At 55.5% G+C, this 111,928-nt stretch carries 108 protein-coding genes, 1 tRNA gene, 1 pseudogene and 1 riboswitch (1 of these 111 cut by a window edge); of the genes and pseudogenes, 78 read left to right on the top strand and 32 right to left on the bottom strand.

What is annotated here, in order from left to right:
- The 3 genes in view from rfbA to prsR are tightly spaced (at most 25 nt apart) and all read left to right on the top strand, a layout consistent with a single transcriptional unit that may run on beyond the window.
- Window positions 1–785, top strand: partial view of a glucose-1-phosphate thymidylyltransferase RfbA gene (gene rfbA, locus GSUB_RS08205; protein ID WP_040200183.1) — the 3' portion only. Its footprint begins 109 nt before the window's first position; the window shows 785 of its 894 coding nt (coding positions 110–894); its start codon lies beyond the left edge, outside the window; it ends in the stop codon at window positions 783–785.
- A gap of 4 nt (window positions 786–789) precedes the next feature.
- Entirely contained in the window at window positions 790–1,359 is a 570-nt protein-coding gene (gene rfbC, locus GSUB_RS08210) for a dTDP-4-dehydrorhamnose 3,5-epimerase (RefSeq protein WP_040200185.1), read from the top strand.
- Between the two features lie 25 nt (window positions 1,360–1,384).
- Window positions 1,385–2,773, top strand: a complete 1,389-nt coding sequence (prsR, locus tag GSUB_RS08215) for a PEP-CTERM-box response regulator transcription factor (RefSeq protein ID WP_040200187.1) — start codon at window positions 1,385–1,387, stop codon at window positions 2,771–2,773.
- A gap of 684 nt (window positions 2,774–3,457) precedes the next feature.
- Here prsR and GSUB_RS08220 read toward each other — a convergent pair.
- Window positions 3,458–5,704, bottom strand: coding sequence for a GAF domain-containing protein (locus GSUB_RS08220; protein WP_040200189.1), 2,247 nt, complete (start codon window positions 5,702–5,704; stop codon window positions 3,458–3,460).
- Window positions 5,705–6,047: 343 nt separating this feature from the next.
- Window positions 6,048–6,134, top strand: a riboswitch (cyclic di-GMP riboswitch).
- Window positions 6,135–6,266: 132 nt separating this feature from the next.
- Here GSUB_RS08220 and GSUB_RS08230 point away from each other — a divergent pair.
- Window positions 6,267–7,964: a S8 family serine peptidase gene (locus GSUB_RS08230; protein WP_052464766.1), complete on the top strand. Its 1,698-nt coding sequence runs from the start codon at window positions 6,267–6,269 to the stop codon at window positions 7,962–7,964.
- 90 nt (window positions 7,965–8,054) lie between these two features.
- On the opposite strand, the gene GSUB_RS08235 is transcribed toward GSUB_RS08230, so the two are convergent.
- The 4 genes from GSUB_RS08235 to GSUB_RS08250 form a co-directional block, all read right to left on the bottom strand.
- Window positions 8,055–8,771: a PEP-CTERM sorting domain-containing protein gene (locus GSUB_RS08235; RefSeq protein ID WP_040200192.1), complete on the bottom strand. Its 717-nt coding sequence runs from the start codon at window positions 8,769–8,771 to the stop codon at window positions 8,055–8,057.
- Between the two features lie 169 nt (window positions 8,772–8,940).
- A complete protein-coding gene (locus GSUB_RS08240) occupies window positions 8,941–9,411 on the bottom strand; it encodes a tRNA (cytidine(34)-2'-O)-methyltransferase (protein WP_040200193.1) in 471 nt (156 codons plus the stop codon).
- 93 nt (window positions 9,412–9,504) lie between these two features.
- Window positions 9,505–10,785: an O-acetylhomoserine aminocarboxypropyltransferase/cysteine synthase family protein gene (locus tag GSUB_RS08245; protein WP_040200194.1), complete on the bottom strand. Its 1,281-nt coding sequence runs from the start codon at window positions 10,783–10,785 to the stop codon at window positions 9,505–9,507.
- 348 nt (window positions 10,786–11,133) lie between these two features.
- The gene (locus GSUB_RS08250) at window positions 11,134–12,423 is read right to left on the bottom strand and encodes an O-acetylhomoserine aminocarboxypropyltransferase/cysteine synthase family protein (RefSeq protein WP_040200196.1); all 1,290 of its coding nucleotides are present in this window, start codon (window positions 12,421–12,423) and stop codon (window positions 11,134–11,136) included.
- A gap of 240 nt (window positions 12,424–12,663) precedes the next feature.
- On the opposite strand from GSUB_RS08250, the gene GSUB_RS08255 reads away from it, so the two are divergent.
- The 7 genes from GSUB_RS08255 (at window position 12,664) to GSUB_RS08285 (ending at window position 17,533) form a co-directional block, all read left to right on the top strand.
- Window positions 12,664–14,343 carry an Rqc2 family fibronectin-binding protein gene (locus GSUB_RS08255; protein ID WP_158414063.1) on the top strand — a complete coding sequence of 560 codons (1,680 nt, stop codon included), beginning with the start codon at window positions 12,664–12,666 and terminating at the stop codon, window positions 14,341–14,343.
- Between the two features lie 230 nt (window positions 14,344–14,573).
- Window positions 14,574–15,353: a type I methionyl aminopeptidase gene (map, locus tag GSUB_RS08260; RefSeq protein ID WP_040200199.1), complete on the top strand. Its 780-nt coding sequence runs from the start codon at window positions 14,574–14,576 to the stop codon at window positions 15,351–15,353.
- 49 nt (window positions 15,354–15,402) lie between these two features.
- Entirely contained in the window at window positions 15,403–15,762 is a 360-nt protein-coding gene (locus GSUB_RS08265; RefSeq protein WP_040200200.1) for a DUF1622 domain-containing protein, read from the top strand.
- Between the two features lie 20 nt (window positions 15,763–15,782).
- A complete protein-coding gene (sugE, locus tag GSUB_RS08270) occupies window positions 15,783–16,103 on the top strand; it encodes a quaternary ammonium compound efflux SMR transporter SugE (RefSeq protein ID WP_040200201.1) in 321 nt (106 codons plus the stop codon).
- Between the two features lie 22 nt (window positions 16,104–16,125).
- Window positions 16,126–16,830 (top strand): MgtC/SapB family protein, encoded by a 705-nt coding sequence (locus GSUB_RS08275; protein WP_040200203.1) that lies wholly within the window; start codon window positions 16,126–16,128, stop codon window positions 16,828–16,830.
- A 26-nt stretch (window positions 16,831–16,856) separates the two neighbouring features.
- Window positions 16,857–17,255: a Tex-like N-terminal domain-containing protein gene (locus tag GSUB_RS20175; protein ID WP_040200204.1), complete on the top strand. Its 399-nt coding sequence runs from the start codon at window positions 16,857–16,859 to the stop codon at window positions 17,253–17,255.
- A 26-nt stretch (window positions 17,256–17,281) separates the two neighbouring features.
- Entirely contained in the window at window positions 17,282–17,533 is a 252-nt protein-coding gene (locus GSUB_RS08285; RefSeq protein ID WP_144401991.1) for a hypothetical protein, read from the top strand.
- A gap of 41 nt (window positions 17,534–17,574) precedes the next feature.
- On the opposite strand, the gene GSUB_RS08290 is transcribed toward GSUB_RS08285, so the two are convergent.
- The 3 genes from GSUB_RS08290 to msrB all read right to left on the bottom strand — a co-directional run bounded on the left by GSUB_RS08290 (window position 17,575) and on the right by msrB (window position 18,541).
- Complete coding sequence (locus tag GSUB_RS08290) at window positions 17,575–17,838, bottom strand: Txe/YoeB family addiction module toxin (protein ID WP_040200207.1); 264 nt, start codon at window positions 17,836–17,838, stop codon at window positions 17,575–17,577.
- Window positions 17,835–18,077, bottom strand: a complete 243-nt coding sequence (locus GSUB_RS08295) for a type II toxin-antitoxin system Phd/YefM family antitoxin (RefSeq protein ID WP_040200208.1) — start codon at window positions 18,075–18,077, stop codon at window positions 17,835–17,837. Before GSUB_RS08295 ends, GSUB_RS08290 begins: the two co-directional genes overlap by 4 nt.
- 65 nt (window positions 18,078–18,142) lie before the next feature.
- Window positions 18,143–18,541, bottom strand: coding sequence for a peptide-methionine (R)-S-oxide reductase MsrB (gene msrB / locus GSUB_RS08300; protein ID WP_040200209.1), 399 nt, complete (start codon window positions 18,539–18,541; stop codon window positions 18,143–18,145).
- A 332-nt stretch (window positions 18,542–18,873) separates the two neighbouring features.
- On the opposite strand from msrB, the gene GSUB_RS08305 reads away from it, so the two are divergent.
- Window positions 18,874–19,233 carry a hypothetical protein gene (locus GSUB_RS08305; RefSeq protein ID WP_040200213.1) on the top strand — a complete coding sequence of 120 codons (360 nt, stop codon included), beginning with the start codon at window positions 18,874–18,876 and terminating at the stop codon, window positions 19,231–19,233.
- A gap of 36 nt (window positions 19,234–19,269) precedes the next feature.
- On the opposite strand, the gene GSUB_RS20075 is transcribed toward GSUB_RS08305, so the two are convergent.
- Window positions 19,270–19,569, bottom strand: coding sequence for a DUF2959 family protein (locus GSUB_RS20075; RefSeq protein WP_052464767.1), 300 nt, complete (start codon window positions 19,567–19,569; stop codon window positions 19,270–19,272).
- 153 nt (window positions 19,570–19,722) lie between these two features.
- Between GSUB_RS20075 and GSUB_RS08315 the strand changes: the two genes are divergently transcribed.
- Complete coding sequence (locus GSUB_RS08315; RefSeq protein ID WP_040200215.1) at window positions 19,723–21,030, top strand: thioredoxin domain-containing protein; 1,308 nt, start codon at window positions 19,723–19,725, stop codon at window positions 21,028–21,030.
- Between the two features lie 248 nt (window positions 21,031–21,278).
- Here the strand turns inward: GSUB_RS08315 and msrA are convergent, their stop codons facing one another.
- Complete coding sequence (gene msrA, locus GSUB_RS08320) at window positions 21,279–21,824, bottom strand: peptide-methionine (S)-S-oxide reductase MsrA (RefSeq protein WP_040200217.1); 546 nt, start codon at window positions 21,822–21,824, stop codon at window positions 21,279–21,281.
- 299 nt (window positions 21,825–22,123) lie between these two features.
- Here msrA and GSUB_RS08325 point away from each other — a divergent pair, with 299 nt between their 5' ends.
- From GSUB_RS08325 to GSUB_RS08340, 4 genes and pseudogenes are all read left to right on the top strand, one after another.
- Complete coding sequence (locus GSUB_RS08325; RefSeq protein WP_040200219.1) at window positions 22,124–22,840, top strand: ATP-binding cassette domain-containing protein; 717 nt, start codon at window positions 22,124–22,126, stop codon at window positions 22,838–22,840.
- The gene (locus GSUB_RS08330; protein WP_040200221.1) at window positions 22,833–23,768 is read left to right on the top strand and encodes a SufB/SufD family protein; all 936 of its coding nucleotides are present in this window, start codon (window positions 22,833–22,835) and stop codon (window positions 23,766–23,768) included. Before GSUB_RS08325 ends, GSUB_RS08330 begins: the two co-directional genes overlap by 8 nt.
- A 43-nt stretch (window positions 23,769–23,811) precedes the next feature.
- On the top strand, window positions 23,812–25,308 hold the full coding sequence (locus tag GSUB_RS08335; RefSeq protein WP_040200223.1) for a B12-binding domain-containing radical SAM protein: 1,497 nt from the start codon (window positions 23,812–23,814) through the stop codon (window positions 25,306–25,308).
- 107 nt (window positions 25,309–25,415) lie between these two features.
- A pseudogene (locus GSUB_RS08340) lies at window positions 25,416–25,682 on the top strand (PQQ-dependent sugar dehydrogenase); the annotation flags it as partial.
- Window positions 25,683–25,758: 76 nt separating this feature from the next.
- Here the strand turns inward: GSUB_RS08340 and GSUB_RS08345 are convergent.
- From GSUB_RS08345 to pilV, 5 genes are all read right to left on the bottom strand, one after another.
- Complete coding sequence (locus tag GSUB_RS08345) at window positions 25,759–29,391, bottom strand: pilus assembly protein (protein WP_052464769.1); 3,633 nt, start codon at window positions 29,389–29,391, stop codon at window positions 25,759–25,761.
- A 176-nt stretch (window positions 29,392–29,567) separates the two neighbouring features.
- Window positions 29,568–29,864 carry a hypothetical protein gene (locus tag GSUB_RS08350; protein WP_144401994.1) on the bottom strand — a complete coding sequence of 99 codons (297 nt, stop codon included), beginning with the start codon at window positions 29,862–29,864 and terminating at the stop codon, window positions 29,568–29,570.
- A 20-nt stretch (window positions 29,865–29,884) separates the two neighbouring features.
- On the bottom strand, window positions 29,885–30,412 hold the full coding sequence (locus GSUB_RS18010; RefSeq protein ID WP_084211884.1) for a pilus assembly PilX family protein: 528 nt from the start codon (window positions 30,410–30,412) through the stop codon (window positions 29,885–29,887).
- A 10-nt stretch (window positions 30,413–30,422) separates the two neighbouring features.
- The gene (locus GSUB_RS08360; RefSeq protein ID WP_052464774.1) at window positions 30,423–31,502 is read right to left on the bottom strand and encodes a PilW family protein; all 1,080 of its coding nucleotides are present in this window, start codon (window positions 31,500–31,502) and stop codon (window positions 30,423–30,425) included.
- Window positions 31,499–31,939 carry a type IV pilus modification protein PilV gene (gene pilV / locus GSUB_RS08365; protein WP_040200229.1) on the bottom strand — a complete coding sequence of 147 codons (441 nt, stop codon included), beginning with the start codon at window positions 31,937–31,939 and terminating at the stop codon, window positions 31,499–31,501. Before pilV ends, GSUB_RS08360 begins: the two co-directional genes overlap by 4 nt.
- A gap of 441 nt (window positions 31,940–32,380) precedes the next feature.
- Between pilV and GSUB_RS08370 the strand changes: the two genes are divergently transcribed.
- From GSUB_RS08370 to GSUB_RS08385, 4 genes are all read left to right on the top strand, one after another.
- Window positions 32,381–34,309 carry a GIDE domain-containing protein gene (locus GSUB_RS08370; protein ID WP_040200231.1) on the top strand — a complete coding sequence of 643 codons (1,929 nt, stop codon included), beginning with the start codon at window positions 32,381–32,383 and terminating at the stop codon, window positions 34,307–34,309.
- Window positions 34,310–34,660: 351 nt separating this feature from the next.
- Window positions 34,661–35,227 carry a LemA family protein gene (locus GSUB_RS08375; RefSeq protein WP_040200233.1) on the top strand — a complete coding sequence of 189 codons (567 nt, stop codon included), beginning with the start codon at window positions 34,661–34,663 and terminating at the stop codon, window positions 35,225–35,227.
- Between the two features lie 108 nt (window positions 35,228–35,335).
- Window positions 35,336–35,884, top strand: a complete 549-nt coding sequence (abiEi, locus tag GSUB_RS08380; protein ID WP_040200235.1) for a type IV toxin-antitoxin system AbiEi family antitoxin — start codon at window positions 35,336–35,338, stop codon at window positions 35,882–35,884.
- Entirely contained in the window at window positions 35,871–36,743 is an 873-nt protein-coding gene (locus GSUB_RS08385) for a nucleotidyl transferase AbiEii/AbiGii toxin family protein (protein WP_040200237.1), read from the top strand. Before abiEi ends, GSUB_RS08385 begins: the two co-directional genes overlap by 14 nt.
- A 50-nt stretch (window positions 36,744–36,793) precedes the next feature.
- Here the strand turns inward: GSUB_RS08385 and GSUB_RS08390 are convergent, their stop codons facing one another.
- The 4 genes from GSUB_RS08390 to GSUB_RS08405 form a co-directional block, all read right to left on the bottom strand.
- Window positions 36,794–37,474 carry a TVP38/TMEM64 family protein gene (locus GSUB_RS08390; RefSeq protein ID WP_040200239.1) on the bottom strand — a complete coding sequence of 227 codons (681 nt, stop codon included), beginning with the start codon at window positions 37,472–37,474 and terminating at the stop codon, window positions 36,794–36,796.
- The gene (locus tag GSUB_RS08395; protein WP_235269763.1) at window positions 37,471–38,082 is read right to left on the bottom strand and encodes a DUF3047 domain-containing protein; all 612 of its coding nucleotides are present in this window, start codon (window positions 38,080–38,082) and stop codon (window positions 37,471–37,473) included. The genes GSUB_RS08390 and GSUB_RS08395 overlap by 4 nt, the downstream gene beginning before the upstream one ends.
- Before the next feature lie 44 nt (window positions 38,083–38,126).
- Window positions 38,127–39,173 carry a (Fe-S)-binding protein gene (locus GSUB_RS08400; protein ID WP_158414064.1) on the bottom strand — a complete coding sequence of 349 codons (1,047 nt, stop codon included), beginning with the start codon at window positions 39,171–39,173 and terminating at the stop codon, window positions 38,127–38,129.
- 63 nt (window positions 39,174–39,236) lie between these two features.
- On the bottom strand, window positions 39,237–39,653 hold the full coding sequence (locus GSUB_RS08405) for a rhodanese-like domain-containing protein (RefSeq protein WP_040200243.1): 417 nt from the start codon (window positions 39,651–39,653) through the stop codon (window positions 39,237–39,239).
- 260 nt (window positions 39,654–39,913) lie between these two features.
- Between GSUB_RS08405 and GSUB_RS08410 the strand changes: the two genes are divergently transcribed.
- On the top strand, window positions 39,914–41,125 hold the full coding sequence (locus GSUB_RS08410; protein WP_040200245.1) for an MFS transporter: 1,212 nt from the start codon (window positions 39,914–39,916) through the stop codon (window positions 41,123–41,125).
- On the opposite strand, the gene GSUB_RS08415 is transcribed toward GSUB_RS08410, so the two are convergent.
- Complete coding sequence (locus tag GSUB_RS08415) at window positions 41,119–42,444, bottom strand: SAM-dependent methyltransferase (protein ID WP_084211888.1); 1,326 nt, start codon at window positions 42,442–42,444, stop codon at window positions 41,119–41,121. The two genes, GSUB_RS08410 and GSUB_RS08415, sit on opposite strands and share 7 nt — an antisense overlap.
- Before the next feature lie 162 nt (window positions 42,445–42,606).
- On the opposite strand from GSUB_RS08415, the gene GSUB_RS08420 reads away from it, so the two are divergent.
- Together GSUB_RS08420 and GSUB_RS08425 are read left to right on the top strand one after the other, a co-directional pair.
- Complete coding sequence (locus GSUB_RS08420; RefSeq protein ID WP_040200247.1) at window positions 42,607–43,851, top strand: metallophosphoesterase family protein; 1,245 nt, start codon at window positions 42,607–42,609, stop codon at window positions 43,849–43,851.
- Window positions 43,848–47,339: an ATP-binding protein gene (locus tag GSUB_RS08425; RefSeq protein WP_040200249.1), complete on the top strand. Its 3,492-nt coding sequence runs from the start codon at window positions 43,848–43,850 to the stop codon at window positions 47,337–47,339. The genes GSUB_RS08420 and GSUB_RS08425 overlap by 4 nt, the downstream gene beginning before the upstream one ends.
- A gap of 76 nt (window positions 47,340–47,415) precedes the next feature.
- Here the strand turns inward: GSUB_RS08425 and GSUB_RS08430 are convergent, their stop codons facing one another.
- Window positions 47,416–49,206 (bottom strand): methyl-accepting chemotaxis protein, encoded by a 1,791-nt coding sequence (locus GSUB_RS08430; protein ID WP_052464777.1) that lies wholly within the window; start codon window positions 49,204–49,206, stop codon window positions 47,416–47,418.
- Between the two features lie 309 nt (window positions 49,207–49,515).
- On the opposite strand from GSUB_RS08430, the gene GSUB_RS18015 reads away from it, so the two are divergent.
- On the top strand, window positions 49,516–50,079 hold the full coding sequence (locus tag GSUB_RS18015; protein ID WP_052464779.1) for an SH3 domain-containing protein: 564 nt from the start codon (window positions 49,516–49,518) through the stop codon (window positions 50,077–50,079).
- Window positions 50,080–50,151: 72 nt separating this feature from the next.
- Window positions 50,152–52,905 carry an aconitate hydratase AcnA gene (gene acnA / locus GSUB_RS08440; protein ID WP_040200251.1) on the top strand — a complete coding sequence of 918 codons (2,754 nt, stop codon included), beginning with the start codon at window positions 50,152–50,154 and terminating at the stop codon, window positions 52,903–52,905.
- Between the two features lie 38 nt (window positions 52,906–52,943).
- Here the strand turns inward: acnA and GSUB_RS08445 are convergent, their stop codons facing one another.
- On the bottom strand, window positions 52,944–53,789 hold the full coding sequence (locus tag GSUB_RS08445; RefSeq protein WP_040200253.1) for an MBL fold metallo-hydrolase: 846 nt from the start codon (window positions 53,787–53,789) through the stop codon (window positions 52,944–52,946).
- 107 nt (window positions 53,790–53,896) lie between these two features.
- Between GSUB_RS08445 and GSUB_RS08450 the strand changes: the two genes are divergently transcribed.
- Window positions 53,897–54,196: a nucleoside triphosphate pyrophosphohydrolase family protein gene (locus GSUB_RS08450; protein WP_235269764.1), complete on the top strand. Its 300-nt coding sequence runs from the start codon at window positions 53,897–53,899 to the stop codon at window positions 54,194–54,196.
- Between the two features lie 4 nt (window positions 54,197–54,200).
- On the opposite strand, the gene GSUB_RS08455 is transcribed toward GSUB_RS08450, so the two are convergent.
- Window positions 54,201–55,238: a Cache 3/Cache 2 fusion domain-containing protein gene (locus GSUB_RS08455; RefSeq protein WP_040200255.1), complete on the bottom strand. Its 1,038-nt coding sequence runs from the start codon at window positions 55,236–55,238 to the stop codon at window positions 54,201–54,203.
- 365 nt (window positions 55,239–55,603) lie between these two features.
- Between GSUB_RS08455 and GSUB_RS08465 the strand changes: the two genes are divergently transcribed.
- The 20 genes from GSUB_RS08465 to GSUB_RS08565 all read left to right on the top strand — a co-directional run bounded on the left by GSUB_RS08465 (window position 55,604) and on the right by GSUB_RS08565 (window position 66,018).
- The gene (locus GSUB_RS08465) at window positions 55,604–56,296 is read left to right on the top strand and encodes a DUF4126 domain-containing protein (protein ID WP_052464782.1); all 693 of its coding nucleotides are present in this window, start codon (window positions 55,604–55,606) and stop codon (window positions 56,294–56,296) included.
- 54 nt (window positions 56,297–56,350) lie between these two features.
- Window positions 56,351–56,902: a nitroreductase family protein gene (locus GSUB_RS08470; RefSeq protein ID WP_040200258.1), complete on the top strand. Its 552-nt coding sequence runs from the start codon at window positions 56,351–56,353 to the stop codon at window positions 56,900–56,902.
- Complete coding sequence (locus GSUB_RS08475) at window positions 56,896–57,435, top strand: hypothetical protein (RefSeq protein WP_040200260.1); 540 nt, start codon at window positions 56,896–56,898, stop codon at window positions 57,433–57,435. Before GSUB_RS08470 ends, GSUB_RS08475 begins: the two co-directional genes overlap by 7 nt.
- On the top strand, window positions 57,419–58,531 hold the full coding sequence (locus tag GSUB_RS08480; RefSeq protein ID WP_158414065.1) for an aminopeptidase: 1,113 nt from the start codon (window positions 57,419–57,421) through the stop codon (window positions 58,529–58,531). The genes GSUB_RS08475 and GSUB_RS08480 overlap by 17 nt, the downstream gene beginning before the upstream one ends.
- Before the next feature lie 17 nt (window positions 58,532–58,548).
- Entirely contained in the window at window positions 58,549–58,959 is a 411-nt protein-coding gene (locus GSUB_RS08485; protein WP_040200262.1) for a PaaI family thioesterase, read from the top strand.
- A gap of 161 nt (window positions 58,960–59,120) precedes the next feature.
- A complete protein-coding gene (locus GSUB_RS08490; RefSeq protein WP_040200265.1) occupies window positions 59,121–59,462 on the top strand; it encodes a nucleotidyltransferase domain-containing protein in 342 nt (113 codons plus the stop codon).
- On the top strand, window positions 59,446–59,814 hold the full coding sequence (locus GSUB_RS08495; protein ID WP_040200267.1) for a HEPN domain-containing protein: 369 nt from the start codon (window positions 59,446–59,448) through the stop codon (window positions 59,812–59,814). The genes GSUB_RS08490 and GSUB_RS08495 overlap by 17 nt, the downstream gene beginning before the upstream one ends.
- A gap of 136 nt (window positions 59,815–59,950) precedes the next feature.
- Complete coding sequence (locus tag GSUB_RS20080; RefSeq protein WP_052464786.1) at window positions 59,951–60,139, top strand: ribonuclease toxin HepT-like protein; 189 nt, start codon at window positions 59,951–59,953, stop codon at window positions 60,137–60,139.
- 108 nt (window positions 60,140–60,247) lie between these two features.
- A complete protein-coding gene (locus GSUB_RS08505) occupies window positions 60,248–60,598 on the top strand; it encodes a hypothetical protein (protein WP_052464788.1) in 351 nt (116 codons plus the stop codon).
- A 68-nt stretch (window positions 60,599–60,666) separates the two neighbouring features.
- The gene (locus tag GSUB_RS08510) at window positions 60,667–60,993 is read left to right on the top strand and encodes a nucleotidyltransferase domain-containing protein (RefSeq protein WP_040200269.1); all 327 of its coding nucleotides are present in this window, start codon (window positions 60,667–60,669) and stop codon (window positions 60,991–60,993) included.
- Complete coding sequence (locus tag GSUB_RS08515) at window positions 60,980–61,387, top strand: HEPN domain-containing protein (protein ID WP_040200271.1); 408 nt, start codon at window positions 60,980–60,982, stop codon at window positions 61,385–61,387. Before GSUB_RS08510 ends, GSUB_RS08515 begins: the two co-directional genes overlap by 14 nt.
- A 335-nt stretch (window positions 61,388–61,722) precedes the next feature.
- Complete coding sequence (locus tag GSUB_RS08520) at window positions 61,723–62,037, top strand: nucleotidyltransferase family protein (RefSeq protein WP_040200273.1); 315 nt, start codon at window positions 61,723–61,725, stop codon at window positions 62,035–62,037.
- Window positions 62,034–62,402: a HepT-like ribonuclease domain-containing protein gene (locus tag GSUB_RS08525; RefSeq protein ID WP_040200275.1), complete on the top strand. Its 369-nt coding sequence runs from the start codon at window positions 62,034–62,036 to the stop codon at window positions 62,400–62,402. The genes GSUB_RS08520 and GSUB_RS08525 overlap by 4 nt, the downstream gene beginning before the upstream one ends.
- Window positions 62,403–62,621: 219 nt before the next feature.
- The gene (locus tag GSUB_RS08535) at window positions 62,622–62,891 is read left to right on the top strand and encodes a nucleotidyltransferase family protein (protein WP_040200278.1); all 270 of its coding nucleotides are present in this window, start codon (window positions 62,622–62,624) and stop codon (window positions 62,889–62,891) included.
- Window positions 62,892–62,917: 26 nt separating this feature from the next.
- Window positions 62,918–63,247, top strand: a complete 330-nt coding sequence (locus GSUB_RS20085) for a type II toxin-antitoxin system RelE/ParE family toxin (protein ID WP_235269765.1) — start codon at window positions 62,918–62,920, stop codon at window positions 63,245–63,247.
- Between the two features lie 54 nt (window positions 63,248–63,301).
- Complete coding sequence (locus tag GSUB_RS08545; protein WP_040200281.1) at window positions 63,302–63,709, top strand: HI0074 family nucleotidyltransferase substrate-binding subunit; 408 nt, start codon at window positions 63,302–63,304, stop codon at window positions 63,707–63,709.
- Window positions 63,706–64,032, top strand: a complete 327-nt coding sequence (locus GSUB_RS08550; RefSeq protein ID WP_040200282.1) for a nucleotidyltransferase domain-containing protein — start codon at window positions 63,706–63,708, stop codon at window positions 64,030–64,032. The genes GSUB_RS08545 and GSUB_RS08550 overlap by 4 nt, the downstream gene beginning before the upstream one ends.
- Window positions 64,033–64,410: 378 nt before the next feature.
- Window positions 64,411–64,827: a nucleotidyltransferase substrate binding protein gene (locus GSUB_RS08555; protein WP_040200284.1), complete on the top strand. Its 417-nt coding sequence runs from the start codon at window positions 64,411–64,413 to the stop codon at window positions 64,825–64,827.
- Window positions 64,817–65,167 (top strand): nucleotidyltransferase domain-containing protein, encoded by a 351-nt coding sequence (locus tag GSUB_RS08560; RefSeq protein WP_040200286.1) that lies wholly within the window; start codon window positions 64,817–64,819, stop codon window positions 65,165–65,167. Before GSUB_RS08555 ends, GSUB_RS08560 begins: the two co-directional genes overlap by 11 nt.
- A gap of 191 nt (window positions 65,168–65,358) precedes the next feature.
- A complete protein-coding gene (locus tag GSUB_RS08565; protein ID WP_040200288.1) occupies window positions 65,359–66,018 on the top strand; it encodes a class II aldolase/adducin family protein in 660 nt (219 codons plus the stop codon).
- 27 nt (window positions 66,019–66,045) lie between these two features.
- Here the strand turns inward: GSUB_RS08565 and GSUB_RS08570 are convergent, their stop codons facing one another.
- Both GSUB_RS08570 and GSUB_RS18030 read right to left on the bottom strand, forming a co-directional pair.
- Window positions 66,046–66,726 carry an ISAs1 family transposase gene (locus GSUB_RS08570; protein WP_040199265.1) on the bottom strand — a complete coding sequence of 227 codons (681 nt, stop codon included), beginning with the start codon at window positions 66,724–66,726 and terminating at the stop codon, window positions 66,046–66,048.
- 41 nt (window positions 66,727–66,767) lie between these two features.
- Entirely contained in the window at window positions 66,768–67,769 is a 1,002-nt protein-coding gene (locus tag GSUB_RS18030) for a Druantia anti-phage system protein DruA (protein WP_052464505.1), read from the bottom strand.
- Window positions 67,770–68,116: 347 nt separating this feature from the next.
- On the opposite strand from GSUB_RS18030, the gene GSUB_RS08580 reads away from it, so the two are divergent.
- The 5 genes from GSUB_RS08580 to recD all read left to right on the top strand — a co-directional run bounded on the left by GSUB_RS08580 (window position 68,117) and on the right by recD (window position 79,568).
- Window positions 68,117–69,001: a Druantia anti-phage system protein DruA gene (locus GSUB_RS08580; protein WP_052464357.1), complete on the top strand. Its 885-nt coding sequence runs from the start codon at window positions 68,117–68,119 to the stop codon at window positions 68,999–69,001.
- A gap of 18 nt (window positions 69,002–69,019) precedes the next feature.
- Entirely contained in the window at window positions 69,020–70,549 is a 1,530-nt protein-coding gene (locus tag GSUB_RS08585; RefSeq protein ID WP_052464355.1) for a transposase family protein, read from the top strand.
- Window positions 70,550–70,846: 297 nt separating this feature from the next.
- Window positions 70,847–74,080: an exodeoxyribonuclease V subunit gamma gene (gene recC, locus GSUB_RS08590; RefSeq protein WP_040200291.1), complete on the top strand. Its 3,234-nt coding sequence runs from the start codon at window positions 70,847–70,849 to the stop codon at window positions 74,078–74,080.
- Entirely contained in the window at window positions 74,077–77,697 is a 3,621-nt protein-coding gene (gene recB, locus GSUB_RS08595) for an exodeoxyribonuclease V subunit beta (RefSeq protein WP_040200293.1), read from the top strand. Before recC ends, recB begins: the two co-directional genes overlap by 4 nt.
- Window positions 77,694–79,568 carry an exodeoxyribonuclease V subunit alpha gene (gene recD / locus GSUB_RS08600; protein ID WP_052464791.1) on the top strand — a complete coding sequence of 625 codons (1,875 nt, stop codon included), beginning with the start codon at window positions 77,694–77,696 and terminating at the stop codon, window positions 79,566–79,568. Before recB ends, recD begins: the two co-directional genes overlap by 4 nt.
- A 55-nt stretch (window positions 79,569–79,623) precedes the next feature.
- On the opposite strand, the gene GSUB_RS08605 is transcribed toward recD, so the two are convergent.
- Complete coding sequence (locus GSUB_RS08605; protein WP_052464793.1) at window positions 79,624–80,991, bottom strand: OmpP1/FadL family transporter; 1,368 nt, start codon at window positions 80,989–80,991, stop codon at window positions 79,624–79,626.
- Between the two features lie 226 nt (window positions 80,992–81,217).
- On the opposite strand from GSUB_RS08605, the gene GSUB_RS08610 reads away from it, so the two are divergent.
- The gene (locus GSUB_RS08610; RefSeq protein WP_040200295.1) at window positions 81,218–82,069 is read left to right on the top strand and encodes an HDOD domain-containing protein; all 852 of its coding nucleotides are present in this window, start codon (window positions 81,218–81,220) and stop codon (window positions 82,067–82,069) included.
- Between the two features lie 105 nt (window positions 82,070–82,174).
- Here GSUB_RS08610 and GSUB_RS08615 read toward each other — a convergent pair whose 3' ends face one another.
- Complete coding sequence (locus GSUB_RS08615; protein ID WP_040200297.1) at window positions 82,175–83,197, bottom strand: HD-GYP domain-containing protein; 1,023 nt, start codon at window positions 83,195–83,197, stop codon at window positions 82,175–82,177.
- A gap of 211 nt (window positions 83,198–83,408) precedes the next feature.
- On the opposite strand from GSUB_RS08615, the gene GSUB_RS08620 reads away from it, so the two are divergent.
- The 15 genes from GSUB_RS08620 (at window position 83,409) to GSUB_RS08690 (ending at window position 96,682) form a co-directional block, all read left to right on the top strand.
- The gene (locus GSUB_RS08620; RefSeq protein WP_052464797.1) at window positions 83,409–84,209 is read left to right on the top strand and encodes a TlyA family RNA methyltransferase; all 801 of its coding nucleotides are present in this window, start codon (window positions 83,409–83,411) and stop codon (window positions 84,207–84,209) included.
- Window positions 84,209–84,982 carry an SAM-dependent methyltransferase gene (locus GSUB_RS08625; RefSeq protein WP_040200298.1) on the top strand — a complete coding sequence of 258 codons (774 nt, stop codon included), beginning with the start codon at window positions 84,209–84,211 and terminating at the stop codon, window positions 84,980–84,982. The genes GSUB_RS08620 and GSUB_RS08625 overlap by 1 nt, the downstream gene beginning before the upstream one ends.
- A gap of 174 nt (window positions 84,983–85,156) precedes the next feature.
- Window positions 85,157–86,122, top strand: coding sequence for a peptidase U32 family protein (locus tag GSUB_RS08630; RefSeq protein WP_040200299.1), 966 nt, complete (start codon window positions 85,157–85,159; stop codon window positions 86,120–86,122).
- 11 nt (window positions 86,123–86,133) lie between these two features.
- Complete coding sequence (locus tag GSUB_RS08635; protein ID WP_040200301.1) at window positions 86,134–87,264, top strand: metallophosphoesterase family protein; 1,131 nt, start codon at window positions 86,134–86,136, stop codon at window positions 87,262–87,264.
- Entirely contained in the window at window positions 87,261–89,480 is a 2,220-nt protein-coding gene (locus GSUB_RS08640; RefSeq protein WP_040200302.1) for an ATP-binding protein, read from the top strand. The genes GSUB_RS08635 and GSUB_RS08640 overlap by 4 nt, the downstream gene beginning before the upstream one ends.
- A gap of 21 nt (window positions 89,481–89,501) precedes the next feature.
- On the top strand, window positions 89,502–89,849 hold the full coding sequence (locus GSUB_RS08645; RefSeq protein ID WP_040200304.1) for a histidine triad nucleotide-binding protein: 348 nt from the start codon (window positions 89,502–89,504) through the stop codon (window positions 89,847–89,849).
- 154 nt (window positions 89,850–90,003) lie between these two features.
- A complete protein-coding gene (locus GSUB_RS08650; protein ID WP_040200305.1) occupies window positions 90,004–91,308 on the top strand; it encodes an aminotransferase class I/II-fold pyridoxal phosphate-dependent enzyme in 1,305 nt (434 codons plus the stop codon).
- A gap of 279 nt (window positions 91,309–91,587) precedes the next feature.
- Complete coding sequence (locus GSUB_RS18040) at window positions 91,588–92,835, top strand: tRNA nucleotidyltransferase/poly(A) polymerase-related protein (RefSeq protein ID WP_052464799.1); 1,248 nt, start codon at window positions 91,588–91,590, stop codon at window positions 92,833–92,835.
- Window positions 92,836–92,869: 34 nt separating this feature from the next.
- Window positions 92,870–92,944, top strand: a tRNA-Gly gene (locus GSUB_RS08660).
- 242 nt (window positions 92,945–93,186) lie between these two features.
- Entirely contained in the window at window positions 93,187–93,414 is a 228-nt protein-coding gene (gene vapB, locus GSUB_RS08665; protein ID WP_040200306.1) for a type II toxin-antitoxin system antitoxin VapB, read from the top strand.
- Window positions 93,411–93,812 carry a type II toxin-antitoxin system tRNA(fMet)-specific endonuclease VapC gene (vapC, locus tag GSUB_RS08670; RefSeq protein ID WP_040200308.1) on the top strand — a complete coding sequence of 134 codons (402 nt, stop codon included), beginning with the start codon at window positions 93,411–93,413 and terminating at the stop codon, window positions 93,810–93,812. The genes vapB and vapC overlap by 4 nt, the downstream gene beginning before the upstream one ends.
- Window positions 93,813–94,058: 246 nt before the next feature.
- The gene (locus GSUB_RS08675; protein ID WP_040202308.1) at window positions 94,059–95,228 is read left to right on the top strand and encodes a Fic family protein; all 1,170 of its coding nucleotides are present in this window, start codon (window positions 94,059–94,061) and stop codon (window positions 95,226–95,228) included.
- Window positions 95,229–95,508: 280 nt separating this feature from the next.
- Window positions 95,509–95,697, top strand: coding sequence for a hypothetical protein (locus tag GSUB_RS08680; RefSeq protein ID WP_040200310.1), 189 nt, complete (start codon window positions 95,509–95,511; stop codon window positions 95,695–95,697).
- 416 nt (window positions 95,698–96,113) lie between these two features.
- Entirely contained in the window at window positions 96,114–96,386 is a 273-nt protein-coding gene (locus GSUB_RS08685) for a YlcI/YnfO family protein (RefSeq protein ID WP_040200311.1), read from the top strand.
- Window positions 96,383–96,682, top strand: coding sequence for a type II toxin-antitoxin system RelE/ParE family toxin (locus GSUB_RS08690; RefSeq protein WP_040200313.1), 300 nt, complete (start codon window positions 96,383–96,385; stop codon window positions 96,680–96,682). Before GSUB_RS08685 ends, GSUB_RS08690 begins: the two co-directional genes overlap by 4 nt.
- Before the next feature lie 233 nt (window positions 96,683–96,915).
- Here GSUB_RS08690 and GSUB_RS18595 read toward each other — a convergent pair whose 3' ends face one another.
- Together GSUB_RS18595 and GSUB_RS08695 are read right to left on the bottom strand one after the other, a co-directional pair.
- Complete coding sequence (locus GSUB_RS18595) at window positions 96,916–97,239, bottom strand: type II toxin-antitoxin system RelE/ParE family toxin (RefSeq protein WP_084211895.1); 324 nt, start codon at window positions 97,237–97,239, stop codon at window positions 96,916–96,918.
- 5 nt (window positions 97,240–97,244) lie between these two features.
- Window positions 97,245–97,511: a type II toxin-antitoxin system Phd/YefM family antitoxin gene (locus GSUB_RS08695; RefSeq protein WP_040200315.1), complete on the bottom strand. Its 267-nt coding sequence runs from the start codon at window positions 97,509–97,511 to the stop codon at window positions 97,245–97,247.
- 569 nt (window positions 97,512–98,080) lie between these two features.
- Between GSUB_RS08695 and GSUB_RS08700 the strand changes: the two genes are divergently transcribed.
- Entirely contained in the window at window positions 98,081–99,385 is a 1,305-nt protein-coding gene (locus tag GSUB_RS08700) for an ATP-binding protein (RefSeq protein WP_040200317.1), read from the top strand.
- A gap of 235 nt (window positions 99,386–99,620) precedes the next feature.
- Window positions 99,621–99,974, top strand: coding sequence for a DsrE family protein (locus GSUB_RS18045; protein ID WP_158414066.1), 354 nt, complete (start codon window positions 99,621–99,623; stop codon window positions 99,972–99,974).
- 80 nt (window positions 99,975–100,054) lie between these two features.
- Here the strand turns inward: GSUB_RS18045 and GSUB_RS08710 are convergent, their stop codons facing one another.
- Window positions 100,055–100,300 (bottom strand): YheU family protein, encoded by a 246-nt coding sequence (locus GSUB_RS08710; protein ID WP_040200320.1) that lies wholly within the window; start codon window positions 100,298–100,300, stop codon window positions 100,055–100,057.
- 274 nt (window positions 100,301–100,574) lie between these two features.
- Between GSUB_RS08710 and GSUB_RS08715 the strand changes: the two genes are divergently transcribed.
- Window positions 100,575–100,784 (top strand): RNA-binding S4 domain-containing protein, encoded by a 210-nt coding sequence (locus GSUB_RS08715; RefSeq protein ID WP_040202311.1) that lies wholly within the window; start codon window positions 100,575–100,577, stop codon window positions 100,782–100,784.
- 50 nt (window positions 100,785–100,834) lie between these two features.
- Here GSUB_RS08715 and GSUB_RS08720 read toward each other — a convergent pair whose 3' ends face one another.
- Window positions 100,835–103,333, bottom strand: coding sequence for an OmpA family protein (locus tag GSUB_RS08720; protein ID WP_040200322.1), 2,499 nt, complete (start codon window positions 103,331–103,333; stop codon window positions 100,835–100,837).
- Between the two features lie 143 nt (window positions 103,334–103,476).
- Between GSUB_RS08720 and GSUB_RS08725 the strand changes: the two genes are divergently transcribed.
- The 7 genes from GSUB_RS08725 (at window position 103,477) to GSUB_RS08750 (ending at window position 109,363) form a co-directional block, all read left to right on the top strand.
- The gene (locus tag GSUB_RS08725) at window positions 103,477–103,878 is read left to right on the top strand and encodes an Xre family toxin-antitoxin system antitoxin (RefSeq protein ID WP_052464802.1); all 402 of its coding nucleotides are present in this window, start codon (window positions 103,477–103,479) and stop codon (window positions 103,876–103,878) included.
- Window positions 103,878–104,339 (top strand): RES family NAD+ phosphorylase, encoded by a 462-nt coding sequence (locus GSUB_RS08730; protein ID WP_040200324.1) that lies wholly within the window; start codon window positions 103,878–103,880, stop codon window positions 104,337–104,339. The genes GSUB_RS08725 and GSUB_RS08730 overlap by 1 nt, the downstream gene beginning before the upstream one ends.
- A gap of 47 nt (window positions 104,340–104,386) precedes the next feature.
- Window positions 104,387–104,623 carry a DUF4160 domain-containing protein gene (locus tag GSUB_RS20090; RefSeq protein WP_084211897.1) on the top strand — a complete coding sequence of 79 codons (237 nt, stop codon included), beginning with the start codon at window positions 104,387–104,389 and terminating at the stop codon, window positions 104,621–104,623.
- The gene (locus tag GSUB_RS08735; RefSeq protein WP_040200325.1) at window positions 104,586–104,855 is read left to right on the top strand and encodes a DUF2442 domain-containing protein; all 270 of its coding nucleotides are present in this window, start codon (window positions 104,586–104,588) and stop codon (window positions 104,853–104,855) included. The genes GSUB_RS20090 and GSUB_RS08735 overlap by 38 nt, the downstream gene beginning before the upstream one ends.
- A 305-nt stretch (window positions 104,856–105,160) precedes the next feature.
- A complete protein-coding gene (locus GSUB_RS08740) occupies window positions 105,161–107,419 on the top strand; it encodes a glucosidase family protein (protein ID WP_040200326.1) in 2,259 nt (752 codons plus the stop codon).
- Window positions 107,416–108,717 (top strand): glycosyltransferase, encoded by a 1,302-nt coding sequence (locus GSUB_RS08745; protein ID WP_040200327.1) that lies wholly within the window; start codon window positions 107,416–107,418, stop codon window positions 108,715–108,717. Before GSUB_RS08740 ends, GSUB_RS08745 begins: the two co-directional genes overlap by 4 nt.
- A gap of 118 nt (window positions 108,718–108,835) precedes the next feature.
- Window positions 108,836–109,363: a macro domain-containing protein gene (locus tag GSUB_RS08750; protein WP_040202314.1), complete on the top strand. Its 528-nt coding sequence runs from the start codon at window positions 108,836–108,838 to the stop codon at window positions 109,361–109,363.
- A gap of 94 nt (window positions 109,364–109,457) precedes the next feature.
- Here the strand turns inward: GSUB_RS08750 and GSUB_RS08755 are convergent, their stop codons facing one another.
- Window positions 109,458–111,896, bottom strand: a complete 2,439-nt coding sequence (locus tag GSUB_RS08755) for a mechanosensitive ion channel domain-containing protein (RefSeq protein ID WP_052464804.1) — start codon at window positions 111,894–111,896, stop codon at window positions 109,458–109,460.
- Window positions 111,897–111,928: the final 32 nt, after the last annotated feature.

Raw genomic sequence — 111,928 nt, forward strand, 5'->3', positions numbered from 1 at the left:
AGCCCATGATTTATTACCCGCTTGCCACCCTCATGGCGGCAGGCATCCGTGATATCCTGATTATCTCAACCCCGCAGGATGTACCGCGTTTTGAGGATCTGCTGGGAGACGGCAGCCGCTGGGGGATAAGACTCAGCTATGCAGTGCAGCCTGAACCGAAAGGGATCGCCCAGGCGTTTCTGATCGGTGAGGATTTTATCGCCGGCGATTCGGTCTGCCTGATCCTTGGGGACAACCTGTTTTACGGAAAGATGGGGCTTGATCGCATCGTTGCGGACTTTAAGGGAGGCGCACGCGTATTCGGCTATCCGGTGACGGACCCGGAACGCTATGGGGTTGTCGAATTCGACCGTGAGGGTAAGGTTTTAAGTATCGAGGAAAAGCCGCAGAAGCCCAAATCACATTATGCGGTTCCCGGTCTTTATCTTTATGACGGCAAGGTGGTTGAGCTGGCCCGCAATCTTAAGCCCTCCGCCCGCGGCGAACTGGAAATCACGGATTTAAACCTTGAGTACCTTCATCGTGATGAGTTGATGGTGGAAAAGCTCGGGCGCGGGATCGCCTGGCTCGATACCGGTACTCACATGAGCCTGCTCGAGGCCAGTCACTTCATCGGGACCCTTGAAGCACGCCAGGGACTCAAAATTGCCTGCCTGGAGGAGATTGCCTTCTCCAGGGGATTTATCGACGAGCGGCAGATGCGCTCTGTCATCGACCAGACTCCCAAGTCGAGCTATCGTGAATACCTGGAAGCGGTTCTGCGGTGGCATGAAGGCGAGGTGTGAAACGGTGCAGGTCATAAAAACGGAAATCCCCGACGTCCTGATTGTCGAACCGAAGGTGTTCGGCGATGATCGGGGCTTTTTCTTCGAAAGTTACAATGAGCGGGCATGGCAGCAGGCCACGGGATTGCAGCGCCATTTTGTGCAGGATAACCATTCCCGCTCACAGAAGGGTGTCCTGCGGGGGCTGCATTACCAGCTCCAGCAGCCGCAGGGCAAACTCGTGCGCGCCGTACTGGGCGAAGTATTCGATGTGGCTGTTGATCTCAGGCAGGGAAGCGAGACCTTCGGTCGCTGGGTCGGTGTGAGACTCAGCGCTGAGAACAAGCGTCAGCTCTGGATCCCGGAAGGGTTTGCCCATGGGTTTCTGGTGCTGTCGGATGTGGCGGAGTTTCTTTATAAAACCACCGATTATTATGCGCCGGAGCATGAGCGTACCCTGGCCTGGGATGATGAGTCGGTAGGTATTGAGTGGCCTCTGGATGGAGAGCCGCTTCTTTCGCAGAAAGATCAGCACGGGGTGTCTTTGAAGCAAGCGCCTGTCTATGATGGGGAGCAAGGGCCTCTTATTGGCTGAATTGAGTTTGGAGAGAGGGGGGCAGGTGGAAAAACTTCTGATTGTCGATGACAGCGAAGAAATCCGCAAGCAGCTCAAATGGGGGCTGGGGCGTGATTACCAGGTTTTGCTTGCCGGTGACGGTGAGGAAGCCTTATCGCTTTTTCGCAAGCATCGTCCCAGAGTGATGACTCTCGACCTGGGGCTGCCCCCTGATCCCGATGGGGCGAGCGAAGGGTTGCGCTGCCTGGAGGCGATTCTCAACGAAGATAACACCGCCAAGGTGATCATGGTCACCGGCAACGAAGAGCGCGAAAATGCGCTCGAAGCGATCCAGAGGGGCGCGTACGATTTTTATTCCAAGCCCATTGACCTGGGCGAAGTCAAGGTAATCCTGAAACGTGCATTTCACCTGGCTGAACTGGAAGATGAAAATCGCCGTCTGCACAAAAAAGCGCTGGGGGAAGTGGCCCCCATGGGTGGACTGTTCGGTCAGTGCCCCCAGATGCAGGAGGTTTTCGGCACCATCCGCAAGGTGGCATCCACCGATGTGCCGGTTTTTGTTCTTGGCGAAAGCGGCACCGGCAAAGAACTGGTGGCGCGTGCCATTCATGCCCACAGTTTGCGCAAGGACGCCACTTTTGTGCCGATCAACTGCGGCGCCATTCCTGACAACCTTCTCGAAGCTGAGTTGTTCGGATATGAAAAAGGCGCTTTCACCGGCGCGCAGACCCGCACCCAGGGCAAGGTGGAATTTGCCCACAAGGGGACGTTGTTCCTCGATGAGATCGGAGAGCTTCCAACCACTCTGCAAGTCAAGCTGTTGCGGTTCCTGCAGGAAAAAACCATTCAGCGTGTCGGGGGCCGGGAGAACATCGAGGTCGACGCTCGCATTGTTGCTGCGACCAACATTGACATCAGCGATGCGATTGCACAGGGAGCGTTCCGGGAGGATCTGTTCTACCGCATCGGGGTGATTACCCTGAATCTGCCGCCATTGCGCGACCGCGGAGAGGACATTATGCTGTTGGCGCAGATGTTCCTGCTGCGTTTTGCCGATGAGTTCGGGCGCCGGGTCAAAAGTTACAGTGCCGATGCAAAAAAGGTGCTGCGCAGGTACAACTGGCCGGGAAATGTGCGCGAGATGGAAAACAAAATCAAACGCGCGGTGATCATGGCCGAAGGGGCGGTGATTGAAGCCGGCGATCTGGGTTTCGAAACCAACGGTAGCCCCCAGACGATGACCCCCGAATTAAGCCTCGACGGCATGACCCTCAAAGATGCCCGGGAAAAGGTCGAGCGGGACATGGTCCTGATGGCCCTCAACCGCGAAGGAGGCAACATCGCCAAAGCCTCAGAAATGCTCGGCGTAAGCCGCCCGACCTTCTACGATCTGCTGCGCAGGCATAACCTGCAGGGTGCAGCGGGGCGGTGAATGGTGGCGGCCCCGGAGCGGGGTGAATGACGGTGGCAGGGCGCCCCGGCGGGTCGCCCCTACGGGGACCGTCGGCAATGCATTGGATGTAGGGGCGACCCGCTGGGTCGCCCTGGTGAATTACGGCACCCCGGTTGAATGGAAACAACCCCGATGCGGGGATGGGCGATGCAATACCCCGGACCGGGATGAATGACGGTGGCAGGGCGACCCGGCGGGGACCGTGGGCAATGCATTGGATGTAGGGGCGACCCGCTGGGTCGCCCTGGTGAATTACGGCACCCCGGTTGAATGGAAACAACCCCGATGCGGGGACGGGCGATGCAATACGCCGAAACGGGGTAAATGACGGTGACAGGGCGACCCGGCGGGGACCGTCGGCAATGCATTGGATGTAGGGGCGACCCGCTGGGTCGCCCTGGTGAAACACGGCACCCCGGTTGAATGGAAACAACCCCGATGCGGGGACGGGCAATGCCAGACCCCGGAGCGGGGTGAATGACGGTGACAGGGCGACCCAGCGGGGACCGTCGGCAATGCATTGGATGTAGGGGCGACCCGCTGGGTCGCCCTGATGAAACACGGCACCCCGGTTGAATGGAAACAACCCCGGTGGGGGGAACGGCGATGCCAGACCCCGGACCGGGGTGAATGACGGTGACAGGGCGACCCAACGGGTCGCCCCTACGGATTCGATCCCATCATTTCGGTGAATGCGGTGACGATATCCGGGTCGAACTGGGTGCCCGCCTTTTCCTTTAGCTCCTGCAGCGCCTTTTCTTCTGACATCTTCTTGCGGTAGGTCCGGTCCTCGGTCATGGCGCACCAGGCATCCACCACGCTTAATGCCCGCGATAAAAATGGAATCTGCTCTCCTTTAAGCCCATCGGGATATCCCTGCCCGTTATAGTGTTCGTGGTGGTGCAGGATGATTTCCCGGACATCATCCGAAAACTCAATGTCCTTGAGAAGATCCACGGTTGTGTAGGGGTGAATCCTCAGGGAGCCAAGCTCCGCTTTGGATAGATTGCGCCCCTTCTTCAATACGCTTTTATCGATCAGCGCCAACCCCAGGTCATAGACCATTGAAATATAGAGACCAAGTCTCTTGCGGTCCTCGTCGACGCCGAGTTTTTCGAGCAATCGATCCGTCAGATCCAGGTTCCGCATCTTGGCGTGCGGATGGCGTCGCTTTGCACTAAGCAGGGTATCGAAAGAGGCGATGATACGCTTGAGATCTTTTTCTGTGTGGCCGTTCTGCCTCATTTGTGCAATCAGGGAGGCGATACGGTCGGCAAGCACCTGCGCCACTTTCAGATCGGTCTGTGAAAAGGCATCTCCTGATTTCTTGTTATTGAGATTGATGACGCCAATGGTTTTCCCATCGATTATCAGTGGAAGCGACAGCAGCGATTGGGTATTGTACTGATCGCTCAGGGTGCTGGTTGAAAAGCGCGGATCTTCGCGAATGTCTCGAATCAGCAGCGGTTTACCTTCTTGGGCCACCCATCCTGCGATCCGGTCGCCGGGGCGGATGCGAGTCTGTTTGACCACGTCATCGTCCAGTCCGCGTGCGCTGCGGATAACCAGGTCCTGCGTCAGGTCATCGCTGAGCATGATCGAGCAGGTATTGACAGCAAGCAGTTCGGAGACGAAATCAAGGAACAGATCCATGGTGGTATTGATCGCCGCGTCGATGCGTTGGCGGTCTTTTCTGGGAATCACGAGGGAGATGCGCAGCCCTTGGTCGGTATTGGCGGCATCGAGCTTCCAGTGATGGGTCTGCGCCGACTTGCGCGCCAGATAGAGTTTTAGGCTTTCATCGGATTTTTGGGGATCCAGAAGATTGGGCGAGGTGAAAAACGCCTCGGCCGCACCTTCCGGCAGGCGGAAAGAGGCCTGCATGGTCAGAACCACATGTTCGTCTTCACAGGCGGTGAACAGGATTTCGCCGGACGGAGGGACAAACGGAATCATTCCTTCCATCAGATTGATGAACAGCTGTGCCACCATGATCTTGTCGCCCACGACATCGGGAAGGTCTTGCGGAAAGCGAATATGGATGCGCAGATCTTTGCGTGCGATGCGTGATTGCAGCATCTTCGATTCCAGGGTTTCACGCAGGGCGTTTTCGAGGTTTATGATGGTGCTGTGCAGAATGCGCGATTCATCCTCTGTGCGCAGAAAATCAAGCTGATTCTCCACGATGGCGATCATCTTGTTGACTTCCTGGGAGATGATGCCGAGAAACTCCCGGTCTTCCTCCGTGCGGGGACGTTCGGAGTTGAGCATATAGTAAATCGCACCCTTGCATGAATTGAGGGGGGTGCGCAGTTCATGGCTGACCCGCGTCAGGAACTCTGTTTTGGCCACAGAGGTTTCGATCAGCTTGCGATTGACATCTTCAAGCTCCGCCGCCTTGCTTTTGAGCTGGGTGACGAGAAAGGCGTTTTTGAGGGCAATCGCTGCCTGGTTGGCGATGATCTGAATCAGGGTCAGTTCATCCTCGGTGAAAGGGCTGCCGTCTTTCTTGTCGTTGATGTTGAGCACCCCGAGCAGTTGGCTCTTGCCGATGACGGGGCAGGAGATGAAGGAGCGGGTCTTGTAATGATCATGTGTTTGGTGAAAACGGGGGTCTTTATCGATATCGGCAACAAGCACGGGCTGTCGCTGTTGTGCGACGTATCCGGCTATCCCTTCGCCGACCTCGATGCTGTAGGTTCGGGCCAGCTTGTCATCGAGCCCTCTTGAGGTAAAAATACTCAGCCTCTGCCGACTGTCTAGGAGCATCAGCGATCCTTTTTGGGCTCCCGTATGGTCGATAGCAAGATCCAGCATGATATTGGCAATGGAGCTGACATTGTCAGACAGAATGATTGCATTGGAGATCTGCTGAAGGATCTCCAGTTTTTTTTCGCTTAAATGCGACATGGTCTGCCTTAATTGGGCCCGGATTTAAGACTAAACCGGGATGAAAAACATGACATGGAAATGACACACCGGCATTCTATGTGTGTTTAAGCAAGAGATATGCCCGGGTGAAAACTGGTAAACCTTTGAAATTATATTGATTATTTTGTGGGAGCAGATTTGGACTGTAAAAAATATCGACAATTCCATGGTTTGACTGTAAAGCAGGAACGCTCCTTGCTATATGAATGGTCATGAAAGAAAAAGTCATGAATTCATTTTTATGCCCGTTCCTATTTCTATTCTGGGAGGATTTTTTGTCTACTTCGTTGGAACTTGTGCACGGAAAGCCGAATGTGCGGGTTTCCGACAAAGGTAAACCTCGGGTAACCGGGGGACACAAAGCCACGGGTCCTGCTCTGAAGGAAATGGGGACAGCCGGGTTGCCGAAAAAAACCTTATTCATTGTTTGAACAACCAACAACACATTCGGAGGTCTATTGTGAAAGCACTGGGATGTCGTCCAAAAATTGTTACTGCGCTTATATTTGCGTCGCTTATCTGCCTGGTAGGTGGCGCCGCCTTGGCCGGCCAGGGACCCAAGTTCAAAGAGGGCGAGCTGCTGGTCAAACCCAAATCCGGGGCTGATCCTGCCCGGGTGGAGCAGGCGCTCAGAGGTCAGGGCGCTCATGCCTTTAAAGAGATTCGCGGCATTGGCGTCAAGGCAGTCAAAGTGCCGGCCCATGCCCAGGAAAAGGTGCGCGCCGCCCTGGCTCGCAATCCTCATATCGATTTTGCCGAACCCAACTACCTGGGGCAGGGGATGTCGCTACCTGACGACCCCTCCTACGGAACCCAGTGGCATCTGCCGAAGATCGCTGCGCCGGAAGGCTGGCAGATCAGTACAGGTGTTGAAACGGTACCTATTGCCGTAGTCGACTCAGGCGTTGACGGCAGCCACCCCGACCTGGGTGATAAATTGCTCGGGGGCTTCAATTTTCTTAATGGCAGCACGGATACCAGCGATGTTTTGGGCCATGGCACTGCGGTCGCAGGTACGGCTGCGGCTATCTCGAATAATTCCATCGGCGTGGCCGGTGTGGCGTGGCGCAATCCGGTGATGCCTCTGGTTGTGCTCGATTCGAGCAACTACGCCACCTACAGCAACATCGCCTCGGCCATCATCTATGCAGTCGATAACGGCGCCAAGGTCATCAATGTCAGCATCGGCGGCACCAGTTCTTCTTTTACCCTGCAGTATGCCATCGATTACGCCTGGGATCGCGGCGCGCTGGTTTTCTGTGCGGCGGGCAATGCAAATTCAAGCGTTCCCAATTACCCTGCAGCCTGTGATCGTGCGGTGGCGATCTCTTCCACCGATTCCAGCGACAACCGCTCCTACTTCTCAAGTTATGGCGATTGGGTCGATCTGGCTGCGCCTGGTTCATCGATTTACACAACTCTGCGCGGCGGAGGCTTCGGCTACAAAAGCGGGACTTCCTTTGCGTCACCCGTTACTGCAGGCGTTGCGGCGCTGGTGTGGTCCGTCAATCCGAGTCTGACTCACGAAGAGGTGCTCAACATTCTTCGCAACAATGCCGATGACCTGGGCGCACAAGGGTTTGATATCTATTTCGGCCATGGGCGTGTCAACCTTGCTGCAAGTCTTGGTGCGGCCGGTGAGTTTGTTCCCGAAGCCGATGGAACGGCCCCTGAAGTCAGCGTTGCTTCTCCTTCAGAGGGTGAAATTCTCCAGGGTACTGTCTCATTCACTGTTGCGGCGACGGATGACAATGGTGTGGATCGCGTTGAGTTCCTGATCGACGGTCAGGTCGTCGGCAGTGATTCCTCTGCACCCTATGCCTGGAGCTGGGACACGACTCAGTGGAATGACGGCGGCTATACTCTTTCTGCACGCGCGGTTGACCCTTCCGGCAACGAAGGGGTGTCCGGCAGCGTCGATGTGCAGGTCAGCAATCCTGCCGAGCAGGAAGTGGTTGTTGAGGCAGATACTGAAGCGCCTGTCACCCTGATCACAAATCCGCTGCCTGGCGCCACAGTTGAGAAAAAAGAGCAGATCGATGCCCAGGCTTCTGATGATACCGGGGTTGTTCTGCTGGAGGTTTATCTCAACGGTTCGCTTATTTCGTCAACCTCCGACAATACGTTGAGCCTGCGCTGGATGACTCATCGTCTGGACAGCGGCGCATACAAAATCGAAGTGCGGGCCTATGATGCCGCAGGGAACATGGCAAGCGATACGGTGACGGTTTATAAATAAGAAATCCGTATCCCTTTGAAGAGAATGCAAAAAGGGCCGCGGGAAAATCGCGGCCCTTTTTGCATTTATTGTTGCGCAAATCTGATAGAGTCAGCTTTTACGTCTTGCTCCCCAGAGTCCCAGCCCCAGCAGGCCGGCACCGAACAGGAGGAATGTGCCGGGTTCAGGGATGACGTCGAAGCCACCACCGCCGCCGCCATTGGGAATAAACGTGCCGGGTAGTTTCAAGCTGTCATCGCCATCTTCCCCAACATTTTTCATGCGGACAAATGTCGTTCCGGACAGGCCACTTCCAAGATCCTGCTCCTCAATTTCAATAATGGGCATATCACTGAAAATCATTGTTAACGTTGCCTGTGTAAAATAATTGGGCTCTGCACCAAAGCCTTCTGTCTGTAATGGATTGTACAGTGCGCCTTTGATATCTTGCAGATGGGGCATGTAATCAAGTTCTATCCCATTGACACTATCAGAATGCATTTCCCAAAGACCAGTGCCTGTATTATCGCCGATTGTTAAAGAGTTTGCTCCGGAATCAAATGCCGTGAGGGACCATGAACTCAAATCCACGTCATTCTCAAGAAAAAAACCAAAACCAACGATGCCTGGGGCATTGGTTTCACCGTCAACGGTGAGAGGTGATGTGTTATCCAGAGTTAACATTAACGTGTTGCTCTGGATGGTAATTTCCATTGAAGCCGTCCCAAACGCTCCACTCTCTGAGACCCCAAAAAACTCGTAGGTCAACGCCCAAGAAGAACTGCCCGTAACAATCAGAAGAGCCAAGGTTAAAATGATTTTCTTCATGATCAGAATCCTTTCCTATGGAGGAAGCAGATTGATGTGTGGAATTGGTACTTTAATTTGTAATTTAATGATTGCAACAGTCGGGCCAAAGCGTAAAATGCTGGAAATATTGTGAAATATCTTGGGAGATAAAGGTCTGTAAAGTTCTTCGACAAGAAAAAAGGATCTGTCAACCAAGTGAGTTCGTCTGTCTCAACGCTTCATAAAGCACAATGCCGGTCGCAGTCGACAGGTTAAGGCTGCGCACCACGGGGGAATATAAAGGGATACGGATGGTACGTTCAGGGTGGGCATCAAGAAGAGAGTCGGGCAGGCCGGCGGTTTCCTTGCCGAACACAAGAAAATCCCCCGGTTTGAATTGAACCTGGTGATATGTGGCCTGCGCCTTTTTGGAGGTATACCAGAAGCGCCCCTCGGGGTAGGCCTTTTGAAGTTGTGCGAGATCGTCCCAGCGATGCAGCACGACCGCCGGCCAATAGTCGAGACCGGCCCGCTTGAGATAGCGGTCATCCAGTGAAAAACCCAGCTTGCCTACCAGGTGCAGAACCGTCCCGGTTGCGGCGCACAGGCGCGCGATATTGCCGGTATTGGGTGGGATTTCGGGTTCGACCAGGACGATGTGGAATGGTGATTTTTTCATGGCGCGAAAAGATACCATGACCGGGGTGTTATGGCAATGTGGTTGATTTGGCCGGGGTGCCGGAATTCAACCAGGGCGCAGCATGCTGCGCCCCTACGCCTTTAACGCCTGATCGAAATCGGCGCAGATGTCGTCGATATCCTCCATGCCGACGGATACACGGATAAAATCTGGGCTGACGCCTGCCGCTTTCTGCTCTGCTTCGGAGAGCTGCTGGTGAGTTGTGGAGGCGGGGTGGATGACCAGCGTCCTGGCGTCGCCGATGTTGGCCAGGTGGCTGGCCAGCTTGACGTTGTCGATGAAGCGCGCCCCGGCCTCTTTTCCGCCTTTGATTCCGAAGCCGAGGATGGCGCCCTGGCCTGAAGGCAGGTAAAGTTTCGCCCTCTCGTAGTCGGGGTGGCTTTTGAGGCCGGGATAGTTAACCCAGGAAACCTGGGGATGCTGCTCAAGGTAGTGGGCCAGAGCCAGTGCGTTCTGGCAGTGGCGCGGCATACGAACGTGCAGGGTTTCAAGACCTTGCAGGAAGAGAAAGGCATTCATGGGCGCCAGGCAGGGGCCCATGTCACGCAAAAGGGTGATGCGCATTTTGAGGATGTAGGCCAGCTCGCCCAACGCCTCGTGGTAAACCAACCCGTGGTAGCTGGGATCGGGAGTTGTGAATTCAGGGAAGCGCCCGCTCGACCAGTCGAAGCGGCCGCTGTCGACTACCGCGCCGCCGATGCTGGTGCCGTGACCGCCGATGAATTTTGTCAGACTGTAGCAGACGATGTCGGCGCCGTGCTCAATGGGCCGGAACAGGGCAGGAGTGGCCACCGTGTTGTCGACGATAAGGGGCAGCCCGTTGCGATGGGCGATGTCGGCCAACGCCGAAAAATCATCGACATTGTTTTTGGGGTTGCCGATGGTTTCGGTGAACAGTGCCCTGGTGTTGTCGTCAATGGCGTTTTCAACGGCCGAAAGGTCTGAAGTGTCGACGAATTTTACATCGATTCCCATGCGTTTGAATGTGTAGTGGAACAGGTTGTAAGTGCCGCCGTAAAGAGCGCTGGTTGAGACGATGTTGTCGCCGCTCTGCGCGAGATTGAGAATCGACAGGGTGATGGCGGACGACCCCGATGCCAGCGCCAGCGCTCCAACGCCGCCGTCAAGTTCGGCCAGGCGTTTTTCAAGGACGTCGTTGGTCGGGTTCATGATGCGGGAGTAAATATTGCCCGGCTCTTTGAGGGCAAAGAGATCTGCAGCGTGCTGCGAAGATTTGAACGCGTAGGATGATGTCTGGTAGATCGGCACCGCCTGCGCGCCGGTCGTGGGGTCGGGTTGCTGCCCGGCATGCAGGGCCTTTGTTCCGAGTCCGGATTTCTTCTGGTCAGCCATGGGATCTCCCTTTATGCGAGAATCAGGTATTTAAAAACAAGAAAAACGATCAAGAAGCTATTCGCCATCTATATCAAATTATCGGAAAAGATCAACCCGCTTATAAAGAACAAAAAGAAAAGTGGACCCCCGATAAACGGCAAGTCCGCTGTAAAAATATCCGACAGATCAATAATCTCCTCCCCCCAGCGGGGGGAGGTTGGGAGGGGGGAGCTTGAGAAACGAAGACCTGCGCTGCTTATTAAACCAGCCCCCACCCTAACCCTCCCCGCTGGGGGAGGGAATAAACATAAGATGCTTCTCCGCGCCTCTCTTCTCCTCTCCGCCTCTCCGTTGAAAAAAAGGTTCTCATCCCCCCTGACTCACCCGCAAAGCCTGATCCACATCCTCGATCAGATCATCAATGTGTTCAATGCCCACTGAAAGACGGATCAAATCAGGGCTGACGCCGGAGGCTTTCTGCTGTTCTTCGCTCAACTGGCGATGGGTGGTGCTGGCCGGATGCAGCACGCAGGAACGCGCATCGCCCACGTGAACCACCAGGGCGATCAGCTTGCAGGCTTCCATGAATTTCTTGCCCGCTTCAGTGCCACCCTTGATGCCGAAGGTCAGCACCCCGCTGGCGCCGAGGGGGAGGTATTTTTTCGTCAGCTCGTAGGTGGGGTGCCTGGGCAGTCCTGGATAGTTGACCCAGCTGACGCAGTCGTGTTTTTCAAGGTGCTTCGCCAGTGCGAGAGCGTTCACGCTGTGACGTTCCATGCGCAGGGGCAGGGTATGCAGGCCCTGGTTGAACATCCAGGCGTTCATGGGGCCGAGCGCCATGCCAAGATCGCGCATGTACTGCACCCGCGCCTTGATGATATAGGCCATGGGGCCGAACTTTTCCGTGTAGCGCAGGCCGTGGTAGCTTGAATCGGGTTCGGTGAGTTCAGGATAGCGGCCGTTGTTCCAGTCGAAGTTGCCGCCGTCGATGATGACGCCGCCGAGGCTGGTGGCGTGGCCGTCGATATACTTGGTGGCGGAATGGATGACGATATTGGCGCCATGCTCAAAGGGGCGGCACAGGCAGGGTGTTCCGAACGTATTGTCGATGACCAGCGGGACCTGCATGTCGCGGGCAATTTGGGAAAATTTCTCGAAATCGAGCACGTTCAGGCCGGGATTGCCGATGGTTTCGGCAAACAGGGCGCGGGTCTCGGGGCGAAACGCCGCCTTGATTTCTTCTTCGCCGGCATTGGGGTCGATGAAGGTGACTTCGACGCCAAGTTTGGGAAAGGTGTTGGCGAACAGGGAATAGGTGCCGCCGTAGAGCGTGCTGGCAGTCACGATATGCTGACCGGCCCGGCAGATATTGAGCAGAGAGATGGTTGAAGCGGCCTGCCCGGACGAGGTCGCCAGTGCAGCCACCCCGCCTTCCATCATGGCAATCTTTTTCTCGAAAGCATCCCAGGTGGGGTTGCCCAGGCGGGTGTAGAAAGGATCGGTGGCATCAAGATCGAACAGCTTGGCGACATGGTCTGCGCTGTCGTATTTGAAAGTGGTGCTCTGTGTGATCGGGGGGATGCGTGGTTCAGACGGCTTGGGATCGTAGCCGCCCTGGACGGCCTGGGTTTCTATGCGCCAGTTTTTTTTGTGCACGTAAATTCCTCCTGGATTGGGCGAGGGTAGGCTCGCGCTAACTGTACAGCATGGGGTCGCAACTCCCATGACAAGGGCCACTTTTCGCCATCCATGGCCGTTTGATTGGCGCCCTCCCTGGCGCCAAACACCCTTGTCATGGGAGTTGTGACCCCACGGGGTGAATAGAGACTCGATATCAAAACTTGCAACAAATTACCGCAACCCATAAGATTATGCAATTTCCGCAATGGGATGTTTATGGATTCGCTTATGCTTGAAGCGGTGGTCGCTGAGCTTGAAGACCGATTGAGCGGCGCTCGCTTTGAAAAAATCTACCAGCCGGAATCCGATACGCTGATCGCAAAACTCTGGACCGGCCGCGAAACCCTTCGTCTGCTCTTTTCGGCTTCCCCCCGCTTTTCACGCCTGCATCTGACTGAGCAGAAATTCGCCAACCCTTCGGCTCCGCCCCGTTTCTGCCAGCTTCTGCGCGCGCGACTCAAACGGCTTGTGTCTGTCAGGCGGATTTCAGGTGAGCGCATCGTCGAATTTCAGTGCAGCGGCCCTGAGAAGGAATCCTATCGTTTAGTCGTTGAATTGATGGGACGCCACGCCAATCTTCTCCTGGTGGATGCTCAAGGGATCATCGTCGATTTGTGGGAGCGGCGTGACGCGTCTGTCGGCGGGCGCGCGCTTCTGCCGGGGCAGCCTTATCAACTGCCTCCGCCCAGGCCGCTGCAATCTCTTGAGAGCTGGGATGGAGAGTTGCCGCAGGATGCGGTGAGCACCGAGGACGTGGCGCGTTTTCTCGCTCAAACCCTGACACCTATCTCCTGGTTGGCTGCACTGGATCTTGCGTCGGGACAAAGCGCTGGGCACAATCTTCAGGAGTTGGTGCGCGACCTGTTGGAGGCGCTGCAGGAAAAAGCCTTTGAACCGGTTGTGGGCACCCTGGCTGATGATCTTGTCGTTTCGCCTTTCGCCCCCCGCTTTCTGGAACTTAAATCCAGGCAGCGTTTTGATTCTCCCTCTCAGGCGGCTGAAGCCTATTACCGTCAACTGATTGAAGAGAGCGGGGATTTGGGCGAGCAGCAGTTTCTGCGACGGCTGGTTGCCCGCCACCAGAAGCGGGTCAAGGGACGGCTTGCTAAAATCAGGGAGCAGGAGAAAGATCTCGACAAGGCGGATAAGTTCAGGCTGTACGGCGAGCTATTGCTGGCCAACATGCACCTGGTGCGCCGCGGCATGGAGCAGGTGGAGGTTGAAAATTATTATGAGGACCCGCCCAGTCGGGTTGTTATCGACCTTGATCCCCGCCGCGCGCTTCATGAAAACGCGGATGATTATTTTCGCAGATACAAGAAGATGTGCCGGGGTGCGGAGCACGTTGAACGCCGTCTGCATGAAACCCAGCAGGAGATGGACTGGATTGACGGTGTGGCATTCTCCCTGTCCGAGGCCAGGGAAGCCGAGGATCTGGTTGATATCCGGAGCGAACTTGAAGAAGCCGGCCTTGTCCCCTCTGCCGGACGCATGGAGAAGAGCTTCGCAAGAAATCGCCGACCCCGTCCGCAAGCTGCCTTAAGCCCTGGAGGGTTTCGCGTTTACTGGGGAAAGAACAGCAGAACCAACGATTATGTCAGCCGGGAGCTGGCTTCCGATGGAGATTTCTGGTTTCATGCCTACCAGGTGCCCGGCAGTCACGTCCTGCTGAAGGTGACAAAAAAAGGGGAAGCTGTCCCGGAGGAGGATCTTCTGTACGCGGCGGCGGTGGCTGCAGCTTATTCCCGCGCCGCTCAATCAGGGAAGGTCGAGGTGATGGCGGCCCGGGCCGAAGATGTGCGGAAGCCAAAAGGGGCGCGTCCCGGCCTGGTGACTGTCGCGGCTTATCGGACGGTGATGGTCAAGCCGCTGATACCCTCTAAAGAATCCTGGTAACTTTTGAGCATGGGGTCGTAACTTCCATGACAAGGGGCACTTTTCGCCATCCCTGGCCGTTTGATTGGCGCCCTCCCTGGCGCCAAACACCCTTGACATGGAAGTTACGACCCCGCGAGGTGAATAGATACGAATCCTGATGGGGTTTTTAACTGGCTTTTCTGGTATGATTTTCCGTGTTTCGCATGTGTTCCATGTTTTTGTAGAATCTTGTAGAAGGAATATGATTTATGCCATTGAAAAATCAAGATGAAATCGAATTGATGCGCCGGGCCGGTCTGGTGTTGTGGGAAGCCCACCAGCAGGCGGCTCGCCGCATGGAGCCGGGGGTGACGACGCGCGAGGTCGACCAGGCGGTTGAAGACTGCATTACCTCTCACAATGCCATCCCCTTGTTCAAGGGGGTTCCTGGGAAGGTGCCGTTCCCGGCGGCGACCTGCGTTTCGATCAACAACGAAGTGGTGCACGGCATCCCTTCATCCCGTACTTTGAGTGAGGGAGATGTCGTCAGCATCGATATCGGCGTAAAACTCGACGGCTGGTGTGCTGATGCTGCGGTGACGCATCCCGTGGGATCGATTGACGCGCAGTCGCAGAAACTTCTGCAGGTGACGGAGCACTCGCTGCGGCTGGCCATCGGCGCTCTTCGCAAAGGGGTGCGCTGGAGCAAGATCGCCCGCAAGATGCAGCAGTATATCGAAGGGGAAGGGTTCTCGGTGGTGGAAGAGCTGGTGGGGCATGCAATCGGCCGCGAGCTTTGGGAACCTCCGCAGGTGCCGAACTTCTTCACTAAGCGCATGCCCGATTTCAAAATCAAGCAGGGGCTTGTGCTGGCCATCGAGCCAATGGTCAATGTCGGAAAAAAAGATGTCATCATGATGCCCGATCATTGGACCGTTGCCACCCGTGACGGAACCCGCAGCGCCCATTTTGAACACACTATTGCCGTGACGGAGGACGGGCCGCGTGTTCTGACCTGTGGGCCGGACGGGCAGGGCTGGGCCATGTGAGAAATCTGTGGCAGGCTTCCTTCGATCTTCGTCTGAATGGAGATGATCTATGACTGAAATTATTAAACCTCTGGCCGAATGGTGTGCGGCGATCACTGAGGCGATCGGCATCAGTATGATCACTCTTTCTGCGATTTACTGCCTGTTGTGGGGCAGCATTCAACGCCTCAAGTTCAGAGATGCTGAAAACACAGCCAGGATCGGCCAGAAAGTGCGCCAGACTCTTGGGCGAGGCATTATTCTCGGACTGGAATTTCTGATCGGTGCCGACATTATTCATACCGTTGCGATCGATCTCTCGTATGAATCTGTCGGGGTTCTCGCGGTTATCGTTGTCATCCGCACTTTCCTCAGTTTTACCCTTGAGATGGAAATCGAAGGTCGTTGGCCGTGGCAGCAAAAGAGTTGATTGGTTTTTAAGGGCAGCGTATGACTTGGGCTATTCTTGTCTTAGCCGGATTATTTGAAGTCGCCTGGGCGATTGGCCTGAAGTATACGATGGGATTCACGCGCCTGTGGCCGTCGTTGTGGACTGTTGCGGCGATGGGGTTGAGTTTCTGGCTGCTTGGGCTGGCGATGAAGGGGTTGCCGGTGGGCACCGCTTACAGCATCTGGGTGGGGATCGGTGCCGTTGGTACGGTCATTCTCGGGATTATTCTTTTCGGAGAGCCCGCTACTGCCGGTCGGCTGGTCAGCATCGGATTGATTGTCGCCGGCCTGATCGGTCTGAAGCTGGCCACGCCAGGCTGATGATCTGAATACGGGATATTATATGCTTTCATTTCAAACTCTTGTTGATAACTATGAGTTGGCGATCCTGGTCAAAATCATTCTCGCCGGTATTGCCGGCGGGGTTATCGGGCTGGAGCGTGAGAAGCACGGACGGCCCGCAGGGCTGCGGACCCACCTGCTGGTGGCGATCGGCGCTGCGCTGATGATGATCATATCCGAGTCGTTTTTTCTGAAATATGGTTCTCTCGATGCGATGGTGTCCCCGGTGCGTCTCGACCCCTCCCGCGTGGCGGCCCAGATTGTCACCGGCATCGGCTTTCTGGGGGCTGGAGTCATCCTCAAGCAGGGTATTTCCGTCCATGGATTGACTACCGCTGCGTCACTGTGGCTGGTGGCTGGTCTTGGCATGGCCTTTGGTTCCGGCATGTTTATCGCCGGGGGAATCGCGATGACCACAGCTTTGTTCGGGCTGGTATTTCTTAAACGCCTTGAGCCCTACATTGTGAAATCCCATTACCTCTGCCTGACGATCACTGCAGACCGATCGCCTGATATTTATCCCGATCTTGAGAGGATTTTCAGTGAAAAAAATCTTCGTATCCACAATATCGGTGCTACCCTGGACCTGGAAAACCAGACCACGACCTACCGTTTGACTCTGACCCAGCACACTAGGCGCATCGGCAGGGAATTGACTGCTGAGATATCTGGGATCCCCGGGGTCAGGAAAATCTCCTTTGAATAATATCCGCACTTATATGCAGGAGCCCCATGAGCGCACTTGATATCGTTTCCCTGCTGCAGCAGGACACCGGGCTGCAGCGCTCTCAAATTGAACAGACCGTGGCGCTTCTGGAATCAGGAGCGACGGTTCCATTCATCGCCCGCTACCGCAAGGAAGCAACCGGTGAGCTGGACGAGGTACAGATCCGTTTGCTGCGAAGAAAGAGGGTTCCAATAAGGTCAAGACTGACCTTGCTTCTGCCTTTGAAAAATCAGGTTTCCGGGTTAAAAAAGGGATTGATTAGCGCTTGCGTCCAGCTATTCGCTCAAACAGGTTCCCAGCGGGGGAGGGTTAGGGTGGGGGCGCTTGGCGAAATACCGGACACCCCCCTCCCAACCTCCCCCCGCTGGGGGGGGGAGGAGCTTGAGCTTAGCGTTAATCAGTAAAAGGGATGAAAAAGGAGTTCCAGACATTGTCCATCGAAAAAAATATCTGTCTCGAATGCCCCTATTGCGGCGAGGCGATTCATCGACCGTTGAGTTGGTTCAAGCAGACCTATTTCACCTGCCCGGCTTGTGAGCAGGGGCTGGCTGCTGCACAGTTTTCCGAGATTGTTGATGAAATCGAAGAAGCGCTGGATGCGCAGATCGAGGAGATGATTCAGGGAAGCGGGGAGAAAAAATCGGGCTGTTGCGGTGGCAAGTCTTCCTGCTGTGGACAGTGATTGATGTTTCGCAAAAAAGCATCAATAATTGAGTGCATCCACTATTCGTAATGTGTCCACATCCGCAGCACCTTGATCGTCTTAATCTCTTCCAGGACCTGATAGACGAGCCGGTGCTGGATGTTGATCCTTCTTGAATAGGCTCCTGCCAAGTCACCGACAAGTTTCTCATACGGTGGCGGGGTCTGATATGGATTCTCCGCAATTATTTCGAGCAGTCGCCAGGCTTTTGGCTTCATGCCCGATGCGGAGAGTTTTTTTGCATCCTTTTGGGCCTGCTTGGTGTAAACAATCTTCCAACTCACCAGTCGAGTTCCTTGTCACACTCGTCGACGGGTGTTTTCATCCCTTCAATGATCGAGTCTTTCACCCCGGGAATTGAGTGAAGATAAAGTGTTTCCTGGATGGCCCTCCAATCATCTTCAGAAATCAAAATAGCATTGCCACGCTTGCCCGTGATCTGTATCGGTTCATGGGTTTCTGAAACCTGATCGAGGATGCGGTACAGGCTCTTTCTTGCTTCGGTCGCAGTGATTGTCGGCATATCTTTCTCCTTATCTCGTGTACGTAATAGCGTACGCCCAGAAAAAGGAGAAGTCAAGAATCACATCAGTCCACGGGTACAAAATCCAACGCGGCGGAATTGATGCAGTAGCGCAATCCGGTTGGTTTGGGACCGTCCTTGAAAACATGCCCAAGGTGACCCTCGCAGCGCGCACACAGGACTTCGGTCCGCGTCATGAAGAAGCCGCGGTCTTCCTGGGTCTGAATGTTTTCCTGGGCGACAGGTGCTGTGAAACTGGGCCAGCCTGTGCCCGAGTCGAACTTATCTTTTGATGAGAATAGATCGAGACCGCATCCTGCGCAGCGATATGTCCCCGCCTCGTGATTGTCCCAGTATTTTCCACTGAATGCAGGCTCGGTTCCCTTGCGACGCAGTATGCGGAACTGCTCTTCGGTCAATTCCCGCTTCCACTCTTCAGCCGTTTTTGAAATTTTCTCAGTCATAATGTATTGCTCCTGTTTGACGGAAAAAACTTTGATTTGAGAAGGTTTATCCCCACTCTGTGCATATCCTGGGGCTTGCAACGTTATCGTAAGCACCAGGAACAAGGCCAGTCGCATCTTTTATAAGCTCATCCGGCTTCCCACTCATGGACCTCCTGTCAATTTGCCCTCTGAACAAATAGCGAAAAAATAACTTGAAATGGTTTTGAGTTGATGTATACATTATCTTGTAGCATGTATGGAAATTATTACTTTGTGTGTTATCGGCATGTGTCAAGTGCAGCCATGGCTTCAAGAACGGGCGCGAAAGGTGCCGGAAAGGATGGAGACGGATGAGCGAAGACATGCGAGCCACCATCGCCTACATTGCAGGGAGTTTAATCAAAGACGAAAAATCTGCCGCCATATATGACCGCGATCGCGAAAGGTTTCTGAATGTCGGGGTCGATGTGCCGATGCCCAGGGTCTCCATGCATGATCCCGAAAAAGGCTGTCAGGTCAAGCGCAGCCCGGACTGTTCGAACTTCTGCCTTCTCGATGACAAAGATCACCACGTGTGCCTGAGTGTTCAGGGGCGGCTGTTCGATGGAATCGACCATGATTCCCTGTCCCATTTCAGCGGTCACGTCATCGATAATGTTGTTTCGCTTTATGATTACCGCAAGTCCGATTACTTTTTTTATCAATTCTGATCTGTTTTTGTCGTAGTACGAGGCGACCTTTCGTTTTTAAGGGGTCGCCTCGTACAATCTGTCATTCTTCCAGAGAAGCGATGAATTCATCGGCCCGTGCCACGGCATTTTCAATGGACCGCACCAGGGTGTCCACACATTGGCCTGAACCGATTTTGTTTCGCTTTTCAAGCCGGCAATCGCTCTGGCGTTCAGGTTGTGTTTCATGAAAAGCACCTGGTCGCGCAATGGGACCAAGGCGGGTTCAAGCTTGGATTCTGCCTCTTTCATCGCAGAGATGAGTTCGAGGTACTTCTGCCGGGTCGCATCGAATATCTGTTGGCTCGACCGACGCAATAGGCAAAATACGTAGATTTATCATGCATATCTCCTTCTATTCATCACACAGGTTCATAAGATAGGTTGGCAACTCTTAAAGAATACAGCACAAAAGTGCAGCAATGGTAAAATAAAAACAGGGGCAGGTTGATCCTGGAGGGAAAATCTCCCATGACCAAAGTTCTGACCACCTGGTTTTTATTTGTAATCATTGTCCTCTTTCTGCCTGGAGACTGGAACCCTGGCGCATGGGGGGCAGAGTCCAGCCCGGCGGGTCCCGCTGAGGTTGTTCTGTTGGTCTATTCCGCAGAAAATTGCCCCCATTGCCGAAAAACCGAAGAGTTTCTCAATCTTCTGGCTTCGCGCCATCCTGGCCTGAAGGTCGATGTGCGGGACATCTGGAATAATCGCGCTTACTTTGAACAATTGCTCTTTCTGAGTGATCTGTTCGACGCATCGGTTGTTACGCCTTCAATCTTTCTGGGAAACCGAGCCTGGTTCGGAATCGGACTGGAGCAGCAGAGCCAGTTGGAAGCGGCCGTGCAGGAATGTCTGCAAAGCGGGTGTGACGATACTTTGCAACTTGCCGAATCCGGACGCCTGGACCCGCAGCGGATACCTTCATATTCGGATGAATCTGATGTGGGGCCAACTCGAATTTTTGTGCCCTGGGTTGGAGAAGTTGACGGCCGCACCCTGTCGCTGCCCCTGTTTACCCTGATTGTCGGGCTGCTTGACAGCTTGAACCCCTGCGCTTTTTTCGTGCTTCTTTTTCTACTGAGCCTGCTGATTCATCTGCGCTCTAAGCCGCGCATGCTGCTGGTGGGAGGCATTTTCATCTTCTTCTCGGGGCTGTTTTATTTCCTGTTCATGGCGGCCTGGCTCAATCTCTTTCTCTCATTCGGCCAACTGCGCGGCCTGACGCTCGCGGCGGGAGTTCTCGCTGTGGTGATGGGCGCTGTCAACATCAAGGACTTTTTCTTTTTCAAGCAGGGGGTAAGTCTTTCGATCCCCGATTCAGCCAAACCGAAACTGTTTGAGAGAATGCGCGGTCTGCTCAAAGCCTCAAGTCTGATTTCGATGATCGGGGCGACCATCGTCCTGGCCGCCGCTGCAAATATGTATGAATTGCTGTGCACGGCAGGTTTTCCCATGATTTTCACCCGGGTGCTGACTCTGCATGAGTTGCTGACCTGGGAGTATTATCTTTTTCTCGTTCTTTACAACCTGGTTTACATCACCCCTCTGGCGGTCATCCTGCTGATTTTCACTTTTACTCTGGGCGCCTCCAAACTCAGTGAATGGCAGGGGCGGGTGCTGAAGCTTCTCTCCGGGACAATGATGTTCATGCTTGGGATGGTCCTGGTGCTGCGCCCTATGCTGCTCAACCAGATGCTGGTCTCCATTGGACTGCTGGGGACTTCAGTAGTGATAACCTGGCTGGTGGCTGGAGTGTGGCAGAGATTCGTGCACGAGTAATGATCCCCTGGAATTGTGCAAGAACCGAAACAGACCAAAACTCATGCCGAGAAGATCGGCAACCCCGCCCATGGTCAGCCGCATCCTGATATAGCCCCGGTTGGTTTCTCCCGTATCATGCCCAGCCAAAAGGGTTGCGGCCGTTTCACTAACAGCCTGCGGCAGAGTGGTGTAAGGTTCGGTCCCGAAGAAGCGTTGTTTGATATGAAAAAAACATAGCATGCTGAAAATGTATACCCTAGCTCGAATTATTCTGAATCTTTCCATGTTTTCTCCAGGAAAAGATCGCGGCCGGACCCCGAGCGGTAGAAGCGGTATCTCAAAGGGTTTTCCTTGTAGTAATCCTGGTGATAGGCTTCAGCCGGATAGAACGCCGACGCCGGAAGGATTTCAGTGACGATGGGTCGCTTGAATTTTCCCGATCGCGCTAACTCTTCCCGGGACTGTTCCGCCTGGCGGCGCTGCTCTTCATCCAGGTAGAAGATGGCGCTGCGATACTGACTGCCACGATCAATGAACTGTCCTCCATCATCGGTCGGGTCGATGTTCCTCCAGAACACCTCCAACAATTCCGGGTAGCTGATTTGCTCAGGGTCATAGCTGATTTCAACCGCCTCAAGGTGGCCGGTTATTCCAGATGTCACCTGTTCATAGGAAGGATTTTTTACAGTTCCCCCTGTGTATCCTGAAACGACGGAAACAACTCCCGGCAGTTTTTCAAAAGGCGGTTCCATACACCAGAAGCATCCTCCGGCAAAAATGGCTTTTTTGATGGTCTGCGGTTCTTTATCCATATCGTAACTCTCCTCTGCGGCATGCGCTGAAAAAGAAGATGTCACAGCCATGACCGTAAATATGCCAAATGAAATGAAAAGTGTTCTTAACATGGCGTCCCTCTGAAATCAGATGGTCTCGTTCTGTGAAGAGCAGATTCCGGTCTTCAGAATCTACACCAAAATTATTGCGTTACAAGGATACGATTTGACTCGACGGTGAATGAGCACCGTTTTCGACCGCGCAATTTGCCTTCGTTCTCTCATGAGATAAGATGATAATGTCAAAGTGAAAGAACTACTTTTCGGGAGGTTATGGCATGTCCTTGCTGGAAATGCGCAATATCGTTTACCGGACCCCTGACCGCACCATTATCGACCACCTGGATATGTCCCTTGATTCCGGCGAGGTGCATGCCCTGATCGGGACCAATGGCACAGGAAAAAGCACCCTTGCATATCTGATCATGGGGTGCAGCAGACAGAGCCCGCAGCAAGGGGAGATTGTTTTTGACGGACAAAAAATCAACGATCTTGAAATCCACGAACGTGCGCGTCTTGGGATCTCGCTGGCCTGGCAGGAACCGGTTCGATTCGAAGGCCTGAGGGTGGATGAGTATCTTTGCCTGCATGACAAAACACTCGACGCCGATTCGTACCTGAAACAGGTTGGACTGGATCCCTCTTCGTACGCCAAACGAATGGTCGACAAGAATCTCAGCGGTGGTGAACGGAAACGGATAGAACTCGCATCGGTGCTGGCGCTTAAACCTCGCCTAGCGATTCTCGACGAGCCTGATTCAGGCATCGATATGCTGTCGACCCGGGATATCCTCCAGGTGATCGATTCTTTCAGGCAATCCGGTGCGGCAGTTCTGCTCATCACTCACCGCGAAGAGATTGCCGGCTGCGCCGATCATGCCTCCCAGATCTGTGACGGCCGCATCGTGTGCACCGGCGATCCTCGGCATGTGGCCGCTCACTATCAGAACAGAAAATGTCTTTTGTGCGACGGAGTGGAGTGTGGATATGAGTGAAAATGACCTTCTGCTGGAAGCTTTCGGTTCAAGCGGCGGCGACCGTGAGGTTTTCGAAGACCTGGAGGTGGCGCATCTTCTGGCCGTCGAGCACCGCATCCTGAGCGCACGGCAGGTGCAAGGACTGAAGGTGGACACCGAGGAAACCCCACACGGCATTGTTGCGAGAATCAGGGTAGCTGAGGACGTTAGAATCTCCAATCCCGTTCATCTCTGTTTCGGAGTCGTTCATTCTGAAGGCCTTCAGCAGATCGAAATGGACATTGTGCTCGAGCCTTACTCCTCGGTTGATTTTATCGCCCACTGCCTGTTTCCTAATGCCGAGAAGGTTCGTCATGCAATGATTGCCCGGGTTGAAATCGGGGAGGGAGCCAGGTTGCGCTATAACGAAACTCACGTACATGGCCCTCAGGGTGGGGTTGAAGTTGTCCCGAAAAGCCAGGTGCAGGTAGGTGAGGGCGGTCGCTTCAACAGCGAGTTCAACCTGACAAGCGGTCGCGTCGGCAGCCTGGATATGGATTATACCATCACCGGCTATGCCGACTCGGTTACGGAACTGATCGCACGCGTTTCCGGCAGCGGCAGCGATATGATCAAAATCCGTGAAAAGATTGTTCTCGAAGGAGAGAACTCCCGTGGTCTGATTAAATCAAGAATCGCTTTGCGGGATCATGCTTCGGCCGAGATCATCGGTTCGACCTCAGGAAACGCTGCCGGCGCACGGGGACATGTGGACTGCATGGAACTGGTCAGAGATCAGGCGGTCGCCCGGGCCGTCCCGATTGTCAACGTCACTCATCCGCTGGCGAAAGTGACTCATGAGGCAGCTATCGGCACGGTCGACCAGCGCCAGCTGGAGACGCTTCTGGCCCACGGGCTTTCCCCCGATGAGGCTGTGGACGTAATCATAAGAGGGGTGCTGCGATGAGGGCTAACAGAACCTACGGTATCGCTTCTCGAGGAGTTCAAGTATGAAAATTCTTCTGGTTTATCCTCATTATCCGACCACTTTCTGGAGCTTTCGCTATGCGATGAAATTCATCGACCGTAAAGCCAGTTTTCCGCCGTTGGGATTGTTGACCATTGCTGCAATGCTGCCTGGAGATTGGGAAAAGAAACTGGTCGACATGAATGTCCGCTCCCTTTCAGACGCAGATCTGATGTGGGCGGATTACGTTTTCATCAGTGCCATGACGATTCAGAAAGAATCGGCATGCGAAGTTATCGAACGGTGTCGACGCCTTGGGGTCAAGACTGTTGCCGGAGGGCCGCTGTTCACCTCCTATCATGAAACCCTGCCCGAGGTCGATCACCTGGTGCTGGGGGAAGGGGAGGTGACCCTGCCGCCTTTTCTGCAGGATCTGCAGCAGGGCGAACCCCGTCATATTTACCGTGCAGAGCAGTGGGCGCAGATCGAACAGACGCCGATTCCTCTGTGGGACCTGATCGACATGAAAGATTACGCGGCCATGAACATCCAGTACGGGCGGGGTTGTCCCTTCGACTGCGAGTTCTGCGATATCACCGCTCTGTTTGGACGCCGGCCCCGCAACAAAAAAGTTGGCCAGATTATCGATGAGTTGGAGAGTCTGTATGCGCGCGACTGGCGTGGCGCGATCTTTTTTGTCGATGACAACTTTATCGGCGATAAGCCGACCCTCAAGAATGAGGTGCTGCCCGCCATCGTCGAATGGATGAAGGAGAAGGATTACCCCTTTTATTTCTATACGGAGGCGTCTGTCGATCTTGCAGACGACCCGCAGTTGATGGAATGGATGGTGCTCGCCGGATTTGAAGAGGTCTTTGTCGGCATCGAAACTCCCGACGATGCAGGGCTTGCGGAAACTTGCAAACTCCAGAACAGAAACCGCGACCTGATCGATTCCGTCAAACGCATTCAGCAGGCCGGATTACAGGTTCATGGTGGTTTTATTGTCGGATTTGACAGCGATACGCCGGGAATTTTCGAAAAACAGATCAGGTTCATTCAGGAAAGCGGCATTGTGACCGCTATGGTCGGCGTACTTTCCGCGCTGCGTGGAACCCGTCTCTACCAGCGGCTGGAGGGCGAGGGTCGCTTGCTTAAGGATTCGTCTGGTGAGAATACGATTTTTGACGTCAATTTTATTCCGCGCATGAATCCGGAAGCACTTCGCCTTGGCTATCAGAAAATTCTCGATACCATTTACGATCCTAAACAGTACTACCAGCGGGTGATCAGCTTGTTCAAGGAATACAATCCTCGCCCGAAGGGAAAATTCCATTTGCAGAAGGGACATATCGGCGCATTGTTCAAGTCGATTCTCTGGTTGGGAGTAATTGGTAAGGAGCGCCTCCAGTTCTGGAAACTGTTTTTCTGGTCCCTGTTCAGAAAGCCGCGCCTTTTCCCCCTGGCCATTACCTATGCCGTCTATGGTTTCCATTTTCGCAAGGTCGCAGAACGGGTCAGGGAGGGGGATTCTTTTTGATCAGCTTAAATACCAGATTTTTGGTGGAGGCCGATATGGTTCGTCTTCAGAGCCACCCAATCCTTCGGAAGCGCAACATTTCTTTAGGTTCACCTGGGGTGCCCACTTCCATCGCACCTTCAGGAATGGCTTTTTACACCGGCGATAAATTCCCCCGCTGGCAGGGGGATCTGTTTGTTGGAGCATTGGCGGGGCAGATGCTGGTCCGCTTGAGATTTGACGGAGAAGAACTGGTCGAGGAGGACCACCTTCTGAAAGATGAACTGGGACGCATCCGCGATGTGCGCGTCGGACCGGACGGCTTAATCTACCTGCTGACCGACCATGGAAACGGTGTGCTGGCGCGTCTGGAGCCGGTTGAGGATGAGAAGTAAATCAAGAGATAACTAGTGAGGCCGCAGTGCGTGACGACATCGTTTGCGATGACAAACACGCCTGCGGCTCAAACAGTCAGCGCAGTTGCCTCCAGGAGCGTCGGCCCAGCTCATCGGCATCGCCTCCTTTTTCGCGTATAACGGCGATCCCTCCCTCCGATCCACCGAAGTATTTATATTCCAGGTCACCTGCTTCGATAACTGCCGGGGTTTTGATAATGCCGACCTGGGACTGAATGCCACTGGCAGCAACCGTCATGGTTGTGCCATCGACAATGATGGTGATTTTGTCATCGTCGTCGATTTCCGTATCGTCGTTCACGTCAAAAACCGATTCATCCAGGCGTGAGCCCATCACGGCGTCGAGTTCCATAAGCCAGCTCGTTCCGCCCGCAGAGCAGGGGTCCGCCAGAGGGATCAGAGTCGAAAAGATGACCCGTCCGCGACGCAGCACCGGCGCGCTGACGACACGCTCTCCCTGCAGGCCGGCAACCGGAGAGACGAGGTCGATGAACCAGCCGCGCTGAGGTGAGGGGTTGGCATTGTAATCGACGGAATTCTGAGAGACCGCCCGCAGCTGATCGTCGGATGAATCGTGCAGGACGCCTTCTGCCAGGATGGTCTGGGAGACAAGGGAGCTTCGATCCGTTTCCGTGATGCGGGAGTCGTTGTCCCATATCCCGTAAAAGGATTGAACAGGTGGGTTGGCCCCGACAATGTTGTCGCCGACTTCAAAGTATTTACCGGTGCCGAAGTAGACCATCACGCCTCCTTCAGGGTGTGCGCCGAGCTCCAACGGAGCGGTAATGGGCTGCATCTGCCCCGAATTGTCGCGGGCAGTGAACAGGGGGCGTCTTACTGCGCCGGGGTTGGTGACAAAGGGGATGTCCCAGTCCGAAGCCAATTCGTCGTTTAGATCGAATTTCCAGAGATTCCCATGCAGGTCTCCGGCATAGGCCGTGGTCACGGTGCGATGGGCGTCGGTCAGCAGCGCCGGAACGGACAGGCCGTTGGGATCTCCGGCTGAGCCCGCACCCGTATCGATCCGGCGGATAAGCTCCCCGGATTGCGCATCAACAATGAACAGTTGCGCGCGGTGGCTGTCGCCGCCGTAACCGTTGCCGAACAGAACCGCCCACTGGCCGTTCTGCAGGCGCGCAAGGACCGGTTTTCCGATGGCGTAGCCCATATCCGGATGGGAGAACTCCCACAGGACATTGCTCTCATCGAAAGTGTCCGGATCGGTGACATCGAGGGCGAAGACGCTGCGCCCGCCGCCCCCCATGGTGCCGATGAGGATAGTTTTCCAGGAATCATTCAGGTATGCATCGCCGACACTGGGAGAACCGTCGACGTAATACCGGTGAACATAATCCGGGTCGCTCAGGTTGGCGAGCCCCGCCGAGGAAGCTGCGGCAGGGACATAGGCAAACTGTTCAACGCCGGTGTTGGCATCGAAGGCGTGCAGCATCCCATCATTGCCGCCGATATAGAGCAGGCGCGTCCGTGCGGCATTGTCGATGCGAAAAGACTTGTAGGTGTCCCTGCCCGGGGTGCCGGCGGGTAAATCCTGATACTGGAAATCGGGTGCGCCGACAATCAGGGGGTCGGAATTGACGATGTCGCCCAGGATATGTTCCCGCGGGCGCAGGTATCCGCCCTCCTGATCGTTTTCCATGCTCTGATCGCCGCGCAGCCAGTTGAGTCGATCTTTGCCCTGATCGTCCGAGCCTCCGGCACGCAGGTCCGTGCGCTGCACGCTTGAAAGGTTGTCCCACCCCGCCACGGTGAAGGGGACCCCGTCCGTGCCGTTCCAGGTAAAGATGCTGCGATCCCCATGCGCAGGGACCTTGCCGGAGTCATGCGTATCCCATTCCACCTCTCCCACCGATCCATCGCTGTTGATGTTGTAGGCCAGGATCTGTCCGCTCCATGTTTCACTGTCGAAACGTGCCTGATAGATGAGGGTGTTATCGATCAGGCGTGTGGAGTTGGTGGCGATAGCCGCAGCAGTCCCCGTCTTCCTGTCGACGAGGGACGCCAACAGGCCGCCAAGCTTTTCGGAAAAAATTTCGGGGTCCATGGCGCTGAAGAAATCGCCCCTGCTGTTGAGAGATGCATGCCAGAGATCGTCAATTTTGGCTCCCCTCGGGGTGGCATCCGTAGTCGGGTCGGGCCAGTCAAGGTCTCCGGACTTGAGAGAGCCCAGATCCGTTTTCTGGTCGAGAGTCCCCGAAACCCCGAGGCCGACGCCGAAGGTCACCATGCTCTGCCAGTAGGCTTCGTTGAAAACTGAAGTCGGTACGCGGTTGGAAATATTCGGGCAGAGATCACGGTTCCAGTAATACATCGCGACATCGGCAAGCGTGTCGGACCAATCGTCCTGATAGGGAGGTTCGGGGGTGTATTGAAAATTTTCAGCCAGGGGGACGGGGTTGAGAATGCTCGGCCCGTTCTGGTCGTCAACGTTGGCCCGCCTCGAAGAATGGCGGGCGGCGTGCTCGTTGCCGACATTCCAGTAACCGTCCGTCATCAGAACCGTATAGCTGTTGCGACAGGCGAGATTTGACCCGCCGGTGGCCCCGGGCGTTGTGTTCCAGGGGCCGCGGGCATCCTCGCGGGTGTAATACTGGCCGACATCATCAAGTGCACGTCGCAGGGGAGTGCCGGACAAGGGAATGTCGCGTTCATACAGAAGAGAAAAAAACTCCTCCCGATCGGTACCGGAGAATGACCTGACTCCGCGCACCATGGTTCCTGGACTGGCTTCGGAGTCCAGATAGGAACTGCCCGCGTTGATCGTACCGTATCCGACGCGAATGTCTTCGCCCTGGGCGGCAAAAGCACGGCCGATGCCACCGCGCGAAGTGAGGATGCGGGAGCGGTGGTAGGTGTACCAGTTGGCGAAATTCTGAATCTCCTCTTCATAGGTGCAGGCGTCGGGGTCTGCGCAGTCCGTGCGTTTGGGACCCCCGATAAAGGGACCGTTGCCCGCTTTTATCTCGATGCGTTCATAGCTCGAGGCTTCGTTGACATCTCCGCCTTGATAATTGAAATAAGTCGCTGGATAGAAACTGCGGCTCTCCGAAGAACACAGCCCCCAGTTTGAAGTCCAGTTGTTGGCTGCCGGATTGATCCAGCAGCCATATTGCCAGTTATTGGCGGTGAGATTGCGGCTGCCCTTGTCTGTATCGGCAGGGTTGTGGTAGGCGGCGCCGGGATCGGCGTCCGGCCAGGGCGTTCCGTCCGCTGAGACCCAGGGCAGATACCTTGTCTGCGGGTTGTAATACATGGCGTTGTTGTGGTGGGAACGAAAAAACGCGGCCCAGCGATCGGTGGCTCCGAATCCGGGGATATTGTGCAGATTGAAACCCCGATAGGTGCTGCTGCGCCAGTAATCGGTGTCGCCGCCGTAGATACGGTCGGCGGGAGGAAACATGTAGAAAACGCCGCGGTGCCACCATTCGAGTCCGCCGAAGGTATCCATGGACACTTCATCGGGAAGCGTCTCAAAGTGCATGGAGCCCGAATCGTCGATGACGAAAACGATATTGGGCTCGACTTCCACGGTGAGAAACAGCGGAACCTGGGATATTTCAGCCTGAACGCCGGTTGAGCCTGCAAAAATCAGCAACGGGGCCAGTAGGGCACTCAGGACTGTAGAGATCAACCAGGAGGCAGCTTTGTTCTGTTTTCCGGCATCGGACATAATAACGTCCCTTCAGTGGCAACCTGTTTTTGTACCTATTTACGTCCTGGGGACGCAGCTCCCATGACAAGGGACACTTTTCGCCCTCCATGGCCGTTTGACTGGCGCCCTCCCTGACGCCAGACACCCTTGCCATGGAAGCTGCGACCCCAGGCCGGACAGGTATCTGTTATCTATTAATCCTGTATGACAAGAACCTTGATCCTGGGTGACTGGCCCGACGGATAACTCAGATCGTAGACGACTTTTTGCCCTCCGCGCAGGGCGGAGAGTTCCAGCGTCTGTTCTGGATCGGACTCAAGATATATTCTGACGTCCTCGGCCAGGGAGTAATTCTGGCGATCGATCACAACCTCCCGGCGTTCAGCATGAATGGCGTCGAGGGTTCCCTGCGGTACGACCATGGCGGAGAGGGGCCCGACAGGTACAATAAACAGCAAAAGCAGGGCGAAACCGAAAAAATACCGTCTCATCTTCAAAACTCTGACCTCTCTCAGCGAATAAATGTTGTTTGCAGGATGACCGTACTGCGTCCGTTGGGACCGACTCCGCGGCTGGTAATGCGAAAGATCCTTGGAGCGTCGCCTGCGGCAGGTGCAAATTTAATCGAATCGTTGCCGCTGACATCGACCTCGGCCATGAACTCGATGATGTAGCGGGGCAAAGGAAAGGGGAGAGGGTCACCGAGGTCGTCACCCTGGTAGGTGATATAATTTGCAGGAGTTTCATCCGCCCAGATGCCGGCCTGGAAGGCAAGCTGGGGGGCTGGCTGATAGAGCCCATTGCTGTTATTGAATTCAGGCAGAACGACCGTGTTTTCCAGCCAGGCTTCCGCGTCGCGCAGTCCGGCTTCGGCTGCCTGAAAGGCAAGCTCTTGCTGGACGAAATCTCCCGCCATTCGATATTGATTCGTGGTGCCCTGCAGGGCTGCTGCTCCCAACAGAGTAAGCACCAGTAAAAGCATAAGCCCGCTGATCAGCACCGCGCCTTGTTGATCAGATAATGTTCTTGCTGGATTCATCGACAGCCTCTCAGCGCAAATGGTTGCGCAATCCGATCGTTGTGGTCAGGACTCTGCGCAGACGCCGGTCTCCGGGTGCGGTAAAATCGATGTTGCCGTCTGCGCTGATGTCATACCCTGCGTTGTCGACAGGCCTGCCGGGCACCTCGGAAACAGTGCGCTGCAGCAGGGCGATATGGACACTGACCACAGTATTCCAGTCGGTCACGGCATTGGCATCGACGTAGGTGTCGGCGGCACCATCCCCGTCGAGATCTTCTCCAAAGCGTACCTGCATATTTTCCATGCCACCGACCAACTCCCGCGCGTCGGCCAAACCAACCTTGCGGAAAAGGGAGGGTTGCCCGGCCGCATTTTTCGCGATGAAATAGAGAGTCGTTGCCGGCTTATGAAGCTGGGCCCCTGGAGGATAGGCGTGCCCAAGATCTTTGGTGAAGTTTCCCGGGGTGCCCGTGCCCGTATTATGGACAAGGTTGCCGTTAACGGCCGTATAGTTGGTGGTTTGAAAGACTGAAGCATGCCGGCAATCGGTGATCATCAGGATGTCGCCATCGTCGATTCCGGTCGTCCCGTCTTCAAGTTTCATGTCTGCGGAGGTGCTCGGCATGGGCGTTTCGAGAAAAAAGAGCTGGTTGCCCATCATGCCGCGGATGGCCAGAATGTCGCTGCCGCCAGTAGGGTCAGCCAGGTTCATGCCATCAAAACCGATGGCCGTCGGGTCTGCCGGACCGAGTTCGTCTGCCCAGGTTGTCGCAGAAGTGGCCTCAAGACCGTAGACGGCCTGATTGAAATTGAAGAGAAAGTCGGTTGGATCATTCAATGTATTGGTGTAGGCGGCATTATCCTGAAGACACCCCAGATAGCCGGCCTGTCGAATGTCGCGCCGCAGAATCTTTATGGCATAACGGCTGTTTTCCTGCAGGTGCGCCAGCCCTTCGTTCAAAGCGTAGCTTCGAGTGCTGCTGATAAAGATCTGATAAAGAGCGCCGGCGAGAACAAGGCTGATCGCCATCGCAACAATCAGCTCAACGAGAGTCATCCCGCTTTTGGAGTGCAGCCTGCCCGTCATTGTTTGGAGAGGATTTTTCATAAGCGAGTCACCACGGTCAGATCCTTGGTTCCGTCCGGCTCCGTCCACTGAACAACCACCGTGCAGACATCTCCATCAATTGTGACGGAGCCGTCACCCATGGAAAGGCTCTGGGACAGCAGTTCCCTCCATTCCTGGAGATCAACCAGAACAATTCCCGAATAAGCGGGCGCCGCTGGGTTTAACCCCATCCCGATGGTGTAGGCTCCATCCAGGGCTTCAGCGCGGTTGGCGCGCATCCGATCGACGATATTCTCTACCTGGTTGACAGCCTGCGTCCGCATAGCGGCACTGTGGTTGCCCCGCAGGCTCTGGCCCTGCAGTGCGGCAAGTCCCAGCAGCCCGACCGAAATAATCACCAACGCGGCCAGGACTTCAACCAGGGTGAAGCCGCGATTGCTGGAGACAGGAAGAAGGTTGCCTGGTCTGAAACTCATGGAACGCTCCCATCGCGAAAATAACACTTTTTGTCTTTGGGTGATGAAGGTTTGTCAAGCAAGATTAGTGCCTTGTAAAAATACTGTAATTTTCTGAAAATATTGAGCCGTGGTATCTATTCACTTCGCAAGGTCGTAACTCCCATGTCAAGATTGTCTGGCCCCAGGGATGGCGCCAATCAAACGACCAGGGATGGAGCAAAGTGTCCCTTGTCATGGGAGTTACGACCCCATGCTGAACAGTTACGACACGTTAGAAACAAGTACGCAAAATTTGGCATAAAGTGGTCATTTCGCGTCATGCTTCTCCTGGGTGACGACAATTGATCTCTCAGTTTTAATGCGGGCCTGAAAATTGCTTAATTCTAAGCATCCCTAAGACAGAACATGTTTTTCTGACAGTACAGCCCAGCCTGTTGAGTTAACGAATATGAGCATCCTATGAGTGATACTGACTATCTGATCGTCGTCCGTTCTTCTTCCGAAAACGATGAAATCCAGAACCTGCTGACACTTCTGGGGGATAAACATCAGATTGATTCTTTCACTGCCCGACAACGACTGGTGGGGCGCGGTGCGGCGCTGTTGGCCCGGAGCGAACCTGGAAAACTCGCAGGACTGGCCGAACTGGTGGGACAACATGGCATCCAGGCACATATAATTCGTCCGAAGACGCCTCCTCATGCGCCATTTCGCGTGCGGCAGGTCACCATTTGTGACGATTACCTGGAATTTTCCGAGCCCGCCGAGCCGCTGCGCATTGAACGCGGCAGCCGGGTTCTTGCGATCCTTGCCGATCTTTCCGGCCGCATTATCAGCAAAAATCTCAGTCAGCTGATGGTGCAGAACACCTATCGCGGTATGGCGGGCATCTCCCCCATGACCGATCTCGAATTGAAGAAAGAAGTCCTGCGCAGTCATTCCGTCCTCGATCTCTATGTGCTCGATGAAAAGCAGGGGGTTGTGACCGCCCTGCGTCTGGTCACGGGGGGATTCAATCCGCAAGGTTTGGGTGAGCGCGCCTGTTTGAGCAGCACCGGGAACATGGAGCAGCTTCTGAAGCTGGTCGGTGAGTATGCCGGGGAGTTCATCCTCGATTGCGATTTCGGCCTTGCGCTTCTGCCCGGCTGTCAGTTGCGCCGCCCCGATGATGGAGATGACGCCCGAGCGGCCAATTTGAAAGCCCTGACGCGCTATGGCTGGTTGATGAGTGATCTGGTGCTGCAGAAAGAAGCGCACCAAGACTCACAGCCGGGAGTTGAGGTTTCTGCCTTCCCATTGCATGCGGTGATCAGGGAAGAGATCGAAAAAGACGATGAGGCCTCTTCTCCCTCCGAAGGGGATTCGGAAAAGGTCACTTTGCCGCCTCCCCCCGAACAGGCTCTTGCCTCGCGCCGCTGGAGCTGGACGCGGGTGCTGCCGGTGGCTGTGGCCGTTGTTGCCGGGGCAGGTGTTTTTTCGCAGGGGGCGCATGAACTGATCGGGAAAGTTTTTTACGAGGGGCTGCGGACCGGAGCACTGCCTGCATTACTCAGCGCCGCCCTGTTTGTCGGCGGCTTTTATTGCCTGCGCCTCAAGCGCCTGATCGAGAACACCCCCACCAGCCGCATCCGCTCCATGGCGATGGGGATGGTGGAACTTCACGGCCGTGCCCGCCGCAAGTACGCGCTTGTTTCTCCGGCCACTCAGACCGCCTGTGTGTGGTATCGTCTCAGGCGTTATCGCCGCAACCGAAAGTCCGGCTGGCAGCTGTTTCGTCAGAGCGACAGCGGTGCGGTGCCCTTCCTGCTTGAGGACGGTACCGGGGCCGTGACCATTAATCCGGAGGGGGCGCGGGTAAGCGCACGGGTCCGTCATGAAGGATTTCCCGGTCAGGAGGGGTTGATGGTGCGATCCTGGAGCGGCACGGACCCCGATGAAAAATGGGTGGAAGAGGTGATTCACGAGGGAGCGTTTCTTTATATTCTCGGAACCGCCCGGCCGCTTAAAAAGGTTGGGCCGAGTCTGGGGGAACGCCTGCGCGAGGCTTTACGGGAACTCAAGAACGATCCGCAGATGCTGAAAAAATATGACCGCAACGGCGATGGTCGCATCGATACGGATGAGTGGGACGCGGCGCGTGCCGATGTGGAAGAGAAGATTCTGCACGCTCAACTACGCCAACGTCAGACTCCGCAGTCCGGCTCTGCCACTGTGGAGATAGGCCGAAGCTACAGCCATACACGGCCTTTTATCATCTCGCAGACGGAATCGGAGGTGCATCTGACACGGTCGTATACATGGAGCATGGCCGGGCTGTTTTTGGGAGCGCTGTTTGCCGCTGTCTGGGCGCTGAAAAATTTTCTGGAGACTGTCGGATTCGTTGGCTGAGGGCTGGGGGCAATGGTCAACATTGATGTACAAGGATTGTAACTGTTCAGCAGGGACCGCAGGGCACGACGGCATCGTTTTCGGTGACAAACTCGCCTGCGGCTCAAACAGCTACCTCAGAACTCAACCGTCGTGCCCTGCGGTCCCTCGGACAATATCTCTATGTTAAACTTGAATCCTTGAGGCGTGAGGCTAAAGAGTGAAGAGAAAAAGCGTAAAAGCTGATTTCGTCCTTGATTCTACGCCTTACTCCTCACCCCTCACTCCTCACTCGGTGAAATCCGGGAAGCCGCTTCAAATCGGCAGTTCCTTGGCGATCTCACGGATCTAGATTAAAGAAAGGGTTTTACCATGACTGGATGGATTGTCCTGGGCGTGTTTGCCTTGATCCTGGCCGCGCTGGTGCTTTATGTCATCGTGATCTACAACGGTTTCATCAGCATGAGAAACAACATCGACAAGGCGTGGAGTAATATCGATGTGCTGCTCAAGCAGCGCTTTGATGAGTTGCCCAAGCTGATCAAGGTGTGCGAAGGCTACATGCAGCATGAACAGCGCACCCTGGAGGCGGTGGTCAAGGCGCGTTCCATGGTCGACCAGGCCGGCAGCACCGAGGAGAAGTTGCAGGCTCAGAATGCGCTGACCGACACCCTGAGGTCGCTGTTCATGGTCGTCGAGCGCTACCCCGAGCTCAAGGCGGATAAAGCCTTTCGCAATCTGCAAGCGCGCATTACGGAGATCGAAGACCAGATCGCCGACCGTCGCGAGTTTTTCAACGATGCGGTCAATATCTACAACATCCGCCTCGATCAGTTCCCCGATGTGCTGGTGGCGCGGCTGTTCAACTTCACGCGGCGCACCCTGTGGAAGATCGACCCCGCGCACCGGGCGGATGTGCAGGTGGCGTTTCAGGGATGAAGAAACGAACAGGGCATTTGAGGCTGTCGTTTGCAGGTTGTTGAAGGTTGCAGGCAGGAGTGGTATACATAAGGTTATGAAAATAGTCACCTTATGTGAACTTTGCCTATGCAGCCGATGAAAAAGATCAGCACAATTCTGGATCGCTATGCCAATGCAGACAATTATCTGTTTGCCTTGAACGATCTGCGGGGCATTCTTCCGAATACCGATTCGGGGGCTTTCAAAACACTGCTGAGCCGTGCTCAACGGGCCGGGGTGTTGAAACGGATCTGCAAAGGAATCTATCTTTATCCGCGGGTCAATTACCCTGCAGGACGCGTTCTGTTTCATACCGCAGCGAAACTGCGCGCCGATTCGTTTAATTACCTGAGCCTTGAAACAGTCCTGAGTGATGCCGGGGTTATCTCCCAGGTACCCCTGAACTGGATTACCCTGATGTCTTCCGGGCGCAGCCATATTGTGAATTGCGGCGATTTCGGACATATTGAATTCATCCACACCAAACGAAAACCAGCCGATGTTGCCGATCAGTTAAGTTACGATCCGGATTGTCGCCTCTGGCGGGCCAGTGTGAAGCTGGCTTTACTGGATATGAAGCTGACTCGACGCAGCATGGATCTGATCGATTGGAGCCTCGCCGATGAGCTTGTTTGATCAACTGGTCGATGAAACGATCCACAGCTTGCCGCAGTTCGGCTCTTTACGGGCTGTTGTGGAAAAAGAGTTGTTGCAGCATGACATTCTGCGTGAGATGAGCCGTGCAGGATTCCTCCAGAAATTGACATTTATTGGCGGGACTTGTCTGCGAACCTGCTACGGTTCACCGCGTTTGAGTGAGGATCTGGATTTCACAGGCGGAGGCGACTTTGCCAGAGCCGCTCTGGAAGACCTTGGCCCCCTTTTGGTGGAGCGGCTTAAAATCAAATATGGATTGCCCGTGGATGTCAGTGCGCCGGTTCGCGATGAGGGCAACGTCGATACATGGAAAATACGGGTTGTGACGCGCCCCGGTCGCAAACACCTGCCTGCCCAGCGCATCAATATCGATATCTGCGCGCTTCCCAGCCATGATCGGCGTCCGATGATGCTGCGCAATCATTATGCGGTGGATATGGGAACGTCGGGTCTGATCCTGCAGGCACAGAGCCGAGAAGAGATCTTCGCTGACAAAATGGTCGCTTTTGCGATGCGACCGAATCGGCTGAAAAACCGCGATTTGTGGGATATTGTATGGTTGCACCAGGAGGGTATTGCTCTGCCGGTTGAATTGGTTTTGCGCAAAGTTGCAGATCGGCGCCTGGATCTTTCCGATTTTTTGAGCCGTTTGGAAGAACGTCAGACTTTTCTGCAGACACAGCCGGCTTCTCGTAAAGATTTTTTATCGGAAATGCGCCGTTTCCTGCCTCCGGCCGTTGTTGCGGAAACCCTTGAGCAGAATGCGTTCTGGGCATTTCTGGTTGATCTTGTCACGAATCAATGCAGCCGAGTGAAGCGAGCAGCGCTGGAAGCATGAAAATGAGAAGCTGATTTCAAAGGGGTTCTTTCTGTGGGGGCAACACGGGATCAATCCTGAGAGTGGGGCTTGAGTCTGCTGTAAAGGGAAGGGATCAGGCAAAGCAGGCCAATCAGGGACAGGGATAAAATGACCCGTGTAGAAACAATATCGCTCAATTCCGAGATCGCCGCGAGGCTGGCGCCGGCATTGACGTAAACCAGCCCGCCGGGAATCATGCCGAAGAAGCTGCCCGTGACGAAGGTGCGCAGGGGCATGCGGGTCAGGCCTGCGGCCAGATTGATAAGAAAGAAGGGGAAAACAGGGACCAGCCGCACAAAGAGGAGATAGCTCAGGCCCCGTTTCTTTAATTCTTGATTGATTTTATCAAGGGAAGAGCCGAAACGCTTGGAGGCTTTTTCGGAAAACAGGTGGCGCACAGCGAGAAAACAGAGCGACGCCCCGATAGTTGCGGAAGAAACAGCGTAGAGAACGCCGGGGAAGAGCCCGAAAACCGCGCCCGCTGTCAGCGCGAAGATTGTTGCGCCGGGAAGAGACAGGGCGCTCTGCAGGATATAGAGCAGCATGAACGCCGCAACCATCAAGGTTTTGTTGTCAGCGTAGAAATCCATCAGATTCCGCTGGTTGGCCTTGAGGGCCTCCAGGGTCAGATATTGCTCAAGGTTCAGCCAAAAGAAGAGGGCAGCCAGCAGAAGAACGCTGCACAGGATCAGGATTCTGGAGCGGGTCATGGCGTGGCCGATAAAGTGATGTCGCCGTACCAGGCGGTTGCTTCGGCACCGGTGTTGTCCGTATCGGTCATGATGGCGATGGCACCGGCCTGCGGCGGGTCCTCGCCGAAAAGACGCCGAAAATCGGCGACGATATCGCGCTGTTCACTGAGCCATTGGCCGGCCTGTTCATTGCCGGAGCGCACCGCCAGCATGCGGGCGTTGGAAGTAAATGCGTTGGGGACGAACTCCCCCTGCGACAGACGGTTGGCCCAAATGTAGTTCAGCGCCCGGGTCTGCCAGAAGAAACGTCCGGGGAACACCACATAGATGCGCGCCGCGTAATCGTCCCCCTGTTTGCTCCGGGCATCGCCGCCGGCCACGGTGTGGCGGATCTTCCAGGACCAGTTCAGGTAACGGTATTTTTTCGGATCAAAGGACAGCTCGCGGATCAGGCCGGAAGCCGCTCCTTGAGCCTGTGCCTCGAGAACTGTGCGGCCATCCATCTCCACCAGGCGATAGTTTGTCTGCCCTTCGAATTTTTTGACTTTCCATTCAGAGAGATCTTCCTGCGCGAAACGTGCGACCGCAATTTCGTCGGCAGACTGAGCGGCTGCGGATGTCGCCATTAGCATCGCCGTCAGAACTGGCAGAATGAATCTGGAGACGACCATCACTTCAGCCTCGCAAATTTCAATTTAAGCCGATTCAGCCATCGACCGGCGGAAGACTTCGATTGGGCGGGAGCTTTGATTCCCGAAGATTGAAGTTCAGCAACGTGCATGGTCGGCAGATGGCGTTCGAGGCTGTCGACACAAGCCGCGCAGGACGTGACTACGGGGTGTCCCCCGGCCAGCTCCATGATCATTTTCCCCTCCTGCGCCAGGGTGCTCGGCACGCATCCCTCCACCATGCCGCCTTGTCCGCAGCAGCGCGTTCTTCGTCCCGTCTCCGCCATTTCCTCGACCCTGAAACCGGCTTGGGATACCAGGGTTCGCACCGCCTGCTGCTGCGCTTCATCGAAGCGGGCAGGGCAGGCGTCGTGAACGGTGACAACCGGCGCATCATCCGCAACGGCAGATGTCTGCCCGTTTGTCGCCAGCACTTCGTAAAGACTCAGGACATCATATTGGGCCCCGGATTTTCGCAGGATCTTGCTGCACCCCGGACAGCTCGTCAGGATGCACTTGATGCCGCGATTTGCCAGGCGCTGTTCAAGTTTTGAGATTGTCGTAGAGAAATTTTTTTCCAATCCCAGGTCATGGGAGATCTTTCCGCAGCAATCCAGCATCAGCCCCGCGGAGGGTTCGAGGTGCCGCAGTCGTTTATAGAGGTCAAGGACAATCTGCGGACTGCGGCCGGGAAGGGCACAGCCTGGAAAGAAAACCGTGGTGCACCCTTCCGGGATATGGCCGCGGCGAAACAGGGCGCTGCCGCCCGACTTCTCGTAATTCAGCCAGGGTTTGTAGGCCCTGCGGTCAAAAAGTCCGTAAGCAACAGCCTGCCGGCGCATATTTAGAAACATGGCGGCAGGGGAGAGCTTCTCCGGACAGAGCGCATCACAGAGCCCGCACAAGGAACATTGAAAGGCCTTGCGCAGGTTATGATGCTCCCCGGAGCCACGTTCGGCAATAGCGCCCGGTGTTCCCTCCCGCTGAAGAAAGGCACAGGGCGCAACGCATTCGCCGCAGGACGTACAAAGGGCGGCCATCTCTTCCATTGACCGCTCCCATTCCTGCATAGACCTTTTCCGTTTTTCAGGATTCCCGTTGGGCATGAAGGATCAACGCTTCTGCGTCATCAGGTCATCATGGGGCCATCCGGAGATTCCACCTTCGAGAATGACCAGCCTCTCTTCCGCGACACCCTGGGATTTCAGATAATCGTAAGCTTTCTGAGCTCCTCCGCCCCCACGAGGGCAGACCACAACAACCGGAGCCGTGGAATCTTCAATCAGAGGAAGGGTCTTGTCGAGTTTGGTTTTGTCTTTTGCGCTTTTTACGGGGTAAGCGTTGGTTTCGATGGAGCCGATCAGGTGATGCTCGGCGAAATCCTTCTCCGGCTGAATATCCACAAGAATCACAGCCTCCTGTTGTTCGATAAGGCCCTTGACCCGATCGGCAGAGATGGTGTTGTAGGCGAATGCCGTGCCAGCCATAAAAAAAGTAAGAACCAGGGCCAGGAATAAAGGTTTGCGCATGTTTGAATTCTCCTTGAGGTATTATTTCCCATGAAAAACGGTGAAATAGTGGCATGGGATTTCAAGCTCGTCAAGAAAAAATATCAGGATTTTTCTATATCAGGTATTGGAGAATTCGATGATGGGTCGAGTTCCTGAGCGACTTCAGCCGCGATTGGTTTATCGTCTCCCAGAGGGGACTCCTATGTGCCGAAAGCTCGGGATTTTTATCGATCTGAATTCCATTGCACCAGATAGTGAGTGGTGTAATATGCCTTTTCATGACATACATTGAATTTATCCGCCAAAACCCCCGTCTGGCGTTTTTCGGACCGCTGTTTTCCTTCTTTTCCAATTTCGGCCAGACGTTTTTCCTGTCGCTTTTTCTGCCGTTTCTGATCGCAGCGTTCAATCTGACGAATACCTCTTTCGGGGGGATCTATTCAGCGGCGACTTTGAGCGGGGCGCTGACCCTGATGTGGGTCGGTCAGTATATCGATCGCTACGACCTTAAGCATTTCAGTGCTCTGGTGGCTCTGGGTCTGGCCGGTGCGGCACTGCTGATGTCGGCGACCGTCTCGGTGTGGATGTTGTTTCTGGCTCTGTTCGGCCTGCGTCTGTTCGGTCAGGGGCTGGCCAATCACACTGCACAGACCACCATGGCGCGCTACTTTGTTACGGTACGCGGCAAGGCGTTGAGCGTGTCGGCGCTGGGGCTGCCTCTGGGGGAGGCGATTCTGCCGTCGCTGGGCGCCTTTTTCATCGCCTGGCTGGGGTGGCGCGGGTCATGGCTCGCAATCGGCGTCCTCATTTTGATAGTGCTGGTGCCCTTACAGCGAATCCTGCTCGGCTCCCTCGAAACGCATCCGGAACTCTGGGCAAAAAAACAAAGCGAATCGGCGGTTGATGCCGGTAAAAAATGGAATCGCCGTGGCGTCCTGCGGGACCCCCGCTTCTATTTCATCCTTCCCGCGACACTGCTTTCCCCATTCCTGCTCACCGGCCTGTTTCTCTATCAGATGGTGCTGGCCGACCATAAAGGCTGGTCCATGGAGATCATGGCCAGCGCATTTGTCCTTTTTGCCACGTCCCGGGTGGTTTGTTCTTTAACGGTCGGCCCCCTTGTCGATCGATTCAGCGCGCGGCGAGTGTTTCCTTTTCTGCTGCTGCCGCTGCTGGCGGGGCTCTTAATCCTGTGGTGGATGGACACCTGGTGGACGCCCTTTGTGTACCTGCTTTTTGCCGGTATGACCGAGGGGATGGGAGTCAGCGTCAAGAATGCACTCTGGGCCGAGTTGTACGGCGTGCGAACCCTGGGCGCCATCCGCAGCATGCTGTCCACTTTTCTGCTGATCGGTACTGCGGTCAGCCCCTTGCTGTTCGGCTGGTTGCTGGACAGGGGGATCGGTTTTGATCAGATCCTTGTTGCGGCCTGCGTGGTGATCGCCTGCTCGATTCTGCTGGCGCTGCGGCTCTTCGCCCCGGATCAGTGATGGCCGTTGGGGCAGGGGCGGTACCAGTCACAGCGGGTCAGGGGCACGGGACCCTCTTTGCTCTCAGATCGGGCCAGAAGCGTCTGGTGCAGGCTGATACGGCCGGTTTTAAAGCCATGAGCCGATCCGCTCATGTAAATGCGCCAGATTCGATAGGTGACCGGGGACGTCAAGCTGATGGCTGCGTCGCGGTTGGCTTCCAGGCGTTCGACCCAGTTCCGCAGAGTCAGGGCATAGTGTTCTCGCAGGCACTCTACGTCCCGGATTTCAAAGCGGCTCTGTTCCGCGATGCGCAGTGACGTGCTCACAGGGAGTAGATCGCCATCCGGGAAAACATACTTGTCGATGAATGTGGGGCCTTTGGTAGGCGGATTCATCATCGATAGCGTAATGCCGTGATTGAGGAAGACACCGCCGGGTTTAAGTAGATTATAAGCCTTTTCAAAGTACGTGGGCAGGTTCTGCTCGCCGACGTGTTCGAACATGCCGATGCTTACCAGCTTGTCGAAAGGTTCGCTCTCATCCAGATCGCGATAATCACAGACTTCGACCCTGCAGCGATCCTCCAGCCCCGCTTCGCGGATGCGTGCATTGGCCAACTGCGCCTGAGGCTCGCTCAGGGTGATGCCTAGAGCGTTCACCCCGTAATTCTGAGCGGCGTGGATTATCATTCCGCCCCATCCGCATCCGATATCGAGAAGCCTTTCACCGGGTTTGAGTCTCAATTTTCTGCAGATGTAGTCGAGTTTGCGAAGCTGTGCTTCGTCGAGGCTGTCCTGCGGGCTGTGGAAGAAAGCACAGGAATAGACCATGCGCTGGTCAAGCCAGAGACGATAAAAGTCGTTGGAGACATCATAATGGTAACGAACCGCTTCAGCGTCCCGTTGCCTTGAGTGCGGTCGCCCGCGGAGTCGGGCGGCCTGGTTCTCAGCGGGGCCTCTTCTGCGGACGGCTCGCAGGCGGAAGATCTGTCCGGCCAGACGCAGTTTTTCGCTCATGCTTCTTGATTGACCGATCAGGTGGTCGCCAAAATAGAAACAGGCCTCCAGGTCGCCCTGGATGTCGAAATCATCGTAGATATAAGCTTCACCGAGGGTCAATTCCGTCGGGCGTCGGAAAAGGGCGTCCAGGGCGCCGGGATGTTTGAGCTCCAGGGTGAATTTCGGGTCCTGGTTGCCGTAATTCCAGGTCGAGCCTTCCCAGAGCCTTATGGCAAACGGGGGCAAAGATGCATTGTTGAAGACCTCATCGAAAAACGAAAAAATGGCCGGTATCTGCCCATTGCTTTCGGGGCTGTTGCGAGCGGCTGCTTTCAACATAGGTAGGCACTCCTGATTTTGAGATAAGTGGTTCTCATGCCGTCAAACCCATTGTATCTACGAATAAATGATTTTCACAAAAATGCAAATGGTGAGTCGGGCATCCAGTTGTGCTAAAATCGATTTTCTTTTAACAAATACCCCCAGGATTTGGTTTTGCCGATGTTTAAATTCCTCCATGCCGCTGACCTTCATCTCGACAGCCCCTTGCGCGGGCTTGAAACCTATCCAGATGCGCCGGTAGAACAGATCCGGGGCGCCACGCGCCGCGCGCTGGCAAACCTGGTTGACCTCGCCATAGAGGAACGCGTGGCGTTTGTTCTTCTGGCGGGCGATATCTACGACGGCGACTGGAAGGATTACAACACCGGACTGTTTTTCTCGCGCTGCATGGGGCGCTTGCGCGATGCCGGCATCGGCGTCTTTCTCATCTCAGGCAACCACGATGCAGCCAGCGTTGTGGCCCGCAACCTTTCTCCCCCCGACAACGTGCGTGTTTTTTCGACACGTCATGCTGAAACCCATCTGCTGCCGGACCTCGGTGTGGCAGTCCACGGGCAGGGTTATGCCGTGCGCGAGGTACGTGAGGACCTGACCTGCGATTATCCTGAGCCTGAACCCGGGATGTTCAACATCGGTCTTCTGCATACGGCATTAAGCGGACGCCCCGGCCACGAACCCTACGCTCCGACCACGCTCGATCGCCTTCGCGGAAAAGGCTACGATTACTGGGCTCTGGGCCATGTTCACCAGCATGAAGTGGTGTGCGACGATCCCTGGGTTGTGTTTCCCGGCGCGTTACAGGGACGGCACATCCGCGAGACCGGGACCAAGGGCTGTACGCTGGTTCACGTGGAAGAAGGGAGAGTCGCTTCGGTTGAGCAGCGTGAACTCGATGTGTTCCGCTGGTTCGAAAATGAGGTATGCCTGCAGGGGTGTGAAACTTACGAGGATCTGCTTTACAGGGTACGCGAATCTTTTGAAAAGGCCCGAGAGCAGGCCGATGGACGACCTCTGGCTGTTCGCCTGACGCTTTCGGGATCAAGCGCGATGCATGAGTACCTGCATCGTGAAAAATCTCACTGGATCGAGGAATGCCGCAACCTGGCGGTAGGGCTCGGCGATGTGTGGCTCGAAAACGTCATCCTGCGGACGCGCCCTGAACGCGATCCTGCCGCTGAACTTGAATCCGGATCCTCTCTTGATGAGTTGGTGCAGGCGGTCGGCGCTTCAGAACTGACCCCGGAATTTTTTGAAGAGATTCCCGAAATTGCCGAATTGCGCGCCAAACTGCCCCCGGAACTGGCTGAGACCTTTGTTTTTGATCAGGATTCCTTCGATCTTTTTCGCGATGAGATCCGCGATCTGCTGCGGGCGCGTTTGATAGGGGAGGGGAGCCCATCATGAGAATCAGGCGTCTCGAACTTAAAGCCTTCGGCCCGTTTACAGACCGAGTGCTTGCCTTTGATGGTGAGGCGTCAGGGCTGCATATTATCTACGGCCCCAACGAGGCCGGCAAAAGCAGCACCCTCAGGGCATTGTCCGCTCTCTTCTATGGTTTCCCGGAGAGAACAAGCGATAATTTCATCCACCCCAATGATCGGCTGCTGGTCGCAGGCGTCCTGGAGGATGGCCGAGGAAACCCGCACTTTTTTGCGCGGCGCAAAAAGCGCAAGGCGGACTTGCTGGACGCCGACCAAAATCCTGTCGATCCTGCTCAACTCGATGCGTTGCTGCATGGGATCGATCATGCCATGTTCAGCCATCTTTTCGGCATGGATCATGACACCCTGGTGGCCGGCGGCGCCGCGCTCCTCCAGGACAAGGGCCATGCCGGCAGCACCCTGTTCTCCGCCGGCACAGGAATCGTCGCACCCCGGCGAATTCTCAACGAACTGCAGCAAGAAAGTGACGCCCTGTTCAAGACCAGAGCCTCAAAGCCCGTGCTCAACGCGGCGCTGCGCGATTTCACAAGCCTGAAAAGCGAAATCAATCGATTGTCGCTCAGCAGCCGCGAATTCAAGGAGCATGACAAGGCTTTGCGTGAGGCGCTGCAGTCCCTGGAAAAAGCCCAGCAGGAGCGCGCCGAGATCAGCCGCTCTCAGCGGCACCTCGAACGCATCCGGCAGGCGTTTACACCTTTGGGCCTGAGGCGCGAACTTCAGGTAAAGCTCAAGGAACTCGGCGAGGTGCGACCATTGCCCGACGATTTTCACCAACGCCGCGAGCAGGCCCTCAATCAGCTGCGTTCAGCGCGGCAAAGCCTGAGTGCCGCACAGGAGCGATATAAAGACTTCTCAGCCAGGATTGATGAACTGAATCCTCCCCGCGGGTTGATTGATCAGGCCGAAACCGTGGGGCATCTTCATCAACGTGTCGGGGCCTACCGCAAAGCCATGGTGGACCGCCCTGTGCTTGAAGGCAAAAGAGTGCAGGCAAAAACAGAAGCTGGCCGAATTCTGCGCAGCGTGCTGCCAGGATTGTCGCTGGAGCAGGCGGATGAACTGCGCAACCTTCTGCGGCGTCGGTCCGCTGTCAAGAGGCTTGGTCAAGAGCACCTGCTCGCAACGGAAAAGCTGGAGCATGCCCGACAGGCCCGGACAAAACTCGAAAATGAACAATCCGCTCTTGAGTCCTCGCTGCGCGCGCTCAACACTGCACCGGATGTCCAGCAGCTCAAATCCCTATTGGCCCGTGCCCAGGCCCTGGGGGAGATTGATCGGGATCTTGGTCTGCGACGTCAGGATCTTGAGAAACGGCAGAATAATTTCGACATCGAAATCCGTCGCCTCGGTTTGTGGCAGGGGACTCCCGACCAACTCGTCTCATTAGCTCTGCCTTTTGCTGAAACGGTGGATCGTTTCGTTTCTCTTGCCCGCGAACTTGCCCAGGAGAGCCGCAATCTCAGGAGCCGCAGGCAGGAGGTTGAACAAAAGCTGCGGGAAACCTCCCATGAACTTGAAGCTCTGGAAAATACGGGCGATCTCCTGACCGAAAACGATTTAAAGCGCTTGCGCCAGTACCGGGATCGCGGCTGGCATCTGTTGCGGCGGCAATGGCTTGACGGGGAAGAGGTAACAGCGTCGAGCCGTGAATACCACGAGCATCTGCCTCTTCATGACGCCTATGAAGAAGCTGTGGACCAGGCTGATGCGGTTGCAGATCGCCTGCGGCGAGAAGCGGATCGCGTCCAGGCTTTTGCGCACCTGACAGCCCGGCGCAATGAAATGAACGCTTTGCGGGAACAACTCGATGCCGACCACACGGAACTCGAGGCACGAAAACGGGAATTCGAGCAGGAGTGGCGCGAACTCTGGCATGAATGCGGTGTTGCACCAACCCCCCCTGAAGAAATGGCTGGTTGGCTGTCGCGTATCGAGACGTTGCGGGTTTCCGCGGTGCGCATCGTCGAGGACAGGCAGCGCATGGAAGAGCTCACCCGTCAGCGCAGCGAGGCGGCTAAACCTGTGCGCCTCGAGATCGTGCGCCTGCAGAAGAGCGCTCCTGAGGGTGAAGAACTCAATCCCCTCATAGATACGGCCTTGGCTCTGGTGCGGACTTCCGAAGAATCTGCGCAGCAGCGCCGCTCCCTGCAGCAGCGTCTCGATACGATCGAGCAGGAACTGCAGCAGGCTGACCAGGAGGTTGCCCGTGGGGAGCGGATCCTCAATGACTGGAAGCGATCCTGGCAGACAATTCTCAAAGAGTTCGGCCTTGAAACCAGCATCATGCCCGCCGAGATGGAAGAGATCCTTGAAGGCGTTGAGAGTTGCCTGAATCAGCTTGATAAAGCCACCGAACATGCCGGACGCATCGCTGGAATCGACCGTGACACCGAACAACTCAAACAGGATGTTCAGGCGCTGCTGCAGCTCGTCGCTCCACAGTTACAATCACTGCCTGTCGATCAGGCCGTCGAGCAGCTCAATGCGTTGCTGAGTCGTGCCCGCGAACAGCAGACCCGGTTGCAGGCCTATCGGGATGCGATCGAAGAAGCCGAAGCCGAGATCCGTACGGCATCGGCTGCTGCCGAGACGGCGCAGGCGGAACTCGATGAGTTGTGCGCTCTGGCGGGGTGCGGAAGCGAGGAGGGGCTCGAGGCCGCTGAAAAGCTCTGGCTTCAGAAACAGGACCTGGAGCAGCGTATCGCCGAAGAGGAAAAACGCTTGACGGAGTTGGCCGAAGGGATGTCCCTGGCCGAATTTGAGCAGCAGGTGTGCGCCGTCGACCCGGACAGCCTGCCGGAGCGTCTGCGACGCATGACTGAAAAACTGGATGCGTTGGACCATTCTATACAGGACTTTGCTGAGCAGGTCGGTCGGGGGCGCACGGAACTTGCGCGCATGGACGGTCGAGCGGAAGCGGCACTTAAAGCACAGCAGGCCGAAGAGAAGCTGAGCGAAATCAGACGCCTGAGTGATCGTTACGTTCGCCTGCGGGTCGCTGCGAGGGTGCTCGAAGAAGAGATCGAACACTACCGTGCCCGTAACCAGGATCCCGTTCTGAAGCTGGCAGGCAGCTATTTTGCCGAACTGACCCTGAATTCATTCGACGGTCTGCGTGCCGATGTCGATGACCGGGGCGAGCCGATTATTGTCGGATTGCGCAACGAAGGGGAGCAGGTCACAAGCGACAACATGAGCTCTGGAACGCGCGACCAGATGTTTCTGGCTCTGCGGTTGGCATCCCTCGAACACCGCCTGGAGCGCAATGAACCCATGCCGTTTATCGTGGACGACATCCTCATCAATTTCGACGAGGAGCGGGCCTGCGCTACCCTGGCAGCCCTTTCACGGCTGGCCGCCCGCAACCAGGTGATTCTTTTCACTCACCACCGCCAGGTTGCGGAAGAAGCTGAAAAAATTAACGCTCAAGTCATTTCCCTGGCCGTTTGACTGGCGCCCTCCCTGGCGCCAGACACCCTTGTCATGGGAGCTGCGTCCCCACAGGTTGAACGAGTCACTCCGCCTGTCACATCTTCTGCGGGTCAAAGCCCACGCGCAATGCTCCCCAGTGGCGGCCTCCAACCGTTAACGGCACTGAAAGGTCGCAAAGAATTTCGCCGGTATCACGCATGTAGGTCTGCAACAGAACTTCCCGGGTGTTGCGCGCGGCGCGAATCCCGGTGGGGTCATCGAACATGCGCTTGTCGCGGCTGGCTTTCAGATCATGCTCGTGATCGCCGGTCAGCGGCTGGGCGAATTTGCTGTTGTGCGTCGGCGCATAGCCGTTTTCGTCCACGCACAGGGAGAAAGTCGCCGGACCGATTTCAGCCACGATCTGGTCGTAGACTTTTTGGAACTGCTTCTCAATCGCCTGATCGTAGGCGGTGCGGTACTTGGGTGGCTCGACATCGGGGACGCGCTGATAATTGCGGTCGAAAACATTGAGCCCGCGCTGCCGCAGTTCATCGAGCTGTTCCATGAAGATGCCGGCATACTTCTTAGTGGTATCGACCATCTCTTCCAGGATTCCTTCACCCACTTTGAATCCCGCCATAAGCTCCTGCAGCTTTTCCGTGGTCGCTGTCAAATCGCGGGAGGCGGTTTCGGATTGGGACATCAGCACGGTGACTTCCTGGCTGCCGGAATGAATCGAAGTCACTTTCTGGTGAATTTCCTCGTTGGCCGCCGAAAGCTGTTCGATGGCCGCTGTAATGCCCTGCAGACGGTTGTCGTTCTGCTCGAAATCACCGATCAGCCTGGAAAAACTGCGGCATGAACCGTCGATCGTGACCCCGGCCGTTTTGGCAAATTCTTGAATTTCCTGAGTTTCACTCAGGCTTGTCTGCACATGAGCAAGAATACCATTGACTTTGACCTCGATATTTTCACTCGCCTTGTTGACCTGTTCGGCAAGTTTTTTTACCTCGTCGGCCACCACCGCAAACCCTTTTCCGGCCTGCCCGGCACGCGCCGCTTCGATCGCCGCATTGAGAGACAGCAGTGAGGTCTGGAAAGAGATGCTTTTGATCAGCCCGACAATATGCTGGATTTCCTGGGATTCGGTATCGAGCGTCTGAATCGTCTCGGCGTAGCGTGCAATTTTTTGGTTCATGATCTGTATGCCGTCATTGGCTTGCTCAAGCTCGCCGAAGGACTTTCTCGCGACATCGATGCTTTCGGAAGTCGAAGCGCAGACCTGCTGAGTGTTGTCTGAAATATCGGAATGGGCCGATTTCGATTGTTCACTGCTGACGAAGATGTCGTTGGCCATCATGTTCTGCTCATCGGCGGTTTTAGAGGCATCCTTGACCTGTTTGGCCACGCCGACGGAATTGACCGCAATATGGATTCCCATGCGGCGGATTTCTACGATTGTTTTGCGCAGTTTATCGAGAAATCTGTTGCAGTTTTCGGCCAGCTCCCTAAATTCATCGTAGGTGATCGAGTGGATGTTCTCAGAAAGGTCGCCCTCTTTGCCCCCCATGCGTCCGAAATAATCGCGCAAATGCCGGACCGGCCGGACAACCAGAAACCACAGGAAGGCAAAAGTGAAGATAAATGCAACAGCGATCAGGCCGTACACCACCAGCGACTCAAACCAGACCTGTTTCTGGATTGAAGCAATGGTCTCGGCTGTTTCCGGCGGCAAACCAGCGCTGCTCATGGCGGCCTTCATTTTTTCGAGACCGCGATAAAGGATCAGGAGAAGCACAGTCGGCAAGGCAAACAGGAAAAGGAGATTTCCCCCCAGTTTGCGCGACAGTGTGCTGAAAAACGATTTTTCCAGAGCCTGATAAACTTGTACAATTGGTTTCACTGGATCCTCCAAAATTAGTGCTAAAAAATTTATTTACACTAATCACAATTAAGCCATGGATTTTCGTAAAAATCAAACATTGTTTTTTATGAAGTGGAATTTTCTTTAAAAATGTTTCAATTTGCTGTTTTAACTTGTTCTGATACAATTTTCATGCTGAAAATACTGCTGTTTTGAGCGTTGAAACTGGTCGCATTGCTTCGTAGCTTGACAAGTTTATTGCTCAGGCAAGAAGTTGGCATCGGCTAATCCCAGCCTCCAACTTAAGACATAAAATCGTTGGAGTTGTATTCAAGGAGAGCGCAAATCATGTTTCGCCGTCTGTTTTTTCTGCTTTTCATCTGCCTTTTTCTCGATGTCGCCGGCGGTGTCGCCGCAAGCGGCGATCGTCTTTTCGTGACCGGTTCCGGAGTCAACGTGCGATCGGGGCCTGAAACCACTCGATCCGTTCTGATGCAGATCGGCGAGGGGCACGAGTTGACGGAAATTGAACGCCAGCAAGACTGGGTTCGCGTCAAAATCGCCTGGATCGGGGGAAGCGGCTGGATCCATGAATCCCTTTTGACTTCGGAAGTGCCCGCCGATGCCGCCCGGCAGAGGCCGCCTGCATATCACAATTTTGTTCAGGATATCGAACAGCTCAATCTGGATATTCTCGACATTCTTGGTGACGTTTTTTTCGCCCGAGTTGCCTATCGAGGCGAGGGCAGGGTTGAATTGACGGCAACCCCCGCCTGGCTGTCCGCCCCCGCAGAGGAGCGCCGCAGAGACGTTGAAGCCTTGTATGCCCTTTGGAAGGCTCACTACGACGGCGATGAAAGCACTCTTGTTATCGTCGATCCCCGTGGCGAACCGGTGACTCAGCACCCTTAATGGCTCGACAGCATTCGGAGGTGCTTGTTTTTCCAGGCTTAAGCCACTGAACGGTTGAAAGGGAAGGATGCCATGAAGAACAGCTTTGATGCACGGTCCACCCTGCGCATCGGGGGCGTGGATTACGAAATCTTCCAACTTGCGGCCCTGGAAAATAAAGGCTATGAACCCAGCCGCCTTCCTTATTCCCTGCGCATTTTGTTGGAGAACCTGCTGCGGCGTGAGGACGGATCGATTGTACGCGCGCAAGACATCGAGGCGTTGGCGGGGTGGCGGCCGGGAACCGATTCTTCCCGCGAAATCACTTTTCTGCCGTCGCGCATCCTCATGCAGGATTTTACCGGCGTGCCTGCGGTTGTGGATCTTGCCGCCATGCGTGATGCCATGGCTGACCTGGGAGGTGACCCCCAGAAAATCAACCCCGTTCAACCGGTCGAACTCGTCATCGATCATTCCATTCAGGTCGATGCTTTTGCTTCCTCTGACGCCTACGCGATCAATCAGAAATTTGATTACCAGAGAAACGGCGAGCGTTATGCCTTCCTGAAATGGGGTCAGCAGGCTTTCGGCAACTTCAAGGTCAGTCCTCCCAATGCAGGCATCTGCCACCAGGTCAACCTTGAACTGCTGGCGCGGGTTGTGTTCGGCCTCAAAGAGGATGGCACTCCGCAGAACGACGGCAATCCGCAAATCTATCCGGACACCCTGGTGGGAACCGATTCACATACGCCGATGGTCAACGGTCTGGGCGTACTGGGCTGGGGAGTCGGAGGGATCGAGGCGGAAGCGGCGATGCTCGGCCAACCCGTTACCATGCTGATCCCGAAGGTGGTTGGTTTCCGGCTTACGGGCCGTCTTCGTCCCGGCGTGACCGCCACGGATCTGGTTCTGACCGTCACCGAAAAATTGCGCCGGCATGGTGTGGTCGGCAAATTCGTTGAATTTTTCGGTCCGGGCATCGCACGTCTGACGGTGGCCGACCGTGCCACCATCGGCAACATGTCGCCGGAATACGGTGCGACCTGTGCGATCTTCCCGGTGGATGATAAAACCCTTGAATACCTGCGCTTTACCGGCCGTTCTGCCGAGCGTGTGGAGCTGGTGGAGCAGTATATGCGAGCGCAGGGGCTTTTCCATGATGCTCAGTCCCCTGAGCCGCTTTTTGACGAAACGCTCGAACTTGATCTTTCGACCGTCGCTCCGAGTCTCGCCGGGCCGCGCCGTCCTCAGGACCATATCGCGATGACCGAAGCAGCGGAGGCTTTCCGCCGGGATCTGCCCGGCCTGCTGCCGCCGGCTGCAAAACAATCCGAAAATGAATCGATCCGTGCTGTCGCCACCTGTCGTATCAATGGCGAAGAGGTCTCCATCGGACATGGAGCGGTTGTCATCGCAGCCATCACCAGCTGCACCAATACGTCAAACCCTGCCGTCATGACGGCCGCAGGGTTGCTTGCCCGCAATGCGGTTGCCAAGGGGCTGCGCTGCAAACCCTGGGTGAAAACCTCCCTTGCTCCCGGCTCCCGTGTCGTCACGGATTATTATCGAAAAAGTGGGCTGGATGAACCGCTGGAAAAGCTTGGCTTTCACGTAGTGGGGTATGGTTGCACCACCTGCATCGGCAACTCGGGACCTTTGCCGGAGCCTGTTTCCCGTGCCATCCGCGAAAAGGATCTGGTCGCGGCTTCGGTGCTTTCCGGCAATCGCAACTTCGAGGGACGCATCAATCCCGAAGTGCGCGCCAACTACCTGATGTCGCCGCCGCTTGTGGTGGCATTTGCCTTGGCGGGCCGCATCGACATTAATCTCGAAAAAGAACCTCTGGGAGAGGATGATCAGGGCAATCCTGTTTATCTGCGCGATATCTGGCCGTCCGACGAAGAAATAACACAGGTGGTGGCCGCGTCGATTGACACCGAAATGTACCGCAGAAACGCCCGTGAAATTTACTTAGGTGATGAAGCCTGGAACAGCTTGAGTGTTCCCTCCGGAAATCGCTTTGCCTGGCAACCCGATTCCACCTATATCCGGCAGCCGACCTTTTTCCAGGGAATGACCCGCGCGGTTCCGGAAATAAAGCCCCGTCTTGAAAACGCGCGCGCACTGGCCGTGTTCGGTGACAGCATTACCACGGATCACATTTCGCCGGCGGGCAGCATCCGGGACGATTCGCCTGCAGGCATATATCTTAAGAATCACGGGGTAACGCCGAGCGATTTCAACTCCTACGGCTCCCGCCGCGGCAACCATGAGGTCATGGTGCGCGGCACTTTTGCCAACGTGCGCATTCGCAACCGGCTTGTTCCCGAAGTGGAAGGGGGCTACACGCGCCATTTGCCCGGCGATGAGGTTGTGAGTATTTATGATGCCGCGATTGATTATCAGCGGGAGGCAACGCCCTTGCTGATTCTTGCCGGTAAAGAATACGGGTCCGGGTCGAGCCGTGACTGGGCCGCCAAGGGACCTTTCCTGCAAGGTATCAAGGTGGTTATTGCCGAAAGCTTTGAACGCATTCACCGCTCCAACCTGATCGGCATGGGGATTCTGCCTCTGGAGTTTATGCCCGGAGATTCCATCGCCTCGCTGAATTTAACCGGAGAAGAGAGATTTGATTTTGATCTGTCGCCGTTGTGCGCATCGACAGGAGAAGCAGAGGCAGGGCGACGTGAAGTCAAGGTATGCGCCACTCGCCAGGTCGGCGACCAGGTCCATTTTTCCGCAAAGGTCCGAATCGACACCCCGCTGGAGATGGAATATTATCGTCATGGCGGGATTCTGCATTACGTTCTTCGTCAATTATGCAGCGAAGGCCGGAGTGAGAGCTGAAAAACTCCGCGTAATTCTATTTCTTTTTGATGGGGGCTTCAAGCTTCCAGCACCGCTCCCACCGAGGCGAACAGAAACCGCGAACCAAAATGGGCCTGAAGCTGTGCTGCGCGGGGCAGGCTGGTGCAGTGCGCGGTGCCGATGCGCTGTACTGAAAATTCCTCCAGTGCTTCAATCGTTGCCGCCACGCGGTCATCATCGGCGCCAACCAGATGCGTTCCGCCGATCACCGCGTAAAAATTCTCCCATCCCTTGCATTCACGCACATGATGCATGATATTGATGAGCCCGGCGTGAGCACATCCCAGCAGCAGGATAGGGCCTTTTGCGCTTTCGATGACGATCGACAGGTCGTCGGTGAGTGAATCCTGGACCCGCGAGCCGTCATCCATCACCCGCACCATGTTCTTCTCCGGTTTTTCCACCGGATTTAGGCGCGGCACCTCGCCGGTAAGCCAGAGCCCCGGAGCGACCTCGCAGAAACCGGATTCAAAACGGAAGCGCGCCCCCAGACTCTCGAGATAAGGGCGTTTAAAGGGGATGCCGATATAACGGGTCGGCCCTTGTCCTGCCCAGTACCGATCGATAAAGATATCGGGGTGAGCAACCACCTCGATTTCGCCTGTTGCGCTCAGAAGATCGGGCAGACCGCCGGTATGATCATAATGACCATGGCTGATGATGACTTTTTTAACCGCTGAGAGATCCTTGCGAAGGGCTCGTGCATTGCGCAGCAGGCCAAAACCCTGGCCGGTGTCGAAAAGATAGGCCCCCGATGCAGTCTCGATCAGGCAGGAAAAACCATGTTCGCCAACCGCAGCCAGAGGCCGGCCGATGGAATTTTCACATAAAACAGTCAGGCAAACTGAATTTTTGTGAATCATTTGTATTCCTCTTTTGCGAAACTTCACTGTTCCGTGTGGAAATGTTCAAAGGATAGCACAAAATAATCCGGCTGAATGCGAGTAGGTGAAAAAGATGAGCAAAACGAATGGAGAACAACGAAAATATGATGAAGTACGAGCAGATTTACCAGAAAACACTCGATAAATGGGGACGTGAGGCACAATTTGACCAGGCGGTGGAGGAATGCGCCGAATTGATTGCGGTCCTCAAGCACTGGCGTCGGGGCAAGGTCAACGAGGAGCAGGTTGTGGATGAACTGGCCGATGTCTGGCTGATGGTGGGGCAGCTGGTTTACATGTTCGGCGAGCAGCGTGTGTCACGTTCCGTAGAGCAGAAAATCGACAAGTTGAATGTGCTGCTGGATCAGGAAGAGTCCACAGCGTAGAGATTCAGCGCTCATCCTCGTAGTAGCCGGCCCCGATAACCCAGTCCCAGGGTTCGAAATAGACCACAGCCGCTGTTTTATAGCGTGGCTGCAGGTCTCCTGGGTTTTTCCAGGGATAACGCTCAAAAGCAATGGGTACGGAGATGCGATCGGGATTTTTTTTGAGTGCCAGCGCTTCATTGATCATGCTCTGGATAAAAGGTCTTCCGGACGCATCTCTGGCGTTCCAGATATTTTCTCCATCGCGCTCGCCGTTGAATGAGATCTGGTATTGACCGCAACGGGCCCCGGTCCCTTTGAGAGCATAGACATAGCCGCTCGGCCCGATATGGAGGTCGATAATATCGTTGCGCAAGCGTTCGAGGTCAGGATCTTTGACTCGAACGACCAGAGTCGCGATGTTTTTTTGATCGGCAAAAATTGGGTAATAATAGCTTATCTGCAGGGTTCCCTCTACAATTTCAGGTCTTAGGACGGTTTTGCCTTGATCGAGGTTTTCAAGGCACGTCTCCTTTTCCCCATTGCCGATTCGGGCGGGTATCAGGCGGGTATGATCGGCTGAGCTTTCAACGCCTGATATGGAGCAGTAAGCCGCAAGGTGGTCGCCTGTTTCATTCACTCGTTGCAGAATAGTGACTTCGCCGCCGGTGAAACGCCGCAACGCTTCTCCAAGATTTTCAAGGTCGCGTTTTTGGCCACCGCTGGTCTTGACTGCCATCCGGGGGAGAACCCGGTGATCAGTCGAGGGCTTGCCTGCAATTGCGACCTGCCAGGATTTTGATTCATCCAGGAGAACTGGATATCCAGCGACTGAAAGAGCTTTCTGGACCTGGTCGGCAATTTCGGATTCACGCTTCTGGAGGAGACGGTCAGTCACCTGGCACATCAGGAAAGCGCTTTGAACCACCTCTTCCGCCTGGTGCCGATCTCGGCGGGTCAGATCCAGGGTATAGAAGGAGTTATAATAGAGATAGTACGCTAGGCACGCTACGGCCAGGGCCACCACTCCCAGAAGGGAGTATCGGAACAAACGGGAGGACATCAAAATGGAATCCCAGAATTCACAAGAGTTGAGTGTTGAACACGGTTACAGGTTTTTCTCCCTGATTCAAATTAAATAACCGCATAACCCGTACATTTTTGCGACAATTTAGCGCAAAGTCAATATAACTTTCCCTCATGCTGCCGGGTTTTGAGAGGGCTTTCTTCCAAATGTCCATTCCTGTTTTTTTCTTGTCCCTGACTGCCGTGCGTTTTATGCTCGCCTGCACGAATGGTCTCCACTGAGTCCATTCAGGGTCGAGGGTTTTCTTTCCCCAACAGAAAACGGTATGATGGACGGGTCGTGGCAAAGCTTCTCACGCGGATCATAACGCAGCTCAATGTGTCGGGAAAGGCGAATAACTTATGCAGGAACTTCATCAGGTCGTATCCGTGATCGCCCTGACTATGGGCGTCGCCTGGGCCAGCGGCATCAATTTATATGCCGCCATCCTTGTGCTCGGGCTCCTTGGCTCTTCCGGCAACATGACTCTGCCTCCCGATCTTCAGATCCTCACCCATCCAGTGGTGCTGATGGCTGCGGGTTTCATGTATTTCGTTGAATTTTTTGCCGACAAAACACCGGGGGTAGATACCTCCTGGGATGTCCTGCATACCTTTATCAGGATACCGGCGGGCGCGGCGCTTGCGGCTGGAGCAGTGGGTGATGTCGACCCGGCCATCTCTCTTTCCGCGGCGCTGATCGGCGGCACCCTGACGGCCGGTGTTCATGCCACGAAAGCAGGGGGGCGCGTATTGATCAACGCTTCACCTGAGCCTTTTTCCAATTGGGGGGCGTCGCTTGCAGAGGATGTCGGTGTCGTGGCGGGATTGCTCGTAGCGCTGCATTATCCCTGGATCTTTCTCGGGCTCTTGGTGGTCTTTCTGATCGTCATGATCTGGCTTCTCCCGCGGATCTGGCGTGGGGTCCGCAGGCTGGCGCAGATTATCGCAAACTTTTTCCGCGGCGGTCCCTCATCGGGTTCCCGTTACGATGAAGACGAGGTCAGGTTGCCGCCGCCGCAGCTTCCTGAACCGGGCAAAGATAAAAATCCATAGTGATACTTTTGCAACAAAGCACTGCATTGAAGTTCGTAGCAAGGAGAATGTTGAATGGTTCTTGATCTACTCAAAAAACGTCGCAGCATCCGCAAATATGAAGACCGTCAGGTGGAGCAGGAGAAGGTCGACCAGCTTCTGGAGGCAGCGCTGCGCTCACCTTCGTCGCGCGGTCGCAATCCCTGGGAGTTCGTCGTTACAACGGACCCTGAAGCGCGCCGACGCATCGCCCTGGCGAAGGAGCATGGCTCGGCCTTTCTTGCCGAGGCGCCCCTGGTTATCGCGGTTGTTGCGGACCCTGAAAAGTGCGACGTGTGGGTTGAGGATTGCTCCATCGCCTCCATCATTCTGCAACTGACAGCTGAATCCTTGGGACTTTCAAGCTGCTGGTCCCAGATTCGCATGCGTGACCATAATGAGGAGATCAGCGCAGAACAGTACCTCAAAGAATTGCTTGATCTGCCGGAGCGCTATGTCGTGGAAGCTGTCATCGGCATCGGTTACCCTGGGGAGTCCAAACCCGGGCACCCCGTTGAATCGCTTGACTGGGATAAAATCCACATCAATCGTTTTACCCAGGGTCGAGGTTTGCGCCGACCATGCTGAGACAACAGGACCTGGAACAACTTCAATCCAATCTCGCGAGCCAGAAAACCCTCTGGGCAATGATGCTGCTCGCACCTTTTATTTACCTGACGATAGGTTATTTTCTCGGCCCCGTGTGGCAGGATCGTTCCTGGGGAGGAGAATGGCTGCTTCCGTCGATGCGTCTTTCCCTTGCTATACTTGCGTTGGCCAATGTGCTGGTTTGCCGTCATGTACGTGCCAGGGTGCTGCGCGGTCATCCCGGTCGACTTGTGAAGCGTATTTGTGCAAAACTTGAAAAATCAGCGGGCGACACACTGCATCCGGCGGCCTGTCTTTATCAGGCTGTCCTTGTATTCTGCCTCGGTCTCGCGGAGAGTATCGCTCTTTTCGGGGTGGCTTTATTCGTGTTCGGCGACAGCCTGGTTTATCTTTTTCTTTTTGCCAACTTTTCCGCTGTCGTAATCATCTATTTTCGTCCCCGCATGGTGGATCTGATCTCCATTGCCGCACATCTGGATGCCGGAAAAGACACTGATGAACATTCGGAATAAACCTCTGATACGCCTGTGTTCAGGATTGGCGGCGGGCGCATTGTTGCTTGCCTCCTGCACTGATGTCGGATATTACGCTCAGTGCGTTTCGGGGCATTGGCAGCTGATGTCTCAGCGGCGTGATATCGACAAGATTCTCAATGCGCCCGATACACCGGAAGCGTTGGCGCAAAGACTGCGCACGGTGCTTGAGATCCGGGATTTCGCATCGCAGGAGCTGCTTCTGCCGGACAATAAAAGTTATCGTTCCTACGCGGACCTTGGCCGTGCGCATGCTGTCTGGAATGTCGTTTCCACACCGGAGTTTTCCCTGGAACCCGTGTCGTGGTGTTTCCCTGTCGTTGGCTGCGTGTCCTACCGGGGGTATTTCCAGGAAGAAGACGCACGCGAATTCGCTGAAGATATGCGACGCAGAGGACATGACGTGCATCTATATGGCGTACCGGCCTATTCGACACTTTCCTGGTTCGACGATCCGGTTCTGAACACCTTCTGCTTTGCCGACGACCCGCGCCTTGCCGGCCTGATCTTTCATGAACTGGCCCATCAGCTTCTTTACGTCAAAGGAGATACGGCCTTCAGCGAGGCTTTTGCGCAGACAGTTGAACAGGTCGGTGTTGAACGGTGGCTTGAAAGCCGCGGGCAACAGGAACAGATCGAGCAGTACAATCAACGCCTGCAGCGACAGAAAGATTTTCTCGCGCTGCTGCAGCAGACCCGCAGCAAACTTGACGACATCTACCAGAGCCCTTTTGACCCGGAAGCCATGAGGGCAGAGAAAGCCCGAGCTATAAATGAATTCCGCTTGGGGTATGATAAGCTACGCTCCAGCTGGGGAGGAGAGGGCGGGTACGACCGCTGGGTTGAGGGCCCCTTGAACAATGCGCATTTTGCCTCGGTCAGTATGTATCACGATCTTGTGCCTGCATTTAGATTGTTGCTGGATGAACACAAGGGCGATTTAAGTGCCTTTTACCGGGCGGTCTCCGAGTTGGCGGATCTTGCTCCCGATGAGCGGCACCAGGCGCTGGATGCATGCCGGGATGAAACGGCCCTGGCGCAGCGTGAACAATCTTCCGAGGCTCGATCCCGGTAAAAAGGATGATTCCGACGATGAATTTTGAAAAAGATCGCGGTTGTTTCGTCTGCGGACCCGATAACGCACAGGGAATGCACGCAGATTTCACTCTTGATGAGCAGCAGCAAGCGGCGTACTGCGAAATGGAATTGGGCCCCTCCTACCAGGGGTGGCAGGGGGTTGTGCATGGCGGCATTACCAGCACCCTTCTTGATGAGGCCGGGATCTACGCCTGCCGCACTCAAGGCGAGACCTTCGTCACCGCCGAACTCAATGTCCGTTTTCGCAAGCCCGTTCCCGTCGGCAAAAAAGTACGGGTCAGCGCTCAGGTCAAGACCCGCCGCCGCAGCATTTATAAAGTTGTGTCGCAGCTGACCATCGAAGATGAAATTTATGCGGAAGCAGAGGCGCGCGTTATGTGCCTCGATTCTTCGCGTTCCCAGTAGGCTGTCGAACTTTTCCAAAAATAGGGTTCATTCGCATTTAAGTTGAAAGCCTCGGACTCAGCAGCCCGCAGTGCTGATGACTTTATCTGCGTTCACCTGGATTTTTGCATTATCTGGGACGAGTAAACAACGCCCTGGTATTAAATCGGGAGGGTAGAGTGATGCTGACCGACGCCCTAACAGAACAATTGGTCGAAAAGCTTAAGAACGCTGACCCCTATAAAATTATTCTGTTTGGATCCCATGCGTATGGGAATCCAGGCCCGGAAAGTGATATCGACCTGCTGGTTGTCACGGAAGATGATTACCTGCCAGCGAATTTTGCCGAGAAAAATGCCATTTATCTTCGAGTCGCCAACACGATCATCGACATTGAAAAAAAGATTCCGGTTGACCTGATTGTTCATACCAAAGCCATGCATCGGAAATTCGTCGAGATGCAAAGCATGTTCTCCAGGAAAATTACCTCCGAAGGAAAAGTTTTGTATGAAAAAGCTCACTGAGGAATGGCTTCGAGCCGCCAAAGACGATCTTGATGTTATGGAAAAGATTCTCGGCGAGGCCCACCTTTCCCATATCACTGCTTTTCATGCTCAGCAGTGTATTGAAAAGGCTTTTAAGGCAGTGTATGAAGAACATGGGATTGAATCTCGAAAAATTCACAACCTGATCACATTATATGGCGGAATAGAAGAAGTGCTGAGCCAGGAAATGGATCTTGCGTTGCTGAAAACCCTGGACTCCCTTTATATTGAAGCTCGGTATCCCGGTGAGTTGGGACTGCTGCCGAGCGGCCGCCCATCTTTGGCAGATGCCGAAAAGTTTTACGATTATGCAAAGTTCTGGCAGAGTTGACGGAACTCGAATTGGCCGGCGTCGCGGCGCTGCTTCACAATTTTTACAACGGGATCGAAAATATCCTCAAGCAGGCTTGCAGGGCTAAGGGCATTATCCTGCCGCAGCGGCCTCTTGGCACCGGGATCTTTTGCTGGTGGCCGTAAAGGAATGCATTATTTCCCCGGCAGCTGCTGACGACCTTCTCCGATTCCTTGCATTTCGCCATTTTTTCAGCCATGGTTACGCATTGGATCTCTTCCCGGGCCGTATGGAGCCGCTGGCTCAAGAGGCTCCGGGGTTGTTTGAACGCTTCAGAGCTGAAATTGATCATTTGCAGTTATAGACTTTGCACGGGATTGTGTAGGCGCAGCGAACGGGCGAGAGATAGTCTTGATTTTGATGGGCTTGGTCCGACCCCAAGGGTCAGGGGCTTCAGGAGGGGGGAGGCGACATGGAAGAAAGAGAGTTTCGACGAATCGAAGAAATGATGGGCGGCATGATGGGCCGCTTCCGGGCTGAGCTCGGCCAGGAACTGACGCAACTCCGCAGCGAGATTGTCGAGGAGTTCCGACACCAGATAGGCGTTCAGCGCGAAGATCTCCAGCATAAACTCGACTTGGTGGTCGAAGGGCAGCAGATGCTGGCAGAAAAGCTGGAAGAAACACGATCTGAGTTGAAGGTGGACATAGGCAAGATCGATCAGAGAGTTACTGCAGTCGCCGCTGACCTCGCCGCCCACCGCCGCGACACCGAGGCGCATCGGAAAGGGTGGCGGGTGAGGGAGAAGGAAGGCGGGGAGTGACTGATACGCGTTGGTGGCTGGAAGATAATCTGGTTGACAAGTAAACAACGTCCCCAATGGGTCCACTTATGAAAAACGCCAACGAAGAACTGCTTAAAGAAATGACCAGCCGGCTGGTTGCGGAATTCAACCCCGACCAAGTGATCCTTTTCGGTTCTCAAGCCTGGGGGGCACCTACCGAAGACAGTGATATAGATTTATTCGTTGTCGTTCCCGACAGTAAGGAGAGGCCCTTGGCGAGGATGCGCCGTGCTTTGGCCTGTCTTGAGGGTATGGGGGTTTCCAAAGATGTTCTAGTAAAAACGCGCCGTGAAGTGGAGAGGTTTCGCACTGTGCGCGCTTCCCTCGAAAGCCAGGTGTTGGAAGAAGGCCGAATTCTCTATGAACGCCATTAAGGACGATCTCACAAAGGGCTGGCTCATTAAGGCCAAAAGGGACCTCCTTTCAGCGCGGCAATTGGCGCAGGGTCCTGCACCTTTGCTGGACACCGCTGCTTATCATTGCCAGCAGGCGGGCGAGAAAGCCATCAAGGGATTTCTCGTCTTTCACGATATTCGTTTTGAAAAAACTCACGATCTGGATGTGCTGATATCCCAGGCCGCTGAAATCGAGACGGGGTTTCTTGCCTGTCGTCAGGCAGGACGAATCCTGACCCCATTAGCTGTCGCCTTTCGTTATCCGGGTGATTATATTGAGCCAGAATTGGAGGAGTACCAGGAGGCTTTTTCCGCAGCGCAGGAAATCTACGATTTTGTTACAGATTTGCTACCCGAGCGGCTGAACGCATAATGATAATTCCCTGTATTGTTTGCACGACCTTGGGATTGGATTTCCTTCAGCGACTTTGCTCTCTGGAGAGAGCGCAGCGAACGGGCGAGAGATGATCTTGATTTTGATGGTGAAATGGGGCTTTTAAGGCCGAAATGGCGGTCTTTTTTGGTTTATTGTGTAGTGGAAACAGTCGGTTGGCTTGGTCCGACCCCAGAAGGCACAGAAGGCACAGCAAAATATCGGGGCGGTGGCCGTTGATGCGCATTCGTTTTTGCCCGAAGCCGAGGCTGAACTCGTGGGCTTGTCAACAATAAAGATTTGACCCCGTTTCCATCTCTGCCCCGGGAGAAATCATGGGAAGGATAAAAAAAGAAAATCTCGATGTGCAACAGGTGGCTGAACGTCTCCGTCAGGAAATCCCGCGCCTGCGCCGTGACTACGCAGTTCGGTCTCTTGGCCTATTTGGGTCATACGTTCGTGGTGAGCAGCGTCGCGGCAGCGATCTCGATGTTCTGGTTGAGTTTTCTGAAGTGCCCGGAATGCTGCGCTTTCTTGATCTTGAACGAGATATCTCACAGTTAGTTGGCATACCTGTCGACCTGGTGCAGAAGGAAGCTCTCAAACCCGCTATCGGCCGGCGAATCGAAAAAGAGGTTCTGCCGATATGAAAGAGCCGCGCGTGGTTCAAGATTATCTGGGCGATATTCTCGATGCGATGGACAAAGCTGAGGAGTTCACTGACTCGATGAACCTTCAGGCATTCAAGAAAGATGATAAAACCGTTTTTGCTGTCATTCGGAGCTTGGAAATCATTGGCGAAGCGGCTAAAAAGATACCGGCTAATTTGAGACGAAGATTCCCTGATATCCCGTGGAAAAGTTTAGCGGGAATGCGCGACAAGTTGATTCATGATTATGTCGGTGTAAGTCTTGAGGTTGTCTGGCGTACCGTAAAAGAAGATATCCCAACAGTGCGGCCACGTTTGAACGATATGCTGGAGACAGTTCGGGATGAAGAGGCTAATCGTCCTTGAACCATGGAAGATGGCTCTAAACGGTGTAGTCCTGGCTCCTTGGCTTATTTCTTCGCATTCTTTGGGGCTTGAGGGAGGGTTAGCGAACGGGCGTGAGGCAGGTTTTATGGGGCGGTTTTCACGCAAAGCCGCAAAGAAAGTCATATTCCACCCGCGGACAAAGAGGGATGAAGGGCTTGTCAACAATAAAGATTTGACCCCGCCCAGCGAGAGGCTTTTATGATCGAGGAAAAAGACCTGCAGGCCATCCGGGCGATTGCACGCAAATATCAGGTTTCCAGAGTTTTGCTCTTCGGCTCCTCTTTATCCGCGAGTTGCGACAGCCGGGATATCGATTTGGCCGTCGAAGGCCTTGCTGATGCCGACTATTTCGCTTTTTACGGCGATTTGATGCGCAGCCTCTCAAAACCCGTCGATGTGGTCGACCTTTCACGCGCGTCCAAGTTCGTGGAAATGATCGAGCGCGAAGGGATTCGTCTCGATGCCTGATTATCGCCTTCGCATCGAAGCCGAATATGAAGCAATTGAACGCACTTTGGCACTGCTGCCTACCCGCCCCCTGCAGAGTTGGCGGAGCTCCGCTTGAAAAAGTGGCTCACCGAATAGTATGGTCCCCGCAGGCGTTGTCCGACGTGGAGGGGATTGCTGAATATATAGAGCAGGACTCTCCTTTTTATGCGCGAACCGTTGTCGCCAGGATCGTCGCTGCGACCAGGAATCTGGTACAGTTTCCCATGACGGGGCGTGTTGTCCCTGAAATGATGGATTTCGCTTTAGGTGTTTGGCTTGGTCCGACCCCAGTGTCAGCGTTCATTCTGCAGAGGAAACTTCAAGGGTCGAAATAATGAGTCTCCCTTATCGGAAGCGATGCAAAACTGGATGTTCAAGAGGACAATGTGATGGACGAAAAAGATATTCGTTGGCAACAGAGGTTCGCAAATTATGAGAAAGCCTATCTGCGTCTTGAAGAAGCCATCAATCAGGAAAATTTGAATGAGCTGGAGCGTAATGGTCTGATCCAGCGCTTTGAGTTTACCCTTGATCTAGCCTGGAAGGTATTAAAAGACTTTTTACAGGAAAAAGGTTTTGTTTTTAAACCGTCCCCCAAAGATACCCTGCGCATGGCCCAGCAGGGAGAATACATCTCTTACGCCCAGGAGCTGATTGACGGCCTTGAGATAAGAAACGAACTGTCCCACGATTACAGTGGTGAAAAATTTGAACGGTCAGAAAAGATTCTGCGTGAACAAACATTTGTTGCCCTGAAAAAGCTGTACCAATTTTTAAAGGACGAGAGCTTACGATGAGTTTGCCTGATAAAAACCGGTTTGGCCTCACCGCAAGGGATATGCAGACGCTGCGAGAAATTTTTGACCAATATCCAGAGGTCAAAACGGTTGTCGTTTTTGGAAGCCGTGCCAAAGGAACATTTGCCGCCGGCAGCGATATCGATCTGGCGATTATGGACAGGTTGAAGAGCGAAGACGTCATCCGTCGCATTAAAAGCGCTCTGGATGACAGTACATTGCCCTATTTTGTGGATCTTGTCGGGTATCACTTTTTGCAGGACGCGGCATTCAAAGAACATATCGACCGGGTTGGAGTCGATTTATTTTGCCGCGGGAACTGATGCCTGGTGACCGTCCAATTTCATTTGCGGCTCAGAAGCTGTCGCGAAAAGAGAGTCAGACATTGACAGCTGCCCGCATCCACTTTATTGGTTCGCCTTTGTTTTGATTGTAATGTTTCCATCTGCGCAAATCCGCCTTTATCTGCGTTCAAGAAAAAGTTCTTCTCCGCGTTCTTTGTGTTTTGAGAGAGCGCAGCGAACGGGGGAGAGATGCTCTTGATTTTGATGGTGAAATGGGGCTTTTAAGGCCGAAATGGCGGTCTTTTTTGGTTTATTGTGTCGTGGAAACAGTCGGTTGGCTTGGTCCGACCCCAGACGGGCCAGTCGCCCCAGAAGGGCCAGTCTGCAGGAGTGGGGATTAAGGATTAGGGAGAAATTATGTCGGGCCAGGATGTCCGCTGGCAACAGCGGCTTAACAACCTTAAAAAGGCGTTCGCTCAACTCGAAAAGTTCATCGTCAAAGGAGATCTGTCAGAACTGGAAATGCAGGGGCTGGTCAAGGCTTTTGAATACACCTACGAGCTGGCCTGGACGACGATGAAGGATTTTTTGGAATTTCGCGGTCAGACTGGTATCTATGGTTCCAGGGATGCAATTCGCAAGGCATTTCAGCTTGCCTTGGTAGAGGACGGCAACCTTTGGATGGATATGCTGCAAAGCCGGAATAAAACCTCACATACCTACAATGAAGAGACTGCCAGAGAAATTTGTCAGGCAGTCACAGAGGACTATTATCCGGCTTTCGCACAACTGATAGATAAGCTTGATGGCCTCAGGTCGGAATATGACAGCTGACAATGAATTTGGTATCTCACCAACCGACTTAGCCAGAATTGTCGGTGTGTTTGAGCACCATGAAGATATTGACGAGGTTGTCCTCTATGGTTCGCGTGCCAAGGGCAATTATCGGCCAGGATCAGATATCGATCTGACCCTGTGCGGGGAGAATCTCAATCTTAGGACTCTAAACCGGGTCAGCAATGATCTGGATGACCTGTTGCTCCCATACAGTTTTGATGTCTCGATCTACAGTCAAATAGAAAATGAGGATTTAATTGATCATATTCAGAGGGTTGGAGTGACGATTTATCGCGTGTCTGGTGAGCGTCTGAGACAAGTGAACCCTTTGGGTTGATAAAATGTGTGCTCCGCTTGCCCTTCATTGACTGCGTTACCCCATAAATGGTGCTGGCTCTGCAGGAACCTGGTCCCCTGGTAAATTACATAAGGTAATCCCCCGGCTTTGCCGGGGGTACCTGACTGTGACCTCGATGGGATCTGCTTTCCCGCCTGCCCCCATTCGGCAATTTATTTCGAAGACTGAAGATGAATTTGAATGCGGGACACGAACGTGAAGGGGTTATTAAGTTCAACTGCCTTCATACAGAAGGCCCCCTGCCTGTCGAAAAAGGGCTGCCGCAGCTTCTGGCCTGGCGCAGGATTCTTCATGGCCTGGGCCTGATTGGGCAGACCCCCGAGCGTTACGATGGGTACGGATTCGGCAATATCAGCGTGCGTGTCGGCGAAAGCGGGTTTCTCGTTACGGGAACCCAGACCGGTGCGCCGCTTGCACTGACCCCGCAGCAATGCGTTTTGGTTACGGCCTGGGATACCCGCCGCAATGAGATCCGCTCCCAGGGGCCGGTTCGCCCCTCATCGGAATCCATGACTCATGCTGTTCTGTATGAACTCGACCCTTTGCTGGGCTGCGTGATTCATGCCCATTGCCCGGATATCTGGCACAAGGGAGATGCGCTGGGGTTGCCGGCCACCCGCAGTGAAGTGCCTTACGGCACACCGGAGATGGCCGAGGAGGTTCGCCGGTTATGGCGTGAAACCGATGCACCGTCCCGGGGGATTTTTGTCATGGCGGGGCATGAGGATGGGGTTGTGTCTTATGGGGACGATGCTCAGGCCGCAGGAAATATAATGGTTGATCATCTGGCGCGCGCCTACGCCCTCGAACATGAAGAAAGCCGCCGCTGAACTTCATCCGGGCAAGGCAAATTTGTTCTAATTGCATCCAGCAGCCGAGCGCCTGCTTCTTGTATTATCGGTCATTCGCAGGTAGTCGAAGACGGCGCGGGGGTTCATGGCGAGCATCCTCATTTTCTGCGCAACGCTGCCGACGCTTTTTGATTTAATCAGACCGACCGCGAAGCGTCGGAGCCGGGTGATGTTTTCCGGCCCATGGCCGGTGCGTATCCGGCTTCGGTCTTCGTCGTAATTCCAGTCAATGATGTAGTGGCAGCTGTTTTCTATGCACCAGTGGTTGCGATTAGTCTTGAGGATGCGCTGGGCGTCGGCCTGCTGCGGTGTGTGGCTGGTGATTCCGTAAACGGTTTCGGTTGAGACTTTCCCGCTCTTTTTGTTGACCCTTTCGCGTTCGACCATGAAAGCCTGACCGACGTGAGGAAAGTCGAGATAGTCGTTGAGCTCGGCGGTGACCCAGATCCTCCGCGTCTCGATTCGGCCATGGTCGGAGTCGACGGTGACAGCGTGAGGTTCTTGGCGGCCATGAAAATACAGGGTGAGGTCTTCGAGGAGCCGGGGCTGATTGCCTTTGACGGTGAAATGGTAATGGGCCTGCCTGTCTTCGACCAGGTAGCGGGCCAATCGGCGTTGCGTCAATAGGGCGTCGGCGCTGATGGTCTTGCCTTCGATGCTGATCGCCTCGAGCAAGGGGATGGCCATTTTGATTTCGTTCGTTTGCTTGACCTCGTCGCTGCCATCGTCTATCGGCAGGAGGCCGACTTTTTTTGGGTGTGGCAGGTTTTGGTCTCGTGGCCGATCGCGCTCATGATATGCGTCTTGCGGCCTTGCTCGTCGGTGGCGTTGCACATGGTCTTGCCGTCGATGGCGAGGCTTTCATCCGCGCCTGCGTAAGCCTCGTTCCAACGTTGAAAGCTGCGGTCGAGATGATCCGGATCGACCCTGATGAGGATATCGCGGATGATGTATTCGCTCGGGACAAGGTACTGCCCTTGTTTTTTACGGCATCCGAAGCGCTCGCGCGCCTTGGGGCCAAGACTTTTGGCCCAATCGGAAATCGCCTTGTACCCGCGCATCCCGCAAAGCGTCGCCCCGGCGGCAATGGCCAAAACGGTGGACAGCCGGTGGCGTTTCCCTGCGGCGCGGCGCGGGTCGGGGATGTCGGTGAAAAACTCTGGCAAGGATCGCATTTGATCGGCTGTCAACAACATTTTCACGTCTCCTGGACAATAGGGCGCCCCAAGCAGGGGGCGGGACAAGAGCGATTGGGCATTGGACTGCAGCGCACGAACAAACACCATCTTCGGGGACTGTGCGAGGTTGCTATAACCTTGACGGGTTCGGCGAAATCCCTTGGTCTGACCCAGGCATAGCCAATTGGCCGCCTTGTAAACCGTGCCTTGATAGCGCTGCGGATCGACAAAGGTCTCCATCAGCACAAGCGGATGGCCAAAGCGCTCCAGCCAGTCGCGCTGGATTCTTTGTTCGCACAGCGCCAAGACGCGCGAGCCCAGATTGGGCAAATGCCACTGCGGCAGGATCAGAAAACGGCTATTGTTGGCAACCAGCTTCAAGCGGTCATATTGGCGCCGATGATCCCAGCCAATCCACTGGTCGCGAACGGCGCACTTCAAGGCCGCAGCGGAAAAGCTCAGCAAAGCGACCCACTGCTGGCGCAATATGGCAACGTACCAGAGGGTTTCGCCGATCTTGGGCAGATCTCCCAGATAATGATGCGCTTGCATTGTCTCCCGATATCGGTCCTCCTCGAGGGCTGAAACGGGTCGTACATGGATTTCTTTCAGATTCACGACAGGGTCTCCAAGGGCAAAGGACGAACCCTTTATACCCCATCGGAGAACAAATGACCAGAACTTTATGCTGGGGCAAGGCTTAGAGCGTGTTCCCGGGAGGGAACAAATTCGCCCTGCTGGCACTCATCAGTGCTGACGCATGAAATTCCCTACGCCGATAAACAGCGCTACTCCGGGGGGACTCTAAAATATTTTGTCGCAAAACAACCCTAGACAACGCTTCGGCTTTTCGCTAAGGTAGCGTGGCATGACTGTGATTTCACCCAGGAGGCTGCGCCATGAGAGACGAGAGGAAGCAACTGGTTCACTGCGGGAGAACCATCGGTCCTGAAGAAGTGGAGGCGATTCAGGAAACGGTTTCGACATGTTCAGGATTGAGCCGATTCGAACTGGCATTTACCATTTGTGAGCACCTGGATTGGCGCACCGCTTCGGGGAGTTTGAAGAGGGATGCCTGCCTGAAGCTACTGGAGAAGCTCGAACAGCAGGGATTGCTGAAGCTTCCGCGGAAGCGGACCATCGCCCCGGGAGCGGGGCTGAAGAAGCAGCCGAAGCCGACGCGCAGAACGGAGGCGACCACGGCGGTAAAAGGCAGCGTCGCAGAGATCGGACCGGTTCGGCTGGCAGGGGCGGACAGCAAGGATGCGGCCGATCTATGGAACGAGTATGTGAGCCGCTATCACTACCTGGGGTACACGCCTCCCATCGGCTGTTTCCAACGCTACTTCATCGAGAGCGAGAGGGGGCTTTTGGGGTGTCTGCTGTTTTGCGGCGCGGCGAAGTCGTTGCAGGAGCGGGATCGCTTTATCGGCTGGAGCAAGGATGAGCGACTGAGGAACCTGGGGTTCGTCATCAACAACAGCCGTTTTCTGGTGTTTCCCTGGGTACAGGTGAAAAACCTGGCAAGCCACACCTTAGGGAAGGCGGCAAGGCGCATCGGGGACGATTGGCACAAACGTTGGGGATATCGGCCGCTGCTGTTGGAAACGTTCGTGGACCCTGAGCTTTATGCAGGGACCTGTTATCTGGCAGCGAACTGGCAGTACCTGGGGATGACGACCGGCCAAGGTCTGGCGCGCAGGGGAAAGAGCTACAGCACGACCCCCAAGAAGATCTTCGTGAAGCCGCTTGCGGGAGATTTCCGCGGCGCGCTTTGCTCGTAGCAGGCAGGGGGTGGCGCCATGGGCAAAGCGAGCCGCCGTGCGAACCGCGAAGAGATCAAGGCGAAGGCAAGGCAGAGAAAACGCGCGCAGAAGGAACTCGGACGCAAGCAGGAAGAAGAGGGGTTGAAGAGGGCCTCCCACGCCACGATCGCCAACCGCAAGAGCGGCTATAAAAGCGTGGAGGAGGAGGGTCTTGCCCGCAACGAGGCGGCCTGGGAGCAGCTCAAGGTGTTTCGCGGCCAGTTGCCGGTGCTTTTGAGGCGATTGTCGGCGATACCGGATCCGAGAACCGCGAAGAAGACCAAGCACAAGCTATCCGTGCTGCTGATGTTGGGAATTCTGTCGTTCGTGCTGCAGATGGCATCCTCGCGGGAGGTGACCAGGGAAATGAGCCGTCCGATGCTCTGGGAGAACCTGAAGGCCCTGTTTCCCGAACTCGAAGAGACCCCCCACCATGACACCCTCAAGAGGGTATTGTCACAAATCGAGGTGGACCAGATCGCGTCGGTACAGCTGGAATTGATCCGGAAGTGGATACGAAACAAGAAGTTTTCCCGATACTTGGTCAATAATTGCTATCCCGTTGCGGTAGACGGTACGCAGAAGATGGCGCGCGGCTGGCTTTGGGACGAAGAATGCCTGCAACGCACGTTCAATAGAGGGCAGAGCGCGGAGCAGACGCAGTACTACGTCTATGTCCTGCAGGCGAATCTCGCCTTTTCCGGCGGGATGAGCATTCCCTTGATGAGCGAGTTCCTGTGCCATACGCAAGGAGATTCGCACAGGAGCAAGCAGGACTGCGAGCTGAAAGCTTTTTATCGATTGGCTGCGAGGCTCAAAGAGGCGTTTCCGGCGCTGCGGATCATGTTGTTGCTGGACGGGCTCTATGCGAACGGGCCAGTCATGGAGCTGTGCCGCCGGAACAAATGGCAGTACATGATCGTGCTGAAGGACGACGCCTTGCCGAGCACGGTGAAGGAATTTCAGGCCCTGGCACGGCTTGAGCCGAAGAACCGGCATTTTCAAACCTGGGGCGGCAGGCAGCAGCGTTTCAGATGGGCAAACAGGATAGAGTACAGCTTCGGGGCGAACGGCAGGAAGCGGGAGATCGTAAACGTCGTCGAATGTCTGGAGAGCTGGCAAGAGATTGGCAACCAGGGGTGCGACGTGGTGGAAAAGACCAGCCGGCACCTCTGGCTATCGAGTGAGCCCCTCGACCGATGGAACCTCCACGAGCGGTGCAATCTGGGCGCACGCTCGCGCTGGGGGGTCGAAACAGGCTTCCTGGTAGAGAAGCACCACGGCTACCAATACGAGCACTGTTTTAGCCATGATTGGAACGCGATGAAGGGTTTCCATTATCTGATGCAATTGGGGCACATGTTCAACATCATGGCGAGGTATTCGGAAAAGATCGCCAGAATCATTCGGGAGACCGGGGTGCGGGGATTGATCCGCTTGGTACGCGAAACGATAGCGAGTCCGTGGCTCAATCAGGCGTGGATCCGCGAGCAGATTGCTGCCCCTTTCCAGTTACGGCTGACATAAAAGAGGGTCAACCACACCTATCGCCGCAGGCGAAGGGGTAGGTACGCCCTGAATCAGGGGAAACAGCACGTGAGAAGCTCCGCCCACCCTGGGGCAGATGTCTCTGGGGTCATTCGGACAGCATTACGCCTCAAATTTCCCGCCGAGGCGTTGAGCACAGGCGCGGGTCATCGCTTCATGCGTCAGCACTGAGTAAAAGGCTCTTTGCAAGGCAGATGAATCTGTCCTATGTTAATGCCGTGAGGGACAACAACCCCTCACTCCTGACGCCTCACCCCTCACGACCCACAGGTGCCCATGTCGCATTTTCGCCTCCATACCAGTAATCGCCTCGAAACCCTCTTCGACCGCCTGGCCGAAATTGTGGCGGTGCCGGCCGGCTCGCCGCTGACCCCGGAAGTGATCGTCGTGCAGAGCCGCGGCATGCAGCGCTGGCTGTCTCTGCGTCTGGCAGAGCGTTTCGGGGTGTGGAGCAACGACGAGAAAAGCTTTCCCTTCCCCAATGCGTTTATCTGGGATATCTTCCGTCGCCTTCTGCCCGAGCTGCCGCGCAGCAGCGCATTCGAGCCGGATACCCTGACCTGGCGCATCATGGCGGCCCTGCCGGAGTTGATCGAAGAGGGCGGATTCGATGCCCCCCGCCGATATTTCCGAAGCGGCAGCGACCCTCTCAAGCTGTACCAGTTCGCCCGGCGCATGGCCGATCTTTTTGATCAGTACACGGTTTATCGACCGGAAATGCTGCGTGCCTGGGAGCAGGGCGGCGGCGATGAGGACGAGCCCTGGCAGGCGGTTCTATGGCGCCGCCTGGCGGGAGAGGGTCGCCCGGCGCACAAAGGCGCGGTACTGGAGACTTTTCTGGAAATGGCCGAGTCGGGCGCTGTCGCACAGGAGCAGCTTCCTGCCCGGGTTGCCATTTTCGGCATTCCTTCGCTGCCCCCCATGCATCTGGCGGTCTTCCAGGCACTGGCGCATTACGTCGAAATCAACCTGTTTCTGCTCAATCCCTCCCGGGAGTACTGGGGGGATATCGTCTCCGCCAGGGAGGCGGTGAGGCGCAAGCGTCAGCTTTCTTTCGACGGGTTCATCGAGTCCGATCTTTATTTAAGCGCGGGCAATCCCCTGCTGGCTTCCCTGGGCGGGCTGGGACGGGATTTTTTCCGCATGCTGCTTGAAAATCTCGATTTCGAAGAGGAGCATTCCTGCTTCGGAGAACCCGTCGAGAACAGTCTCCTGCACGCCTTGCAGTCCGACATCCTCATGCTGCGGGAGCGTCCCGGCCGCAATGCTCCCCGGCTGACGATCGGCGCTGACGATCCTTCCGTGCGGATTCACTCCTGCCACAGCCCTCTGCGGGAGATGGAGATTCTGCACGATCAGCTGCTTGATCTCTTTAACCGCAATGCCGACCTGAAACCCAACGATATCGTGGTGATGATTCCGGACATCGAGACGTATGGGCCATATATCAGCGCTGTTTTCGAGGGGATGGGCGATGAGCGTCGCATCCCGTTCCGCATCGCCGACCGCGGCATGCGCGGGCAGAACGAGGCGGCGGATGCCTTTCTCAAGATTCTCGCTCTGCCCGGCGGACGCTGCGGCGCTGCCCAGGTGCTTGATATTCTGGAAGCGCCTGCGGTGCTGCATTCGGCAGGGATGACCGTTGGCGACCTCGATGTGGTGCGCGGCTGGGTGCGTGAAACGGGCATTCGCTGGGGGATCGACGCACAGGACCGGCAGCGGCAGGGCGTCCCCGCCTATGAGCAGAACAGCTGGCGCGCCGGCCTCGATCGCCTGCTGCTCGGTTATGCCTGCGGCGATGGGGATCGCCTGCTGGACGGGATTCTTCCCTTCGCCCCGGTTGAAGGAGGCCAGGCCCATCCGCTCGGTTCATTTGTCGATTACGCTGAAAAACTTTTCGCCGTCGCCGGCGATCTGCATAAGTTACGCTCTCCCGCGCAGTGGGCCGATTTTCTTGAAGAGGTGCTTGATCTCTTTTTTCAGCCCAGCCGTGATTTCGAGGAAGAGCTGGAAGCGCTGCGGCAGCAGGTGCGGCGGCTGCGTGAGCATGCCGGCGCGGCCCAGTACGAGACTGATATCCCGTTGGAGGTGGTGCGCAACTGCCTGGACGAGGCGCTGCAGCAGAGTGCGTCCGCGCATGGGTTTCTGGCCGGCGGGGTGACCTTCTGCGCTTTGCTGCCGATGCGCGCCATTCCGTTCCGAGTGGTGGTTCTTGCGGGAATGAACGACGGCGTTTTCCCACGCACGCCCCAGCCGGCAGGGTTCGATCTTATTGCGCGGCGGCCCCGGCCCGGGGATCGCTCGGTGCGCTCCGAGGACCGTTACCTCTTTCTCGAAGCTCTGGTCTCCGCGCGGGAACATCTGCTGATCTCCTACGTGGGGCAGAGCGTGCGTGACGGCAGTTCCCTTCCGCCCTCGGTGCTGGTCAGCGAGCTGCTCGATGTGATCGAGCGGGGCTTTCAACTGAAAGAGGGCCGCCTGCTCGATCAGCTGGTGGTTGAGCACCGGCTGCAGGCCTTTCATCCTGCCTATTTCGCCGAGAACAGCGGGTTATTCAGCTACTCGCGGGAAAATGCAGCCGCCCGTGTTGCGCGTTCCTCCGCCTCCCGCAGCCCGCAGTCGCTGGTCGGCGATCCCCTGGAAGTGACTGATGACACGAATGATGTTTCGGTGGACGACCTGGTTCGCTTCTTTCGTCACCCGACGCGCTTTTTCCTCGACCGCCGCCTGGGAATCAGGTTGGGGGAGGCGCAGGCGCCGCTGAACGAGCGTGAACCGCTGGAACTTGACGGACTCGAAAATTTCCGCCTGATGAATGCCCTGGTTGAAGATCATCTGGCCGAGCGGGCCCATGCCCACGATACGCGGTACTACCAGGCCCAGGGTGTGCTGCCGCCGGGCGCTGCCGGTGAAGCGCTGTTTGCCCGATGTTCCCGCCAGGCGCAGCAGTTTTCCGAACGGCTGCAGTCATGGCGAGACGAACAATCCCCCCGGCTCGACATCGAACTTAGTCTGGGCGGGTATCGTCTGCATGGGCGCCTGAATCCTGGCGGACGGGAGAGTCTTCTGCGTTGCCGCTTCGGCAGAATCCGCGGGGGCGACCTTCTGGAAGCGTGGATCTGTCATCTGATCATGGCGTGCTGCGGCAACGCGTGCGAAACCGTTCTTGTGGGGCGTGACGAAGGATGGCGAATTCCTCCGCCGGATGATGGGGTGACTCCGCTTGAAGCTTTGCTCAGCCTCTATGGAGAGGGCTGCCGCCGCCTGCTGCACTTCTACCCGGACAGCTCGCTTGCTTACGCAAAACAGATCCACAAGGGCAGTTCGCCCCCGCAGGCGCTCAGCTCCGCCGTCAAAGCATGGAAGGGCGGCTACCATGTGCCCGGCGAGGGGGATGACAACTGGCTGCGGTATGCCCTGCGAGACACGCCGCCGTTCGATGAAGACTTCGAATACCTGGCTGTTCAGATATTTCAGCCTCTGCTTGCGGTGCGGGAAAAACTGGCATGACACATCGACCGACTGCATTCGACCTTGAGAAAAGCCCGCTGCATGGCCGCAACCTGATCGAGGCCAGCGCCGGCACCGGCAAAACCTACACCCTGGCGGCGCTTTTCGTACGACTGATCCTCGAAAAAGGACTGCGCGTCGATCAGATCCTGGTGGTGACCTTCACCGAAGCCGCGACCGAAGAACTGCGCGACCGCGTCCGCAGGCGATTGCGTGAAGCCTGTGATGTTTTTGCCGACGCCTGTGACGACCCCGATCCGCTGCTCGCGCATCTGCACGGCATGAGCCGCAATCCAAAGCGCGACCTGGGGCGGCTGCAGGAGGCGCTGGTCAGTTTCGACCAGGCGGCTATTTTCACCATCCACGGATTCTGCCAGCGCACCCTGCAGGAGAAGGCCTTCGAGAGCGGGGCGCTGTTCAACACCGAACTGGTCACCGACCAGCAGAGCCTGCTGCGGGAGACGGTGGATGATTTCTGGCGGAATCAATTCATCGAAGCGGGGCCGCAGTGGGCCGCCTGGGCTCAGCGTCAGGGGGCGGCCCCCGGCGCGTTGTACCAATTCGCCCGGGATCATCATGCCTTCGATGCGCCTGAGATCATTCCGCCGCCACAACAAAGAACCGACGACGAAAGTGTTTTCGAAGCCGCCCGATGCTCTTTTGAACGGACCGCGGACACCTGGCGCGATCAGCGGGAATCGATCAGCGACCTGCTGATGAACAGTCCGGCTCTCAATCGGGGGAAGTACCGGTTAGACTGGCTGACAAACTGGATCGCTGATCTGGATCAGTATCTTGCCGGAGAAGATCTTTTTCCACCCCCTGAAAAGCTCGAAAAATTCTCACAGAGTATTATCCAAACTTCTGTAAAAAAAGGAGAATATCCTCTCCGGCATTCTTTCTTCGAGCAGGTGGAGGAACTCAGCGAAGCCCTGGATGATCTGCAGCAGTGTTGGCGGCAACGCCTGATCGAACTGCGCCGGGAGCTGCTGACTTTTGTCGACACTGAACTGCCGCGCCGCAAGCGTAAGCAGAACATCCGGGCTTTCGACGATCTGCTGCGGGATCTGCGCCAGGCCCTGTTAAAGGAGGGCGGCGATTATCTCGCCCGCACCCTGCGCATGCGCTATCCGGCGGCCCTGATCGATGAATTCCAGGATACCGATCCGGTGCAGTACGGCATTTTCCGCAGTATTTACCCCGACACATCGGCGCTGCTGTTTCTCATCGGCGACCCCAAGCAGGCGATCTACAGCTTTCGAGGCGCGGACATTTTCGCCTACCTTCAGGCGACCCACGAAATCGATCACCATTACACCCTCGACACCAACTACCGGTCCGACGGCCCCCTCGTTCAGGCGGTGCAGCACCTGTTTGCTCATCATCCCCGGCCTTTCTGGTTCGATCAGATCAGACTCACCGATGTCCACCCGGCGCCCGGTCGCGATGAACTGTCCCTCGTTCATCAGGGCGCGGCAGACAATGCCAGCCTGCACCTGTGGTTCATGCCCCGGGGGGCGGATGGCAAGCCTGTCGCGGTGGAGACCGCAGTGGAAAGGATCGCCGAATCGGTCGCTACCGAGATCGTCCGCCTGCTGGAGGAGGCGCGCGCCGATCGTCTGCTTCTCGACGGGCGAGAGGTGCGTCCCGGCGATATTGCCGTACTGACCCGCAAGAACGCGCAGGCTGCGCTGGTGCAGAAATGTCTGCGCGCCCGCGGGGTGCCCAGCGTCCTGCACGGCAGTGAGAGCCTGTTCGCATCTCACGAAATGGAGGAGTTGCGACTGGTGCTGGCGGCGGTGGCTGACCCGGTGCGCGACAGTGCCGTGCGTGCCGCCCTGGGGACGGAGATGCTTGGATTTGACGGCCGGGAGCTTGAACATCTCGCTGCGGATGAAGACGCCTGGAACGAACGCCTCGATCGTTTTGTAGCCGACCATGATGCCTGGGCGCGCCGCGGTTTTATCCTGATGGCCAACCGGATGCTGGCGCGTGAGGGTGTTCGCGAGCGGCTTCTGGCCTACCCGGATGGAGAGCGCCGGCTGACCAACCTGCTGCATGGCATCGAGCTGCTGCACAGGGTTGGCCTGGAGCGGCATCTGGGGATGGAAGGGGTGTTGAGCTGGCTTGACAACCAGCTTAACGAGAAGCCGACCCGCGAGGAATACCAGATGCGGCTGGAAACGGACGAAGAGGCCGTCAAACTCGTCACCATCCATCGCAGCAAGGGTTTGGAATATCCCATCGTCTTCTGCCCCTTCGCCTGGGAGCACTCCAGGCCGCGCTCCGACGACAGCCTGCTTTTTCACGACCAGAACAGCGGGCGTCTGACCCTGGATCTCGATCCGGAAAAAGAGGGCGAGCACTACCAGTGGACCCTGCAGGAAAACCTGGCTGAAAATCTACGGCTGATGTACGTGTCCGTGACCCGTGCCCGCAATCGCTGCTACCTGCTGTGGGGGGCGATCAACCAGAGTGAATCCTCGGCACCCGCCTACCTGTTTCACACCGCTGACCAGACAGAGGAGAGGGCGCTGGAAGAGCAGGTCCGGATGGTCAAGGGGATGGATGATGAAGAGATGCGCCGACACTTGGAGAAACTGGTGGCAGGCAGCGGCGGCAATCTGACCCTGACCGATCTGCCGCAACCGGACGAGCGTTCATGGCAGGCGCCGCCCGCAGAAGGAGGTTCGCCGAATTGTCGCGAATTCAGGGGAGAAATCCCCCTGGACTGGCGTATTGCCAGTTTCTCTTCGCTGGTGGCGGGGCAGGGCGAAGAGCGCCTTCTCCCCGATCGCGACCCGCTGGTGCTGAGCGCGCCGGAAACGGGCGAGGAGGATGAAGAACCGGCCGGGGGACGCTTCGACGATATCCTTTATTTCCCTCGCGGAGCCAGACCTGGCAGCTGCCTGCACGAAATCTTCGAGGAGATCGACTTCACCCGCCCCGATGACGGTGTGACGCGGGACGTGATCGATCGCAAGCTGCGCCTGTTCGGTTTCGATCCGCAATGGGGGGATGCTGTACATGCCATGGTCCGCCGCGTGCTGGGGGCCGAGCTGCCGGGGGACTTCGGCACGGTCTGCCTGGGCTCCCTGTCCGCCGGGGATCGCCTGGCCGAGATGGAATTTCATTTCCCCGCAGGGCGGGTATCCGCTCCAGGTCTGCGGCAGGTGTTCGCTTCCGGCGATCTCAATGTGGAGGCGGTCAGCGGTCCCCTGTTCGGGGGGCTTGAGTTCGCACCGGTGCAGGGCTTTATCAAAGGGTACATCGACCTGGTGTTTGTTCACGACGGGCGTTACTACCTGGTGGACTGGAAGTCCAATCATCTGGGCAACCGCCGCGTCCACTATCACCCCGGGGCCCTGCGCCGCACTATGGTTCGCGATCATTACCTGCTGCAGTACCATCTTTACAGCGTCGCCCTGCACCGCCTGCTGCGCGCGCGCCTGCCCGGCTATGAGTACGACCGGCATTTCGGCGGGGTCTATTACCTGTTCCTGCGGGGCGTTGCGCCGGAGGAGATGCCCGGCGCCGGAGTCTATTACGATCGTCCGAGCCCGCGCCTGCTGACGGCTTTGGATGGCTTTTTAAGGGAAGGGGAGAAGCTGACATGAAAAATGATACCGTTTTCTCTTCCCTCTCACCCATGAGCCGTCGCTTTGCTGAATTTATCTGCCGTCTGGCCGCAGATGAGTCGCCGAAACTGGTATGGGCGGCAGCGCTGCTGTGCCGCGCGGCGGAGCAGGGGCATGTCTGTCTCGACCTGGACCATGCGCAAAGCCTGGTCCCGCATCTGGAGGAAGAGGGCGAAGATTCTCCCGGCCTGAGCCTGCCCGAGGTCGCTTCCTGGACTCGCACCCTGGGGGAGACTTCGGTGGTGGGCGACCCGGGAACAGATCGACCGCTGATACTCTCGGACCGGCGCTTGTACCTGCAGAGATTCTGGAACCAGGAGGAATCGCTGTGCCGGGAGATCCGGAAGAGGGCGGCGGAGCCTGTGGCACCTGCAGATGTGGAGCTTGTGCGCGACGGGGTTCGTCGGCTGTTCGGAAGCAGCAGCCTGGAGATCGACTGGCAGCGGGTTGCCGCCGTCACGGCGTTGACGCATCGCTTCTGCGTCATCTCCGGCGGTCCCGGCACAGGAAAAACCTCCACAGTGGTCAAGATTCTGGCCCTGCTGCTGGAGCAGAATCCGTCTTCCCTGCGAATCGCCCTGGCGGCTCCCACCGGCAAGGCCGCTGCCCGCCTGGCTGAATCCATTGGTGCCGCACGCGATCGGCTCGATGTCCCCGCAGAGATCCGTGACGCGATTCCGACAGAGGCGTTGACCCTTCACCGTCTGCTGGGACGTTCCGCCCGCAAGCGGGGCTTTGTCCACGATGCGGAAAACCCCCTCGACTGTGACCTTGTGGTCGTGGATGAAGCCTCCATGGTGGATCTGCCGCTGATGGCGGCTCTTTTTGCGGCATTGCCGCCTCATGCCCGGCTGATTTTACTGGGGGACCGTGACCAGTTGGCATCGGTGGAGGCCGGAGCGGTGCTGGCCAATATCTGCGGCCCGTCGCGAGAGGCCGCCTATTCACCGCCTCATGTGGACAGGGTCTCAGCTTTGGCCGGGGATAAACTTCCCGCTGCTTCCGTTTCGAACCTGAGCGACTCGGTCGTTTTTCTGCGCAGAAGTTATCGTTTCAGTGACGACAGCGGCATCGGTGCGCTGGCGCGCGCCGTCAACGGCGGCGATGCGCAGGTGGCGCTCAGGTTGTTGGCTGAGCCTGAACAGGAGGATCTCAATTGGGAGGATCTGCCTCCTGCCGAGCAGATGGCCGAAGTGTTCGAGCCGCTGATCGACGAAGCGTTCCGCCCCTACCTATCCGCGTCCTCTGCCGTCGAGGCGCTGGCCCGGTTCGATCAGTTCCGTTTTCTTTGCGCCTTGCGCCGCGGGCCCTGGGGGGTGGAAGGACTTAACCGGTTGACCCAGGCGGCGCTGGCGCGCCGGAGGCTTATCGTGCCGCGCCATGAATTTTATCGCGGACGCCCCATTCTGATCACCGGCAATGACTATCGTCTGGGACTGTTCAACGGAGATGTCGGCCTGATCTGGCCGGATGATGAGGCAGGAGGGGCCTTGCGGGCTTTTTTCCCGCGACAGGGCGGGCCGCCGCGCGCCTTGTCGCCGCAGCGGCTGCCTGCCCACGAAACGGTGTACGCCATGACGGTGCACAAAAGCCAGGGCAGCGAATTCGACCGTGTGCTTCTCCTGCTCCCCGACCGCCACAGCGAACTGCTGACCCGCGAGCTGCTCTACACCGCCATCACCCGCGCCCGGCACAGCGTAACGATTCGCGGTACGCGCGAGGTCTTTGAAAAGACCGTTGATGCGCGGGTCCATCGGCATACGGGGTTGATGGAGAAGTTGTGGGGAGGCGGAGAAGTGCGGGACGAGGGACGCGGAACGCAGGACGCGAAAGACGAAAGAAGGCTTTAGGCTGAGGGCTTAAGGCATGGGGCAACCCAAAGCCCCAAGCCCAAAGCCTTATTTTTTAAAACGTGTACGTGGCGGACAAGGTTACAATATCGATATCGTTCTCATAATCGGCGTCGAGGTTGCCGCGGAAGGTATCGTTGGTGGGGGTCGCTTCCAGTTCGATCGAGGAATCCTCCACCCAGATATGGGTGTAGCCTGCGTCGAATCCCCAGGAGTCATTCAGCTTGTAATGCCCGCCGAGTGCCAGCCAGGTCCGGTCTGTGGCAGGAATGCGGGGGGTGCGGGTACGGTCGGGAATCGGGGTTTCGTCGTGGGCGACGCCGATGCGCAAGGCGTATTTTTCTGAAGGTTTCCAGGTCAGACCCAGGGCGTAGAACCAGCTGTCATTCCAGTCTTCGATGGTGACGTTGTCCTCTTCGGCCGGGTTGTCGAACTGCACGCGCAGTTCATCGAAGCGGCTCCAGCGGGTCAGCGTGGCATCAGCCATGACGGCCCAGCGGGGGGTGATTTCGTGATACAGACCGATGGAGACTGTTTCCGGCGTGGTAAGATCGGCGGTGATGCGTGAATCGACAAAGCGCCCGGTTGCCTGACTGAGCGCAGCGCCCACCCCGTCATTGTCCAGTCTGAAATCGATATCGCCGCGCAGATTATGATGCACCTTGGAGCGATAGGCGAGGCCGATTCTTGTCCCTTCTCGAGGTTCGATCATTAAACCCAGGTTGTAGCCGAAGCCCCAGTCATCGCCCTCCATCTTGGCGTAGCCGTCATGGCCGGCCGGAGTTGCATCAGGAAGCTCGATATCTTTTCCATCGGCTTGGGCCTTGGCTTTAGCCGCCATGGCGATGGTGCCGAAATCAATGGCGTTGGTCAGTTCAGCTTCGGCATACTGAGCCTGGAATCCGAAAGCAAGGGTCACCTTTTCGTTGGCTTTCCAGGCCAGCACCGGATTGATGTTCATGGTCTGCAGTCGTGAGTTCACCGCGTGGTAGCGTCCGATCCAGTCCCTGTCGTAATTGGTCTCCAGGCCGTAAGGGACAGTAACGGCCAAACCGAAGCGCCACTCATCGGTCAGCGCCCAGGACACATAGCCCGCCGGCAGCACCACATTTTTGGCCGCATCGCCTTCACTGCTGTTCCCTCCGATAGGCGTCCCGAGAATGGTGGTTGCAGTCCCGTCCTTCATCTCCGACGAAGGCGCGATGTAGCTGCCGACTACACTGAGTTGGTTGCCCTCGAGCTGCCCGAGGGCGGCGGGATTGAAAAACATGTAGCTGACGTCTTCCGCGGCGGCGGTCGCGCCGGCGAAAGCATTGCCCAGCGCCGAGGCGCTCTGCTCCTTCAGTGCAAACCCGGCGGAAAATGCTGGTTGCGCCATGACGATAAAAAAAGTCGAAACCAGAAAAACGAACAGAGTGCGCATGGGTGAAGACCTCCAGAAGGATAAATTAAAAATTCTGAAACTCAAAATATCGGCACAAAATAGCTATATTGATTATTCATTTCAAGTTTTTTGTAAAACGTCGGTTTGGATTTTTCCGCTCAGGAAATTTTTTGAAAGATTGCCGGAACAAAAAATTCCCACTCTCAACGAAAATTTGTTACCCTTGATTTGTCGGTTTCAATTTTTTGCAAGGTGAACTCAATCCATGAGCACAGATTTTCAAAGAGTCGTAAATTCCGTTGGCGATCTTCCTCCCATGCCTGCGGTTGCGGTCAAGTTGATCGAGCTGCTGCAGGATCCCAATGCCTCCGCCGGGAGGCTCGCCCGCACCATTGCCCATGACCCCGCACTCTCTGCGCGGGTTCTCAAAATCGCCAACTCTTCCTTTTATTCCATGAAGCGTCAGGTGCGGACCCTTGAGAGCGCGATTGTCGTCATGGGTGAAAAAACCCTGCGCAGCCTGGTGCTGGCCGCCAGCCTCAAGGGGATGAACAAGAGTTTCGGCCTGCTGGAAAAGATGCTGTGGGAGGATTCCATCGGCTGCGCGATCGGAGCAAGAATTATTGCCCAGCACATGGAAGAGGTGGATACGGAAGAAGCCTTCGTCGCCGGCCTGTTCAGACACCTGGGCAAAGTGGTCCTGAATTACAGCCATCCTCAGGAATTCCAGTCTTTGATGCAGGCCGTTTACAACGGCGAAGGTTCGCTTCTTGATCTGGAGGGAATATACTTCCCCTATTCACACGCATTGGTGGGCGCTGCGGTGCTTAACAAGTGGAATTTCTCCGATGGATTGGTCCAGTCCGCGCTGCATCATGCCGACCTGGATATTGATGCCGAGGAGGAACCTGCAATCCTGCATCTGGCGGCTGTTGTCAATGTGGCCGGATGCCTGTGCCAGAGGCTGGGGATCGGGCAGCGCGAGCCCGCCCCGCATCTTGACGTTGCCGAGTCCAAAGGGGCACTGATCCTGGAATTCAGCAGTCGTTACCTGGAAGAGATCGAGAAAGAGATCGGCAGGACTTTTTCTGAAAACCGGGAATATTTTCTGGGGTAGATTCACTGCGGGGTTTTTCGGAGGAAAAGTCGAGATGTTTTGAATTTCTCAGAAGGGATCTGTCTAAAGCAAGGGGCCATGCGCCCCTTTTTTTATTAAATTGGTTCAGAATCTGAAAAGTTTGAGGAAATGGGTGAAAAGCTGCTGGTCGATATCGGCCAGGATGTGATTTTTCATCAACTTCAAGGCATCGAAAGTGCTTTTGCGGGTATGGTAGGGACGGTCTGAAGTCAGGGCTTCATACACATCGGCCAGGCGGCAGATTCGGGCATAGGGGTGGATGTCCCTGGCTCCCCGCCCATTGGGATAGCCGGTGCCGTCATCTTTTTCATGATGCTCCAGGATGATGATACGTGCCTCGTCGGTCATGTGTCCGGTCTGCTCAAGCAGCTCATACCCCAGCTGGGGGTGTGTCTGCATCACTTCCCATTCCTGCTGGTCGAGCTTTCCCGGTTTGTTGAGGATCTTCAACGGAACTTTACATTTCCCCAGATCGTGAAGAAAAAATCCCGCTGATAATTTGTGCAGGTCGTGATCGGCGCTATCGCCATACAAGATCTTTGTCAGGGCAATGCTGAAGATGCCGACATTGGTGCAATGGGTGTAGGTGCTCACGTCATGTGCCGTCAATTGAACCAGGCAGCGAGTCGCACGGTCGTCGTGTACGATCAGGTCGACTGCCGGCTCAAGCATCTCATGGGCCTGGGTGATAAAGCTGGCGCGGGGGTCAGTGTACACCTTGGACATGATATCGCGACATGCCGAATGTACAAAATGGGCTTTGGTTTCCGACGGGCAGTTCGGGTCACGCACCACCATCGACAGCGCATCTTTGAGGTAGTGATAAAAGATTTCGGAATCTTCTTCCCGGATATAGAGCTCTTCAACGCCGCTATCGAGCATATTCTGGCGGTCCCGGGGTGAAAACGCCAGTCCCTTGCGGGCAAAAAGCGTGTAGCGCGACGTCAGGCGGATCTTGAGATAGAGGTCGCAGGGCGCGGTGAGTTCCGGGTGCAGACAATGCAGGTCTATAGGGCGAAATGTTTCCGCCTCATCATTCTCATCCTGTTTCAGTGCAAGATGATGAAGGATATGTTTCGGATGAGGATTTTGGACGAGATAATTCATACCAGCATGTCACGATGAGGATTGGCGTGAGAAGGAAATTGCTGCCAGATACGTGCCATTATAGCACTTTCCAGCCGAACTTCAGACTGCTCATGCTCAACGGGCCGGGCTGCCAATCCCTCTCAGAAATGCTTTGCCCGCCTGCGACAGCCATGTTAATCTTTTGTGCTCCGTGAAGGTTAAACTTGCTACCCCTTAATTGCCTTTAATAATGTCACAAAAACAAAGACTTGACAAGCTCCTTGTGGAGCGCGGACTGATTTCTTCACGACAAAGGGCGCAGGGCCTGATCCTGGCAGGACAGGTTCTGGTCAATGACCGTGTCGTGGACAAGGTCGGAGCCGGGGTTGCCTTGGAGGCCGAAGTGCGGATCAAGGGCGAGCCTCTGCCCTACGTGTCCCGTGGCGGGCTTAAACTTGCTGCAGCACTCGATACTTTCGCCATCGATGTAAAAGACCGCATTGCCATCGATGTTGGAGCCTCGACCGGAGGATTTACCGATTGCCTGCTGCAGCGCGGCGCCACGAAAGTTTATGCCGTCGATGTCGGTTATGGACAGCTTGCCTGGAGCCTGCGGCAGGACTCCCGGGTGGTCAACCTCGAACGCACCAATATTCGCGAGCTTTCTGCCGATGCGCTTGCCGAGAAACCTGATTTGGCGGTTATCGACGCGTCGTTTATTTCGCTGGAAAAAGTGCTGCCGCCCACCCTGGCGCTGCTGGCGCCTGAGGCACGTCTGGTGGCGCTGATCAAACCCCAGTTCGAAGTCGGAAAAGGGCAGGTGGGCAAGGGAGGCGTTGTGCGCGATCCCAACCGGCACGAGGCTGTGATCGAAAAGATCAGCCAGTTTGCCCATTCCCTGGGGTGTGCTGTGAAAGGTGTCTGCCCAAGTCCGATCCTGGGGCCCAAGGGCAACCGTGAATTTCTCATTTATCTGCAGGTGGGCGCTGCGCCGAATGACGCTGTCTCCTGTGAGATGGGCGAAATGCCGAATCCTGTCGAGAGTGATTGATGATGGTGAATAAAGTTTATTTTATCGGCGCCGGACCCGGCGACCCCGAAATGCTGACCCTTGCAGGTGCCCGTGCTCTCTCGCACTGCGGGGTGGTGTTTGCCGCCACCCCTTATGAGCAAACCTTTGCGGAGCATCTGGCAGGCAAACAGGTTCTGGTGCCGTTCGATTATTATTTCGACGAACTTCTGGAGCGCATTGACGGTTTCCTCAACGAAAGCGACGTCGCTTTTCTCATCCCGGGCGATCTGACTTTCTATTCCCCTTTCCAGGGGCTGGTCGATGCACTGGGAGAGCGCTGCGAGGTCATTCCAGGGGTCGGAACAGCCAATGCGGCCTCAGCGCGTCTGAAGAGAACCCTCGATCTGCCCGGGGTCTGCAAGAGCGCCGTCATCGTTTCGCCCCGCACGCTGGGGGATCGTCCCGGAGATCCCACCCTGGCCGATTTCGCCCGTCCCGGCACGACCCTGCTGATCTACATGAACAATATGCCGCTGTCCGATCTCGTTGCGGAGCTGCGCGGAGGATATGGCAGCGACGTGGGCATCGCCCTGATCCACCGCCTCGGACTGCCGGGTGAGGAGATCGTAGAGGGATTACTGAGCGACATCGAAGGCAAGGTGGGGGAGCGCGATTTTTTCAATCTCAGCGCAAAGACCAAACGGCCGGCTTTGACCCTGGTGATTGTCGGGGAGTCGCTGATTGCCCATGAAGACGGCACCTGGTGGGATCACCGGCGTGAACACATCTGGCGTTACCGCGACAACGAATAAAAGCTGATGGCGTCGCAAAAACTCACCAACTGCTGCGTTGCTGCAATCGCTCTCTCTGCTTCGACGTACGATGGTACGCCTCATTGTTCGTCAATCGCGCGCCTTGCATTTGGCGCTTTTTGCTTAGCCATCCACAGTGATGCTTTATTACGAAAGCATCATAAAAGTTGAACCATGGCGATGAAAGTCATCTCCCCTATCGACAATGCCGCAGAAGCGGATGCCCTTTTACGGGCCGGCGCCGACGAACTCTACGGCGGTTTCGTGCCAGCCGAGTGGAAGGAGAAATTCGGACAACTGGCATCGATCAATCAACGCACTTTTGCCGGTGCGCAGATCGAGCGCTTTGAAGATCTTTCAGAAATTGTCGCCAGAGCCCATGACCGAAGGTGCACCTTCAGCCTGACGCTCAATGCCCCTTTCTATGATGACGACATGCTGCCGATGCTGCTCGAGCATGTCGCCCTGGTCGAAAGGCTCGGCATCGATGGCATCATTCTGGCTGATCTCGGCCTGCTGCGCGCACTCAGGCCCCTTTATCCCCACATGGAATTTCATGCAAGCACCCTTGCGCACCTCAGCAATTCAGAAGCCGTCAGGTTTTACGCTCGCCAGGGGATTGACCGGGTGGTGCTGCCGCGCCATCTGCCGACTGCCGAAATCAGCCAGATTGTGGAAGCCGTGCCCGATGTTGTTTTCGATGCATTCATGCTGGTCGGGAAATGCCCCAACACCGAGGGGCTGTGCACTTTTCATCACGGCGCGCCGGACAAGATCTGGCCCTGCGAGATTCCGTATTCACTCACCCCTCTTCAGCCGCCCGCATCGCCGGAATTGATCGCGGCAATGGAGCGGCAGGCTTCCTGGTCACGCACCGACCGCCGCCACGGGTGCGGACTGTGTGCGCTCCCAGCCCTGGAGCGTGCCGGAATCTCCGGTGTTAAACTGGTGGGGCGTGGGGCTCCGCCCGCCCTCAAAGCGAACAATATCCGCCTGGTGAGAAGATTCATGGACGACTTTCAGGCCATGACGGATGAGAGTGAATTCCGACGTCTGGCACGCGAGGCTCACGAGAAACATTTCGGAGCCGCCTGTTCAACCAATGTTTGTTACTACCCCGAATTTTACGAGGCCGAATAAGGGTTTCTTTTATGATACGAGTTCTGCATACCGCTGATCTTCACCTGGGTGCTCCCCTTAAGCAGCTCGGAGCTTCCCAGGAAACGCGCAGAGAAGATTTCTGCCGAACCTTTGAACGCCTACTGACACTGGCAATCAAGAACGAAGTCCACCTGTTCCTGGTCGCCGGCGACCTGTTTGACCATCCCCGCCCGGATACCGGATTGATCGGTCGTGTTCAGGCCGGGTTCAAGCGCCTTTCCGAGCGGGGCATCACGCCGGTGCTTATTCCCGGCACCCACGACAATGTGGTCTCCGCGGACAGCGTCTACCGTCGGCATGAATTCCCCGGTGCGCTTGTGCTGCAGGATCCCGTTGTGGATGAGCCTGTCCGAATCACCGTGCGGGGACAGGATGTCTTCCTCTACGGGTTCGCCTACCGCAGCAGCGCTTCGGAAGGGGCTCTGGTTAGCATGCAGCGACGCTGCGAAGAGGGGATTCACATCGGCCTGCTTCATGGCTCCCGCGAAGGCAGCCCCGAGTGGGATTACCGCAAAAAGGACCTTCCTTTTACCCTGCCGCTGCTTAAAACCTGGGACCTCGATTACGTCGCCCTCGGCCATTACCACAACTTCGACCTGCTCAGCGATGACAAGCGTGCGTGGGCCTGCTACCCAGGCTCTCCGGAAGGCAAGCGTTTCGGTGAGAACGGCCCCCGCTATTCTGTCCTGGCGAATATTTCACCCCGCCAGGTCGAGGTGGAGAAGATCGAATGCCAGAGCAGGGTGCTCGAAGACCGGACCCTGGATCTTTCCGGGTGCTCAGACGAGCAGGACGCGGCGGATGTGATCGCGAAGCTGGCCGACAGGGATCTGCTGCTGCGGCTGACGCTTTCCGGCATGGTCGAGGCTCCTTTCGATCTCGGTCGGCTGCAGGGGTTGACGACCCACCATTTTTTCTATCTTGAACTGCATGACCGCACCCGCCTGTTCGACAGCGCTTTTGCGCGCCGCATAGAAGACGAGAATACCGTCCGCGGCCTTTTCGTCAGGCGCGCGAGGGAGTGCATGGCGAAAGCGACAGAGACTGAAGGCGATGTCGTGGAGCAGGCGTTCCGCGAAGTGCTGGTCCGCTTTCATGCCTTTGGCGGAGGTGAATCATGATTCTGCGCAGCCTTGAACTCCGCCATTTCGGAAAATTCAGCGAGAAAAGTGTCGATTTCCGGCGTGGCCTCAACCTGGTGATCGGCCCCAACGAAGCCGGTAAATCGACCCTCATCGAAGCCATCCCCGCAGCCCTGTTCGGAATGCGCGACAAGGAGCGTTTCCGTCCGTGGGGCAAGCAGGGCTCGCCCGGAGTCGCTCTCTCTCTCGAAGGCCGCAGCCACACGGTGCGGATCGAACGCGACCTGACCAGCGACCGTGTCGTGCTGGCCGAGCGTGACGACCTCTACCACAACCTCTACCGATTCGAAGGGAAGGCCTCGCCACAGGGACGCTCCTCCGAGCGGGAGGAATACCTGGAACAGCTCAGCCGCCTGTTCGGCATCGCCGACGAGGATATCTTCCGCGCCTCGCTCTTTTTCGGGCAGGGCAGTCTCGAAGTCAGCGGGCAGGGCGGCATGGCTGCAAAAATCAAGACCCTGCTGTCGGGATTTGTCGAGGTGGACTACGACAAGGTTCTGCAGTCGCTTCAGGAGGATTACTTCTCCCTCACGCGGGAGAACCCCTGGGGACGCGACAAGAACCGCGACCGCGAACTTGAGGAGATCCGCCAGCGGCAGCAGGAATTGCAGGAGAAGTGGACCCGCGAGCAGGACGACGTGGAAAAGCTCGAAGCAATGCGCGCCGAGATCGCCGAACTTAAAGACGGGATCGATGCAGGGCGCAGCGATTATGAAAAAGGCGAGCGCTACCTTTCCTGGGTGCGGCAGCAGCATGACCTGGAGGAGAAAGCCGAAAGGCTGCGCAAGGACCTTGCCCGCTTCGAGCAGCAGCACGACAAGGTCAGTGACCTGCTGGAAAAGCGCGACAACATCGAAAAGGAATTCGCCGCTGTCGGCCTGCCCCGCCAGATCCCTGAAAAGCTGCCGCGCCTGCTGGAAGAAAGCGAGGAGGTTCGCCAGGAACTGGTCCGGGTTCAGTCGGAGACGGTTGCTCTGCGCGACAGGCTGGTACGCATGCCTGCGCCCAGGTGGAAATGGCGTGCCGGCGCAACTGCAGGCCTGCTGGGGGCTGTTGTAGGCGGTTATTTCTATCTTCCCGAATGGTTTCCGCCCATTGCGACAATTGCCCTGGTTGGCGGAGTCTGCATCTGGGCGCCTTTCCTGTCCAACCTCCTGCGCTTCCGCTCTGCAATGAGCAACCTGAAAGGGCAGGGGAAAATCCTGGAGCAAAGCCGGGTTGAGGCCCAGGAGCGTTTGGCGGAAATCGACGGGCAGTTCGAGGCGATGGGGATAAGGTCATCAGCGGTCGAACGGGTCAAGATGCAGCGCAACCTGGTGCGCCATCGAGAGCTGATCGATACCCTGCGCGAAGTGGAAAGCGCTCTCGGGGTGCTTGATACGCCGGATGCCCTGCAGGAAGAAAAACAGAGCGCCGAGCAGGAACTGGCCGAGGTGGAGGAGAGCCTTGAGAAGGAACGCCCCAAATACGGCCAGTCGCTGATGGCGCGCGAAGATCTGCCGGAAGCCGAAAAGAAACTGCGTGAACTCGGCGAAGAGCTGCAGCAGAAGGAGAAGCGCCTGCTGGAGCTGACCCGCAGCGAAGCCGCCATGCAGGGTGCCCTTGCCGACTTGGAGCATCTTCAGGAAGAACTTGAGCAGTTGCGGGAACGGGAGAAGACGCTGACCTTTCGTGCGCAGTCGTTGAAGCTCGGGTTCGATCTGCTCGATGAGGCCGTGACCGAGTTCCGCCAGTCCTATCTGCAGAATTTTGCCGCCGATATCGGTCATTATCTTTCCAAGACCACGGCGGGCCGTTATGCCGAAGCGCGTCTTGATGACGACTTCAACCTCTTCATCAAAACCCGCTCCGGCCAGTGGCAGCCGGTGGAGTCGTTCAGCCGCGGCACGGCCGACGCGGTCTATTTTTCCGTGCGGCTGGCTCTGACCCGGCATCTGTCGCGCGGGCGCAATCTGCCGTTTCTCCTCGACGATCCGCTGGTCAACCTAGATGCCACACGGCTTTCCGAAGCGTTCGATACCCTGGAAAAGATCAGTGCCGAGCATCAGGTGATCCTGCTCTCTCACGACGAACGGCTGCTCAAGCGTGCAGCCCGGGATCGCTGGCATGTGGTGACGCTGGATAAGATCAAAGCCGCCCAGGTGAATGAATCACCTGAGAAGAAAGAGGAACTGCAGCAGCTGTTTCTGCTGTGACCGCAGAGAAAGGAGTGCGATATGAGTGAAGATTGCCTTTTCTGTAAAATCGCCGCCGGAGAGATCCAGGCCAAAGAGGTCTACCGTGACGATCAGGTGGTTGCCTTCGAGGACATCAATCCCCAGGCGCCTTTTCATTTCCTGATCGTCCCCCTCAAACACATCCGCACCACCCTCGACCTGACCACCGCCGACGACGACTTGATCGGCCATATCTACCAGGTGGCCGGCAAAATCGCCCACGATCTGGACTTTTCCGAAGACGGGTTCCGGGTGGTCAACAACTGCAATGAAGGCGCCGGTCAGTCGGTGTGGCACCTCCATTTTCATCTGCTCGGCGGACGCGATCTGACCTGGCCTCCGGGTTGATTTCTGTGTATACCAGCCATCTTCAAGTATACAAATCGATAGCCGTTGACAGCCTTTAGTGATCCTGATTTAATACCGGGCTGAACTGATCGAAAACACTCAAGCCGCGCCTGTTGCGGCGCTTATTCTTTTCACCTTTTTCTGGGAGGAATTCATGAATCCTTTGGCCGCTGAACTCAACGAAATGCTCAGCCAGCACAATGCCAATGTGCTTGAATCACTGTCCGATCTTGGGAAAAACCTGTTTTTCCCCAAGGGAATTTTGACTCAGTCGGCCGAAGCCAAGGAAAAGGCGCACAAGTTCAACGCCACCATCGGGATCGCCACCGAGAAGAACGGTCCCATGTATCTGCCCTGCATCCACGAAAAGCTCTCCGCTTTCGATCCCAAGGATATCTTCCCCTACGCGCCGCCGGCCGGCAAGCCTGAGCTGCGCCAGTTGTGGCGCGACAAGATGCTGGAGGAAAACCCGAGCCTGCAGGGCAAGCATTTCAGCATGCCTGTTGTGACCAATGCCCTGACTCACGGGCTGTCTATCGTAGCCGACCTGTTCATGGATCCAGGCGATCACGTCGTTTCTCCCGACATGATGTGGGGCAACTACAACCTGACCTTTGCCACCCGTCGCGGGGCGATTGTCAAGAAGTTCCCGACCTTCACCGTGGCCGGCGGCTTTGATGTCGATGCCTTCAAAGCCGTTCTGAGAAACAGCGCGGAAGAGAAGGGTAAGGCGGTTGTGCTGCTCAACTTCCCCAACAACCCCAGCGGCTACACCCCGACGGTGGAAGAGGGCGACGCCATTGTGGCCGCCATCAAGGAAGTGGCCGAAGGCGGCTGCAACGTAGTTGCGGTGACCGACGACGCCTATTTCGGGCTGTTCTACGAGGACTCCCTCAAGGAATCGCTGTTCGGCAAGCTGGCCAACATGCACCCGCGGGTGCTGGCGGTGAAACTCGACGGCGCTACCAAGGAAGAGTACGTGTGGGGCTTCCGCACCGGCTTCATCACTTTCGCCGATGGTCACGAGTACGAGAACTCCCCGGTTATGACCGCGCTCGAGAAAAAGACGCTGGGCATCATCCGCGCCACCATCTCCAACTGCCCCCATCCGTCGCAGACCTTCGTCATCGAAGCGCTCAAATCCTCCAAGTTCAAGGCGGAGAAAGAGCAGAAGTTCAAGGTGATGAAAGGGCGCGCTCTGAAAGTCAAAGAGGTGCTCGATTCAGGCAAGTACGACAAGGCCTGGGAATATTATCCCTTCAACTCCGGCTACTTCATGTGCCTGAAGCTCAAGAACGTCGACGCGGAGAAGCTGCGCGTGCATCTGCTCGACAAGTACGGCGTCGGCACCATCTCCATCGGCAAGACCGATCTGCGGATTGCCTTCTCCTGCATCGAGGAGAAAGACATCGCCGAGCTGTTCGACCTGATCTACAAGGCCGTCGAGGATCTGTCCTGACCTGAATCATTTTGAGTCCAAAAAGGCCCGCTTCGGCGGGCCTTTTTTTGAACCTTTGAAACTGTTCAGCGTGGGATCGCATCTCCCATGACAAGGGACACTTTTCGCCATCCCTGGCCGTTTGATTGGCGCCCTCCCTGGCGCCAAACACCCTTGACATGGGAGATGCGATCCCGCGAGGTTAATAGAGATAAAAATTTTTTCTCCGTGAAAAATTTAAAGTCTTTTCTCAGAAAACATTCCCTAATATCTGAATTCAGAAAGGTTATTCCTGAAGGATTGGAATGTTTTCTGGTCGGCGGGGCGGTGCGCGATCTGCTGCTCGAAAAGTCTCCCTGCGATTTCGATCTCATCACTCCCGGGGACCCGACCGACCTGGCGCAAGACTGGGCCAAGCATTGCGGAGGGCGCTGGTTCTGGCTCGATGAATCGCGCAGACAGAGCCGGGTGGTTCTGCGCCGCGAAGACCGCCAGTGGTTTTTCGATTTCGCCCCCTATCGCGCGGCCAGCCTGGAGGCGGATCTGTCTGAGCGTGACTTCACCATCAACGCCATGGCAGTCGCGCTTGCTCCTTCCTCTGAAGATCATGAATCCATCTATGATCCTTGTCATGGCCGCGAAGACCTTGCAAAGGGAATTCTTCGTACCTGTTCCGCTGAATCCTTTCAACAGGATCCCTTGCGGGTGGTGCGCGCCGCGCGTTTTGCCTCCTGTCTAGGTTTGACGATGGATGCGGCTTCCGCAGATCTCGCCGCCGAATCTGCCCCAAAGCTACAAGCGATCGCACCGGAAAGAATCAAGACCGAACTTTTCACGCTTGTTTCATGCGAAAACCCCGTCACTGGGCTGCGCATTCTTGGCCGGGTCGGCGCGATAGAGGTCATTTTTCAGGCAAACATTGACAGCGTTCAGTGTGAGCAGGCGCTGGCCCGGGTTGAACATCTGGACCGCCATCTGGTTGAGCATAGCGCTTTGGCGAAGCAATCCCTGAGTGAAGCGGTTGAATCGGGTCTGACGCGCCAGGGGTTGCTGCGGCTTGCTGCGCTGCTCCAGAAATTGATCTCTGCGGATCAGGTCCCGCATCTCGCACGATCCCTGGCGTTCTCCATCGCCACCGGCATCCGTCTGCAGTCACTGCTGCGGTTGAATGCCGAGCAGTTCGGGAATGATCTGCTGACCAGAGTGGCCGGCACACCTCGTGCCTTGGCTCTCTGGGCATCTACGCTAGGCCGGGATGCGCGAGACGCGCTGTTGTGGATGCATTTTCGATGCAGCGATCATGCAGATATCCGGCATCGCCTTGAAGAGGTCTGGCACGCCTGGGACCATCTGGCAGAAGACAATCGAATTCTCCCGTTGCTTGACGGTCACCAGGTGAGCGAGATGCTGCCCGAAGGGAAGGGCAGAGAGGTGGGCGAGCTGCTTGACGCCCTTAAACAGGCCGAGATCGAAGGCCGAATCGAAAACGCTGAAGATGCGCGAAATTTCTTGAAATTGCAGGTTCAAAAAGAGATTGACAAAGACTAGCCGCGTTCCTATAATCCGGTTCCACGTCAACAATGCGGGAATAACTCAGTGGTAGAGTGTCAGCTTCCCAAGCTGAAGGTCGCGGGTTCGAATCCCGTTTCCCGCTCCAATACACAAAACAAAGGGGTTAGGCTTTTCGGCCTGACCCCTTTGTTGTTCACGCTCAACAATTTTCAACCCACCCACTAATCCCCTCAGCAAAAACGGACCTTGGCTAAGCGTTTAACAGGATGCCTCCTGGTGTTGGACGGGATCATGTCGAAAGGATGGGCAAGTACGGGCTACTCGGCTTGACATTCAATCCTGCGGAGTATATATATTTAATATATATTCACATTGGGGAGACCGATCATGAAAAAAGCAAAAATTTTCCAGAATGGCCAAAGCCAGGCGGTTCGGTTACCTAAGGAGTTTCGCTTTAACGACAAAGAGGTTTATATAAAAAAAACCGGACATGTCGTCCACCTCATTCCGAAAACTGATTCATGGGATATCCTCTTTGACAGCCTGAAGAAGTTTTCCAAGGATTTTATGGCGGAGCGGGTCCAGCCTGAGCAAGACAGGCGGGAGAACTTCTGATGTTGATGCTGGATACCAATATTTGCATTTACATCATCAAGCAGAGGCCGCCGGAAGTGCTCAAGCGATTCCTTGAGTATCAGGTCGGTGACATTGCCATCTCTACGATCACGCTGGCTGAATTGCGCTATGGCGTTGCTAAAAGTCACTATCCAGACAAGAATACCCAAGCTCTCGATGATTTCATTCTTCCCTTGGAGATCCTTCCTTTCGATGAAGAAGCGACACGATCCTATGGCGAAATCCGAGCCTCGCTGGAAAAAGCGGGGACGCCGATCGGATCCATGGACCTGCTGATTGCCGCCCATGCCGTTTCGCAGGGCGTGACTTTAGTGACAAACAACTCCAGGGAATTCGAGCGGGTTCCTGGACTGAAAGCTGTCAACTGGGCCGTTTAACTAGAGGATTGTAACAGAAATGAATGCTGATGCCCTGCTGTTGATATTTTATGTGTTGTTGAGTATTACGCCTCCCTATATCGATAAAGCAACATCTCTTTTCCGAATTATCTAAACGAACTAACCGCACGGGACACTAGCGAATCCGGGAAATCCGCTTGATTTATCCTTCCCCAACTCTTATTTTATGAATTATGGTTTTCCTAAAATAAAGACGAATCTTATTTTATGTTGGAGGCAGGCAGGGTGAAGCGTGAACTTCAAGGCAGATACGTGCCCATATCGACGGTGGGTGAGAAGGCCCAGGCCTTTGTCCCCGCGCCACTGCCACCGCGGCCGCCCATTGACTGGACCCCGGAGCTCCGAAGCAAGTTCGATCAGGCACTGCTGGCACTCGGGCGGCTGGACAGCGTCTCGACCCTGCTGCCGGACACCTCGCTGTTCCTCTACATGTACGTGCGAAAAGAAGCGGTGCTCTCCTCCATGATTGAGGGGACCCGGTCCTCGCTGTCAGATCTGCTGCTGTTCGAGCTGGATCAGGAGCCCGGCGTGCCTCTGGATGACGTGCGAGAGGTCAGCAACTATGTCGCCGCCCTCGACCATGGACTGCGTCGATTAGAAGAAGGGCTACCGTTGTCGCTACGGTTGTTGCGGGAGATCCACGACGTTTTACTGGCCAACGGCCGGGGCAGCGGTCAGACCCCGGGAGAGTTTCGCCGCAGCCAGAACTGGATCGGTGGCACCCGACCGGGGAATGCGGCCTTTGTTCCGCCTCCAGCCGAAGAGGTTCTGGGGTGCATGGGTCAGCTTGAATTCTTCCTCCATGACCAGCCGGAGCCGACTCCGGTATTGCTCAAGGCGGCGTTGGCCCATGTACAGTTCGAGACGATCCACCCATTTCTGGATGGTAATGGCCGTCTGGGACGTCTGCTGATCACGCTGCTGTTATGCGAGCAGAAGGTGCTGCGAGAACCGATGCTCTACCTCAGCCTCTACTTCAAGACACATCGCCAGTATTACTACGAGCTGCTCAACAACGTGCGTATGACCGGCGACTGGGAAGCCTGGCTCGATTTTTTTGCCGAGGCGGTCATCGTAACGGCCTCCCAGGCAGTGGAAACGGCCCAGCAGCTTCTCGACTTGTCAAGCCAGGATCGTGACAAGATCAGTGGCCTTGGCCGAGCGGCGGCATCCACTCTGCAGGTCCATCGGGCACTCATGGAACATCCCATCGCCACCTCGGCCTCGCTGGTAAAAAAAACCGGCATCACCCCGGCAACGGTCAACCGTGCGCTCGCCCACCTGGAGCAGCTCGGCATCGTGAAGGAGCTGACCGCCCAGAAGCGTAACCGTCTTTTCAGCTATGCAGGGTATATCGAGATCATGAGTCGCGGCACAGAGCTGCCGGACAGATAGGCCAAATTTTGACAAATCAATAATTGACAGCGACCAGGGCATGAGCTAGGTTAAGGTTAATTTAATTTTGTGGGTGACTTTCAGCAAAGGGGTCCCCCGGGGTCGGACCAAGGCAACTCACCGATTTCTATAAACAATCATCCAAATAATGGGCATCATTTTGCGCTATAGGCCGATTTTAGGCGGTAAAATTGACCCCATTGAGTTTAGGGCGGGCCGACCCTGGTTTGGCCGCTCAGAAAAATCCACCTCTTGAAATCAAATCTACAGGAGACATTTCATGGAAAACCGTCAGGAAGTTGTTGTCACCGACATCAAAATGCCTTTTATGTCGATGGTCGTATTTATGATCAAATGGGCGATTGCCTCGATTCCGGCTTTCATGCTTCTTTCGATTCTGTTTAGCATTTTTGCCATGATCTTTGGCGGTTTTATGGGTGGTTTTCATCATATGGGGCGAGGGTTTTAAAGCAATGCTCGATATCCCCCCGGATGCCCCCGCGGTCGGACCGAAATCGCCAGCTGTGTTCCGCAGGAGTGGTCAAAAAGACGGTGACTTGTCGGACTGCGGAAGACGCATCAACCGTTCACTTCGCCAGACACGGACAATGCTGATACTTTGCGGGTCGCGGCGGTAAATGTGAGCTAAGAGGGTCAGGCTTGACAAGTGGGCAATACGATAGTCCTCGAATGAATTCCGCGACACAATACCCATTTCCGTATGCGTATTACGATGAAATCGACCACCTGTTCCTAAGGCCGTCCACCCGTTCCGAGGTAAACAATCCAACACTCGGAGCACAGCGACACCGGGATAGTCCGGGCTTGCGTTCACCTACAAAACATTTTAGAATGTATTACAAATGCAACGCAAGGAGTCAGCGCATGAAAACAGCCACATTGCCACCCCTTCGGGTTGACCCAGAACTGCGCCGTGAGGCCGAAAGTGTTTTGCAAAACGGTGAAACCTTGTCGAGTTTCATGGAAAAATCTCTACGTTCCAGTATAGAGCACCGAAAAATGCAGCAGGAGTTCATCGCCAGGGGCTTGGCTTCACGCGATGAAGCACGAAAAACCGGAGAGTATTTCGCGGCCAAGGATGTCCTGGATGAAATGAGCGACATGCTTGCCCAGGCCGAGGCTAAAGCCCGCAAGTGAGTTATAAAGTACGCTATACCAAGGCTGCCAGGGAAGATCTCCTGCGTCTCTATGATTTTCTCTTGGGAAAGGACCTTCAGGCCGCACGCAGAGCTCTTGAGGCCATTCGGAAGGGAATAGTTTTTCTGCAGGATTTTCCTTTCACCTGTCGCAAGGCGACCCCTGAAAATCCTTTTTTACGGGAGATGATAATTTCTTTTGGTGCCGGTGGGTATGTCGTTCTCTTTGAGATCGAGGATGAAAAAACAGTGACCATCCTTGCCGTCCGTCATCAACGCGAAGAAGATTACCACTAATATTGATAGATCCGTCAGCGGCTTTCGCAGTGTCGCCGGGTCGGTCCTGCCCAAGCGTTTATAGTTAAATATACTGTTCCCGTAATTGCTCAAATTTGCACGGAGAAACCGTATGAAAGCATTTTCAGCCCTAATAATTGTCGGCTCATTGCTGATTTTGTTGAGCAGTTGCAGCAGTGTTCCTCCAACTGAACAGCTCGGTCTGCGCTCAAAGCTGAGTTCCGCAGGAGTGGTCAAAAAGACGGTGACTTGTCGGACTGCGGAAGACGCATCAACCGTTCACTTCGCCAGACACGGACAATGCTGATACTTTGCGGGTCGCGGCGGTAAACGATTCGGTACGGGGGGTGAATCAGCTCTCGGAGCCTGGATTGGTTAAACTCAGGAACAACTCTACCTCTGTCTGGATGCGATGGTAGGTCTTCAATTAAGGCGATGATCTCGCGCACGAAACGATCTCCGACCTCTGGAACCTGTTGCTCCAAATAATACTCGCGGATTTCTTCCAGATCCGTGACCGCTGATTCGGCAATTATAACTTGAAAAACCTTGGACATGGCAATTACAGGCCCAACCGTTTTTTTGCCGTGTCAAGATCGACCTGCCGATCGTTGTCCAGATCGCTAAGACCATCGACAACTGCCCGCATAAAAGCCTTTTCTTCTTCTGCCAACTCGAAATCCTCAAGCGATTGCATAACGGCAACGCCTCGGCCACGGCTAGTCAATAGAATGGGCCGATGGGACTCCCTGGTCCGACGGATAATCTTTCCAGGATTTACCTTTACATCTGCCAGTGGAACGATATCTTCTGAAAACTTGATGGCCATGAGTACACCTCCTTTTGACTATTTAATAGCACCTAAATAAAGGACCGTCAAGAGCACCCTACAATGCTCAAAAAGTGTAACAGACCTTAGAGTCATGCTTGACAAATGGGCAATACGGCAGCCCTGGAGGTCGGACCAAGCCAACCAATCGTCATAATTGTCAATCTGGGATATCTCTGACCAGTTGACAGTTAGCTCGGACCAACCCAACTGTCTGAATACACAGGGGAAAATTCCAATTCAATCCCGGTCTTTGGCCTTCAAAGGGCCATTATGGCTACAAAATGACAGAAGGCGGGGGTGGGGGTGGATCGGGAATATGGACCGATGGAGCGGATCTTCGCGAACCTTATCGATCTTTCCTGACAATGATCCTGGTTGACCTGCTGTCGGATTTGCAGGACATGAAACGACCGGTCACCGTATCGCGCCTAATCATTTTGGAGACATAATGCCCATTTCCCGGTTGAGACTTATGACAATTCTTGCATCCATAGCTGGCCGGCGCCTTGACTAACCGGTATGCCGGTGGTAAATTCCATAAAAACCTCTGTTAATCGGTTAAAAAAATGGAAACGGCGCGACTTCTCGAAATTCTTGCCAGTTATAATCGCTTCTGGACGACCGGGCATCTCGATGCTGGGATCAGGAGGGATCTGTTGCCGCAGTGTCTGTCACAGGTAGACACCAAGGAGATCGTGGTCCTGAAGGGGGTGCGTCGCTGCGGCAAGTCGACGCTGCTGGCACAGGTCATGGATGCGCTCCTGCAAGGGGGGATCCGTCCACAACAGTTACTGAGGGTCAATCTGGAGGAGCCTCTCTTTACAGCCGAAGCATCGGTCGAGTTGTTGGAACAGATCTATCGCACCTGGCGGGAACGCGTTTGCCCGGAAGGCAAAGGGTATCTCTTTCTTGACGAGATACAGAACATCCCCGGCTGGGAGGGATGGGTGCGTGGCCGTAGCGATACCGAGGACGTGAAAATCTTCGTCACCGGCTCCTCGGCACAGATGCTCTCCCGCGAGATCGGCACCAAGCTTACCGGCCGACAGGTCTCTTTCGAGGTCTATCCTCTATCATTCAGTGAATTCCTCCGTTTCAAGGGGGTGGAAGTTCAGTCAGAACTTGAATATATCTCAAACAAAACCTTGATTCGACATCATTTTTTCGACTACCTGAAGTACGGTGGTTTTCCCGAGGTGGCTCTCAGGCAGGACGATGCCGACAGGGAACTTCTGCTGAAGAATTACTTTGAAGATATTCTTTATCGGGACATCGTGACCCGCCATGAGATCCGTGATGTTGCCAACCTTCGCAACCTCGCAGTCTTTCTTCTGACAAACAACACCAAGCCGACCAGCCTCAACAAACTCAAGGGCAACTTTTCCATCTCCCAGGACAAGACCGAGAATTACCTTTCGGCAATTCTGGAGAGTTATCTGACCTTTCAGCTGCAGAGGTTCAGTTGGTCTCTCAAGAGCGTACAGCGGGCTGGATTCAAGCCCTACGCCATCGACACGGGCTTGCGCAACCGGGTGGCTTTTTCCTTTTCCGCCGAAACAGGGCGTCTGGTTGAGAACGTTGTCCACAATCACCTGCGCCGCTGTCACGAAGAGATCTACTTTGCGATCGACGGGGGGGAGACCGACTTCATCGTCAAGGAGGGGCTGAAGATCGTCCGGCGCATTCAGGTCTGGTATGAGGATGCACCGCAGTCGGAGATTCCTGAGCGCGAACTGGCCGCCTTTGAAAAGTTGCAAGGGGATGACGCGGAGTGTCTGTTGCTCACCAACGACCTGGAGAAGGATACGGAAATCGGGCCAACAAAAGTGCGATGTCTGCCGGTGGTGAAGTATTTGTTGTTGGGAAAATAATCATGGTTCCGCTCGTAGCCGGGTCGGTCAGGATTCTTCCCGGACGCGGCATAACCCCAACAGCTTGTGACTGGGTCGGACCTACCCAAGTGTTTGAATATACAGCAAAACTCTCCGGTTTAATGCCTGTTTTTCGGACTTAAAGGGCCCATTTGGGCTGCAAAATGACATGTTTAAGGGAAAGGCGAGGGGGGCCGGGTTTTTCACATTGAAGAACGCGGTGGCCTGTCGAATTTTGAAAAGATTCCGGCAGCTTTCAGATAGGGAGATAAGACAGACTAAAAAGGACGCAAAAACATCGCTTCCGAATTTTCCCAAAGCAGTCATCGTCTTCCATGACGAAGCGGTCAAATTCCTTTCCACCGATCGCAAGGGGAGCAAGGAGGAAAATGATACGCTTGATAAAATCGCCGAAACGATTCGCCAGGCTAAAAAAGACGGGGTCAAAATGGAAGTCTGTATGTATGCCGTCAAGATCTTTGGCGTCGATCCCGATACCATCATGCCCGAGATCGAAAAAGTCGAAAACGGTTGGATCTCCGTTTCCGGCTATCAGGCTCAGGGTTACTCCTTGATTACCGTACCGTAACAAGCGCCGAGTGTAAAACAGCAGCCCTCTCAGAAAAAGGGGGCTGCTGCTTTTCAAAGCCTGGCGGGGCAGGCGAGAGGTTAAGGACTGACGACGATATTCACTGTTTCTGTTTTCTGATCATATACGATTCTGGCTTTTTTGTTTTTCAACTGCCGACAAACCTGCTCGACCTTTTCCTCCAGCGTGCATCCGGGGTCACCCCAGTCCGCTCCGTCCCTGCTCACAAACTCCTGAATCATGCGGCGCAGTGTCTCCGGGTTGATCTGCCCGTACGGGACTTCGATTCCGTCTTCAATCTGTGTGGTATTTTTCCCCCGTGTCACTACAACCCCTTTTTCTCAAAAAACCGGAACAGCGCCAACCCGCCGACAATCATGACTGGGATCACGAAGCGCCGTGTTTTTATCTTTATCCATAAAATCTCCCTGGGCAGGCAATTGAAATTACTCTGCATTTTATCATAGATTGAGTGAAATTCAGGCCACTAGGGCACGTCTGGCATATTACGCATCTCTGTGAGAAAATGCGTAGGTCTGACCTGAAAAAGTCCTTTTCTTTTCAGAAAACACGTGAACTAAAGGCGGGATGCATTTGATTATGGAAGAAATTTCTCTTGATGGCCGGGACTTTATCGAACTGCACAATCTGCTCAAGGTGACCGGTCTATGTCCCAGCGGCGGCCAGGCCAAGGCGCTGATCGCCGAAGGCCTGGTACGGGTTGATGGGCAGGTCGAATTACGTAAACGCTGCAAGATCCGCAGCGGTCAGGTCGTTCATTTTGACGGCCGGCAGGTCGTTGTCATCTGAATGCCGTGCTTGCGGCAGAAATCCTGCCGCAAGCACTATGGCGAAGAGGTTTACTCTCTGGTCAGATATTCCAGGGTGATGATGACGGTGCGGTTGAAGGCTCGGGTTTCCGGCAGGCTATTGTCGTAGGGCGGGTCGGCCGCCCCCACGCCGCGATACTGAATGCGTCCGTCGGCATTGCTGTCGGCTTGCTGCAGCAGATTGTAGACAGCTTCTGCGCGGCGCTTCGACAGCTCGAGGTTGTATTCGTCAGAACCGATGTTGTCCGTATGACCGACGATTTCGGCACGACCCTGCGGCAGATCACGGATGCGCTCGGCGATCTGATTCACGATCTGTTCATTTCGTGCATCGATGGAGTGGCGGTCGAAATCAAACAGAATCAGGGCGTACTTTTCCTGAACTCGAAAATCAAGTTTCTGTGCCAGCCGCTGGCTGGTCTGGATAAACTGCACCTCAATCGGCTCGGTTTCAACGGATACTTCCTGGTTTCTGCGATCCTTCACCGTCATATCGACCTCAATGCGTCCTGCGGTTCCTACCTCATATGGGTCGGCGAGTTGCAATGGGATACGGTACTCATCCGCGGGCGCTCCTTCTCCGGCCAGCACCGCCAGTTCTTCACCGCCGCTGAGGGCGCGGATCTGCCACGCGGTGATATCATAGACGTTGTCAATGGAAGGGCGCACGATGAGGTCGGTGGAGTCAAGACGGTAACTGGTATAGGTGCTGCGAACCAGGTCCAGAAGGGCCGGGTGCTCTGAATGAATCTCCACGCGCTGGTTTTCTGATCGTCCTTCCGCGAGGCGGCTGGTGCTCGGTTTCTCGGGAAGATTGCGGGCTTCGATTTGTATGCGTGCGGGATCGATGTTCCAGATGTACTGCAGATAGGTTCGGACCGCTACGGCGCGCAACCGGGAAAGATCCTGCCGACCCTTCTCCTCGCCGTAATTGGAATTGCATCCGACCAGCGTGATGGTCGCATCAGGGTTTTCGCGCAGCCGCTTGCCGATGATATCCATGACATGTGCGTATTTTTCAAGAGTTCCGCGCAGATCCTGCTCATCAAACATCTGTGTGGCCGCCTGTTGGTCGAAGCGGTGATAGCGTTGTGGGATTTCGCTTGAACCGGTTTCAAAATAAAGATAGCCCAGCAGCGGTGAGGCATCGATGGTTTTAACCTCTTCGATGGTCAGGTTGGTGGGTGACACGGAAAGACCCCCTTCAAGGGGAAACAGGTAGCTGATGATATAGTTGGACTGCAGTTTTGACGCGACGGCCTGAAAAACCGGCACCAGTGTGGTCGCTTCCCTTGCTTTCCATGCCTGGCCCCCGCTGCGGTCAGCAAAAGATTTCAGGAAGGGGTCGAGGTCGGGACCGGGCATGAAATCGACGGCGTGCGCCTCGAACTGATCCAGTTTCTGTATCGCCTGGGTGACATCGTTGCGGGTGAAATTGCTGTTGAGGTCTTCACCGTCGGAGAACACCACCATGAATTTGGGTGCGTCTGCCGGCATGCGGCTGACAATGTCCAGACCGCCGAGCATGCCTTCGTACAGAAACGTATTGGCTGTCAGGCTTTGGCGGTAGACTTGATCCACGTAATTTTTCAGATCGACGGTGCTGCTTGAAGTAAAGGTCTGTACGTGCAGGTCGCGGCCGCCCATACGCTGGGTGCCGTGGTCGTCAAAAACGACCAGGTGAATCTGATCGATGGGACGTACGATCTTGAGCAGCTCGTCCATGGCGGCCAGCAATGGTTTTACGGCCTTACGCTGCTGCATGGAGCCTGAGTTGTCGAGCACGAGCACAATATGGCGGGGTACGTCGATATTTTCCTTGAAAGATTCCACGGCGACGATCCGTGCCTGTTTGCCGAATTGCGTAATCGTGAAATCCTCGGCTCCCAGCCCGAGAACGGGTTCCTCCTCGGCGTCGGCGACCCGAACCAGGATTTTGCCCTCCTCAAGAAAGCGCTCCAGGGAAACAGTGCTTTCCGGATGGGTTGAGGCGATGGTCAAATCCTCGGTTTCCTGGGCAAAGCCCGTTGCACAAAGCAGAAAAAACATCAGCAGTGTAAAAATATTTTTTTGCATAATTCGTCCCTCCCCGGGTTGTCGGCAGTTGTTGCATTCATTAGAAGTGTAGCAGCGTGCGGCGATTGCACAATATGAGCCATAGGTTTTCGGGGGGAGCCGTATCGAATTCAGCCTGGCATTTCGCCGGTCAGCCCGAAATTCTTTTGCAGCTGGTTGAAATTCCTGGTAGCGCGCGTGAACATCGTCGCGGTCCCGCTGTTCGGGGAGTGCTTCGCGGCAGCCGTGATCGACCATCGCCGCCTGGTGCAGCAGGGCTTGTCGCTGGTTTTCCTCCTGGGTATGCGGTATGAGCGAGACGATCACCTCAAGCAGCCGGATACTCACGGACGCCTTGTCCCTGCTGTTCTGACGGATCTGATCGAAGGCCGCATCCACTGCTCCGGAAAAAGTCTGCGGGTGGATCACGAGCCGCAGGGCAATTTCCGCCAGCTCGTAAATAAGAAACTCCATGTCCTGCTCGCAGGTACGGTTGCTGCCAAGAATTTATTGAATGGAGAAAGAACGTTTTTCATCCATCCCTGACTTTTTCCGTCTCTCCTTGTTTGACAGATGTCTTTTTATCAGAGACAATTGTCAAGACAGGAGGTTCCCAAATGAGTGTCGCCGAAATCATCGACTATCCGCAATCACTTTCCGACTGGGTCACTACGGCACGCTCCGGCATTCCCAAGCGTGTACTGGATGAACTGGCCGGTATGCTCGGAGTCAAGGTCGCCGATCTTGCGCCGCAGCTGCACGTTTCTGCAAGAACCCTGAATCGGTACGGTGCAGACCAGCTTTTACCGGCAGATCTCTCGGAGCGCATCCTGATTATTCTGCGTACTTATGAGCGCGCCCGCGAGGTGTTTGGAGATCCGGCCAAAGCCTCTGCCTGGCTGAACCGCCCGAATCGGGTCCTGGGGGGACAGACCCCGCTTGATCTGCTCGATACGATCTTCGGTGCCGAACAGGTCATGAATTTGCTTGGCCGCATCGAGCACGGCGTCTATAGCTGATGCGCCTCTACCGCATCGCGCAGGCTGATTTTGCCGAGGATCTTTCTGGGGAGGGGGCACGCCTTTACGGCGGACGATGGAATCCGCCGGGGAGGGCGATGCTTTATACCTCCAATTCGACCGCGCTTGCCGCTCTGGAGATTCTGGTGGGCTTTGACTGGGATCTTGCGCCGACGCTTTCCCTGGTCGAACTCGAAGTGCCTGATCTGCCGCTTGAGATTATTTCAGCGGAGGATCTTCCGGATGATTGGTGCAGCCCGGGAAATCCCACGCTTCGCAAGATCGGTGCGCAGTGGCTGGATGGCAAAAAGACTCTCGCGCTCCAGGTGCCCTCAGCAACGATTCCGACAGCGCCGGATGGGTTTAACATCCTACTGAATCCGGCGCATCCCAGATTTGCGAAGATTAGGATTCGCGATATTTTCGATTTTCAATTTGATACGCGACTAGCAGGTAAGTAGACAATTTTGGCCTTTGCAGTCACTGGAATTAATGTCATTATTTGAAAATGAGTCCTACAATATTCCGTGAAGGAAAATACCGTTTCTTCTTTTTCAGTCGTGAAGAAGAGAGAATCCATGTGCATGTCGTATCCCCGGACGGGGAAGCAAAATTCAGGCTTGAACCAACAGTGGCTTTAGCCGATTACGTCTCCCTGAACAAGCGACAACTTCTTCGCCTTCAGAAAATTGTGGAGAAAAGGAAAAATGAAATCATCAGCGCATGGCAAAATCACTTTTATTGAAATAACCAATATCTCTCAGCATGGATTTTGGATTTTCTATGATGGGGAGGAATTTTTCGTCCCTTTCGAGAAATTCCCGTGGTTTAAAAACGCAGATCTGGAAAAGATCTGCAATGTCCAACTAGAGGGGGCCGGGCATTTTTATTGGCCCGACCTTGATATTGATCTAAGCAAAAACATTCTCCGCACGCCCGAAAAGTTTATACTCGTCAGTAAAGACTCGAGAAATTAGCTTTTGATTGAAAAAAGACACAAAAAACCCCGACTATTGGTCGGGGGTTTTAAAAAAGTGTATACGGGAGAGTGTCTCGCCATTGAGAGACCTTCGCGGTGGGCAGTATCGTTCAGGACCATTTGACATTGTCAAAGTGCACGTTACCTTTGGAGCAGATCGGGAAAGCCGGTCTTTGATCTGGATTTATGGCATAACCCATTAAAAAAATTACAATTTAGATTGCGGTTAACTTCCTTCGTATTTTCTGGTTACGGGCCGTTCTCGCATCTGCCAGGCTGGACCAGGATGCCAGGTATCTGCCCATGTTGAAGCGCTGGTTACCGTGGAAATTTCTCGTCAAGCGTGCGGCGCGTGCTTATGGCGTCATTGATCCGCTGACGCTGATGGCTCAGCTGCGTCACTTTTCCCAGCCGAGCGAAATTCAAGAACCGATCGAGCTGCTGCGTGCCGGCATCGTTTTTCATGCCCGTGGCCTGGTCAATACCCGCGCCATTCAACACAACCTTGATTGGGTCTGGCCGTTCTGGGTCGAAAAACAATTCAACCCCGCTGATGTCTCTTTTATCCCGCGTGCTTTTTCCTTCAGCCACGTCAACCTGACCCACCGCAACTGGACGGCGGTTGGGCAACCCGACACGCCCCTCTATCCCATTATCGATCCGCGCGGGCTGGTGACGCCAAATTATGACGGGTGGTCCATTGATTTCTGGCTGATCATTGAAAATGATCGCCGCCTGCTCCCCTCAAAACTCAAAGATGTGAAGCAGAGCTGGCAGTTTTCACCAGAGCTGACCGTGGAAACCTCCTGTTTTAAAGACAGTCTCGAATTGACCAGTCGTGTCTGGATGGAGTGCGTCGAAGGGCAGCCCAGGTTATGCATGGAAGTGTCTGGATCGGCACCTGAAAAAGGACATCTGGTTGTCAGCGTGCGCCCTTACAATCCTGAAGGGGTACAATTTGTCGAGCAGATTGTTTACCGCAGGAAAGGGCAGGTGCTGACGGTCAATGATACGGAGCAGCTTGAATTTCAGGAGACCCCGCAGCAGGTGCTATTTTCGACTTACGAGCGTGGAGATGTTCTGCATCGTATCGGCGAGACGGATTCTGGCACGGCTGTGACCTGTGAAGTCGGCATGGCGACGGCAGCTGTTCTGTTTCCCGTTGAGGCAGGGAAGCAATCGCGGATCAGGATGCACATGAACCTTGCCGCAGAACTGGAACAACGTTCGCCACGGGGGTGCGTTCCCTCGGCGACCTGGGACAGGACATTGTCAGGCATTGCCCGTCTGAAGGTGCCTGATGAGCGTATCTGCTTCCTTTATGATGCAGCAGTTCGCACCATGGTATTGCTCTCTGCAGAGCATCTGGTCCCCGGGCCCTATACCTACAAAAGGTTCTGGTTCCGCGACGCATGCCTGATGATGCACGCGCTGTTGTGTCTTGGCTTTGTGGACCGCAGCGCCAGAATTATCGAGACTTTTCCCAAACGTCAGAAGCGTTCCGGATATTTCCGTTCCCAGGAAGGAGAATGGGATTCCAACGGCCAGGTTCTGTGGATATTCGAGCGATTTCTCAAGTTGACCGGCCGCAGCCTGCCGGATCACTGGAAATCATCGCTCTGGAAAGGCGCCGACTGGATTACCCGTAAACGGGTCGACCAGGATGCCGACGTGCCCCATGCCGGCCTGTTGCCTCCTGGCTTCAGCGCCGAGCACTTCGGCCCGAATGACTATTACTACTGGGATGACCTGTGGGGGGTGGCCGGGTTGCGCGCTGCGGCGGATATGGCGCGTCGGGCCGGCGATGAAGGCAGGGCGGCTGATTACGCGTCAATGGCCGATGACTTTGCCGAGGCGATCTGGCGAAGCATTAACCAGATACCTCTGCAGCGCAGCCAGGGCGCAATCCCCGCATCCCCTTACAGGCGACTGGATGCTGGAGCCATCGGCGCGCTGGTGGCCGATTACCCTTTACAGCTGCTTGACCCTGAAGATGACCGTATCAGGAAAACTGCCGAGTTCATGATGCAGAACTGTCTGCATACAGGCGCTTTTTTCCAGGATATGATCCACTCCGGTCTCAATCCGTACCTGACGCTTGCCATCGCCCAGACCTTGCTTCGCGGCGGGGATATGCGCTTTAGCGATCTGGTGCTGCGCGTGGCTGAGATCGCTTCACCGACCGGTCAATGGCCTGAGGCTGTGCACCCTTTTACCGGCGGAGGATGCATGGGCGATGGTCAGCATGGTTGGGCGGCAGCGGAATGGATCATGATGATGCGCAACATGTTCGTCCGCGAGGAACAGGATGCGTTGATCGTCGGATCAGGTATTTTTCCCGAATGGCTCAAAGCCCCTGAAGACCTCTCTTTTGGGCCGACCCTTACCGATTGGGGGCCTGTCACGGTGAAAATTTTAAAACAGGGCAATGATCTGCTGCTTGAAGTTCAGGGACAATGGCGTGATCAGCCACCACGCCTTCTGGCTCGGGTCCCGGGATTCAACCCGGCTGAAGTTGATTCTTCCGGTGCCCCGCTGTCCCTTGTCCCGGAGCCTTCATGAAAATCTGCATGTTCACCAATACCTATCTCCCTCATGTTGGCGGAGTCGCGCGGTCGGTTTCTGCTTTCGCCGAGGATCTGCGCGCTCTTGGGCATGACGTTATGGTGATTGCGCCAATCTTTCCAGGAGTTGCCGAATTAAAGGAAGAAAGGCACGCGGTTCTGCGCGTGCCCGCTATCCAGAATTTCAACGGCACCGATTTTTCCGTCCGGTTGCCGCTGCCGGGGCGCATTCACCGTGAACTTGACGAGTTCCAACCGGACATCATTCACAGCCATCATCCTTTCCTGCTTGGCGATGCGGCACTGCGGACCGCCAGTGCGCGCGAGCTGCCCCTGGTTTTCACGCACCACACCCTTTATGAACGTTATACTCATTACGTGCCTTTCGACAGCCCGATGATGCAGCGTTTCGCCATCCATCTGTCCACCCGTTACGCCAACCTCTGCCAGTTGGTGATCGCCCCCAGTGAGAGTCTCGCCGATCTGATACGGCGCCGTGGCGTCGCGACTCCCTGCCGTGTTGTACCGACCGGGGTCGACGTCAACTTCCTCTCCCAGGGAGACGGACAGGCTTTTCGGCAGGAAAACCATATCCCCGGGGATGCGTTTGTCATTGGTCACCTGGGGCGTCTTGCGCCGGAGAAAAACCTTGCTTATCTTGCGCGAGCTGCTGCAGCCGTTGTCCGCGAAAACGCTGATGCCTGGTTTCTGGTTGCCGGCAGCGGACCCGCTGCCGATCAGATCAAAGAGATCTTTACCGCACAGGGCTGTGATCAGCGGCTTGTCCATGTCGGACAGCTCCAGGGCGACGCGCTGCGCAACTGTTACGCTGCCATGGATCTCTTTGTTTTTTCCTCGACCTCCGAGACCCAGGGGCTGGTTCTGGTGGAAACGATGGCTTCCGGCAACCCAGTAATCGCACTCGATGCCTCAGGGGTGCGGGAAGTTCTCCGTGATCGCGAAAACGGACGCCTGTTGCCGACTGATGCTCCAGAAAGTGTCTTCTCTTCGGCGATCGAAGAAACCCTCAAAAACCCTGAAGTCATTGTGAAGTATAGCGAGCAGGCCAGACGGACGGCACACGAATTCTCCCGTCAATCGACTGTCAAACGCCTTGAAGAAGCCTATCGATCAGTCCTTGAAACGACCCCCGAACATAACAAGGATGCGGATATCGGCGGATGGGATGCATGGCTACGCATGCTTAAATCAGAATGGAACCTGGTGGGCGAAAAGACCGGAGCTGTCATCAAAGCTATCCGCAGTAATGAGACGACCCGTACGGATCTTAAGTGAGATTGCCGCCTGATCAAACACGATGATCAATTCACTAACGGGCGGAATAATTGTACACACCCCTGACCAGGACAGTTTTGTGCTGTATGAAACCTTTCATTCGACAAAGGTGGATATTATGAGTCAAAAGATCATTCATGGCATTACACTCGAAAACGCCAAAGGCGACATTGCCAATCAGGCGGACATAGATGCCGTGGTCAACGCGGCCAATGCTCAGCTGCGCACGGGCGGCGGAGTGGCCGGTGCGATTCACCGTGCTGCCGGTCCCGGGCTGGAACAGGAGTGTCGCAAGCATGCTCCCATTCGCCCCGGTGAGGCGGTGATTACGGGCGCGCACGATCTTCCCAACCGCTATGTCATCCACTGCCTCGGGCCGGTTTACGGGGCCGACGAGCCTTCGGAACTGCTGCTGGCGGATTGCTACCGCAACGCCCTGAAGCTTGCCGAGTCGAATCAAATCAAATCGATTGCTTTTCCTGCGCTTTCAGCCGGCGCTTTCGGCTACCCGAAGGAGGAGGCCGCCTCAATCGCGATCAAAACAGTCCTCGAGGCTCTCCCTGATCTCAAATATGTCACGCACATCCGGTTTGTACAGTTCGGCGAAAATGACCTTGAGATTTATGAAAGGATTCTGGAGTCGTAGCGGCAGACTCTGATGCTAAAGCAGATAAAAAAACGGTGCCTACAGATGCAGGCACCGTTTTTTTATGAATCAATTTGCAGGACAGTTGACCGGCTCAACCGGGATTGTCCTTTTTCTCATCCTCTTTCTCCGCTTCCTTTTGCTCTTTTTCTTCAACCACATCGTCAGATGCCTGGGTTTCAGAGGTATATTGAATTTCAGGTCGCGGTTGCTGCGGGCGTGCTGCGGTCTCCAGGGTTTGGTCGGAAAGGTCGGCCGCAGCGGTTTTTGATTCGCGAACGACACGCATGGGAGGAGCTGAACCGTCCTTGTCGACGCCGAACCAGATGGTCTGATGCGGGAAGGGGATTTCAATGCCGCGTTCGTCGAAAATGCGTTTCATCCGCTCCAGGAAAGCCCGCCGAATAGAAAACTGGCGGCTGGGCAGAGTTTTGAGTCGGACACGGATTTCAACCGCCGAATCGGCCAGTTTGTTCAAACCGAAGATCTCAAGGTCGCCGATAATATCTACCCCCCAGGTGGCATCCTGGCGCAGATCGGCCGCCACATCCTGCAGTGCCTCGATGACGGCGCCGTAATCCTCCCGGTAGGCGACTCCGGCGTCGATCAGGGCATAACCATAATCGCGGTTGTAGTTCAGAATGGTTGTGACCTCACCAAAGGGAACAACATGAACCGTGCCGGAAAGGTCCCGTAAAGTAAGCGTGCGGATGGTTAGACTCTCCACCGTTCCGGAATGCCCGGCGGCCTCGACCCAGTCGCCGACGGAGAGAGAATCTTCAATCAGAATGAAGGCGCCGGAGATGACATCCTTGACCAGCGTTTGAGCACCGAAACCGACGGCCAGACCGATAACCCCGGCACCCGCCAGCAGGGGCGCGATATTGAGGCCGAGGTGAGCCAGCACGCTCATGCCGGCAAGAAGCACCAACACAATGCGGATGACGTTTTTGAGCAGGGGCAGCAGGGTGAGAAGACGGGCATTGCTCTTCCCACCGGTTGTACCTTCACGCTCTTTCGCCAGATACCTTTCGATTTTGACGCTGACGATCTCCCAGAAGAGAAAGGCGCCGGCAAGAATCAGGATGATGGTGAAAAGCGAGGAGAAAAAAGAGCCGCCTTCGGCGCTGAAAAGCCAGCTGAATGTATCCAGCCCCCACGCCTGCAGGATAGCGAAAAAGGCGACAAGGTGCAGCAGCCCTTTCACACTGTATTTAAGCAGCGGCAGGTAGCGATTGGCCCTGGCTTCCAGTTCAGGATAATCTTTTTTCAGTTCTTTACTGATCTTGAACAGGCGGTCGATGCCGCGACGGCTCATTCGCACCAGGAAACAGGTCACGCCCAGCACCACAAGTGACAGGATGATCGCGCGGGCGACATAATACAATCCGCCCTCGACCTCCAGAATCCAGGTTCCGAACAACCCCAGGATCAGCATGATGGCGATGATGTACCAGAAATCGGCTAATTTGTTGCGGAGGGTGCCGACAGATTGGATTTTTTCTGCAACGGGGTGGAGATCAGGTTTCTGCCGATCTTCATGGGGGTCGGATTTGAGGTGATCGCCACGCAGCCAGACAGCGACCTCTTTACGATTCTGCAGGATCAGGATGATGGCCATAAGGGTGATGACCAGTCCCAGGATCTTCATGGAAAACTGGTAGAGGACATCCGGCAGGCCCAGGAGCAGGGCTGCCTCAAGCACAAAATAGCCATAGATGCCAAGCCGGACGATGCGTTTGATCCAGATATAGGCATAATGAACCGTCTCGTCATTGAGGGAGATGAACCTCAGAGAGGGAGATTCCGGAGCGAGAAAAAGCCGCGCTACGGCGAGAACCAGCCTGACCAGAACGTTGGAATTGATCAGGGCGAGGGCGGCCAGTTGTGTGCCGGGCTGCGGGGCGAGCAGCGGCAGGACGCCGTAAGCTGCAGCTGCAAAGGCGACGATGGGAATGAGGTCCAGCAGTGTATTGCCGACCAGCAGCAGGATTCGGTATCCCTGGTTGTATGTCTCGCGGTCCTTAAGTTTCCGACGCGCTCTTGCCATCAGGCGTGTTGCCAGAGCCTGGGCCAGGATGCCCGCCAGAATGGAAAGAACGACCTTTGATGTCATCTCCCCCCAGCTTTTCAGGACATTGACGTCCTTGGCCTGAACGGCAAGATCCTGCAGCAGCGAAGGGATCAGAAGCATATTCCGACCCGCTTCGGCCAATGCCTGGTTAGCCGCCTGCAAGTGATCGGACATGACCGACAGAATCTGCCCCAGAAGCCCCCCCTTTTTAACTTCCGGTTCTTTCGGCTGCCCCTGACTGCGCGCTTCCAGAAGAGTTCGCAGATCCTGTTTGAGAGAATCGAGTTTCTGGGGGTCCTCCAGGTCAGACAGCAGTTTTTCTATGCTTTCCTGAGAAATTTCATTTGTCCCGGTCGGCGGTTCCGATTGGGCATTGGCGCAATTTGGCTGCGCCACCCAGATGAACAGAGCGAGGGTCAAAGACAAAAATAATCCGGCGTTGAAGTGACTTGAACGCATTTTCCCTCCGTATGTGAAAAATTGGCAAATTG

The sequence above is a fragment of the Geoalkalibacter subterraneus genome, assembly GCF_000827125.1.
Lineage (GTDB): Bacteria > Desulfobacterota > Desulfuromonadia > Desulfuromonadales > Geoalkalibacteraceae > Geoalkalibacter_A > Geoalkalibacter_A subterraneus.

What these genes read in the sequence shown, in the direction of transcription:
- GSUB_RS08345 (WP_052464769.1), bottom strand. Translation starts at nt 29,391, where the DNA reads ATGTCCGATGCCGGAAAACAGAACAAAGCTGCCTCCTGGTTGATCTCT.
- GSUB_RS08330 (WP_040200221.1), top strand. Translation starts at nt 22,833, where the DNA reads ATGAGTGAAAATGACCTTCTGCTGGAAGCTTTCGGTTCAAGCGGCGGC.
- map (WP_040200199.1), top strand. Translation starts at nt 14,574, where the DNA reads ATGCCATTGAAAAATCAAGATGAAATCGAATTGATGCGCCGGGCCGGT.
- GSUB_RS08640 (WP_040200302.1), top strand. Translation starts at nt 87,261, where the DNA reads ATGATTCTGCGCAGCCTTGAACTCCGCCATTTCGGAAAATTCAGCGAG.
- GSUB_RS08520 (WP_040200273.1), top strand. Translation starts at nt 61,723, where the DNA reads ATGGGAAGGATAAAAAAAGAAAATCTCGATGTGCAACAGGTGGCTGAA.
- GSUB_RS08395 (WP_235269763.1), bottom strand. Translation starts at nt 38,082, where the DNA reads ATGGCGACATCCGCAGCCGCTCAGTCTGCCGACGAAATTGCGGTCGCA.
- GSUB_RS08375 (WP_040200233.1), top strand. Translation starts at nt 34,661, where the DNA reads ATGACTGGATGGATTGTCCTGGGCGTGTTTGCCTTGATCCTGGCCGCG.
- GSUB_RS08730 (WP_040200324.1), top strand. Translation starts at nt 103,878, where the DNA reads ATGCGCCTCTACCGCATCGCGCAGGCTGATTTTGCCGAGGATCTTTCT.
- GSUB_RS08570 (WP_040199265.1), bottom strand. Translation starts at nt 66,726, where the DNA reads ATGGCCATCCCCTTGCTCGAGGCGATCAGCATCGAAGGCAAGACCATC.
- GSUB_RS08560 (WP_040200286.1), top strand. Translation starts at nt 64,817, where the DNA reads ATGACAGCTGACAATGAATTTGGTATCTCACCAACCGACTTAGCCAGA.
- GSUB_RS08525 (WP_040200275.1), top strand. Translation starts at nt 62,034, where the DNA reads ATGAAAGAGCCGCGCGTGGTTCAAGATTATCTGGGCGATATTCTCGAT.
- GSUB_RS08550 (WP_040200282.1), top strand. Translation starts at nt 63,706, where the DNA reads ATGAGTTTGCCTGATAAAAACCGGTTTGGCCTCACCGCAAGGGATATG.
- GSUB_RS18010 (WP_084211884.1), bottom strand. Translation starts at nt 30,412, where the DNA reads ATGAATCCAGCAAGAACATTATCTGATCAACAAGGCGCGGTGCTGATC.
- msrB (WP_040200209.1), bottom strand. Translation starts at nt 18,541, where the DNA reads ATGACTGAGAAAATTTCAAAAACGGCTGAAGAGTGGAAGCGGGAATTG.
- GSUB_RS08700 (WP_040200317.1), top strand. Translation starts at nt 98,081, where the DNA reads ATGGAAACGGCGCGACTTCTCGAAATTCTTGCCAGTTATAATCGCTTC.
- GSUB_RS08385 (WP_040200237.1), top strand. Translation starts at nt 35,871, where the DNA reads ATGAGCTTGTTTGATCAACTGGTCGATGAAACGATCCACAGCTTGCCG.
- GSUB_RS08465 (WP_052464782.1), top strand. Translation starts at nt 55,604, where the DNA reads ATGCAGGAACTTCATCAGGTCGTATCCGTGATCGCCCTGACTATGGGC.
- GSUB_RS08555 (WP_040200284.1), top strand. Translation starts at nt 64,411, where the DNA reads ATGTCGGGCCAGGATGTCCGCTGGCAACAGCGGCTTAACAACCTTAAA.
- GSUB_RS08740 (WP_040200326.1), top strand. Translation starts at nt 105,161, where the DNA reads ATGTTGAAGCGCTGGTTACCGTGGAAATTTCTCGTCAAGCGTGCGGCG.
- pilV (WP_040200229.1), bottom strand. Translation starts at nt 31,939, where the DNA reads ATGAGTTTCAGACCAGGCAACCTTCTTCCTGTCTCCAGCAATCGCGGC.
- GSUB_RS20175 (WP_040200204.1), top strand. Translation starts at nt 16,857, where the DNA reads ATGAGCGCACTTGATATCGTTTCCCTGCTGCAGCAGGACACCGGGCTG.
- GSUB_RS08410 (WP_040200245.1), top strand. Translation starts at nt 39,914, where the DNA reads ATGACATACATTGAATTTATCCGCCAAAACCCCCGTCTGGCGTTTTTC.
- GSUB_RS08240 (WP_040200193.1), bottom strand. Translation starts at nt 9,411, where the DNA reads ATGAAAAAATCACCATTCCACATCGTCCTGGTCGAACCCGAAATCCCA.
- GSUB_RS08315 (WP_040200215.1), top strand. Translation starts at nt 19,723, where the DNA reads ATGACCAAAGTTCTGACCACCTGGTTTTTATTTGTAATCATTGTCCTC.
- GSUB_RS08750 (WP_040202314.1), top strand. Translation starts at nt 108,836, where the DNA reads ATGAGTCAAAAGATCATTCATGGCATTACACTCGAAAACGCCAAAGGC.
- GSUB_RS08650 (WP_040200305.1), top strand. Translation starts at nt 90,004, where the DNA reads ATGAATCCTTTGGCCGCTGAACTCAACGAAATGCTCAGCCAGCACAAT.
- GSUB_RS08745 (WP_040200327.1), top strand. Translation starts at nt 107,416, where the DNA reads ATGAAAATCTGCATGTTCACCAATACCTATCTCCCTCATGTTGGCGGA.
- GSUB_RS08245 (WP_040200194.1), bottom strand. Translation starts at nt 10,785, where the DNA reads ATGGCTGACCAGAAGAAATCCGGACTCGGAACAAAGGCCCTGCATGCC.
- recB (WP_040200293.1), top strand. Translation starts at nt 74,077, where the DNA reads ATGACACATCGACCGACTGCATTCGACCTTGAGAAAAGCCCGCTGCAT.
- GSUB_RS08620 (WP_052464797.1), top strand. Translation starts at nt 83,409, where the DNA reads ATGTCACAAAAACAAAGACTTGACAAGCTCCTTGTGGAGCGCGGACTG.
- GSUB_RS08545 (WP_040200281.1), top strand. Translation starts at nt 63,302, where the DNA reads ATGGACGAAAAAGATATTCGTTGGCAACAGAGGTTCGCAAATTATGAG.
- GSUB_RS08510 (WP_040200269.1), top strand. Translation starts at nt 60,667, where the DNA reads ATGAAAAACGCCAACGAAGAACTGCTTAAAGAAATGACCAGCCGGCTG.
- GSUB_RS08255 (WP_158414063.1), top strand. Translation starts at nt 12,664, where the DNA reads ATGGATTCGCTTATGCTTGAAGCGGTGGTCGCTGAGCTTGAAGACCGA.
- GSUB_RS08295 (WP_040200208.1), bottom strand. Translation starts at nt 18,077, where the DNA reads ATGCCGACAATCACTGCGACCGAAGCAAGAAAGAGCCTGTACCGCATC.
- GSUB_RS08445 (WP_040200253.1), bottom strand. Translation starts at nt 53,789, where the DNA reads ATGATTCACAAAAATTCAGTTTGCCTGACTGTTTTATGTGAAAATTCC.
- sugE (WP_040200201.1), top strand. Translation starts at nt 15,783, where the DNA reads ATGACTTGGGCTATTCTTGTCTTAGCCGGATTATTTGAAGTCGCCTGG.
- GSUB_RS08695 (WP_040200315.1), bottom strand. Translation starts at nt 97,511, where the DNA reads ATGGCCATCAAGTTTTCAGAAGATATCGTTCCACTGGCAGATGTAAAG.
- recC (WP_040200291.1), top strand. Translation starts at nt 70,847, where the DNA reads ATGTCGCATTTTCGCCTCCATACCAGTAATCGCCTCGAAACCCTCTTC.
- GSUB_RS08630 (WP_040200299.1), top strand. Translation starts at nt 85,157, where the DNA reads ATGGCGATGAAAGTCATCTCCCCTATCGACAATGCCGCAGAAGCGGAT.
- GSUB_RS08350 (WP_144401994.1), bottom strand. Translation starts at nt 29,864, where the DNA reads ATGAGACGGTATTTTTTCGGTTTCGCCCTGCTTTTGCTGTTTATTGTA.
- GSUB_RS08685 (WP_040200311.1), top strand. Translation starts at nt 96,114, where the DNA reads ATGAAAACAGCCACATTGCCACCCCTTCGGGTTGACCCAGAACTGCGC.
- GSUB_RS08535 (WP_040200278.1), top strand. Translation starts at nt 62,622, where the DNA reads ATGATCGAGGAAAAAGACCTGCAGGCCATCCGGGCGATTGCACGCAAA.
- GSUB_RS18030 (WP_052464505.1), bottom strand. Translation starts at nt 67,769, where the DNA reads ATGCAAGCGCATCATTATCTGGGAGATCTGCCCAAGATCGGCGAAACC.
- GSUB_RS08390 (WP_040200239.1), bottom strand. Translation starts at nt 37,474, where the DNA reads ATGACCCGCTCCAGAATCCTGATCCTGTGCAGCGTTCTTCTGCTGGCT.
- GSUB_RS08405 (WP_040200243.1), bottom strand. Translation starts at nt 39,653, where the DNA reads ATGCGCAAACCTTTATTCCTGGCCCTGGTTCTTACTTTTTTTATGGCT.
- GSUB_RS08585 (WP_052464355.1), top strand. Translation starts at nt 69,020, where the DNA reads ATGGGCAAAGCGAGCCGCCGTGCGAACCGCGAAGAGATCAAGGCGAAG.
- GSUB_RS08515 (WP_040200271.1), top strand. Translation starts at nt 60,980, where the DNA reads ATGAACGCCATTAAGGACGATCTCACAAAGGGCTGGCTCATTAAGGCC.
- GSUB_RS08220 (WP_040200189.1), bottom strand. Translation starts at nt 5,704, where the DNA reads ATGTCGCATTTAAGCGAAAAAAAACTGGAGATCCTTCAGCAGATCTCC.
- GSUB_RS18595 (WP_084211895.1), bottom strand. Translation starts at nt 97,239, where the DNA reads ATGTCCAAGGTTTTTCAAGTTATAATTGCCGAATCAGCGGTCACGGAT.
- GSUB_RS08580 (WP_052464357.1), top strand. Translation starts at nt 68,117, where the DNA reads ATGAGAGACGAGAGGAAGCAACTGGTTCACTGCGGGAGAACCATCGGT.
- GSUB_RS20090 (WP_084211897.1), top strand. Translation starts at nt 104,387, where the DNA reads ATGAGTCCTACAATATTCCGTGAAGGAAAATACCGTTTCTTCTTTTTC.
- recD (WP_052464791.1), top strand. Translation starts at nt 77,694, where the DNA reads ATGAAAAATGATACCGTTTTCTCTTCCCTCTCACCCATGAGCCGTCGC.
- GSUB_RS08715 (WP_040202311.1), top strand. Translation starts at nt 100,575, where the DNA reads ATGGAAGAAATTTCTCTTGATGGCCGGGACTTTATCGAACTGCACAAT.
- GSUB_RS08235 (WP_040200192.1), bottom strand. Translation starts at nt 8,771, where the DNA reads ATGAAGAAAATCATTTTAACCTTGGCTCTTCTGATTGTTACGGGCAGT.
- vapB (WP_040200306.1), top strand. Translation starts at nt 93,187, where the DNA reads ATGAAAAAAGCAAAAATTTTCCAGAATGGCCAAAGCCAGGCGGTTCGG.
- acnA (WP_040200251.1), top strand. Translation starts at nt 50,152, where the DNA reads ATGAAGAACAGCTTTGATGCACGGTCCACCCTGCGCATCGGGGGCGTG.
- GSUB_RS08420 (WP_040200247.1), top strand. Translation starts at nt 42,607, where the DNA reads ATGTTTAAATTCCTCCATGCCGCTGACCTTCATCTCGACAGCCCCTTG.
- msrA (WP_040200217.1), bottom strand. Translation starts at nt 21,824, where the DNA reads ATGGATAAAGAACCGCAGACCATCAAAAAAGCCATTTTTGCCGGAGGA.
- GSUB_RS08305 (WP_040200213.1), top strand. Translation starts at nt 18,874, where the DNA reads ATGAGCGAAGACATGCGAGCCACCATCGCCTACATTGCAGGGAGTTTA.
- GSUB_RS08635 (WP_040200301.1), top strand. Translation starts at nt 86,134, where the DNA reads ATGATACGAGTTCTGCATACCGCTGATCTTCACCTGGGTGCTCCCCTT.
- GSUB_RS08415 (WP_084211888.1), bottom strand. Translation starts at nt 42,444, where the DNA reads ATGTTGAAAGCAGCCGCTCGCAACAGCCCCGAAAGCAATGGGCAGATA.
- GSUB_RS08725 (WP_052464802.1), top strand. Translation starts at nt 103,477, where the DNA reads ATGAGTGTCGCCGAAATCATCGACTATCCGCAATCACTTTCCGACTGG.
- GSUB_RS08720 (WP_040200322.1), bottom strand. Translation starts at nt 103,333, where the DNA reads ATGGAGTTTCTTATTTACGAGCTGGCGGAAATTGCCCTGCGGCTCGTG.
- GSUB_RS08325 (WP_040200219.1), top strand. Translation starts at nt 22,124, where the DNA reads ATGTCCTTGCTGGAAATGCGCAATATCGTTTACCGGACCCCTGACCGC.
- GSUB_RS08605 (WP_052464793.1), bottom strand. Translation starts at nt 80,991, where the DNA reads ATGCGCACTCTGTTCGTTTTTCTGGTTTCGACTTTTTTTATCGTCATG.
- GSUB_RS08400 (WP_158414064.1), bottom strand. Translation starts at nt 39,173, where the DNA reads ATGGAAGAGATGGCCGCCCTTTGTACGTCCTGCGGCGAATGCGTTGCG.
- GSUB_RS08680 (WP_040200310.1), top strand. Translation starts at nt 95,509, where the DNA reads ATGGAAAACCGTCAGGAAGTTGTTGTCACCGACATCAAAATGCCTTTT.
- GSUB_RS08265 (WP_040200200.1), top strand. Translation starts at nt 15,403, where the DNA reads ATGACTGAAATTATTAAACCTCTGGCCGAATGGTGTGCGGCGATCACT.
- GSUB_RS08490 (WP_040200265.1), top strand. Translation starts at nt 59,121, where the DNA reads ATGCTGACCGACGCCCTAACAGAACAATTGGTCGAAAAGCTTAAGAAC.
- GSUB_RS08565 (WP_040200288.1), top strand. Translation starts at nt 65,359, where the DNA reads ATGAATTTGAATGCGGGACACGAACGTGAAGGGGTTATTAAGTTCAAC.
- GSUB_RS08505 (WP_052464788.1), top strand. Translation starts at nt 60,248, where the DNA reads ATGGAAGAAAGAGAGTTTCGACGAATCGAAGAAATGATGGGCGGCATG.
- GSUB_RS08485 (WP_040200262.1), top strand. Translation starts at nt 58,549, where the DNA reads ATGAATTTTGAAAAAGATCGCGGTTGTTTCGTCTGCGGACCCGATAAC.
- GSUB_RS08495 (WP_040200267.1), top strand. Translation starts at nt 59,446, where the DNA reads ATGAAAAAGCTCACTGAGGAATGGCTTCGAGCCGCCAAAGACGATCTT.
- GSUB_RS08275 (WP_040200203.1), top strand. Translation starts at nt 16,126, where the DNA reads ATGCTTTCATTTCAAACTCTTGTTGATAACTATGAGTTGGCGATCCTG.
- GSUB_RS08360 (WP_052464774.1), bottom strand. Translation starts at nt 31,502, where the DNA reads ATGAAAAATCCTCTCCAAACAATGACGGGCAGGCTGCACTCCAAAAGC.
- GSUB_RS08370 (WP_040200231.1), top strand. Translation starts at nt 32,381, where the DNA reads ATGAGTGATACTGACTATCTGATCGTCGTCCGTTCTTCTTCCGAAAAC.
- GSUB_RS08735 (WP_040200325.1), top strand. Translation starts at nt 104,586, where the DNA reads ATGAAATCATCAGCGCATGGCAAAATCACTTTTATTGAAATAACCAAT.
- GSUB_RS08480 (WP_158414065.1), top strand. Translation starts at nt 57,419, where the DNA reads ATGAACATTCGGAATAAACCTCTGATACGCCTGTGTTCAGGATTGGCG.
- GSUB_RS08425 (WP_040200249.1), top strand. Translation starts at nt 43,848, where the DNA reads ATGAGAATCAGGCGTCTCGAACTTAAAGCCTTCGGCCCGTTTACAGAC.
- GSUB_RS08645 (WP_040200304.1), top strand. Translation starts at nt 89,502, where the DNA reads ATGAGTGAAGATTGCCTTTTCTGTAAAATCGCCGCCGGAGAGATCCAG.
- abiEi (WP_040200235.1), top strand. Translation starts at nt 35,336, where the DNA reads ATGCAGCCGATGAAAAAGATCAGCACAATTCTGGATCGCTATGCCAAT.
- GSUB_RS08755 (WP_052464804.1), bottom strand. Translation starts at nt 111,896, where the DNA reads ATGCGTTCAAGTCACTTCAACGCCGGATTATTTTTGTCTTTGACCCTC.
- GSUB_RS20085 (WP_235269765.1), top strand. Translation starts at nt 62,918, where the DNA reads ATGAAGCAATTGAACGCACTTTGGCACTGCTGCCTACCCGCCCCCTGC.
- GSUB_RS08625 (WP_040200298.1), top strand. Translation starts at nt 84,209, where the DNA reads ATGATGGTGAATAAAGTTTATTTTATCGGCGCCGGACCCGGCGACCCC.
- GSUB_RS08475 (WP_040200260.1), top strand. Translation starts at nt 56,896, where the DNA reads ATGCTGAGACAACAGGACCTGGAACAACTTCAATCCAATCTCGCGAGC.
- GSUB_RS08450 (WP_235269764.1), top strand. Translation starts at nt 53,897, where the DNA reads ATGGAGAACAACGAAAATATGATGAAGTACGAGCAGATTTACCAGAAA.
- GSUB_RS08610 (WP_040200295.1), top strand. Translation starts at nt 81,218, where the DNA reads ATGAGCACAGATTTTCAAAGAGTCGTAAATTCCGTTGGCGATCTTCCT.
- GSUB_RS18015 (WP_052464779.1), top strand. Translation starts at nt 49,516, where the DNA reads ATGTTTCGCCGTCTGTTTTTTCTGCTTTTCATCTGCCTTTTTCTCGAT.
- GSUB_RS08455 (WP_040200255.1), bottom strand. Translation starts at nt 55,238, where the DNA reads ATGTCCTCCCGTTTGTTCCGATACTCCCTTCTGGGAGTGGTGGCCCTG.
- GSUB_RS08615 (WP_040200297.1), bottom strand. Translation starts at nt 83,197, where the DNA reads ATGAATTATCTCGTCCAAAATCCTCATCCGAAACATATCCTTCATCAT.
- GSUB_RS08335 (WP_040200223.1), top strand. Translation starts at nt 23,812, where the DNA reads ATGAAAATTCTTCTGGTTTATCCTCATTATCCGACCACTTTCTGGAGC.
- GSUB_RS08470 (WP_040200258.1), top strand. Translation starts at nt 56,351, where the DNA reads ATGGTTCTTGATCTACTCAAAAAACGTCGCAGCATCCGCAAATATGAA.